The sequence below is a fragment of the Ruegeria sp. Ofav3-42 genome, assembly GCF_022347725.1.
Classification (GTDB): domain Bacteria; phylum Pseudomonadota; class Alphaproteobacteria; order Rhodobacterales; family Rhodobacteraceae; genus Ruegeria.
This window is the reverse complement of sequence record NZ_JAKRGB010000004.1, coordinates 171,656-282,444: the sequence shown is the minus strand read 5'-3', so window position 1 is coordinate 282,444 and position 110,789 is coordinate 171,656. Positions and strand designations below refer to the sequence as shown.

Annotated in this window: 117 protein-coding genes and 3 tRNA genes (1 of these 120 cut by a window edge); 61 read left to right on the top strand and 59 right to left on the bottom strand. The window is 57.5% G+C overall.

The window, feature by feature from the left end; genetic code table 11:
• The 4 genes in view from MHN28_RS09030 to MHN28_RS09015 are tightly spaced (each overlapping or abutting the next) and all read right to left on the bottom strand, a layout consistent with a single transcriptional unit that may run on beyond the window.
• On the bottom strand, window positions 1-102 hold the 5' portion of the coding sequence (locus MHN28_RS09030) for an SDR family oxidoreductase (protein WP_239338126.1). 678 nt of this gene lie to the left of the window's left edge; 102 of the gene's 780 nt are visible here — the first part of the coding sequence; its start codon is at window positions 100-102; its stop codon lies beyond the left edge, outside the window.
• Entirely contained in the window at window positions 99-1,037 is a 939-nt protein-coding gene (locus MHN28_RS09025; RefSeq protein ID WP_239338123.1) for an SDR family oxidoreductase, read from the bottom strand. Before MHN28_RS09025 ends, MHN28_RS09030 begins: the two co-directional genes overlap by 4 nt.
• The gene (locus MHN28_RS09020; protein ID WP_239338121.1) at window positions 1,022-1,936 is read right to left on the bottom strand and encodes a bile acid:sodium symporter family protein; all 915 of its coding nucleotides are present in this window, start codon (window positions 1,934-1,936) and stop codon (window positions 1,022-1,024) included. The genes MHN28_RS09025 and MHN28_RS09020 overlap by 16 nt, the downstream gene beginning before the upstream one ends.
• On the bottom strand, window positions 1,933-3,288 hold the full coding sequence (locus MHN28_RS09015; RefSeq protein WP_239338119.1) for an NAD(P)/FAD-dependent oxidoreductase: 1,356 nt from the start codon (window positions 3,286-3,288) through the stop codon (window positions 1,933-1,935). Before MHN28_RS09015 ends, MHN28_RS09020 begins: the two co-directional genes overlap by 4 nt.
• 68 nt (window positions 3,289-3,356) lie before the next feature.
• Here MHN28_RS09015 and MHN28_RS09010 point away from each other — a divergent pair, with 68 nt between their 5' ends.
• The 3 genes from MHN28_RS09010 to MHN28_RS09000 all read left to right on the top strand — a co-directional run bounded on the left by MHN28_RS09010 (window position 3,357) and on the right by MHN28_RS09000 (window position 6,284).
• Window positions 3,357-4,037, top strand: a complete 681-nt coding sequence (locus MHN28_RS09010; RefSeq protein ID WP_239338117.1) for a TetR/AcrR family transcriptional regulator — start codon at window positions 3,357-3,359, stop codon at window positions 4,035-4,037.
• Window positions 4,038-4,224: 187 nt separating this feature from the next.
• Window positions 4,225-5,505, top strand: a complete 1,281-nt coding sequence (locus tag MHN28_RS09005; protein ID WP_239338115.1) for a hypothetical protein — start codon at window positions 4,225-4,227, stop codon at window positions 5,503-5,505.
• Window positions 5,502-6,284, top strand: a complete 783-nt coding sequence (locus MHN28_RS09000) for a hypothetical protein (RefSeq protein WP_239338114.1) — start codon at window positions 5,502-5,504, stop codon at window positions 6,282-6,284. The genes MHN28_RS09005 and MHN28_RS09000 overlap by 4 nt, the downstream gene beginning before the upstream one ends.
• 39 nt (window positions 6,285-6,323) lie before the next feature.
• Here the strand turns inward: MHN28_RS09000 and MHN28_RS08995 are convergent, their stop codons facing one another.
• Window positions 6,324-7,658 (bottom strand): serine hydrolase, encoded by a 1,335-nt coding sequence (locus tag MHN28_RS08995; protein WP_239338113.1) that lies wholly within the window; start codon window positions 7,656-7,658, stop codon window positions 6,324-6,326.
• A 348-nt stretch (window positions 7,659-8,006) separates the two neighbouring features.
• Between MHN28_RS08995 and MHN28_RS08990 the strand changes: the two genes are divergently transcribed.
• Window positions 8,007-11,108 carry an adenylate/guanylate cyclase domain-containing protein gene (locus MHN28_RS08990; RefSeq protein WP_239338112.1) on the top strand — a complete coding sequence of 1,034 codons (3,102 nt, stop codon included), beginning with the start codon at window positions 8,007-8,009 and terminating at the stop codon, window positions 11,106-11,108.
• Window positions 11,109-11,125: 17 nt separating this feature from the next.
• Here MHN28_RS08990 and MHN28_RS08985 read toward each other — a convergent pair whose 3' ends face one another.
• The 4 genes from MHN28_RS08985 to MHN28_RS08970 all read right to left on the bottom strand — a co-directional run bounded on the left by MHN28_RS08985 (window position 11,126) and on the right by MHN28_RS08970 (window position 15,987).
• Window positions 11,126-12,088, bottom strand: a complete 963-nt coding sequence (locus MHN28_RS08985; protein WP_239338111.1) for a HupE/UreJ family protein — start codon at window positions 12,086-12,088, stop codon at window positions 11,126-11,128.
• A 35-nt stretch (window positions 12,089-12,123) separates the two neighbouring features.
• A complete protein-coding gene (locus MHN28_RS08980; protein WP_239338109.1) occupies window positions 12,124-12,954 on the bottom strand; it encodes a peptidyl-prolyl cis-trans isomerase in 831 nt (276 codons plus the stop codon).
• Between the two features lie 77 nt (window positions 12,955-13,031).
• Window positions 13,032-14,954, bottom strand: coding sequence for a DUF3604 domain-containing protein (locus MHN28_RS08975; protein ID WP_239338107.1), 1,923 nt, complete (start codon window positions 14,952-14,954; stop codon window positions 13,032-13,034).
• A 151-nt stretch (window positions 14,955-15,105) separates the two neighbouring features.
• Window positions 15,106-15,987: a LysR substrate-binding domain-containing protein gene (locus tag MHN28_RS08970; RefSeq protein ID WP_239338105.1), complete on the bottom strand. Its 882-nt coding sequence runs from the start codon at window positions 15,985-15,987 to the stop codon at window positions 15,106-15,108.
• Between the two features lie 104 nt (window positions 15,988-16,091).
• Here MHN28_RS08970 and leuB point away from each other — a divergent pair, with 104 nt between their 5' ends.
• From leuB to MHN28_RS08945, 5 genes are read left to right on the top strand one after another with little or no spacing between them, the layout of a single operon-like run.
• The gene (leuB, locus tag MHN28_RS08965) at window positions 16,092-17,177 is read left to right on the top strand and encodes a 3-isopropylmalate dehydrogenase (RefSeq protein ID WP_239338103.1); all 1,086 of its coding nucleotides are present in this window, start codon (window positions 16,092-16,094) and stop codon (window positions 17,175-17,177) included.
• Window positions 17,174-18,847: a GMC family oxidoreductase gene (locus MHN28_RS08960; protein WP_239338101.1), complete on the top strand. Its 1,674-nt coding sequence runs from the start codon at window positions 17,174-17,176 to the stop codon at window positions 18,845-18,847. The genes leuB and MHN28_RS08960 overlap by 4 nt, the downstream gene beginning before the upstream one ends.
• Complete coding sequence (locus MHN28_RS08955) at window positions 18,848-20,329, top strand: aldehyde dehydrogenase (protein ID WP_239338099.1); 1,482 nt, start codon at window positions 18,848-18,850, stop codon at window positions 20,327-20,329. It begins immediately after the preceding gene.
• Window positions 20,329-21,666 carry an MmgE/PrpD family protein gene (locus tag MHN28_RS08950; protein WP_239338097.1) on the top strand — a complete coding sequence of 446 codons (1,338 nt, stop codon included), beginning with the start codon at window positions 20,329-20,331 and terminating at the stop codon, window positions 21,664-21,666. The genes MHN28_RS08955 and MHN28_RS08950 overlap by 1 nt, the downstream gene beginning before the upstream one ends.
• Window positions 21,663-23,195, top strand: a complete 1,533-nt coding sequence (locus MHN28_RS08945) for a trimethylamine methyltransferase family protein (RefSeq protein WP_239338095.1) — start codon at window positions 21,663-21,665, stop codon at window positions 23,193-23,195. Before MHN28_RS08950 ends, MHN28_RS08945 begins: the two co-directional genes overlap by 4 nt.
• A 15-nt stretch (window positions 23,196-23,210) precedes the next feature.
• Here MHN28_RS08945 and MHN28_RS08940 read toward each other — a convergent pair whose 3' ends face one another.
• The 3 genes from MHN28_RS08940 to MHN28_RS08930 all read right to left on the bottom strand — a co-directional run bounded on the left by MHN28_RS08940 (window position 23,211) and on the right by MHN28_RS08930 (window position 24,023).
• Window positions 23,211-23,420, bottom strand: a complete 210-nt coding sequence (locus tag MHN28_RS08940) for a hypothetical protein (RefSeq protein WP_239338093.1) — start codon at window positions 23,418-23,420, stop codon at window positions 23,211-23,213.
• A gap of 198 nt (window positions 23,421-23,618) precedes the next feature.
• Window positions 23,619-23,783: a GMC oxidoreductase gene (locus tag MHN28_RS08935; protein WP_239338199.1), complete on the bottom strand. Its 165-nt coding sequence runs from the start codon at window positions 23,781-23,783 to the stop codon at window positions 23,619-23,621.
• Window positions 23,784-23,885: 102 nt separating this feature from the next.
• On the bottom strand, window positions 23,886-24,023 hold the full coding sequence (locus MHN28_RS08930) for a hypothetical protein (RefSeq protein ID WP_239338091.1): 138 nt from the start codon (window positions 24,021-24,023) through the stop codon (window positions 23,886-23,888).
• A 414-nt stretch (window positions 24,024-24,437) separates the two neighbouring features.
• Between MHN28_RS08930 and MHN28_RS08925 the strand changes: the two genes are divergently transcribed.
• The 8 genes from MHN28_RS08925 to MHN28_RS08890 all read left to right on the top strand — a co-directional run bounded on the left by MHN28_RS08925 (window position 24,438) and on the right by MHN28_RS08890 (window position 33,459).
• Window positions 24,438-25,841 (top strand): MATE family efflux transporter, encoded by a 1,404-nt coding sequence (locus MHN28_RS08925; RefSeq protein ID WP_239338088.1) that lies wholly within the window; start codon window positions 24,438-24,440, stop codon window positions 25,839-25,841.
• Window positions 25,842-26,072: 231 nt separating this feature from the next.
• On the top strand, window positions 26,073-27,434 hold the full coding sequence (locus MHN28_RS08920; protein ID WP_239338085.1) for a V-type ATP synthase subunit B: 1,362 nt from the start codon (window positions 26,073-26,075) through the stop codon (window positions 27,432-27,434).
• Window positions 27,412-28,017, top strand: a complete 606-nt coding sequence (locus tag MHN28_RS08915) for a V-type ATP synthase subunit D (protein ID WP_239338082.1) — start codon at window positions 27,412-27,414, stop codon at window positions 28,015-28,017. The genes MHN28_RS08920 and MHN28_RS08915 overlap by 23 nt, the downstream gene beginning before the upstream one ends.
• On the top strand, window positions 28,014-29,810 hold the full coding sequence (locus MHN28_RS08910) for a V-type ATP synthase subunit I (protein ID WP_239338079.1): 1,797 nt from the start codon (window positions 28,014-28,016) through the stop codon (window positions 29,808-29,810). Before MHN28_RS08915 ends, MHN28_RS08910 begins: the two co-directional genes overlap by 4 nt.
• Window positions 29,807-30,250 carry an ATP synthase subunit C gene (locus MHN28_RS08905; RefSeq protein WP_170476012.1) on the top strand — a complete coding sequence of 148 codons (444 nt, stop codon included), beginning with the start codon at window positions 29,807-29,809 and terminating at the stop codon, window positions 30,248-30,250. Before MHN28_RS08910 ends, MHN28_RS08905 begins: the two co-directional genes overlap by 4 nt.
• Entirely contained in the window at window positions 30,250-30,927 is a 678-nt protein-coding gene (locus MHN28_RS08900) for a hypothetical protein (RefSeq protein ID WP_239338077.1), read from the top strand. Before MHN28_RS08905 ends, MHN28_RS08900 begins: the two co-directional genes overlap by 1 nt.
• A 1-nt stretch (window position 30,928) precedes the next feature.
• The gene (locus MHN28_RS08895; RefSeq protein WP_239338076.1) at window positions 30,929-31,621 is read left to right on the top strand and encodes a hypothetical protein; all 693 of its coding nucleotides are present in this window, start codon (window positions 30,929-30,931) and stop codon (window positions 31,619-31,621) included.
• Window positions 31,618-33,459: a V-type ATP synthase subunit A gene (locus MHN28_RS08890; RefSeq protein WP_239338075.1), complete on the top strand. Its 1,842-nt coding sequence runs from the start codon at window positions 31,618-31,620 to the stop codon at window positions 33,457-33,459. The genes MHN28_RS08895 and MHN28_RS08890 overlap by 4 nt, the downstream gene beginning before the upstream one ends.
• A 10-nt stretch (window positions 33,460-33,469) precedes the next feature.
• Here the strand turns inward: MHN28_RS08890 and MHN28_RS08885 are convergent.
• From MHN28_RS08885 to MHN28_RS08860, 6 genes are all read right to left on the bottom strand, one after another.
• Window positions 33,470-33,544: transfer RNA gene (locus MHN28_RS08885), tRNA-Glu, on the bottom strand.
• Window positions 33,545-33,568: 24 nt separating this feature from the next.
• Window positions 33,569-33,643: transfer RNA gene (locus MHN28_RS08880), tRNA-Glu, on the bottom strand.
• Window positions 33,644-33,741: 98 nt separating this feature from the next.
• On the bottom strand, window positions 33,742-35,484 hold the full coding sequence (gene recJ / locus MHN28_RS08875) for a single-stranded-DNA-specific exonuclease RecJ (RefSeq protein ID WP_239338073.1): 1,743 nt from the start codon (window positions 35,482-35,484) through the stop codon (window positions 33,742-33,744).
• 92 nt (window positions 35,485-35,576) lie between these two features.
• The gene (glpX, locus tag MHN28_RS08870; protein WP_239338072.1) at window positions 35,577-36,560 is read right to left on the bottom strand and encodes a class II fructose-bisphosphatase; all 984 of its coding nucleotides are present in this window, start codon (window positions 36,558-36,560) and stop codon (window positions 35,577-35,579) included.
• 69 nt (window positions 36,561-36,629) lie between these two features.
• Window positions 36,630-37,916, bottom strand: a complete 1,287-nt coding sequence (locus MHN28_RS08865; protein WP_239338071.1) for a homoserine dehydrogenase — start codon at window positions 37,914-37,916, stop codon at window positions 36,630-36,632.
• Between the two features lie 127 nt (window positions 37,917-38,043).
• On the bottom strand, window positions 38,044-38,292 hold the full coding sequence (locus MHN28_RS08860; protein WP_239338070.1) for a hypothetical protein: 249 nt from the start codon (window positions 38,290-38,292) through the stop codon (window positions 38,044-38,046).
• Between the two features lie 99 nt (window positions 38,293-38,391).
• On the opposite strand from MHN28_RS08860, the gene MHN28_RS08855 reads away from it, so the two are divergent.
• A complete protein-coding gene (locus MHN28_RS08855; protein ID WP_239338069.1) occupies window positions 38,392-38,979 on the top strand; it encodes a TetR/AcrR family transcriptional regulator in 588 nt (195 codons plus the stop codon).
• Window positions 38,980-38,993: 14 nt separating this feature from the next.
• On the opposite strand, the gene MHN28_RS08850 is transcribed toward MHN28_RS08855, so the two are convergent.
• Window positions 38,994-39,905, bottom strand: coding sequence for a pirin family protein (locus tag MHN28_RS08850; RefSeq protein ID WP_239338068.1), 912 nt, complete (start codon window positions 39,903-39,905; stop codon window positions 38,994-38,996).
• Between the two features lie 158 nt (window positions 39,906-40,063).
• Here MHN28_RS08850 and MHN28_RS08845 point away from each other — a divergent pair, with 158 nt between their 5' ends.
• Window positions 40,064-40,573 (top strand): hypothetical protein, encoded by a 510-nt coding sequence (locus tag MHN28_RS08845; protein ID WP_239338066.1) that lies wholly within the window; start codon window positions 40,064-40,066, stop codon window positions 40,571-40,573.
• On the opposite strand, the gene MHN28_RS08840 is transcribed toward MHN28_RS08845, so the two are convergent.
• From MHN28_RS08840 to MHN28_RS08830, 3 genes are read right to left on the bottom strand one after another with little or no spacing between them, the layout of a single operon-like run.
• Window positions 40,491-41,105 carry a TadE/TadG family type IV pilus assembly protein gene (locus MHN28_RS08840; protein WP_239338064.1) on the bottom strand — a complete coding sequence of 205 codons (615 nt, stop codon included), beginning with the start codon at window positions 41,103-41,105 and terminating at the stop codon, window positions 40,491-40,493. The genes MHN28_RS08845 and MHN28_RS08840 overlap by 83 nt on opposite strands.
• A gap of 7 nt (window positions 41,106-41,112) precedes the next feature.
• Complete coding sequence (locus MHN28_RS08835; protein WP_239338062.1) at window positions 41,113-41,643, bottom strand: TadE/TadG family type IV pilus assembly protein; 531 nt, start codon at window positions 41,641-41,643, stop codon at window positions 41,113-41,115.
• Window positions 41,640-43,337 (bottom strand): TadE/TadG family type IV pilus assembly protein, encoded by a 1,698-nt coding sequence (locus tag MHN28_RS08830; RefSeq protein ID WP_255732301.1) that lies wholly within the window; start codon window positions 43,335-43,337, stop codon window positions 41,640-41,642. Before MHN28_RS08830 ends, MHN28_RS08835 begins: the two co-directional genes overlap by 4 nt.
• Window positions 43,338-43,662: 325 nt before the next feature.
• On the opposite strand from MHN28_RS08830, the gene MHN28_RS08825 reads away from it, so the two are divergent.
• The 4 genes from MHN28_RS08825 to rpoD all read left to right on the top strand — a co-directional run bounded on the left by MHN28_RS08825 (window position 43,663) and on the right by rpoD (window position 49,677).
• Entirely contained in the window at window positions 43,663-45,093 is a 1,431-nt protein-coding gene (locus tag MHN28_RS08825; RefSeq protein ID WP_239338056.1) for a Glu/Leu/Phe/Val dehydrogenase, read from the top strand.
• A gap of 154 nt (window positions 45,094-45,247) precedes the next feature.
• The gene (locus MHN28_RS08820; RefSeq protein ID WP_239338053.1) at window positions 45,248-45,544 is read left to right on the top strand and encodes a hypothetical protein; all 297 of its coding nucleotides are present in this window, start codon (window positions 45,248-45,250) and stop codon (window positions 45,542-45,544) included.
• Window positions 45,545-45,624: 80 nt separating this feature from the next.
• Complete coding sequence (gene dnaG, locus MHN28_RS08815; protein WP_239338050.1) at window positions 45,625-47,574, top strand: DNA primase; 1,950 nt, start codon at window positions 45,625-45,627, stop codon at window positions 47,572-47,574.
• A 114-nt stretch (window positions 47,575-47,688) separates the two neighbouring features.
• The gene (gene rpoD / locus MHN28_RS08810; RefSeq protein ID WP_239338047.1) at window positions 47,689-49,677 is read left to right on the top strand and encodes an RNA polymerase sigma factor RpoD; all 1,989 of its coding nucleotides are present in this window, start codon (window positions 47,689-47,691) and stop codon (window positions 49,675-49,677) included.
• 194 nt (window positions 49,678-49,871) lie between these two features.
• Here the strand turns inward: rpoD and MHN28_RS08805 are convergent, their stop codons facing one another.
• Window positions 49,872-50,879, bottom strand: coding sequence for an AraC family transcriptional regulator (locus MHN28_RS08805; protein ID WP_239338045.1), 1,008 nt, complete (start codon window positions 50,877-50,879; stop codon window positions 49,872-49,874).
• A 316-nt stretch (window positions 50,880-51,195) separates the two neighbouring features.
• Between MHN28_RS08805 and MHN28_RS08800 the strand changes: the two genes are divergently transcribed.
• From MHN28_RS08800 to MHN28_RS08785, 4 genes are all read left to right on the top strand, one after another.
• Window positions 51,196-51,630 (top strand): thiol-disulfide oxidoreductase DCC family protein, encoded by a 435-nt coding sequence (locus MHN28_RS08800; protein ID WP_239338044.1) that lies wholly within the window; start codon window positions 51,196-51,198, stop codon window positions 51,628-51,630.
• On the top strand, window positions 51,631-52,179 hold the full coding sequence (locus MHN28_RS08795; protein WP_239338043.1) for a DUF4166 domain-containing protein: 549 nt from the start codon (window positions 51,631-51,633) through the stop codon (window positions 52,177-52,179).
• Window positions 52,180-52,256: 77 nt separating this feature from the next.
• On the top strand, window positions 52,257-52,658 hold the full coding sequence (locus MHN28_RS08790; protein ID WP_239338042.1) for a hypothetical protein: 402 nt from the start codon (window positions 52,257-52,259) through the stop codon (window positions 52,656-52,658).
• Between the two features lie 18 nt (window positions 52,659-52,676).
• On the top strand, window positions 52,677-53,105 hold the full coding sequence (locus MHN28_RS08785; RefSeq protein ID WP_239338041.1) for a secondary thiamine-phosphate synthase enzyme YjbQ: 429 nt from the start codon (window positions 52,677-52,679) through the stop codon (window positions 53,103-53,105).
• 620 nt (window positions 53,106-53,725) lie between these two features.
• Here MHN28_RS08785 and MHN28_RS08780 read toward each other — a convergent pair.
• Entirely contained in the window at window positions 53,726-54,316 is a 591-nt protein-coding gene (locus MHN28_RS08780; protein WP_239338040.1) for a hypothetical protein, read from the bottom strand.
• A gap of 295 nt (window positions 54,317-54,611) precedes the next feature.
• Between MHN28_RS08780 and MHN28_RS08775 the strand changes: the two genes are divergently transcribed.
• A complete protein-coding gene (locus tag MHN28_RS08775) occupies window positions 54,612-55,757 on the top strand; it encodes an AAA family ATPase (protein WP_239338039.1) in 1,146 nt (381 codons plus the stop codon).
• Window positions 55,758-55,761: 4 nt separating this feature from the next.
• Window positions 55,762-56,472 carry a hypothetical protein gene (locus MHN28_RS08770; protein ID WP_239338038.1) on the top strand — a complete coding sequence of 237 codons (711 nt, stop codon included), beginning with the start codon at window positions 55,762-55,764 and terminating at the stop codon, window positions 56,470-56,472.
• Window positions 56,473-56,580: 108 nt separating this feature from the next.
• Here the strand turns inward: MHN28_RS08770 and MHN28_RS08765 are convergent, their stop codons facing one another.
• Window positions 56,581-57,378 carry a S24 family peptidase gene (locus tag MHN28_RS08765; RefSeq protein WP_255732293.1) on the bottom strand — a complete coding sequence of 266 codons (798 nt, stop codon included), beginning with the start codon at window positions 57,376-57,378 and terminating at the stop codon, window positions 56,581-56,583.
• Window positions 57,379-57,785: 407 nt separating this feature from the next.
• On the opposite strand from MHN28_RS08765, the gene MHN28_RS08760 reads away from it, so the two are divergent.
• The 7 genes from MHN28_RS08760 to ribD all read left to right on the top strand — a co-directional run bounded on the left by MHN28_RS08760 (window position 57,786) and on the right by ribD (window position 61,246).
• Window positions 57,786-58,031, top strand: a complete 246-nt coding sequence (locus tag MHN28_RS08760; protein ID WP_239338035.1) for a hypothetical protein — start codon at window positions 57,786-57,788, stop codon at window positions 58,029-58,031.
• A 165-nt stretch (window positions 58,032-58,196) separates the two neighbouring features.
• Entirely contained in the window at window positions 58,197-58,325 is a 129-nt protein-coding gene (locus MHN28_RS24830) for a hypothetical protein (RefSeq protein ID WP_255732290.1), read from the top strand.
• A gap of 109 nt (window positions 58,326-58,434) precedes the next feature.
• Window positions 58,435-58,731 carry a hypothetical protein gene (locus MHN28_RS08755; RefSeq protein WP_239338033.1) on the top strand — a complete coding sequence of 99 codons (297 nt, stop codon included), beginning with the start codon at window positions 58,435-58,437 and terminating at the stop codon, window positions 58,729-58,731.
• A 105-nt stretch (window positions 58,732-58,836) separates the two neighbouring features.
• Window positions 58,837-59,010, top strand: a complete 174-nt coding sequence (locus MHN28_RS08750) for a hypothetical protein (protein ID WP_239338032.1) — start codon at window positions 58,837-58,839, stop codon at window positions 59,008-59,010.
• A gap of 160 nt (window positions 59,011-59,170) precedes the next feature.
• Window positions 59,171-59,416, top strand: a complete 246-nt coding sequence (locus MHN28_RS08745; RefSeq protein ID WP_239338031.1) for a hypothetical protein — start codon at window positions 59,171-59,173, stop codon at window positions 59,414-59,416.
• 262 nt (window positions 59,417-59,678) lie between these two features.
• Window positions 59,679-60,149 carry a transcriptional regulator NrdR gene (nrdR, locus tag MHN28_RS08740; protein WP_170324479.1) on the top strand — a complete coding sequence of 157 codons (471 nt, stop codon included), beginning with the start codon at window positions 59,679-59,681 and terminating at the stop codon, window positions 60,147-60,149.
• The gene (gene ribD / locus MHN28_RS08735) at window positions 60,146-61,246 is read left to right on the top strand and encodes a bifunctional diaminohydroxyphosphoribosylaminopyrimidine deaminase/5-amino-6-(5-phosphoribosylamino)uracil reductase RibD (protein WP_370645676.1); all 1,101 of its coding nucleotides are present in this window, start codon (window positions 60,146-60,148) and stop codon (window positions 61,244-61,246) included. The genes nrdR and ribD overlap by 4 nt, the downstream gene beginning before the upstream one ends.
• Here the strand turns inward: ribD and MHN28_RS08730 are convergent.
• The 3 genes from MHN28_RS08730 to MHN28_RS08720 all read right to left on the bottom strand — a co-directional run bounded on the left by MHN28_RS08730 (window position 61,243) and on the right by MHN28_RS08720 (window position 65,752).
• Window positions 61,243-63,240, bottom strand: a complete 1,998-nt coding sequence (locus MHN28_RS08730) for a capsular polysaccharide biosynthesis protein (RefSeq protein WP_239338030.1) — start codon at window positions 63,238-63,240, stop codon at window positions 61,243-61,245. The two genes, ribD and MHN28_RS08730, sit on opposite strands and share 4 nt — an antisense overlap.
• A complete protein-coding gene (locus MHN28_RS08725; RefSeq protein ID WP_239338029.1) occupies window positions 63,240-64,373 on the bottom strand; it encodes a polysaccharide biosynthesis/export family protein in 1,134 nt (377 codons plus the stop codon). Before MHN28_RS08725 ends, MHN28_RS08730 begins: the two co-directional genes overlap by 1 nt.
• An 80-nt stretch (window positions 64,374-64,453) precedes the next feature.
• Window positions 64,454-65,752, bottom strand: coding sequence for a capsule biosynthesis protein (locus tag MHN28_RS08720; protein WP_239338028.1), 1,299 nt, complete (start codon window positions 65,750-65,752; stop codon window positions 64,454-64,456).
• A 140-nt stretch (window positions 65,753-65,892) separates the two neighbouring features.
• Here MHN28_RS08720 and MHN28_RS08715 point away from each other — a divergent pair, with 140 nt between their 5' ends.
• From MHN28_RS08715 to nusB, 4 genes are all read left to right on the top strand, one after another.
• On the top strand, window positions 65,893-66,480 hold the full coding sequence (locus MHN28_RS08715; protein WP_239338027.1) for a riboflavin synthase: 588 nt from the start codon (window positions 65,893-65,895) through the stop codon (window positions 66,478-66,480).
• A 112-nt stretch (window positions 66,481-66,592) separates the two neighbouring features.
• The gene (ribB, locus tag MHN28_RS08710; RefSeq protein ID WP_239338026.1) at window positions 66,593-67,714 is read left to right on the top strand and encodes a 3,4-dihydroxy-2-butanone-4-phosphate synthase; all 1,122 of its coding nucleotides are present in this window, start codon (window positions 66,593-66,595) and stop codon (window positions 67,712-67,714) included.
• Between the two features lie 2 nt (window positions 67,715-67,716).
• Entirely contained in the window at window positions 67,717-68,268 is a 552-nt protein-coding gene (locus tag MHN28_RS08705) for a 6,7-dimethyl-8-ribityllumazine synthase (RefSeq protein ID WP_239338025.1), read from the top strand.
• Window positions 68,265-68,747, top strand: coding sequence for a transcription antitermination factor NusB (gene nusB, locus MHN28_RS08700; RefSeq protein WP_239338022.1), 483 nt, complete (start codon window positions 68,265-68,267; stop codon window positions 68,745-68,747). The genes MHN28_RS08705 and nusB overlap by 4 nt, the downstream gene beginning before the upstream one ends.
• A 154-nt stretch (window positions 68,748-68,901) precedes the next feature.
• Here the strand turns inward: nusB and MHN28_RS08695 are convergent, their stop codons facing one another.
• Window positions 68,902-69,681 (bottom strand): LuxR C-terminal-related transcriptional regulator, encoded by a 780-nt coding sequence (locus MHN28_RS08695; protein ID WP_239338020.1) that lies wholly within the window; start codon window positions 69,679-69,681, stop codon window positions 68,902-68,904.
• Between the two features lie 93 nt (window positions 69,682-69,774).
• Here MHN28_RS08695 and MHN28_RS08690 point away from each other — a divergent pair, with 93 nt between their 5' ends.
• Window positions 69,775-70,071 (top strand): hypothetical protein, encoded by a 297-nt coding sequence (locus MHN28_RS08690; protein WP_239338019.1) that lies wholly within the window; start codon window positions 69,775-69,777, stop codon window positions 70,069-70,071.
• 195 nt (window positions 70,072-70,266) lie between these two features.
• On the opposite strand, the gene MHN28_RS08685 is transcribed toward MHN28_RS08690, so the two are convergent.
• The 3 genes from MHN28_RS08685 to MHN28_RS08675 form a co-directional block, all read right to left on the bottom strand.
• Window positions 70,267-70,494, bottom strand: a complete 228-nt coding sequence (locus MHN28_RS08685; RefSeq protein ID WP_239338018.1) for a hypothetical protein — start codon at window positions 70,492-70,494, stop codon at window positions 70,267-70,269.
• A 352-nt stretch (window positions 70,495-70,846) separates the two neighbouring features.
• Window positions 70,847-71,272, bottom strand: a complete 426-nt coding sequence (locus MHN28_RS08680) for an SRPBCC domain-containing protein (protein WP_239338017.1) — start codon at window positions 71,270-71,272, stop codon at window positions 70,847-70,849.
• Window positions 71,269-71,589 carry a helix-turn-helix transcriptional regulator gene (locus tag MHN28_RS08675; protein ID WP_239338016.1) on the bottom strand — a complete coding sequence of 107 codons (321 nt, stop codon included), beginning with the start codon at window positions 71,587-71,589 and terminating at the stop codon, window positions 71,269-71,271. Before MHN28_RS08675 ends, MHN28_RS08680 begins: the two co-directional genes overlap by 4 nt.
• 116 nt (window positions 71,590-71,705) lie before the next feature.
• Between MHN28_RS08675 and MHN28_RS08670 the strand changes: the two genes are divergently transcribed.
• Window positions 71,706-72,137, top strand: a complete 432-nt coding sequence (locus MHN28_RS08670) for an MmcB family DNA repair protein (protein ID WP_239338015.1) — start codon at window positions 71,706-71,708, stop codon at window positions 72,135-72,137.
• 3 nt (window positions 72,138-72,140) lie between these two features.
• Here the strand turns inward: MHN28_RS08670 and MHN28_RS08665 are convergent, their stop codons facing one another.
• Entirely contained in the window at window positions 72,141-72,329 is a 189-nt protein-coding gene (locus MHN28_RS08665; RefSeq protein WP_239338014.1) for a DUF6324 family protein, read from the bottom strand.
• A gap of 77 nt (window positions 72,330-72,406) precedes the next feature.
• Between MHN28_RS08665 and MHN28_RS08660 the strand changes: the two genes are divergently transcribed.
• Complete coding sequence (locus tag MHN28_RS08660) at window positions 72,407-72,889, top strand: GNAT family N-acetyltransferase (RefSeq protein WP_239338013.1); 483 nt, start codon at window positions 72,407-72,409, stop codon at window positions 72,887-72,889.
• A 47-nt stretch (window positions 72,890-72,936) separates the two neighbouring features.
• A tRNA-His gene (locus tag MHN28_RS08655) sits at window positions 72,937-73,013 on the top strand.
• A gap of 103 nt (window positions 73,014-73,116) precedes the next feature.
• Here MHN28_RS08655 and MHN28_RS08650 read toward each other — a convergent pair.
• The 10 genes from MHN28_RS08650 to secG form a co-directional block, all read right to left on the bottom strand.
• Complete coding sequence (locus MHN28_RS08650; RefSeq protein ID WP_239338011.1) at window positions 73,117-73,923, bottom strand: ABC transporter permease; 807 nt, start codon at window positions 73,921-73,923, stop codon at window positions 73,117-73,119.
• Window positions 73,920-74,807: an ABC transporter permease subunit gene (locus MHN28_RS08645; protein ID WP_239338195.1), complete on the bottom strand. Its 888-nt coding sequence runs from the start codon at window positions 74,805-74,807 to the stop codon at window positions 73,920-73,922. The genes MHN28_RS08650 and MHN28_RS08645 overlap by 4 nt, the downstream gene beginning before the upstream one ends.
• 72 nt (window positions 74,808-74,879) lie before the next feature.
• Window positions 74,880-75,593, bottom strand: coding sequence for a transporter substrate-binding domain-containing protein (locus MHN28_RS08640; protein WP_239338008.1), 714 nt, complete (start codon window positions 75,591-75,593; stop codon window positions 74,880-74,882).
• Window positions 75,594-75,625: 32 nt separating this feature from the next.
• On the bottom strand, window positions 75,626-76,402 hold the full coding sequence (locus tag MHN28_RS08635; RefSeq protein WP_239338006.1) for an ATP-binding cassette domain-containing protein: 777 nt from the start codon (window positions 76,400-76,402) through the stop codon (window positions 75,626-75,628).
• Window positions 76,403-76,527: 125 nt separating this feature from the next.
• Window positions 76,528-77,280: a PhnD/SsuA/transferrin family substrate-binding protein gene (locus tag MHN28_RS08630; protein WP_239338003.1), complete on the bottom strand. Its 753-nt coding sequence runs from the start codon at window positions 77,278-77,280 to the stop codon at window positions 76,528-76,530.
• Window positions 77,277-77,714, bottom strand: coding sequence for a TerB family tellurite resistance protein (locus MHN28_RS08625; RefSeq protein ID WP_239338000.1), 438 nt, complete (start codon window positions 77,712-77,714; stop codon window positions 77,277-77,279). The genes MHN28_RS08630 and MHN28_RS08625 overlap by 4 nt, the downstream gene beginning before the upstream one ends.
• A gap of 20 nt (window positions 77,715-77,734) precedes the next feature.
• Complete coding sequence (locus MHN28_RS08620) at window positions 77,735-78,184, bottom strand: TerB family tellurite resistance protein (protein ID WP_239337997.1); 450 nt, start codon at window positions 78,182-78,184, stop codon at window positions 77,735-77,737.
• Between the two features lie 114 nt (window positions 78,185-78,298).
• Window positions 78,299-79,075 carry an isocitrate lyase/phosphoenolpyruvate mutase family protein gene (locus MHN28_RS08615; RefSeq protein WP_239337995.1) on the bottom strand — a complete coding sequence of 259 codons (777 nt, stop codon included), beginning with the start codon at window positions 79,073-79,075 and terminating at the stop codon, window positions 78,299-78,301.
• A 103-nt stretch (window positions 79,076-79,178) separates the two neighbouring features.
• Complete coding sequence (locus MHN28_RS08610; RefSeq protein ID WP_239337993.1) at window positions 79,179-80,822, bottom strand: CTP synthase; 1,644 nt, start codon at window positions 80,820-80,822, stop codon at window positions 79,179-79,181.
• A gap of 158 nt (window positions 80,823-80,980) precedes the next feature.
• On the bottom strand, window positions 80,981-81,346 hold the full coding sequence (gene secG / locus MHN28_RS08605; protein ID WP_170412006.1) for a preprotein translocase subunit SecG: 366 nt from the start codon (window positions 81,344-81,346) through the stop codon (window positions 80,981-80,983).
• A 150-nt stretch (window positions 81,347-81,496) separates the two neighbouring features.
• On the opposite strand from secG, the gene nthA reads away from it, so the two are divergent.
• The 5 genes from nthA to MHN28_RS08580 all read left to right on the top strand — a co-directional run bounded on the left by nthA (window position 81,497) and on the right by MHN28_RS08580 (window position 84,867).
• Window positions 81,497-82,111 carry a nitrile hydratase subunit alpha gene (gene nthA, locus MHN28_RS08600; RefSeq protein WP_239337992.1) on the top strand — a complete coding sequence of 205 codons (615 nt, stop codon included), beginning with the start codon at window positions 81,497-81,499 and terminating at the stop codon, window positions 82,109-82,111.
• Complete coding sequence (gene nthB / locus MHN28_RS08595) at window positions 82,108-82,785, top strand: nitrile hydratase subunit beta (protein ID WP_239337991.1); 678 nt, start codon at window positions 82,108-82,110, stop codon at window positions 82,783-82,785. The genes nthA and nthB overlap by 4 nt, the downstream gene beginning before the upstream one ends.
• Window positions 82,782-83,117 (top strand): nitrile hydratase accessory protein, encoded by a 336-nt coding sequence (locus MHN28_RS08590; RefSeq protein WP_239337990.1) that lies wholly within the window; start codon window positions 82,782-82,784, stop codon window positions 83,115-83,117. Before nthB ends, MHN28_RS08590 begins: the two co-directional genes overlap by 4 nt.
• Before the next feature lie 212 nt (window positions 83,118-83,329).
• Window positions 83,330-84,625, top strand: coding sequence for an adenylosuccinate synthase (locus MHN28_RS08585; protein WP_239337989.1), 1,296 nt, complete (start codon window positions 83,330-83,332; stop codon window positions 84,623-84,625).
• On the top strand, window positions 84,625-84,867 hold the full coding sequence (locus tag MHN28_RS08580; protein WP_239337988.1) for a DUF2842 domain-containing protein: 243 nt from the start codon (window positions 84,625-84,627) through the stop codon (window positions 84,865-84,867). The genes MHN28_RS08585 and MHN28_RS08580 overlap by 1 nt, the downstream gene beginning before the upstream one ends.
• Window positions 84,868-84,878: 11 nt before the next feature.
• On the opposite strand, the gene MHN28_RS08575 is transcribed toward MHN28_RS08580, so the two are convergent.
• Together MHN28_RS08575 and MHN28_RS08570 are read right to left on the bottom strand one after the other, a co-directional pair.
• On the bottom strand, window positions 84,879-85,442 hold the full coding sequence (locus MHN28_RS08575; protein WP_239337987.1) for a GNAT family N-acetyltransferase: 564 nt from the start codon (window positions 85,440-85,442) through the stop codon (window positions 84,879-84,881).
• A gap of 185 nt (window positions 85,443-85,627) precedes the next feature.
• Window positions 85,628-87,292: a hypothetical protein gene (locus MHN28_RS08570; protein WP_239337986.1), complete on the bottom strand. Its 1,665-nt coding sequence runs from the start codon at window positions 87,290-87,292 to the stop codon at window positions 85,628-85,630.
• Between the two features lie 122 nt (window positions 87,293-87,414).
• Between MHN28_RS08570 and MHN28_RS08565 the strand changes: the two genes are divergently transcribed.
• Window positions 87,415-88,122, top strand: a complete 708-nt coding sequence (locus tag MHN28_RS08565) for a thiamine diphosphokinase (RefSeq protein ID WP_239337984.1) — start codon at window positions 87,415-87,417, stop codon at window positions 88,120-88,122.
• Here the strand turns inward: MHN28_RS08565 and MHN28_RS08560 are convergent.
• Genes MHN28_RS08560 through MHN28_RS08545 form a run of 4 tightly spaced genes read right to left on the bottom strand, consistent with a single transcriptional unit; the run spans window position 88,067 to window position 91,533 of the window.
• Window positions 88,067-88,981: a DMT family transporter gene (locus MHN28_RS08560; RefSeq protein WP_239337981.1), complete on the bottom strand. Its 915-nt coding sequence runs from the start codon at window positions 88,979-88,981 to the stop codon at window positions 88,067-88,069. The genes MHN28_RS08565 and MHN28_RS08560 overlap by 56 nt on opposite strands.
• A 40-nt stretch (window positions 88,982-89,021) precedes the next feature.
• Window positions 89,022-89,432: a GFA family protein gene (locus MHN28_RS08555; RefSeq protein WP_239337978.1), complete on the bottom strand. Its 411-nt coding sequence runs from the start codon at window positions 89,430-89,432 to the stop codon at window positions 89,022-89,024.
• A 24-nt stretch (window positions 89,433-89,456) separates the two neighbouring features.
• Window positions 89,457-90,830 carry an L-serine ammonia-lyase gene (locus MHN28_RS08550; RefSeq protein ID WP_239337975.1) on the bottom strand — a complete coding sequence of 458 codons (1,374 nt, stop codon included), beginning with the start codon at window positions 90,828-90,830 and terminating at the stop codon, window positions 89,457-89,459.
• A 1-nt stretch (window position 90,831) separates the two neighbouring features.
• Entirely contained in the window at window positions 90,832-91,533 is a 702-nt protein-coding gene (locus MHN28_RS08545) for a glutathione S-transferase family protein (RefSeq protein ID WP_239338193.1), read from the bottom strand.
• 168 nt (window positions 91,534-91,701) lie between these two features.
• Between MHN28_RS08545 and rpiA the strand changes: the two genes are divergently transcribed.
• The 7 genes from rpiA to MHN28_RS08510 all read left to right on the top strand — a co-directional run bounded on the left by rpiA (window position 91,702) and on the right by MHN28_RS08510 (window position 98,320).
• Window positions 91,702-92,487, top strand: coding sequence for a ribose-5-phosphate isomerase RpiA (gene rpiA / locus MHN28_RS08540; RefSeq protein WP_239337973.1), 786 nt, complete (start codon window positions 91,702-91,704; stop codon window positions 92,485-92,487).
• 93 nt (window positions 92,488-92,580) lie between these two features.
• Entirely contained in the window at window positions 92,581-92,958 is a 378-nt protein-coding gene (locus MHN28_RS08535) for a hypothetical protein (protein WP_239337971.1), read from the top strand.
• A 94-nt stretch (window positions 92,959-93,052) separates the two neighbouring features.
• Window positions 93,053-94,411: a glutathione-disulfide reductase gene (gene gor, locus MHN28_RS08530; protein WP_239337969.1), complete on the top strand. Its 1,359-nt coding sequence runs from the start codon at window positions 93,053-93,055 to the stop codon at window positions 94,409-94,411.
• Window positions 94,412-94,483: 72 nt separating this feature from the next.
• Complete coding sequence (gene hflK / locus MHN28_RS08525) at window positions 94,484-95,626, top strand: FtsH protease activity modulator HflK (RefSeq protein ID WP_239337967.1); 1,143 nt, start codon at window positions 94,484-94,486, stop codon at window positions 95,624-95,626.
• Complete coding sequence (hflC, locus tag MHN28_RS08520; protein ID WP_239337965.1) at window positions 95,626-96,504, top strand: protease modulator HflC; 879 nt, start codon at window positions 95,626-95,628, stop codon at window positions 96,502-96,504. Before hflK ends, hflC begins: the two co-directional genes overlap by 1 nt.
• A complete protein-coding gene (locus tag MHN28_RS08515; protein WP_239337963.1) occupies window positions 96,504-96,698 on the top strand; it encodes a DUF2065 domain-containing protein in 195 nt (64 codons plus the stop codon). Before hflC ends, MHN28_RS08515 begins: the two co-directional genes overlap by 1 nt.
• Before the next feature lie 185 nt (window positions 96,699-96,883).
• Window positions 96,884-98,320, top strand: coding sequence for a Do family serine endopeptidase (locus MHN28_RS08510; RefSeq protein ID WP_239338190.1), 1,437 nt, complete (start codon window positions 96,884-96,886; stop codon window positions 98,318-98,320).
• Between the two features lie 232 nt (window positions 98,321-98,552).
• Here MHN28_RS08510 and MHN28_RS08505 read toward each other — a convergent pair whose 3' ends face one another.
• From MHN28_RS08505 to MHN28_RS08485, 5 genes are all read right to left on the bottom strand, one after another.
• Entirely contained in the window at window positions 98,553-99,221 is a 669-nt protein-coding gene (locus MHN28_RS08505; RefSeq protein ID WP_239337961.1) for a Crp/Fnr family transcriptional regulator, read from the bottom strand.
• A gap of 160 nt (window positions 99,222-99,381) precedes the next feature.
• The gene (locus tag MHN28_RS08500) at window positions 99,382-99,987 is read right to left on the bottom strand and encodes an inner membrane-spanning protein YciB (protein ID WP_239337960.1); all 606 of its coding nucleotides are present in this window, start codon (window positions 99,985-99,987) and stop codon (window positions 99,382-99,384) included.
• A gap of 16 nt (window positions 99,988-100,003) precedes the next feature.
• Entirely contained in the window at window positions 100,004-100,906 is a 903-nt protein-coding gene (locus MHN28_RS08495; RefSeq protein ID WP_239337959.1) for an EamA family transporter, read from the bottom strand.
• 87 nt (window positions 100,907-100,993) lie between these two features.
• On the bottom strand, window positions 100,994-102,157 hold the full coding sequence (ftsY, locus tag MHN28_RS08490) for a signal recognition particle-docking protein FtsY (RefSeq protein ID WP_239337958.1): 1,164 nt from the start codon (window positions 102,155-102,157) through the stop codon (window positions 100,994-100,996).
• Between the two features lie 58 nt (window positions 102,158-102,215).
• Window positions 102,216-102,854 carry a lysoplasmalogenase gene (locus tag MHN28_RS08485; RefSeq protein ID WP_239337956.1) on the bottom strand — a complete coding sequence of 213 codons (639 nt, stop codon included), beginning with the start codon at window positions 102,852-102,854 and terminating at the stop codon, window positions 102,216-102,218.
• 140 nt (window positions 102,855-102,994) lie between these two features.
• On the opposite strand from MHN28_RS08485, the gene MHN28_RS08480 reads away from it, so the two are divergent.
• The gene (locus MHN28_RS08480) at window positions 102,995-103,384 is read left to right on the top strand and encodes a hypothetical protein (protein WP_239338186.1); all 390 of its coding nucleotides are present in this window, start codon (window positions 102,995-102,997) and stop codon (window positions 103,382-103,384) included.
• 12 nt (window positions 103,385-103,396) lie between these two features.
• Here the strand turns inward: MHN28_RS08480 and xseA are convergent, their stop codons facing one another.
• On the bottom strand, window positions 103,397-104,890 hold the full coding sequence (xseA, locus tag MHN28_RS08475) for an exodeoxyribonuclease VII large subunit (protein WP_239337954.1): 1,494 nt from the start codon (window positions 104,888-104,890) through the stop codon (window positions 103,397-103,399).
• 74 nt (window positions 104,891-104,964) lie between these two features.
• Between xseA and purD the strand changes: the two genes are divergently transcribed.
• Window positions 104,965-106,227 (top strand): phosphoribosylamine--glycine ligase, encoded by a 1,263-nt coding sequence (purD, locus tag MHN28_RS08470; RefSeq protein WP_239337952.1) that lies wholly within the window; start codon window positions 104,965-104,967, stop codon window positions 106,225-106,227.
• Window positions 106,228-106,308: 81 nt separating this feature from the next.
• Here the strand turns inward: purD and MHN28_RS08465 are convergent, their stop codons facing one another.
• Both MHN28_RS08465 and MHN28_RS08460 read right to left on the bottom strand, forming a co-directional pair.
• Complete coding sequence (locus MHN28_RS08465; protein ID WP_239337950.1) at window positions 106,309-107,094, bottom strand: VCBS repeat-containing protein; 786 nt, start codon at window positions 107,092-107,094, stop codon at window positions 106,309-106,311.
• Window positions 107,094-107,417, bottom strand: coding sequence for a 2Fe-2S iron-sulfur cluster-binding protein (locus tag MHN28_RS08460; RefSeq protein WP_239337948.1), 324 nt, complete (start codon window positions 107,415-107,417; stop codon window positions 107,094-107,096). Before MHN28_RS08460 ends, MHN28_RS08465 begins: the two co-directional genes overlap by 1 nt.
• Before the next feature lie 127 nt (window positions 107,418-107,544).
• Between MHN28_RS08460 and MHN28_RS08455 the strand changes: the two genes are divergently transcribed.
• A complete protein-coding gene (locus MHN28_RS08455; RefSeq protein WP_239337946.1) occupies window positions 107,545-107,916 on the top strand; it encodes an OB-fold nucleic acid binding domain-containing protein in 372 nt (123 codons plus the stop codon).
• Window positions 107,917-108,025: 109 nt separating this feature from the next.
• Entirely contained in the window at window positions 108,026-108,976 is a 951-nt protein-coding gene (locus MHN28_RS08450) for a hypothetical protein (RefSeq protein WP_239337943.1), read from the top strand.
• Window positions 108,977-109,016: 40 nt separating this feature from the next.
• Here the strand turns inward: MHN28_RS08450 and MHN28_RS08445 are convergent, their stop codons facing one another.
• Both MHN28_RS08445 and MHN28_RS08440 read right to left on the bottom strand, forming a co-directional pair.
• Window positions 109,017-109,706: a glutathione S-transferase N-terminal domain-containing protein gene (locus MHN28_RS08445; protein WP_239337941.1), complete on the bottom strand. Its 690-nt coding sequence runs from the start codon at window positions 109,704-109,706 to the stop codon at window positions 109,017-109,019.
• A 23-nt stretch (window positions 109,707-109,729) separates the two neighbouring features.
• Window positions 109,730-110,665, bottom strand: coding sequence for an alpha/beta fold hydrolase (locus tag MHN28_RS08440; protein ID WP_239337940.1), 936 nt, complete (start codon window positions 110,663-110,665; stop codon window positions 109,730-109,732).
• Window positions 110,666-110,789 lie beyond the last annotated feature (124 nt).

Here is a 110,789-nt window from a genome sequence, read left to right as displayed (position 1 = left end):
CAGGTCTATCAATGCCGTGTGCCAGCCCTGATCCCGCAGCGCGCTGGACAGGGCGCGGCCCAGACCGCCGGCTCCGCCAGTGATGACAGCAGTTGGTTTCATTGGGCGGCCTCCCACCAGCGTTTGAATGCTTCGGCGCTTGTGAGTTTGGGGTGATAGCCGAACACGCCTTTCAGCGCGGCGTTGTTCAGAACCGGGCGGTACAGCAGAAAGCGCACCTGTTCCGGTCCGTACCGGGAAAGTCCAAGAGGGTGGGCAATCGACAATACCGCCCGGACCAGCGCTGGCGGCAGCCAACGAACGGTCTTGTCCATCTGAGACGCGATCTGAGATACCGTCAGTGCGCCATCGCCTGCGACGTTGAAAACCCCCGCGGGGCCGTCGGTTGCGGCACGAACAAGGATATCGGCCAGATCCTCGTCCCAGATGAACACAAATGGGCTATCGGACCCTTTCAGGCCAAGCAGGCGGGGTTTGTGAAACAGGGCCGTGATCTGGTTTTCAACCTTGGCTCCTAAAACCGTACCAACCCGCAGAACGACCTGTTCCAGATCGGGTGCCTCGGTCCTTGCCTCTGCCAACATCTCTTCGACCAGACGCTTGTGCCAGGAATAGGCGAACTCCTGATTGCCCCTTATCGCGTCCGTCTCGCGCAGGGGGATCGGGTTGTCGGCATGGTATCCGTAGGCCGCGCCTGATGACGTTACAATGAGGCGTCGCACTCCGGCTACTATCGCTGCATCCAGCACATTTCGGGTGCCTTCGACGTCGACCTGATACTCGGATTCTCTGGTCGAGTTCGGCCCGGGCGTCACGATAGACGCAAGATGCACGATGATGTCCGGAGCCTCGGACAGGATGACGTTCAGAGGGTCGTTGCCTGTAACATCCATTTTCAGGAAGCGGGCGTTTTCCGGCAGGTTATCGGGTTCGCGAATGTCAGTTGCGAGGACTTTGATGTCTGGGCAGGCACCCAGTCGTTGCAGAAGGGCGGTCCCAACGGCACCAGCGGCGCCGGTAATCAAGATGTTGCGCATTCCGGTACCTCCCGTCTTGCGAAGAACGCGGCAAGCGCCAGCCCCGAGATTGCGTGCCAGATGCCCCAAAGAGCAGCGGCAATGGCCATCCCGCCAAGCCCTCCGAAAAAGGCGAAGATCAGGATCAAGCCAAGGCCGGAATTTTGTATCCCGGTCTCAATGGTGACAGACCGGCGGTCCCGTTCCGACAGGTTGGCCGCCGTTGCGGTAAGATACCCGCCCGTAAACGCCAGAGCGTTGTGGAGGATAACAATTCCGATGATTGCAGTGGCAAAGCGCTGGAAGTTTTCCCAATTTGCTGCGAACGCGACAATTATGAACGTCACGAAAATCCCCATGGATAACCATTGCATGGGGCGACGGATTTTGTCTGCGAAGCGCCTAAATCTCGCGTTGACCAACATCCCGATGATCAGGGGCAGGATGAGCATAAAGCCAACAGTGATAGCCACTGCCATTGGGTCGATCTCAGTCCGCTGGAGAATTTCGCGCGTCGGGCCATACAGGTTTCCCCAAAGCGCAATATTGGCCGGTGTTACGACAATCGCGGCAACGGTTGCGAAGGCTGTCATAGACACAGATAGGGCAACGTTGCCGCCCGCGCGATGCGTCATGAAATTCGAGATATTTCCGCCCGGACAAGCCGCAACAAGGATGAGACCCATTGCAACAGACGGCATTGGGTTGACTGCAAGAAGCATCAGGAAGGTTATGGCCGGAAGAACCAGAAACTGGGATGCTAGGCCCACGAGCAGAGGTTTCGGTCCGCGCAGGATGCGGCGGAAATCATCAATCCGCAGATCCAGTGCGATCGAGAACATGACGATGGCAAGGATGGCATTGAGCAACCGCAAGTTCCCCGCGTCGAAGTTCAGCACGACGTCATCTATGCCGCTCATGGCTGCGCGGCCTTCAGCGCGGCGATCTGCCCGGTAACTTCACCCCGGTAGGTCGCTTTGTCGACGTAGTAGGCCATGCGGGGCAGGTCGATATAGTTCATGCCGCCTGTCGCGCGCTCGTAGTTTTCGGATTTGGTCGCGCGGATGGCTTTTGCGGCGGTGTTGCCGGACTTCAACCCGGCGATGTAACGGGCGACCATCTCGGCTTGTTCATGGCGTCCTTGCCAGCCGAGGCCAGATGCTTCGACCATTCCCAGAACGAACAAGTCATCGCGATCAGGGTGCATACAGTTGAGGTAAAGATGCGGTGCGTCGCCTTGCCAGTTCAGCAGCGTCTTGTCGATGAACGGATAATGCAGCTTGTACCCTGTTGCAGCCAAGACCATGTCGTATTCGGCACTGGTGCCATCACGGAAGTGCACCGTCTTGCCGTCGAACCGTTCAACGTCGGATCGCACTTTCAAATCGCCATGCCCCGCGTGGAACAGGATGAGCGAGTTGACCACGGGGTGGGATTCATAAAGTGCGTAGTCCGGTTTTGGGAACCCATACTTTTGCGGATCGCCTATGAACCATTTCAGGATTGTGCCGTCGACCTTTCGCTTAAGCCACATGGGCAGTTTGATTTTGCCGCCCATGGTGTCAGCGGGCATGCCGAAAACGTATTTGGGAACGAAATAGTACCCCCTGCGCATCGAGATTTCGCAGGACTGGCCGTGGTGAATGGCGTCTACAGCAATGTCACAGCCCGAGTTGCCGGCCCCGATAACCAGCACACGTTTGCCCGTGAACTGCGTCGGGTAACGGTAGTCCGAGGCGTGGATGAGCTCTCCTGTGAACTCACCCTGAAATTCAGGCATGTTGGGTTCGGACAACGTGCCGTTTGCGATCAGAACGCCTGCAAACGTCTGGCAGTGTTCGGCGCCGGTTTTATCCCGCCAGCTTACCTCCCAACCGCCGTCGTCCAGAGGCGTCGTGCTCAGGACCTCGGCACCAAAGTGAAAGTGTTGATACAGGTCGAAGGCGTTTGCGAAGTCTCGAAAGTATGTCTTCAATTCGCGGTGCGACGGATATTCCGCCGTTTTTTCCAACATCGGAAAATCGGCGAATTCGGTCATCTTTTTAGAGGAAATGAGATGGGCGGTCTCGTACATCGTAGATCGTGGTGCATCGATGTTCCAAAGGCCACCCACATCATCTGCCAGTTCAAATCCCTGAAATGGCACTCCCTGCTCGATAAGTGTTTTTGCCATCGCCAGTCCCATGGGACCGGCTCCGATCAGAGCAAAACACTCTTCTGGGCGGGCCTTTACCGTGACCGGCTGGCCCGCTCCTACCTGAACCTGTTCCATGCGCCTCTCCTCCTGCGACACTATTTATCTTGAACGATCGTTCGAAATAAGGCAAATTAGTTTTTGAAATGGCACAACACGCTGTAAAAGAGAGAAAAAGAGCGCCTTCGCAGCGATCCGTCGCTGCACGAGAGCGCATACTTGACGCTGCGGAACTGGTGTTCGCCGAGCTGGGATTCGAAGGTGCATCGATTCGCGACATTGCAGAGCGCGCGCAGGTTCAGAAGGCCAATGTGAATTTCCACGGCGGCCCAAAAGACGAGCTGTTCGAGCGCATCGTTGCACGTCGCGCCAATGAGCTGTCGCAAGAACGTCTTAAGGCAATCAGCCGACTGGATGAGCAAGGAGCATGGGATGCCGGAAACCTGATCGCGGCATTCATGATGCCTTTGTTGACCCGCGCTTTCGGTGGAGACCGGCAATGGCTGGCTTATGCGCGGATCGTGGCCATTGTGTCAGCTGATGTGCGCTGGCATGCGTTGGCGAAGGCCCACTTTGACCCTGTAGCATCGCTGGTCGTAAAAAAGCTGTGCACTCGGTACCCCGAGGCTGACCCTGCGCGCGTTGCCGGAGCTTTGGTGTTCTCGGTGTCGTCCATGCTGGCCCTTTGCACATCCGAATGGCGGATTTCAGCGCTTTCCGGACCTCGCAGCAAACCGGACTCGGAAGGCATGATCCAGAACCTGCTGGCATTTTGCCAGGCTGGTTTTGCCGCCAGTTTGAAGCGACCCAATGGCGCTATGGACTAGATCGGTTTTGATCGTTTCACAAACTGTCGGTCAGTCGATATTGGGTTTTGCAATGAAGACGCCGTACTCGGTGTCTTCGTTCAATCAATCCCCTCAAATTGAAGTTACAGGTCACACCATATCAATTGTACCTGTGCGCTATTATCTTGTGATTAACCAAGATTAACGATTTGGAGCGTGGGGTGACATGACAGAGAAAAAGGACCGCCTGACGGCCGAAGAAGCGAAGGGGCTGCGGACGGCCAAGGAACTTGAGGGGCATCTGGCGTGGCTGGACACGTTCACACCTGCCGCTTTGGGTGTGTTGGCAATTGCCTCAGGGATTTACACCTACCTCGGTGTCTCATCGCTGCTGGAAGATAACGGTGCTGTCTCGTTTTTCGCGGCTGTCGCCTATTCCATCGCAGTATCCGTCGGCATCTTTGTGTTCTGGAGCTACATGCTGCGCCTGCTACCTTCGATGCGCACCGCCAGCGGCTTCATTGGATTGACGATCTCCACCATAGTCGGCTCGGTTGCCATCATTGCCATGTCCAGTTGGTTGAACGCGGCTGCTTTGGCCGGGGCTGCCGCCGTCGAACAGCACCTGGAAAACACGGTGCGCGACTATCAGGCCGCACTGGAACAGGCCCATGATATTGCTCTGAGCGGGCAAGCGCTTGGCCGCGAAGTCGAACGCGCACGCCAGAGTTTCGAGGAACTGGCCGAGCTTGAACAGTCCGGTGATCTGTCCGGAACCGCTGGGCGCGGTGCTGTGTTCCGCGTTTTGACCCAAAAGGCCGAAGAGTTGCGCAATCTGGAAGAACAGATCGCCAACCAGCAACCGTTGATCGAAGACGCGTTTCAGCAGGGCAACGAGATCCTCGCCAGAATGCGGGAACTTACTGTGGCCCCTGGACCAGTTGACCGTCGTTCCGTCCAGTTCTCCGAGGAAAGCGTCAAGCTTGCCGGGGTGATCTCGCGCTTGAACCAGTACAATGTGGCACCTCTTGTCGCGCGTGCGGCGCAGGATCTGCCGTCCTCGGTCGTGCTACCTGAACTGGATGGGCGCAGTTCAGAAGTCCGTGACGCGCAGTCGTCGACCATCAACTCAGTCCTGAATGCGTTGGATCAGCGTGGTCAAACGCTCAGGAATGCCGCCGATGAGGTCTTGGACATCGAGCCCCCGATCGAGACGGCTTACAATCCGATTTCCAGCGCGGATGCGGTTATCAAGTATGCCCACAATTTTGTCCCATCTTGGGCCGGAGCCATCGCTATCGATCTTCTTCCTGCAGTTCTTGTGTTCGTTTTGGCGATCACGCAGGCCGCCATTCGGAGCGGGAAAGACGGCATGAGCATCGAAGACACCCTGACTCTGTCCGACCTGCGGGCGGCGATGAACGCCATGAAGGATGTCGAGGCGACAATGGGGGTTGCGGATGCCGCGATCCTTGATCGCACAACGCCGAACAAAGACGAAACATGAAGGGTTTCCTATCCAAAATAGATATGCGCAATGGGCTGCGATATGTGCTGGTGCTGCAGCTGGTCATTGCAGGTATCCTTATCCTGACGGACGTGTCAGAGGTGGTGCAAAACCCGTTCAGGCAGCGGGTTGCGCTGCCGACCGGTCCCGTCTCACCAGGCGATCAGCGCCGCGAGTACCGGACCGACCGCACCGACCCAACGTTGCTGCCCCAAGATCAGCCGCTGGACCTACCCGTGCCGGAGAACTTCCCAACGCGGTTGGATTTTTCCGAACAAATGGTCGACGACTTTGGCCGGGTGCTCCTTGTAACGGGCCAGATCGATAAGGGTGACGCGGATCGGTTCGAAACCTACCTGTCTGAGATGCAGGACCAACCCGATCTTGTGGCGTTGCACAGCCCCGGTGGCACCGTTTCCGAGGCGTTGTCGATTGGAAGGCAGATCCGCACGGCTGGACTGTCTTCGGCTGTCCTGACCGGCTCTGTTTGCATGTCCGCCTGTCCCTACATTCTGGCGGGTGGAGCGGAACGGATCGTGTCCCTGCAGGGTATCGTCGGTATGCATCAACACTACTATGAGCAACCGCGCCTGATCCCGGTCGTTTTTGCCGTCGAGAACATCCAGAAAGGCCAGGGCGAGACAATGCAGCATTTGATCGATATGGATATCGATCCTGCACTGATGCTGTATTCGTTGAACACGCCGCCCGACCAGATCTATGCATTGGTTGAGGAAGAGCTGGTAGATACCCGCATTGCGACGCAAATCGTGGACTGAATGGCAGGCCCACATGACGGGCCCTTCATTCGCAGCGCCTTAATTCCCGAAGGCTGTAATAAGCCTTTTGGCCATTGGAAGCGATGAGTATCCGTGCTTCGACGGGGTCAAGCCCAGCCGCACCAACACCATGTCATGAGATGGGAAGACTCCGATGAACTGACCATCATGCCCCTGCAGCCAGACGGCGTCTTCGAACGGCGGAAGCCCACCGGGAGACTCGAGCCACAGGTGGCCCTTGCCGTACATTCCATCCGACGCGGCAACCGGTTCAAACATCCAGTCCGTAAAGCCCTTGGGCAGAATTTGCTGACCGTCCCATTCCCCTTTCTGCAGCAGCAATTGGCCAAAGCGGGCCCAATCGCGCGCAGTCGCGTACATGTAGCTGGACCCGACAAACGTGTCTGCGGCGTCTGTCTCCAAAACAACAGATGTCATGCCAAGCGGTTCGAACAGTGCTTCTTGCGGATAGGTCAGGCCGCCATCACTCAGCTGGTCCTGCCAGACGCGTGACAACGCCGTGCTCGTCCCCGAGGAATAGTTGAAGTCCGTCCCTATTTCACTTTCCGCTGGTTGGCCCGAGACAAATTCTGCCATGTCATTAGTGAGATACAGCATCCTGGTGACATCCGAGACATCTCCGTACCCCTCATTCCATTGCAGTCCGCTGGACATGGCAAGCATGTCGCTGACGGTGATGTCCTTGCGCCCATCCTGTTCCCAGCCGGGGTAGCTGGCGGTCAGCGTGTCTTGCAGCGATATCTGCTCGGACTTGATCAGGGTGCCGATCAATCCTGCGGTGACGGTCTTGGTCATCGACCAGCCAAGCAGAGGGGTGTTTTCGTCAAAACCGTCGCCATAGCTTTCCCCGACGATGCGTCCATTGCGAACGACGACCACAGCGCGATGACCTTCACCCAGCAGCGTCTCATCCGACAGGATGCGGGCAATTTCAGGGTCCTGGGTTAGTTCGACCTGGTTTCCGGTCGGCCAAATCCCATCGGGCAACGGCTCCAGCGCGGTCAGCGTCGTGTCGCTGAGTGTGGCATCATGGATGTTGGTGCATCCAAGCCCCTCGCGATATTGCGATGTTGCCGGGGCAAAGAAACCGAAAATCCGGGCTGTCACAGTTTGCTTTTCCGCGTCCACATTGATCGCGATTTGCTTGAGCAACGGATGGCCCGGAGCCTGCACGTCGACGGCAAGAACCTCATCCGGATTGCGTCCGGCGATAAAGACGTTGGAACAGACGATCTTGGCCGAATAGTTCGTTCCGACTTTCAACAGGTCCGGAGGGGACACAATCAGGTATCCCACCGCCCCGACGATACCCAGAGCAAGGGCTCCCGCGACAATGTTCAGCGTTTTTGCCATTACTCGATATCCAAACCGGTCGTACCGGCCCCCCCACTTGCCCCGGATTCAAACCGATTTAAGTGCGATCCGAGTTTCGTTGCCACAGTTCCGTTGCGTTCGCTCTGATCATTTGTCCCGGGCGATGGGCTGTGTTGTTGGATGATCGCACTTGTTCTCTGCGCACAAATCCGCACTGTTGTTTTGGCAAGCTGACCACTTGACCAAAGCTGCGGGGTCGTCCTTCATGGAACGTAAGTCTGGTTGGAGAAGGTGGTGGATTCACCACATTCTACAGGCAGCTGAAACGAACGGGTCCCTTCGCTCTGCGGCACCCTGTTTCTGGTTTGAGGCAAATGAAACGATCGCATGTCTGAAATCGAGATCTGGCTTGAAAAGCACGGCCTGTCAAAATACGCCGAGGCCTTCGCCCAACATGAAATAGAAGTGGGCGATCTGTCCGAGTTGACGGATGATGATCTTGTCACAATCGGTTTGCCGCTTGGGCCACGGCGGCGATTTTCAAAAGCCATTCGAGAGCAAGCTTTCCATGGCGCCCAGCCGGTCAATTCGGCGCTAGGCCCCGCAATCGTTGCGGAACGGCGGCAGCTGACCGTTATGTTCATCGACCTTGTCGGATCTACCGAAATCGCTCAACGGCTAGATCCGGAAGATTTGGCCGAAGTTTTGCGGCTTTTCAAAGAGACCTGCGCCGCGGCCGTGGCGGTATTCGACGGGCATATCGCCAGTTATTACGGCGATGGCATCATGGTGTTCTTCGGGTTTCCCCATGCGCATGAAGACGATCCCGAACGGGCAATTCGCGCCGGGCTGCGCATCATTCAGGAGACGCCGGAAATTCACACCCATGCGCGGCTTGAGGTGCGTATAGGTATCGCAACAGGTCTGGTGGTTGTTGGCGATCTGCGCGGTGAGAACATGTTTGAAGACGGCACCGCCATGGGCGAAACGCCGAACCTGGCCGCGCGTCTTCAGGCAATGGCCGATCCCGGCACTCTGATCGTTGCGCCCACTACACACCAACTGGCTGGGGATGCTTTCGAGTATGTTCTGCGCGGTGCATTCAAGCTCAAGGGCTTCGCGAAAGAGGTCGAAGCCTGGCAGGTGACGGGAACGCGGCGGACCCTCAGCCGGTTCATGGCCGCTGACAGTGGCCCAATGAATTCTCTGATTGGTCGGGAGCACGAGTACAAGACCCTGCACGGCAAGTGGGCGCAGGCCAGCGGCGGGCAGGGGCAGGTCGTCCTGGTGTCCGGTGAAGCAGGGATCGGTAAGTCCCGATTGATCGAAGAACTACGCCTCAAAGTTGGCGACGCGCGCTCTGGGCATTTGCGGTTCCAGTGTTCGCCCTATCACGAGACGAGCGCTTTTTATCCAGTTATCCGGCAACTTGAAAACGCCGCAGATCTGCGGGCCGACGACACTGACGACGTCAAGCTTGAGAAAGTGGCTAAAACTCTGGGTGCCCCGTCTATTGACACGCTGAAACTGGCGGCGGCGCTGTTGTCCATCCCGTTTGAAGATCAGTTGGGCCCACTTGATCTGACGCCTCAGCAAGTCATGGACCAGACGCTGGACATGCTGGTCGAACACTTTGTCGCCGAGGCCGGGCAACGCTCCGTTTTGTTTCTGTTTGAAGATGCGCATTGGATCGACCCGACAACAAAAACACTGTTGGATCGGATCGTTGACAGGATCCCGGATACGCCGGTTTTGGTTGTGATGACGCATCGGACCGGGTTCGACGCGGGATGGGATACGAAGCCGCACGTGTCGCACGTCCGTCTGAAACAACTGGATTTCCCGCAAGTCAGGGAAATCGTTCATGAAGTCGCCGGAGGTAAACCGATCCCGCCTGAGATGTTCGGCGTGATCGCCGGCAGATCCAATGGCGTTCCACTTTTTGTGGAAGAGGTGACCAAGGATCTGTTGGAATCCGGTCTTTTGGCAGAACGTGCGAACGCGGTCACGCTGAGCAGTGCCTCTAACCCTGCGCCTTCAGTTCCCAGCACTTTGCATGACGCATTGATGGCGCGCCTGGACCGCCTGAGTTCGGCCAAGGAAGTGGCCCAGATCGGCGCTGTAATCGGGCCGCACTTTACATATCCTTTGATCTCCAGCGTGTCCGGATTTGGCAACAAGGCGTTGCGCGCGGGTCTGGATCTGCTGGTCGATGCCGGAATCGTCACAGTCGCAGAATCCGAGCCCGAAGAGACGTTCGTGTACCGTCACGCGCTTATTCGTGACACTGCCTACAACAGCCTATTGAAAAGCGAACGCCGCAGTCTGCATGCGCGCGTTGCTAAGGCTCTGGATCACGAGACATCGAACAACGCCGATACGGGCCCGGAAGTTCTGGCGCATCACTACACCATGGCCAAAATGACCGCAGAGGCGATCGAGCAGTGGCACCTTGCAGGCCAGCGCGCAGCCGAGCGATCAGCGAATGTCGAAGCTGTGACTCAACTTGGAAATGCGATTAAGCAGTTAAGCGAGCTTAAAAAAACCGCCGAACGCGATCGCAAGGAAGTTGAGATTCAGGTGCTGCGCGCAGGTGTGCTCCGGTCCACGGCGGGCATTGCGGCCGACGAAACCGGCGCTGCTTACGCCCGGATTCGAAAGCTGTGCAACCGTCTGGATGAAACAGAGAATCTGTTCCCCGTCCTGAACGGCCTTTACGCATTCCATCTGGTGCGGGCCGAATATGATCTGGCGAAGGAGGTGGCCGAACAAATTCTCGAACTCGCGAGCCAGTCCGACGAAACGCATCATGTCATGATCGCCCATCGCGCGATGGGGGCTGTCCTGTTGCATATTGGTGATCTGGACGCCGCGCATGAGCATCTTGAACAGGCGCTAGAGCTATACGATCCGGGTCAGCATGGAAGCCTCGCCTACGTCTATGGTTCCGATCATGCAGCGATAACGTCCTGCTTTCTGAGCATAGCGGTCTGGCTGATGGGAGAGCCCGACCGTGCGCTTGAAATCCAGCGCACGGCTGTCACCGCCGCGCAGGGCCTAAAACATGCGCACAGTATTGCCCAAACGCTGACCTACCTTTCCATGCTGCACATATTACGCCGCGAACCCGACGAGGTGTTGGAGGTGGTGCAACAACTGGAAGAGCTGTCAGACAAGCACTCATTCACCTTCATGACAGTGACGGCCAACTTTTGGCGCAGCTGGGCGACAGCGTATAATTCACCTACGCCAGAGACGATCCACGCACTGCGTCAGGCCGCCGATGCCTGGTGGAATAGCGGCGCGGGCAATTACAAACCGTTCTTTCTGACGCTTATTGCCGAGCTAACCTTGAAAATCGGTGATCCGCAGGGCGCACAAAGCATTCTGGCGGAAGCGCGCCACTATCAGAAACTGACAAACGAAGGCTGGGCGCAGGCCCAGATGGAACAGGTGCATGCCCTCTCACTGCAATTGGAGGCGCCCTAGTTTAGCGAATTGGTGAGTCAAAACCCGCTGACACGCTCGACCAGCCAGTACATCGACACGCAGCCGATGGCATATCCGGTCACCGGTACGGCAACAGCACCGGCCTTGGACGTCACGGATGGTGCCAACAGGCGCCAAAGCAGAATCAGGGTCGACAGAACGGCGATGAACAGAAGCTGGCCGACCTCGACGCCCACGTTAAAGGCAAACAAAGCGGCAAAGATGTCTTCTGGCGGTACACCGATCTCGGCCAGCGCACCGGCAAAACCGAGCCCATGCAACAACCCGAAGCAAAAGCAGACGATCCAGGGGTACTGTTCAGACAATCGCAGCTTGCCGTCTTTGCGGTAGAGGATTTCCAGTGCCAGAAACACGATGGATAGTGCAATTACGGCCTCGACAGGCGGGGCAGGGACGCGCAGGACACCCAAAGTTGCAAGGGCCAGGGTAATTGAATGCGCCACTGTGAAAGCCGTTACTGCACCGACCAATCGCCATGGGTCGCGCACCAGAACGAACAGGGCGAAGACAAACAGCAAGTGATCCCAGCCCTCCAGAATGTGTTCGAACCCAAGGAGGAAATAGCTGCCCAGTACAGTCCATGTCGTCGGTTGTTCTGGTATGGTCAGAACCGGCATATCGGGTGTGAAACGCAGGGTTGTTGGCGCAGACGAAAGAGGCTGAATGCGCATCAGAACGTCATTGCGCTGGCGTTCCAGACCCTCGATCGCGATGGTTTGACCCGCGAAGCCCTCATCGCATTGGACAACCCAGGTTGAGATCCACGCGGCCCCATCCGACTTTGGTTCCGGGCCCCGAGGCTGGTCGCATTGGCCGGGCAAAAGGGCGTCGATTTCCATCGGTTGACCGGTGACATCGGGTTTGCGCCACAACACCTGCCATGTATCGGTAGCCAATTGGCGCAGGTCCAGATATCCGGGATCAAGCGCGTGCGCGTGTGTCGCTTTTGCCGACAGCATCACCCAGCTGAAAAGCAGTAGACAAAAGACCTGCCTCATTCGGAAGCCTGGTTTATCTCAGGGGTTTCGATCCGGTAACTCGACGCGAGGCTTTCATATTGCGCTTGCGCCAGTTCCGCGCCGGTTTCTCGGCGCCATTCCAGTAGAACACTATCCCGGACTTCATCCAATGGCGGCAGCTTAGGCGCTCTTTTATCGGTGACGCGCACAAGGTGAATGCCAAATGCAGACTGGACCGGGCCAGACCAGATACCCGGCTCCAGCGTACCCAGCGACGACGAAAAGCCAATGCCGAAGTTCGAATCCACCACTCGTGCCGCCGACAAGGGCATGGACCTTGGCAGCAACGTCGTTTGCCCAACACTGTCCCAGTCTTCCCGCCCGTTTACGGACGCAATTGCGTTTTCGATAGCGTCGGCCTCAACCGTCTGCCCCAGATAGACCTGATCAAACGCAATCTGCGGGCGCGTCGTGAACCGCTCGGGGTTTTCCTGCAGATAGGCCTGCAATACGTCGTCTTCCGGCTCGACGGACGCAGCAATCGCGTCGGTCAGGAAATCCATCTTTTGCGCAAGCCGCGCGCGGATGACCTGATCGCCTTGATCCAGCCCCAGCTTGCGCGCCTCGCGCACCAGAACTTCCTCTCGAACCGTAGCATCGATCAGAGCCCGCAACTCGTCCTGTGTCGGGGGGCGGTTCCAGCTGGTTTCGAAACGAGTGGTCAAAAGGGCGACATCGTTGCCATCGATTGTGATCGTGTCAGTTTCTTCGACAATTTCTTGCTGGGGTGAGATCCAAGCAAACCAGCAGAAAATGGCAATCCCCATCAGAATGAAGTGGAACAGAGGTTCTTTCAAAATTCGCATGCGAGGTCCCAAGGTCGTATCGAAAAACCTCCGGGCAGGGTAAGCCACCCGGAGAACCTGTAAATCAAATTATCCTGTTACTCGCTGGGCGTATACCAGATCGGAGAGGAATACGCGCGTTCCTGGTGGACTAGCTGAGCCTCTTCCGGCAAGTCCACACCAAAGCGGAGCTTGTCGTACAGGACCCAACGCGGCGTCGGGATTTCAAGCACCCGAACATAGTAGAAGGCGCGCTGGCCGGGGTCGAACTCTGGGTCGGTCCAGACGGTCACCAGTTCGGACGCTCCGATCGTGTTGTTCCAACTGGCCGTTTCCAGATCTACAGTGTTGCCGACCTCGGGCAGATTACCATCGGCGTCCAGCGCGCGGTCATCGGACCAGGCGACATTAAATACCTTCTCGTGCATTTCCCCTTCGGCATCCAGCCAACCTTTTACCACCTGAACACGGTCCAGATTGGCTCCGATCGGGTCGCGCAGGGCGCCGATCAGGAAATTCGGCGCTCCGTCGCCCTCGCGGGGGCGCAGGTCGCTGCCCATGGGCACACCCTTGGTGTAACCGACATCCGCGACGAGGCGCGTCAGCAGGTCGTCATCCTGAAAGTCCCAGCCGCCAAAGAAACGAAGTCCGATCCGCGGACCGGTGGTGGCGTAGGTCTCACGCCGTTTGAACGCATCGAAAATGGCTGAGCGAGTATTTTCCGAGGCCCAAACAGCTGTGTACCCCGAGGCGACCAGCGTATGGCCTTCAAACGCCCCCAGGTCGCTTTCGACAAACGGGTGCAAAACGCGTGTGGCAGAGGGTTCGGCGCTGACGGATTTGCCGAAATAGTTTTCCTCTTCAGCCGTGGCCAGAGATGTGTGGCTGTCCGTCGCCCCACCCATACCGAACTTATATGGGTTCACACCGAACTTTTCTTCCAGCGCCAAGCCGCGTTTCAGTGCCTCACGTGCGTATTCTCCGGCCAGCATGTCATCGGTTTTAAGCTCGGTAATATCAAGGTTGCCAACGTCCCAGTTTTCGTAGTCGGCAAACGGATCGTCGGGGCTGAGATAGGGGTGCGCCTCTCCGTCGCCTTTGATCTGAGTGACTTCGTAGTGTGGTTCCCACTTGGCGCGGTTCTGTACGTATTCTTCATCGACCTGACCGCCGTGATAAGTGCCTTCGGTCGGGAACATCCAGCCGTTTGACAGGTTGCCGTTGTGGGCAAAGGCAACGGCACGACCGCCGGTTTTTGCCTCGTAGTCCTCAAGCCACGTATACAACGCCTTGGGGTCGGTATCGCCGTAAGGGGGCTGCGTCACCGGAGGCACCACCTGCAATGCCCGGATCGGACCATCCCGCAGCATGACATTGCGATGCAGGTTGAAACCTTTGGGCACCGAGGTCCATTCGAACCCGATAAACGCGGTGAAGTTTCCGGGATCGTTGTGGCGTTCGGCGGCCAGTACGATCTGTTCCCATGTGAACGCAAACGCATCCGCGCCCGGGCTGTAGGATTCCAACAAAATCTCGGGCAGGGTCATTTGCGAGAAGTTGGTGATAATATCAAAGGCTGCTTTGGCCGCATCCTCACCACCAGCTTTATACCCTTCGTACCATTCCAGCCCCTTCGGGTCAGAAAGCACACCAGGTTTTCCGGCCTGCAGGTCAGGTGCGAACCCCATGAGATCCGTGTGATCTGTCAGAACCATCCAATCCAGTGGGCGTGCGAGCCTGACGGGTTGACCGGTCGAAGAAATAACCTGCTCGCCCTTTGCAAATCGCCACGCATCCTCCGGAAGCAGAGTATTTCCGAAGGCACCGGCATCCAGCGAAAGCCCGGTGTGCAGGTGCGTGTCGCCCCAGAGTGGCCGTTCGGGGAAGGATCGGTTGGCATAAGGTGAAAACGGGCGGTCCGCAAAGGTGCCCTCGGCCGCCTGTTTGCTGGGCACGGCGTCTGCCCAAGCGAATGTTGGCAAAACAAACAATGAGATCAAACAGGTTGAAAGTCGAAGCATTGAAACCTCCCCAGGCATTTGAACTAAGACGTAAAGTGTACATTGTATCTTTCGTATATTCGTTTTTTATAATGTATGGGGTGGGAAATTTATACTGATTTTTCACAGGAGTGATCCCCGCCGCCGCTTGTAGATCTGGTTCCGGTGCTGCTTAGGTACTACCGGAAAGCCAGGTCATGAACAGATCAACCTCGGCTATTGCCGCCCCGGTTTTTGTTGCTGAACAGAAATAGCCCCGGTTCGTCTCGGGCTCGTGCTTGCAGGCCTGAACCAACGATCCGTTCGACAGGAATTCGTCGATCATAGGGCGCCAGCCGATGCCAATCCCAAGCCCGTTTTGAATGGCGCGCAAATAGACCATGTAGCTGAGAAACCGGTCATGTGTCGCCGGGCGGGATACGTGCTGGCCGCTGCCGGAAAAATACCTGTTCCAATCATCCGAATGCGCTGGGCCAGACATGTGTAACAGACGTTGATGCGCAAGTTCGTCCAACGAAAGTGGCGTGGAAGAGTTCAAATGGTCCGGATGGCAAATGGCGACCATGCGCTCGGGGAAGACTCTCATGCTGTTCAAACCAGGCACACCCTGTTCGCCAAACACCACCACCGCGTCGCACCGGTTCAGGTCGTAGTCCGGGTTTTGATCGCGCGTGACGATTTGAACTTTGATATCGGGGTGGGACACCTGAAAATCGGCCAGCCGCGGCAACAAGTACAGGCTGGTAAAGCCGATGGCCGCGCTGACTACAATGCGGCTTTCCTTTTGCCTGTCGCGAATGTCGTCCAGATCGGCACGGATTGAGTCAAAACCCCGGGACACGCTTGAGGCCAGTTTCTCACCTTCTTCGGTCAGCGTCAGCCGCGGTTTGCTACGGATAAACAGGGGCGTATCGAGCGCTGATTCGAGGGCTGCAACCTGTCGGCTGATAGCGGGTTGCTGCACGTTCAGTTCTTTGGCTGCGGCCGAAAAACTCAGATGCCGCGCAGCGGCCTCGAATGCGTTTATCTGAGCCAGAGGTAAGTGTCTAACCACCTGTTCTATTCCTTTTAGGAATGATCGACATTCATCATTTCTGTCTTTTTCGATGCGGGCAAGGGGGTAGTCTGATCGTGAACGCCGAAAAAAGGAATGTTCTGTTGCAAGTCAAACTGCTCGCTTTGGGAGGGGATGGCATCGGCCCGGAGATCCTTGCCGAAGGATTGCGGGTCGCCGATGCATTGGCGGCAAAAGCTGGTCTGACGCTGAACGTCGAGCACGATTTGCTACATGGTGCATCGTGGGACGTGCACAGAACGTTTTGTCGCCCGGAAGTGTTGGATAAGGCCAGAGACGCAAATGCAATTCTGGTCGGCGCGGTTGGTGGCCCTAAATGGGACAACATCCGCATGCCCGGTGGCGCAGAGTGTCAGGACGGTCTGATGTACCTGCGGCACCATCTGCAAACTTACCTCGGTCTGCGTCCCGCACGCGCCTGGCAGTCGTTATTGCACCATACACCATTCCGGCGCGGGCTCGCCGATCGCGCAAACGTTCTTATCCTGCGAGAGATGTGTGGCGGCGCCATGTTTGCGCGCGAACGGGGGCAGCGGCAGGTGAACGGCGTGCGGCAGGGCTATGACCTGACGGCTTATGACGAGGATGAGATCGCCAGATTTGCACATGGCGGCTTTCAACTCGCGCGCGGACGTCGTGGGAAAATCGTCAGCTGCGACAAGTCGAACGTGATGGAAAGCTACAAGCTGTGGCGAGAAGTGGTGAGCGAGGTTGCCACGCAATATCCGGACGTCGAATTCGAGAACATGTTCGCTGATAACTGCGCCTATCAGCTGATGTGCCGCCCCGAGGACTTTGACGTTGTCCTGTCGTGCAACCAGTTGGGCGACATCCTGAGCGATCTGACAGCCGTCTACTCCGGGTCGCTGGGAATGCTGCCTTCGGCCTGCCTTTCGGCCAATCCTGAAGGTGGGCCGGTTTTTGGGGTTTATGAAAGTACGTCTGGGTCTGCACCGGATATCGCCGGGCAGGGCATCGCCAACCCGATAGGGATGATCCTATCCGTCGGCATGATGTTTGAATACACGCTGGTCCGCCCGGATCTGGCGAAAGCGTTAGAGCAGGCAGTCGAGCAGGTTTTGGCAGACGGTATCATGACGCGCGACCTTGGGGGCACCGCTGACAGCGTTTCGGTAACCGATGCCATTCTGGAAAGGCTCTCTGGATGATGGTCTTTGACTACGTCATTGCAGGAGGAGGCTCCGCCGGATGTGTGCTGGCGGCACGTCTGGCGGAAGACCCTGATGTTACGGTCTGTTTGATTGAGGCAGGCGGTAAGGGGCGCGACCTGTTCATCCGCATGCCCGCCGGAAACGGATTTGTCTTCGGCAACCCGCGCTTCGACTGGGGGTATGAGTCCGTTCCACAGCCAGGTTTGAACGGGCGCAAGATCTATTTCGCAAGGGGTAAGGCCCTTGGCGGCACCTCGATTGTCAACGGGATGATCTACATGCGCGGCGTACCTGCCGACTATGATGCCTGGCGGCAAATGGGACTGAAGGGGTGGGGCTATTCCGAACTTCTTCCCTATTTTCGCCGATCGGAAGGATCGCGTGATCGACGTGACGGATATCATGGCGCTGCGGGGCCTTTGAAAACGGAACCGGCGGCGAATTTCGGAGCGCTTGATCAGGCCTTTGTTGAGGCTGCGGTTGCGGCGGGCCATGCCAGACTGGACGACTTCAACGGGCCGCACAGAACCGGGGTTGCCCGCAATGACAGTACGGTCAGTCGCGGGACTCGCCAATCATCGGCCTTCGCCTATCTGAAATCCCCGCCTGAAAACCTGACCGTGCTGACAGGCAAGCACATTGCCCGCATCCTGTTCGAAAACACACGCGCCGTTGGTCTTGAAACCATCGGTGGCAAAAGATATCGCGCGGCCCGCGAAGTCATCGTGTGTCAGGGCGCATTCGGCACACCGCATCTCTTGATGTTGTCAGGCGTTGGTCCGGCGGACCATCTGTCAGAACACGGGATTGCGCCCGTTGTTGACCTGCCGGGGGTAGGGCAAAACCTGGCGGATCATGTTGATGTTTCGATGCAATGGGCGTCGGACCGTCTGGACCTGTCACATGCGCGCCACCAGAGGTTGGATAAGGCCGCGATGCTCATGGCCCGCTGGCTGCTGAATGGGTCGGGTCCGGGCGGCGGGGCCATGTTCTCGACAACGCTGTTTCATGCGTTCGACGACCCGGTGTTGCCCGAGCTGGAGGTTTACATGACCCCCATGATCGTCGAAGAAAATCTGGGCAATGGCGAGACAGAGGCTGCGCCGCTACTGCAGAGGCTCGGTCGCATGCTTTTGGTCCGGGGCCGTAAAGTTGCCCGGGCCGGGGTGCAGATCGACATAAACCAAGAGCGTCCCAAGTCGCTTGGCACTGTGCGCCTAAACAGCGTAAACCCTGTGGAGTATCCGCGGATCGATCCAAACTACTTCGCAGACAAGCGTGACCTTGATGAACTTGTACGCGGTGTCAAAGTCATGCGCGAAGTCATGACCCAGCCGCAGATTGCTAAATACGTGACCGGAGAAATCGGTCCCTGGGCGTCGGCGCGAACGGACGCGGAAATCGTCTCAGCGATACGCGAGACGGCATATACCGGGCACCATCCCTGCAGCACGGCCAGAATGGGCGGCGACGGAGACCCTATGGCTGTGCTTGACGGTCAGTTGCGCGTGCGGGGGATTGATGGCCTGCGCGTTGTTGATGCAAGTGCAATGCCCACTCAGATCACGGGCAACCTCTATGCTACGGTTGTCGCCATGGCGGAAAAAGCCGCCGACATGCTACTTGGGCGCCCCGCGCTCCCTCCAGAAAACCCTTCGGAGACCTGAATGTCTGATATCCGCACATTCCAGTATTTCGCCAATAATCAATGGCATGATCCCGCTGATGGAGGTTGGTTCGACAGTGAGAACCCGGCCAATGGTGAGGTTTGGGCGCGCGTCCCCGATTGTCGGCAGGCAGATGTGGATCGCGGAGTGGCGGCCGCCCGAGAAGCATTCTGCGACGGTCCTTGGGGGCGCATGCTGCCTGCGGAACGGGGGCGGGTTTTGCGCCGGATTGGCGACGTGATCTCAAAATTCGCAGAGCGGCTTGGGGCGATTGAGACGCAGGACAACGGCAAGCTGCCCCAGATGATCACGCCGGGTCTGAGGGAAGGCCAATGGCTGGTCGATAGCTGGCACTACTACGCCGGGATGTGCGACAAGTTCGAAGGTCGGGTCATCCCCGCCGAAGCTCCTGACATGCACAATTACATGAAATGGGAACCCTTCGGTGTAGTCGCGCAGATACTGCCGTGGAATTCACCTCTGGGCACCTTGATCTGGAAACTCGCCCCGTGTCTTGCTGCTGGGAATACGGTGGTGATGAAGCCTTCGGAACACTCCAGTTGTTCGACGCTTGAATTGATGGACGTGCTTTTGGAGGCAGACCTTCCACCCGGTGTCCTCAATGTCGTCACCGGGTTCGGCAGCACGACCGGAGAGCCGTTGATCGACCACAAGGATGTTCGAATGGCGTCGTTTACGGGCGGCACAGCAGGCGGTCGTGCAGCGGCTGCCGTTGCATCCCGTCAGGTGAAGCCGATCATTATGGAGTTGGGTGGAAAATCCCCGCAGATCGTATTGCCGGATGCCGATCTGGAACTCGCCGTGAATGGGGTTGCGGCAGGTATCTTCCCGCCAGGCGGGCAATCCTGTATTTCCGGATCGCGCCTTTTGGTGCATCGCAGCGTTGTTGAGGAATTCTCTCACCGTCTGGTCGATGTGGTGAAGAAAGCGAAAGTGGGGGAACCAAACGATCCCACAACGCAGATCGGCCCAATGGCCAACGGTCCACATTATAGGAACGTGTTAGATCGCATCGCAGCGGCAGACGATGCTGGGCACAAGCTGCTTTTGGACGGCCGAACTGCCTGTCGCGACAAAGGGTACTACATCGGCCCGACCATTTTTGCCGACGTTCCCAACAACGCGGATCTCGCGCAGAACGAGGTCTTTGGTCCCGTCGCCTCGATCGAAGCCTTTGACGACCAAGCCGAGGCGGTTCGGATCGCGAATGACTCCATCTATGGCCTCGCTGCGGGTATCTGGTCGCGCGATGTCACCAGCGCCATGCGCATGGCCGACAGGATTGAGGCCGGTACGGTATACATCAACAACTACTTCAACGCCGCTACGCAAAGCCCTGTAGGGGGCTACAAACAATCCGGATATGGTCGTGAAAACGGATGGGAAGGCATGCGTTGTTTCATGCAGACCAAATCGGTCTGGTTGGCAACCGATCCCCATCAGCCCGATCCGTTTGGCTGATGACTGCGATTCAAACCCTGGCCGGATTTGCCACTCAAGCCGAGTTTGCGGATGAGCTTCGTTCGGTGATCGCGCCTGCGGTCGCTGACTGTTTTGGTTGCATCCTTGCCGGTGCTGACAGCGAAGTTGCGGTCCGGGTCCGAGCCGCCTATGCGCGGATGAATACGGGCTCTGCGCCCGTCTTCGGTGTGGACGAAACGTCCAACCCACCAATTGCCGCGCTGATGAATGCGGTCGCGGGTCATGCATGGGATTTGGATGATTGGGAAGAGCCCGGAAACACCCATCCGAGCGTCGTTCTGGTGCCCGCATTGCTGGCGGCGGTTCATGTCTGTGCAACGTCGGGCCAGGAAATGGCGACGGCGTATCTGATCGGAACTGAGATCATCATGCGGCTGGGTGAGGCCGTCTCGCTGGATCACTACGCACGGGGGTTTCATTCTACCGCAACGCTCGGAACGATTGGCGCGGCTGGGGCCGTCGCACGCATCCTGAAGCTGACGGAGGATCAAACCGCTCATGCTCTGAGCATCGCGACGTCGCAGGCCGTCGGATACACCGCACAGTTCGGTTCAAATGCCAAACCACTGCAGGCCGGCTTTACCGCGCGAGCTGGTGTTGACGCCGCATTGTTGGCGAAAAACGGCATTACCGGGCAGTCGGAAGTTTTGGAAAATCAGCGCGGATTCAGCGGGTTACTGGGCTTACATGATGCAGACCGTTTCAAGGCAATGCAGGATAAGTTGGGTGCTCCGTGGGCTTTGGCTCAGTACGGATTGATTTTGAAACCGTGGCCGTCCTGCGGTTACACACATCGGCTGATGACGGCGGCGCTGGAATTGCGCCATCTAGCGCTTGATCGCTTGCAGGATATCACCGCAATCGAGGCGACGATGCCGGATTTTCATCTGGCCATCCTGCCTTTTGACAAACCCCGATCCCGGAACGAAGCCCTGTTCTCGGCCCCGGCCTGTCTTGCGCAGGCGCTTGTCACGGGTGGTCTGACACTGGCCGATAGCGAGGATGAGTTTTGGCTGCAAGCAGATGTCGCCCGTCTGATCAACCTCACTACTGTGACGCCGGAGCCTGCGCGAAACCCGGCTTTGAACTACGATCCCGATCAACCGGACACGCTGCGCATCTCTTTTTCAGACGGCTCGACCCTCAAGGCGGCTTGCACATATCCGCTCGGGGCACCCCAGAATCCAATGACGACGGCGCAGATTGCAGCCAAGTACCAATCCATCTGCAACAGACCCTCGCACAGGTTCCACGCCTTGCTCGACTGGTTCGACGCGCCGGATATCGCGAAATTCTTTGAGGAGGCAGACCAATGACCGGCACCAGACGAGGCGGCGGTCGCGCCGCGCGCATGGCGGAACGGCAGGGCGGCGCAGGCTCTGGTCCGACCGAGGCGATTTGGCCTGGCATCGAAGGTGGACGTTATCAGCCCTTGACGCCAACCGAGGTGGCGATGGTCGACGAGACAGCGATGCGCATTCTCGAAGAAATCGGATTGAAGGGCGCGACGGACTTTTGTGCTCGGACCGTTTGCGCGGCCGGGGGGCGGATGACGGACGATGGCCGGCTGTTAATGCCCGAAACCATGGTGCGTGACGTTTTGAAGACCGCGGGTCGTGGGTTCAAGCTTTACGGACAAAAGCCAGAGTACGACATCGACCCGTCGGGCAGCCGCATCCATTTTGGAACCTCAGGGGCTGCAGTGCATATCGTGGACAGCGCCACCCAAAAAATTCGCGAGTCCACCCTGCGTGACCTCTACGACATGGCCCGACTGGCGGATGCGCTTCCGAACATTCACATGTTTCAGCGCACGGTGGTTGCGCGGGACCTCACAGACCCACGGGAGATGGATCTGAATACCGCCTATGCCTGCCTGAAAGGTACCGTCAAACCGACCGGAACTTCGTTTGGGTCAGCCGACGTGATGGACGAGGCTGTTGGGATGCTGGACATTCTGATGGGCGGGTCAGAGGCGCTGCGGGCACGGCCTCCGATTTGTGTGTCGACCTGTTTCATCGTTCCACCGCTTACTTTCGCCGAAGAGGCGCTGGGCGTCATAGAATGCGCCGCGCGACATGGCATACCGCTAAAGCTGGTCTCGGCTGGGCAAGCCGGTGCCACAAGTCCCGCCCCGCTGGCCGGGGCGGTCGCTCAGCAAACCGCCGAGGTGCTGGCTGGGATCGTCTATGTCAATTTGCTGAACCCGGGTCACTCGGCCACGTTTGGCGCTTTGCCTTTTGTCAGCGATTTGCGCACTGGTGCGATGTCAGGTGGCAGCGCCGAGCAGGGATTGTTAATGGCGGCCTGCGCACAGATGGCCCGGTTCTATGATATCCCCTGCGCGGTCAGTGCAGGTATGACAGACAGCAAGATGCCGGATTTTCAGGCTGGATACGAAAAAGGCTATACCGAACTTTTGGCGGCGCTGGCCGGGGCCAATCTGGTTTATGAGGCGGCCGGAATGTATGGGTCGCTTCTGGGCTGCTCGCTGGAGAGCTTTGTGCTGGATAACGACGTGATCGGGTCGGTCATGCGTGCCACGCGCGGTTTCGAGGTCAGCCGCGAAACACTGTCGCTGGAAACGATCCGTGAAACCTGTATCGGCGGCTCAGGTCACTTTCTGGGGCACGATCAGACGCTGCAACGGATGCAAACTGATTACTACTATCCGGCCATGGCCGATCGCCGAACGCCGCAGGAATGGGATGCCGCATCGAACAAGGATCTGTTAGAGAACGCGCGAATTCGGACGCGCGAACTGCTGTCGGCGCCCGAGCCCACACACATATCACCAGAGACGGACGCGGAAATCCGGGCGCGTTTTCCTATTCGGTTGATTTAGCGACGAGGGGCGCGGTCACGCAACGGAATAGCCATGAGCACCCAACTGGTTTTGGCAGGTGATTTCAAACGGGTCGAACAGTGCGACGAACTCCAGCGGTTTGCCTTGCTCAGTGGCCAGGATAACGTTCGTCGACGTAGCAAATTTGACTACCACGCTGTCGTTTATCCTGCTGGGTTTGTCGTTGACATAGGGCAGGTCCTGCAGGCCGGCCCAATAGCCCATATGCGACATCGGCCCTGAATGCCCTTTTCTGGAACGAACTCTTCGTAGGCCTGCGCAAACCCTGCGCTGCCGGGCAGTAAACTTCGCGGATAACCTCCAACGCATACCTTGCAATACCGTGCCCCATGATCGTCCTGTAAGCGATACCGACTCCGACGACGCCCACGTCCAGTGCGATAACTTGGCAGCGCAAAATCCTTATGGCACTGCCTCCGATGCTCTGAGCGCAAGAGCCGAAATCGTCAGGGAAGGGTTGGCCGGTGAACAGGTTGGAAACGCCCCAGATCCCAGGAAAAAGACATTGGGCGCGGAATGGAGGCGGAGCCTGTCGTCGGCGAACGAGCCCTCTGCCGACAGACCCAAGAAAAATGCCCTCAATACGGGCGTCCGACGGCAGAAAGCCGGTAACCTCAAGTTTCTTGATTGTATCGGGAATGATGTCGGCCAGACCTGCTTTTGCCGTTTTTATGCCGCGCTGCGATCAATGTCATGATAGAAATGATAGCCGTGCCCGGTTTCCGAGGTGCCGCCGATAAAGCTCTTGGTATTGGCGGTGTCGACATGGACGTCCACGATCGCCTGTTCGTGCAGATACTTGCCCATCGCATCGTCACGCACATTCGAGCGCAGCAAATGGCGGCATTGAAAATGCCATTAGTTCCCAGCGCGACTTTGCTTGCACGCAAGCGCGCTTCGCTGCCGTCCGTTCCTTTGACCCGGACACCGCGCGCGCCTTCTATATCGACCGCCCGTCCTTCGGTGCCGAAGAGGTAGTGAGCACCGGGGTGAGTTGGTTTCTCCAACCGGTTCAACATTGTGAACTTCGCGCCGCTGAGACAAATCAACTGAGCCAGGGGAAGCTGGTTTTTGCAGGCCTCCGAGATTATCCTGAGTTGCTTTTCTCGACATAGATTACCCGGTCGGTGACACCGGGATGTCGATGAAGGCGATTTGAGGTTGCTGATCGCGCCCAATCGCAGTCAGATTGCCGCCGTGAACAGAGGGGCGGACCAGCCAATGAAACGACAATCTGCGGGAACAGCCGTCTTTCTGACCGGCAGCCTGATGCGGCATGTGACCCGCATGTCGCTGACCACCAGTATCGGGCTGATGGCGATTTTTGCTGTGGATTTCGTCGACATGGTCTTCATCTCGATGCTGGGGAATGACTCGCTGGCGGCCGCCGTCGGGTATGCAGGGACCCTTTTGTTTTTCACCAATGCGGTCAATGTCGGTCTCTCGATTGCAGCCGGAGCGCTTGTTGCGCGTGAACTGGGTGCAGGACGGCCTGAAAAGGCCAGACAATTCGGAACCAGCGTTGCCTTGCTTGGCATTCTGATTGGATTAGTCGTGTCCACCATCGTCATGATTAACCTGAAATTTCTGCTGTCCTTGCTGGGCGCGCAGGGCGAGGTGCTGCAATTGGCGGTGCGGTATGTCACCATCATTCTACCAACGATGTGGGTGATGGCTGTGGCGATGACCGGTATGGCCGTGCTGCGCGCGTATGGCGATGCGCGCCGGTCCATGTTGGCAACGATTTACGGAGGCGTCGCGAACGCGGTACTCGATCCCATCCTGATCTTCGCGGTGGGACTAGGTCTGGACGGAGCAGCCATCGCCTCGGTGATCGCGCGGATCTGTATGCTGGTTGCTGCGGTCAGACCTGCCGTTCGCGTTCATCGAGGTTTTGCCCGACCGTCGCTGGTGCAGTTGATCGAAGATCTCCATCCAGTTCGCGCGATCGCCATTCCTGCGGTTCTGACCAATGTTGCCACGCCGGTCGGTAACGCCATCGTCATCCGTGAGGTCGCGCAGTTCGGTACAGATGCCGTAGCGGGCATGGCGGTGATCGGGCGGCTGATACCGGTGGCATTTTCGGTTGTGTTCGCCTTGTCCGGAGCCATTGGTCCAATAGTCGGGCAGAACTTTGGGGCAGGGCAGTATGACCGTGTGAAAGAGGCGTTTCTGGCCGGAGTGAAATTCACCGCCGTCTACGTGGTGCTGATGGCGGCGGTTCTGTTCCTTCTGCGTGCGCCCATCGCTGATTTGTTTCAGGCACAGGGAGAGACGCGTGCGCTGATCTATCTGTTCTGCGGACCACTGGCTCTGGCGTCCTTCTTTAACGGCGTGATCTTTGTTGCGAATGCCAGCTTTAACAATCTTGGCTTCCCGATTTATTCGACTTGGATGAACTGGGGCAGACACACACTGGGCACTTGGCCTTTTGCGGTCGCGGGGGGCCATCTGGCTGGTGCTCCCGGCGTGTTGTTGGGGCAGGCGCTGGGGGGTGTCATATTCGCCGTGCTCTGCTGGATTTTGGTCAAGCGCGTGGTGTCGGGTCTGACGGCGCCTCAGGATGTTGACCCATTCGCCGGGCAAAGTCGGCTGCAATCGCTTTTCGGGCGGCGCGGGTGGTGACACGGACAGGGCAATTGGCATCTCGACCGCACCACTTGCGACAGCATCGCTGGCGCTTTCAGCGACCGCAAAAGTAAGCCCTGGCAAGAGTTTCCGGCGAGGTTATACCGACCCAAACATCCTCAGTTGCCAATTCATGAATTCGTTGTAAGCTGAGCCTATGATTGCAGAAAACGCGGTGATTTCGCCGCGCTGATTTCAATTAACCTGTTAAACGACTGAGGATGAGCGATGTCCCGAAGTCTTTTGAAGTACACGCGTGTTCTTGAGATTGTCGGGGATACGATCAAGGTCAGGGTGCCGTTGGACGGATCGACCGACGCTGCGGTGCGTTTCAATGATCTGGCTGTGATCGAAACTGTGGACGGCCACAAAACGCTGGCTCAGGCGATCTTTATTGACCGGGACGTTGTGACCTTGCAGGTGTTTTCCGGCACCAAGGGGATCTCGACCGAGGCCACGGCGACGTTCCTTGGCCACCCGATGCAGACGCCGTATTCGCAAAACATCTTGGGGCGCGTATTTGACGGTGCGGGCGTGTCGATCGACGGTGGTCCGGACCTGTCGTCCGAGCCACGTGTGGACATCGGTGGCCCAACCGTCAATCCGGCGGAACGGGCCGTACCCAACAAGATGATCCGAACGGATGTTCCGATGATCGACGTGTTCAACACATTGGTCGAAAGCCAGAAAATCCCGATTTTTTCTGTCTCGGGCGAGCCATTCAATGCCTTCCTCAGCCGGATCGGTATTCAGGCCGATGCAGATATCGTGGTCTTTGGCGGGCTGGGGCTGATCTTTGATGATTACCACACATTCCGCACGTCCTTCGAGGACGCGGGTGTGTTTTCCCGGACCGTGATGTTTGTCAATCAGGCGATGGATCCTCTGGTCGAACGTTTGCTGGTGCCCGACATGGCGTTGGCTGTGGCCGAGAAATTCGCGGTGGAAGAGGGCAAGCGGGTTCTTGTGCTGCTGACCGATATGACCGCCTATGCCGACGCGATGAAAGAGGTTGGCATCAGTCAGGAACGCGTGCCGTCGCAGCGCGGCTACATGGGCGACCTGTATTCCCAGCTGGCCCGCCGGTACGAGAAGGCCTGTGACTATGCCAAGGGCGGCTCGGTGACGGTACTGACCGTTACGACAATGCCGGGCAACGACGTCACCCATCCGGTGCCGGACAACACGGGCTATATCACCGAGGGGCAGTTTTATCTGCATTCCGGGGTGATCGACCCCTTCGGAAGCCTTTCCCGTCTCAAGCAGAATGTGATCGGCAAGACCACTCGTGAGGACCACAGTCAGATCATGAACACTATGATCCGGTTCTATTCGGAAAGCCGCGACGCCGCTCAGAAACAGGCAATGGCTTTTGACCTGTCGGATTACGACCATCAGTTGTTGAAGTTCGGCGGCCTTTTCAGAACCCGGTTCATGGACATCAACGTCTCGATTCCACTGGAAGAGGCGCTGGACCTGGGTTGGAAAACACTGGCCGAGTGTTTCGCGCCAGAGCAATTGCTGATGAAGCAGGAACTTATCGACAAGTATTTCCCGAAGGATGCCGATGGCGCGGTTGCAGCTGAATAAGTCGTCACTCGCCCGCGAGCAGACCCAGCTAAAAAGCTATGAGCGGTTCCTGCCGTCGCTGGACCTGAAACGTCAGCAATTGATGGCCGAACGTGCCAAGGCGCGTGAGGACGTTCATCGCCTGCAGGACGAAGTGCATGAGCTGGCGCAAAAGATCGGGGAGAAGCTGCCGATGTTGGCGCAGAAAGGCGTCGATCTGGATGGTCTGGTCGAGTTGAAAGACTACAAGGTCAAAGAGGTCAACGTCGTCGGCGTCAAAATGCCAGCGCTGGATCGGATTGAGGTTGCGGTGCGCCCGTATTCATTTTTGGCCAAGCCGCACTGGGTCGATGCCGCCGCCAGTCTGTTGCATGACATGATCGAGGCCCGATTGCGCGTCAAAGTGGCCGAGGAAAGGGTGAAAATTTTTGACAAGGCAGTCGCCACGATCACCCAGAGGGTCAACTTATTCGAAAAGGTCCTGATCCCCCGCGCCAAGGCTAACATCAAGAAAATCCGCATTTACCTGAGTGATGAACAGATGCAGGCCGTGGTTCGCTCGAAGATATCGAAACGCAAACATGCGCAGGAGGCTGTGTCTTGAGTGTCGCGACGCTCAAAAAGCTGTCACTGGTGGGGCCGGCCGCTCAAAAAGGCGAGACGCTCGAAGCGTTGCAGGAACTTGGGTGCATGCATGTTTTGCCCCTGGCACCGCCGCCCAGCGAGCCCGAGAAGATCAGTGAACGAGGTGCCCGCGACGCCTATAAAGCGCTGCGGTTTTTGAATGATGTGGCCGAACCCCGTCGGCAGATACAGCGCGCTCCGGAATTCGAAATGGGGCAGTTCGTCAACGACGTACTGGACCTGATGCAGCGCACTCGTGATATGACAGATCGCAGGGATTTTCTGGCGAACCGGATCGCTCAGGTCTGTCCCTGGGGCGATCTGGATTTTCCGCCTGACGATGTGCTGGCAGGCAACAGGTTGTGGTTCTACCGGTTGCCATTGAAGCACCGTGATGAGCTGGAAGCTATGGAACTGCCATGGGCCATTCTGCAGCAGGACAATCGGTTCATCTATGCCGTTTTGATTTCACCCGAAGAGCCTGACGACGACATCCTTCCTGTGTCTCGTACGCACACGGGTTCACTTCCCATTCACGAGCTTGAGGCGCAGCTGGAAGAAGCGGAGATCGCCATAGAAGCGCTGGACGCAGAAAGGGTCGCACAGACCCGGTATCTGACGCTGATGCGACGGAACCTTTCAGTTGCTGAAAGTGCGGCTGAATTGGCCCACGCAACGCAGAAGGTGCGCGACGAAGAGGCCATGTTCGCCCTTCAGGGTTGGGTGCCCGAGGATCGTATCGACGCGGTGCTGGACATGGCTGGCACCAAAGACGCCGCAGTTTTGATTGAGGAACCTGGTCCCGATGACAGCCCTCCCACTTTGCTTGAACAGCCGGAAAAACGCAGCGCTGCCGTAGACTTGGCGCTGTTTTATCAAGTGCCGGGCTACAAGGATTGGGACCCAAGCGTGATCGTTGCGGTATCGTTTGCGATATTCTTTGCGATGATCGTTGCTGACGCCGGATACGGAGCAATTATCCTGCTGGGCATTTTGGCGTTTTGGAAACGGCTGGATGGAACGCCCGGAGAGCGGTCCTGGCGGAGGTTCGGTCTGATCATCTCGGGCGCGACGATCCTGTACGGCGTTCTCGTCGGCAGCTATTTCGGTGTTTCACCCTCAGAGGGTTCGGTTTGGGCAAAGTTCAAAATACTCGACCTGAACAATTTTGGTGCCATGATGATGGTTTCGATTGTTGTGGGTGTTCTGCATCTGGTTCTGGCCAACGCCTTGGCAGCCCGCGCGGCATGGGGGCAGCGCAAGGCGATCGCTAATCTCGGTTGGATCGCGGCGCTGATCGGCGGGTTTGTTCTGTGGCTCGGCTACATGAAGGGCAGTTCACCGATCCCCGGCGCGGTTCTGATGGGTGTCGGGGTTCTGGCCATCGTCTGGTTCTCTAGCAACCGGGTCATCAATAAGCCCACAGATTGGTTGTGGCGCTTGATTGAAGGGCTGCAAAGCCTTGCAGGGGCAATGGGAGCCTTCGGTGACGTGCTTAGCTATATGCGTCTGTTTGCGCTGGGTCTGGCCTCGGCCTCACTGGCGATCACGTTTAACGATCTGGCTGTATCGGTGATGCAGTCCCTCAAGGGGCTTGGCATTCTTTTGGCACTACTGATCCTGATTATCGGTCATGTTCTTAACTTCGCCCTCGCCATGATGAGCGGCGTCGTCCACGGCTTACGTCTCAATTACATCGAATTCTTTAAATGGGGTCTGCCGGACGAAGGCATCGTCTTTCGCCCGTTCGCCCGCAAGGAGGTTCAGGAATGAATGAGCTTGTTTTGACATTGGGTTGGCTGGGCATTTACGCGCCGATGGCGCTGGGTGCGGCAGCAAGCGCCATTGGCTGTGCCATTGCCGGGCAGGCCAGTATCGGCGCGATGACGGAAACCGATGGAGGCTATGGCCGCTTTGTTGGCGTGTCGGCCTTCCCATCGACGATGGTCATCTATGGCATCGTCATCATGTTTACCCTGAACCGCGATGTGACCCCCGAAAACGCGGGCGGTCTTTTCGGGATCGGTATTCTGTCGGGCATCGCGCTGATGTACTGCGGTATTTGGCAGGGTCGGGCCTGTGCGGCGGCGATCAATGCGACAAAGGAAAAGCCCGAAATCTTTGGCCTTGCGCTCGCTCCGGCGGCGATCATCGAAGGCTTCGGTGTCTTTGCGTTCGTCTTCGCTCTGGTCATCAGCGCGGGGATCAGCTGATGGCACAGGATGGCATGATTTCTCATGGCGTGGATGCCCTGATCGACAAGCTGCGCAATGACGGTGTGGCCGCTGGTCAGGCAGACGCAGAAAAGCTGCGCGCCGAAGCCAAGGCCGAAGCCGCCAAAATTCTGGCAGATGCGAAGCGCGAGGCGGACGACTACCAGAAAAAGGCCCGTACCGAATCTGACAATTACCGTTCGGCTGGCGAAGAAGCGTTGAACACCGCTATGCGCGATGCGGTCTTGACCATGAAGGGTGGATTGACGGATCGGTTTCGCGAAGATGTCGAGCGTCTGGTGACCAAGGAAATGGCCGACCCGGACTTGTTGAAACAGATGATATTGGAAGTCGTTGGCCGTGAGGCCGATGGCGTCAATCTGGATGGAAAGGTGCAGGTCATTCTGCCCGCCAAGGTCGCGACACAAGAGGACATCAAGCAAAACGCCGATGACATTCAGTCGGGCAAGCTGACCAAGTATGTGCTTGGCCTGACAGCCAAGATGCTGCGCGAACAGGTCGAACTGCACGCCTCGGACGATACGCAAAGCGGTATCCGCGTGCGGGCCGAGGATCAGGGCGTAGTTCTGGACCTGACGGACAAGGCCGTTGCGTCACTGCTGATGGAGCATTTGCAGCCGCGGTTTCGCGCCGTGCTGGAAGGTGTAATCCGCTGAGATGTCGGACCCTGACGCCTATATCGCGCTGATCAGCAGCTTGCCGGGTTCCGAGCGGCTTTTCGTGGCCAAGCAGCCTCCGCTGTCGCGATTGCGGCTGGATCGCCGCCTGAAGGCGCTGACACCCGAGGACGCCCATGTTCTGAAGGTCATGGAAAACGCCCTGAACTGGAGCGCGTATGACATGGACGTCACCGATGCCCAGGCCGTACTGCGGTGCAGACAGGCTCTGGCTGAGATCCCTCAGCCAACTCTGCGCAACCTCTTCCTCGAGCGGATGGACCTGCGCACCGTGGTTGCGGCCTTGCGCCTGCGGGGGCAGGGCGGTAACCCGCCAGCCGGGTCATACGGTTTTGGACGTTGGAGCCGTCACATCTCCGCCAATTGGGGCGACCCGGATTTCCGCCTTTCGGTGCCGATGCCATGGATCAAGGAAGCACGTCAGCTGTTGGATGCCGAGGACCCGTTGGGCCTGGAACGGCTGCTTTTGTCCGTCAGCCACAAGCAACTGAAACGCCACGCTGGCCGCCACCTGTTCGATTTCGAAGCGGTGGCAATCTACGTTCTGATCTGGAACATTTTTGATCGCTGGGCGCAAAGCAGTGCTAAAGATGCGGCCGCCAGATTCGAGAAACTGGCCCAACAGGCCATGGCCAATGTCGCAGATTTCGATTTTGAGAGAGTAAGCGCATGACTGCCCAAACACCCCCGGTTCAAACCGCAACCGCCCGCGTCGTCTCGGTCCAGGAAGGGCTGGTGCAAATTCAGGCTAACCACGATGCTGCCGGAGTTCCCGGGCAACTGGTCAAGAACGAGGTGGTCTTCATCCTGCCCACTCGGGCCGGACCCGGTGGGCGGCAGGAGCGACTGAAAGCTGAGGTTCTGCGCGTGCGCGGCGACACGGCCGACGTTCAGGTTTATGAAAGCACTGACGGCGTGGCTGTTGGTGACCCGGTGGAGCAATCGGGGCAATTGCTCTCAGTAGAGCTTGGGCCGGGTCTGTTGGGTCAGGTCTTTGACGGCCTGCAATCGCCCTTGCCTAAGGTCGCGGCCGAATTCGGAACTTTTCTGCCGCGCGGTGCGGATGTGGCGCCGCTGGACGATCAGGCGAAGTGGTCCTTCACGCCCTCGGTCAAGGTTGGGGATACGGTTACGGCGGGCGACAGTATCGGTACTGTGCCTGAGGGGCGCTTCACCCATAAGATCATGCTGCCGTTTAACTGGGTCGGCGACTACAAGGTCGTCTGGGTTCAGAAAGGGGCTGCGTCGATTCACGAAATTGTTGCGCGTCTGGAAGATGAGCAAGGCGGTGAACATACCTTGACCTTGTGCCAGAAATGGCCTGTAAGGCGACCATTGCCCGAGAGCATCCTGAAACGCGCCCTGTCGGAACGTCTGTATCCGACCGAACCGGTGCTGACCTCGCAACGCCTGATCGACACGTTTTTTCCTATCGCGCGCGGCGGAACGGCTTGTATTCCTGGCCCGTTCGGTGCGGGCAAAACCGTTCTTCAAAACCTGATCGCACGGAACTCCAAAGTAGATATCGTGATCGTCGTGGCCTGCGGTGAACGGGCGGGCGAGGTAGTGGAAACGATCCACGAATTCCCCAAGATGACCGACCCGACCTCGGGCGGCAGCCTGATGGACCGGACGATCATTATCTGTAACACCTCCTCAATGCCCGTTGCGGCCCGTGAGGCGTCGATTTTCACCGGGATTACGCTGGGCGAATACTACCGCCAGATGGGCTATGACGTGCTGCTGATCGCCGACAGTACCAGCCGCTGGGCGCAAGCCATGCGCGAGACATCCGGCAAGCTTGAGGAAATCCCCGGCGAAGAGGGCTTTCCGGCTTACCTGGAAAGCTCGATCAAGGGCCTTTACGAACGTGCAGGGGCGCTGAAAACGAATGACGGCGATCTGGGCAGCTTGACACTGATCGGCACGGTTTCACCGGCGGGCGGCAACTTTGATGAGCCGGTGACACAGTCGACACTCTCCACGGTGAAGTGTTTCCTCGGCCTTTCTTCGGAGCGTGCCTACAAGCGGTTTTATCCGGCTGTCGATCCGCTTCTCAGTTGGTCGCGGTACACGGATCAATTGTCGGATTGGTATGACAAAAATGCCGAAGCCGGTTGGACCGGCAAGGTCCGCGACCTGCTGGGCCTGATCGAAAAAGGCGAACAGGTTGACCAGATGATGCAAGTCACCGGTGAAGAGGGTGTCACCATTGAGGACTTCGTGACCCAGCAAAAGGGCCTGTTCGTAGACATGGTCTATCTGCAGCAGGACGCGTTCGACAAGGTGGACGCAACGGTTCCGCTGGAGCGTCAGAAGATGACGTTCAAGCTGGTCTACGACGTGACCCAATCAACTGCGAGTTTCGCGGACAAGGCCGAGGTGCGTCAGGTCTTTACCCAACTCACCGGGTTAATGAAGAACTTCCACTATGCCGCAGAAAATACGCCGGAATTCAAATCCCTGTGGGCGCAAATTCAGGACCTGTGTCGCGAAAAGTTCGATGTGTAGATTGAAAAAGTGGTAGCCCGTAGGGGAATCGAACCCCTCTTTCCAGGTTGAAAACCTGGCGTCCTAACCGATAGACGAACGGGCCATTTGCCAATGGCACAAGCACAAGTGGTAGCCCGTAGGGGAATCGAACCCCTCTTTCCAGGTTGAAAACCTGGCGTCCTAACCGATAGACGAACGGGCCACGCTGGCTTGTGGAGGGCCTTTTACGGTTTACCTCTGACCCCCGCAAGTCGAAAAATGCAGGGATGTGAAACTTTTTTGGCGGGGCCGGAAACGGGCTTAGTTTGCCTCTGCCGCGTCTTCCAGTCTTAGCTGAACACTTTGCCGCCCGCCCCATGTGTTCACTTCGAGCCGTCCGGCGAAATGGAACCGGGCACCGCCGTGATTGGACAGCCGTTCACCCATCGGTCCGTCAAAGGCACCAAAGGCGATTGCGTCCAGCCCTGCACCCATGCCGTCTGACAAAGACAGCTTCAGATGCGATTCGCCCACGCGTTTGGCAAAGCGGACCTGCAAGTCCGGCAGGGCGTAGCGCGGGGCAGGTGCGCTGGCCCCGAAAGGACCGGCTTTTTCGATCTGTTCAATCAGGTCGACCGAAGCTGCACCGGGCATTAGCGCACCGTCCAGCTTCAGGTCCGCAGGACCGCCTTTACCTGCGCCCTGTTTGGCCAACAATTCGCTGAGCCGTTCCATTGCCGGTTCCAACTGATCCCGCATGACGGTCAAACCAGCCGCCATCTTGTGACCGCCACCTTTGACCAAAAGGCCCTCAGCCGCCAATCGCTGGATCGATGCGCCCAGATCAACGCCCGAGACCGAGCGGCCCGATCCTTTTCCCTCATCGCCGTCAAAACCGATGACAATCGCGGGCCTATTGGCGTTTTCCTTGAGGCGCGACGCTACGATGCCGACAACGCCGGGGTGCCATCCTTCGCCCGCCGCCCAGACCAAGGGCGCGTCCAGCCCGCGTTCCTCGGCCTGTTCCAGCGCTGCTGTGCGCACTGCATTCTCAATATCCCGCCGTTCGGTATTCAACTCGTCCAGTCTTTGAGACAATGCCTCCGCCTCGGTTATCGAGTCGGTACTCAGCAGGCGTGCTCCCAGATCGGCCTGACCGATCCGCCCACCCGCATTGACGCGTGGCCCCAGAAGGAAGCCCAGATGGTAGCTGTTGGGGGCCGAATCCATACGCGCAACATCCGACAGCGCGACCAATCCCGGCCTTTGCCGTTGCGCCATGACCTTCAGACCTTGTCGGACCAGCGCCCGGTTCGCATCAATCAAGGGGGCCACGTCTGCAACAGTCGCAAGGGCCACGAGGTCCAGCAGACTGATCAGGTCCGGACCTTTAGCCCCGGCCTCGCGCAACTGACGGCCGGCCTCAACCAACATCAGGAACACAACGCCAGCCGCGCAGAGATAGCCCAGATCGCCGCTTTCGTCTTGCCGATTGGGGTTCACCACCGCTACGCAGTCGGGCAGCGTCTCACCGCCAAGGTGGTGGTCCAGAACAATGACGTCTGCGCCCTTTGCCGCCGCAATCGGTTCGTGACTGAGCGTGCCGCAGTCCACGCAGATGATCAGATCATGCGCAGCCGCCAGCTCCCGCATTGCTGGTAGGTTTGGCCCATAGCCCTCATCAATCCGGTCCGGCACATAGAGCGTGGCTTGCAGCCCCATTTGGCGCAGCCAGACCAGCAACAGAGCCGCCGAACTGCCGCCGTCGACGTCATAGTCAGCGAACACCGCTATCCGTTGCTTGTTCCGGACGGCTTCCAGAAAGCGCGTTGCGGCCTTCTCCATATCTTTCATGGACCGAGGATCAGGCAGCAGTTCCTTCAGCTTGGGGTCCAGAAAGCTCTGCGCTTCCATGGGCGGAACGCCACGCCGCGCCAGAACCTGACACACCGCACGCGGCAGGCCAGCCTGTTGCACCAGCATTTCCGTGGCCCGTTCGACCTCAGCCTCCGGTCCGACCCAACGCCGCCCTGTCAGTGACTGCTCAACCCCTAAGAAACTCATGCCTGCCCTCATATGCCAAGGCCGGACCCTCTCGGACCCGGCCTCTTCATCTTTTTACAAATACTCTCGCCGAAGGCAGCGGCGCAAGCCGCTTATGCTTCGTTGTGCGGCCACATCGGTGTGCGGTAGGACATACGGCGTACCGAGCCGGTCTTGGAACGCATCAGCAGAGTAGTGGTTTCGACCCAACCCGGCTCGCGCTTGATGCGCGGCAGCAGGGAGCCACCGGTTACACCGGTTGCGGCAAAGATCACGTCGGCCGTCACCATCTCATCGCGGGAATACACACGGTCCAGGTCGGTGATGCCTGCCTTGGCCGCGCGGCCACGCTCATCGTCATTGCGGAACAGCAGGCGGCCAAAGATCTGACCACCCATGCATTTCAGCGCAGCGGCGGCCAGAACACCCTCAGGCGCGCCGCCCTGACCCATATACATGTCGATGCCGGTCTCTTCGCTTTCAGCGCAATGCATGACTCCAGCCACGTCACCATCGGTGATCAGGCGGATCGAGGCACCGGTCTCGCGCACTTCGGCGATTATTGCCTCATGGCGGGGACGTTCCAGAATGCAGACGGTGATGTCGGCAGGCTCACAGCCCTTGGCTTTTGCCAGCGCTTCAACGCGCTCACGCGGGCTCATGTCCAGATTGACAACGCCTTCAGGAAAGCCCGGGCCAATGGCTAGTTTGTCCATGTAGACATCCGGCGCGTGCAGCATCGAGCCGCGCGGACCCATTGCGATCACGGTCAGCGCGTTCGGCATATCCTTGGCGGTCAGCGTCGTACCTTCCAGTGGGTCCAGCGCGATGTCCACACCGGGACCTGTTCCGGTGCCGACCTCTTCGCCGATGTACAGCATAGGCGCTTCGTCACGTTCGCCTTCGCCGATGACGACGACGCCGGAAATGTCCAGCAGGTTCAGCTGTTCCCGCATCGCGTTCACCGCCGCCTGATCCGCGGCTTTTTCGTCGCCACGTCCAACCAGCGAGGCCGAGGCCAGTGCGGCCTGTTCCGCGACCCGTGCTAGGCCCAGAGACAACAGGCGGTCGTTGAAATCGATTTTGGCAGCGCTCATTTTAGGTATCCTCAGGTCAATAAAGGCGTTTCATCGGGCATAGCCTGCGTTTTGGGCAGGCTGCAAGGGTCAAACCTCTTCAATCCGCAGTGCAACGGGCTCGCCCGATACAACATCGGTCGCGCGGAGGCCTTCCAGCGCGACGTCCAGCGTCGCGCGTGTGGTTTTGTGTGTGACAATCAGCACCGGCGCGGTGGCTTCGGTGTGCCCGTATTGGCGCATCCGATCGATTGAGACACCCGCATCGCCCAGAATGGCGGCCACTTTGGCCAGTGCCCCCGGCTTGTCGAACAGCGCGAGGCGCAGATAGTAGGGGGCGGGCAGACCGGTAATGGCGGGCTTCGCATCTTGCAGTGTGGTCGCTGGACGGCCAAAAGTCGGGATTTGCAGCCCGCGTGCCAGATCGCAAACGTCGCCCATCACGGCGCTCGCCGTGGGGCCTTCGCCCGCGCCTGGGCCGCGCAGAACAACCTGTTCAACCGCGTCACCTTCGATGACAACCATGTTGGTGCCACCTTCCAGCTGGCCCAAGGGCGATCCGCTGGGCACAAGGCAGGGCTGCATCCGCTGTTCCAGCCCGCGCGCCGAGCGCTGAGCAACGCCCAGCAGCTTGATACGATAGCCCATGTCTGCGGCCTGATGGATGTCGTCCAGGCTGATATGTTGGATGCCTTCGATCTGGATGCCGTCGAAATTCGGTTTGGTGCCAAACGCGATCGAGGACAGCAGCGCCAGCTTATGCGCTGCGTCGATGCCACCCACGTCGAGGTTCGGGTCGGCTTCGAGGTATCCCAACTCTGCGCATTCTTCGAACAGCGCGTTATAGCCCAGCTCCTGTGACTGCATCCGGGTCAGAATGTAGTTACAGGTGCCGTTCATCACACCCATGACGCGGGTGATCTCGTTGCCCGCCAAGCCTTCGGTCAGGGATTTGATCACGGGAATGCCACCGGCGACGGCGGCCTCGAAACGGATCACGCGGCCTGCGGCCTCGGCCTTTTCGGCAAGCTCCTGACCGTGGATTGCCAGTAGTGCTTTGTTTGCGGTGACAACATCTTTGCCTGCGGCCAATGCCGCCTCGACCGACGCCTTGGCGGCACCGTTTTCGCCGCCCATCAGTTCTACAAAGACGTCAATATCATCGCGTTTTGCCAGAGCGACGGGATCGGTTTCCCATGCGTAGTCCGACAGGCTCACGCCGCGGTCCTTGCTTGCGTCGCGCGCTGAAACTGCGGTGATTTCGATCGCACGGCCTGTACGCGCCTGCAGCAGATCGGCATGCCGGCGCACGATCCGCACGACACCCACGCCAACCGTTCCCAAGCCCGCAATTCCCAGCCGCAGCGCCTGTGTCATCCCGTGGGTTCCTTTCCGCTCGAATTTCTGTGGTTTCGGGCTGCCCGCCCGTTCATCGGTGCCTTAACGGGTTCAGCGCCGGGGCGCAATCCGAGACAGCAGATACGGGCATTCGAATTGTTGAAGGCTAGTTTATTTCGGCGTTTTGCAGCGCTTCGGCCTTTTTCGCCAGTGCTTCGCTGCGCGCGGTCAGATCCTCTTCGACCTCAGCCGCTTCGCTCACGGGGTCCACTGGCGGGCCCAGGATGTCCTGAACCGGGATTAGCTTAGGGTACGCCGCCGAACGCACATTCGGCAGTTCGCGCCCTTCCAATTCCGAAAAGTCCGCGCACGCAGCGCATGTCAGAAACAAAACCAGCAATGGCAGGGGTTTCATCCGGAACCCTTTCAATGGCGACTGACACCGTGATGCACCTTTTAAGGCGGGCGTTCAAGCGGGGTTCTATATGAACATGCGTTCATATACGGTGGCGAAATGGCACGTACCCAAGGTTCACATTCCGACATCACCGGCCCGCGCATCCGCAAAGCTGCGCTGGGGCTATTTGCCCGACATGGATACGCCGCTGTGTCGATGCGCCAGATTGCTAAGGAAGTTGGCGTGCAGGCCGGGGCGCTTTACAACTACACACCCGACAAACAGAGCCTGTTGTTCCGTCTGATGCATGATCACATGCAAGACCTGTTGTCGGCCTACGATGAACTGGGCAATCCGGCAGATACAGAGGATGCCCTGCGCCGCTTTGTAGGCTTTCACATTCGGTTTCACTTGCAGAGGCCAGATGAGGTATTCATTGCTTACATGGAGTTACGTAATCTCACTCCCGAAAATTTCTCTGAAATCGAGGCCCTGCGCAGGACTTATGAAGACTCGCTTGAGACCATTCTGAGGGATGGACAGCAGGCAGGGCTTTTCTCGGTCGCCGATACCAAGATCGCAACTCTGGCAGTGATTGCCATGTTGAACGGTGTGATGACCTGGTACCGGACAGGCGGACGGTTGTCGCTGGACGAGGTCGAGCAGGTTTATTGGGATATGGTCAGGCGCGCCGTAACCGCCTGACCGAAGTCGCCTTGTCAGTGAGCGGCACGGATGAACGTTCCGTTCCGCAGCTCTCGGAATGCCTGCTCCAGCTCTGCTCGTGTATTCATGACGATCGGGCCATGCCAGGCGACCGGCTCGTCAATTGGCGCGCCGGAGATCAGCAGAAAGCGAACACCCTCAGGCCCGGCCTGAACCGTGACCTCATCGCCGGTTCCGAAACGCACAAGCGTTCGGTCTCCGGACATGTCACGAATATTGACCTCTTGCCCGGCGACTTCTTTTTCCAGAAGTACGCCAGTGGGTTGTGAGGCGTCAGCAAAGGCCGCTTGCCCCTGAAAAACATAGGCGAACGCCCGACGGTATGTGTCGATGCAAAAGGTCTTCTTCACGCCTGCAGGGATCTGCACGTCCAGATATTGCGGATCTGCAGCGATGCCGTCCACGGGACCTGTCTTGCCCCAGAACTCGCCAACGATGACGCGTACTGTGGTGCCATCGTCATCGGTGATCTCCGGTATTTCCTTGCTTTGAACATCCTGATAGCGCGGTGCCGTCATTTTCTGGTCCGATGGCAAATTGCCCCAAAGCTGAAACCCGTGCATCTGGCCAACGCCGTTTCCCTTGGGCATTTCCTGATGCAGGATCCCGGACCCGGCTGTCATCCACTGAACATCACCCGCGCCCAGTGTTCCGGTGTTGCCCAAAGAATCCGAGTGCTCGACGGTTCCAGAAAGAACATAGGTGATCGTCTCGATGCCGCGATGGGGATGCCAGGGGAACCCCGCCTGATAGTCCTGCGGGCGCTCATTGCGAAAGTCATCGAACAACAGAAACGGGTCGAGCTCGGACGGGTCCTGAAACCCGAATGCCCGATGTAGCTTGACGCCTGCGCCTTCCATCGTCGGGGTGGCTTTGCGGGTTTCCAGTGTTGGTCTAAGGGACATGTTGGCCTCCTGGTGTTGTGAGGATCATGTAACCTGTGCGTGATCTGCGTCAATTCGCGTGCAAACACGCTGGTTGTGCAAAAATCGAGAATAAGATGCCCTCTGTTTTTCGACTGTCAAAGCAGTTAAACCCGGGCGGAGCAGAGCAGGGGACGACAATGCAACAGGAAATTCTGGCTACGGTCAAACCGTCAGCACCGAGGCGCTGGACTGGCGTGGGAATGCTGTCGATCGTCGGTGCGCTGGTTCTTTATGTCGCTCTCACTACCCCGCCGGAACCGGCATGGCTGGTCTTTTTGCTTGCGGTCGGAGCCGGTGCTTTCTGGTTGGCCTATCGCATGTGGCAAGCCACCAGTGACTGGATCGAGCTGACCGAGTCAGAACTTCGAACCGGGGCAGGGCAACTCATTGCAAAGGTTGAGGATATCGAGACCGTCGAACGCGGCGTCTTTGCCTTCAAACCCTCGAACGGCTTTCTGGTTCGTACGCGTACAAAGGCGCCCAACACGTGGGCACCGGGCCTATGGTGGCGCGTCGGTCACCGCATTGGCGTAGGTGGGATGACCTCTGCCGCCGAGACAAAATTTATGTCGGAGATGCTGTTTGCACTGGCTCCACATTCTGCTGACAAAACTCGTCCGACGCAGCCCAAGCGACCTTGTCGTTAAAGCGAGGCCGCGTGAAGACAAAATTGTCGAAGGTGTAGTCGTCGGCCAGCCAGCTAATATTGAACGTTGGAACGTACTTGTTTCTTGTTTCAACAAGGATCAGCGTATCCTGATCAGGCATGGGCGGAAGGCTGTCTTTCAGTTGTTTGATGTTGGCGTTTTCCCAGTTTGCCGTGAAACCGCATCTGGTGTTCCCCATCACATAATGGCGTTTGTCGTCCTCGTCATATCTGATCACAGTTACCCGCATTTCGAGTTGCGACCCATTATCAACCATCCGGTGCATCAGAATATATAGCGATTGAAAATAAGTATCCGTGAGCGAGTAGGCTTCCCGTGAGATCAGGTCACCGATTGTATAAGACGCCTTCAGGTTGGCCGCACTTTGGCGGAAGCCGTCAAAAAAGCTGTAGGTGCCAGTTACCGTCCACACCAGCAGAGGGAAGATAAGGACATATTCAACCGTCAGCGATCCCCGCTCGTCACGGTTTGCGCGTCGCAGAAATCCTCGAAACTTTGAAAAAATGGCCATGCCGTTCTCAAGGCTCCTGTACAAATGCAGTCGTGGCCGTCAGGGTAATCTGCCCGGTTTCATCGACCAGTGCGCGCCTCATTTGTGTCGTTCGCAACAGAGGATCGACCTTGGCGCACGCCCGCAAGATCATCAGGTCGTTGGCTTGACCATTTTTGAAGCGCCGCACCGGTTTGACCTCTTCCGAGTTGTCGGTGCAATCTGGCTGCGCGGGCAGATCTATTCCCGCATACGCGTTTTGAACTCTCATTTCCAGACGCAGGTTCTGATTACAATCGTTGACCATAAGAGCGCGATCACAAATCGATTTTTTGATCTGGTCGTGGGTAAGTTCCTTGCCGGTACCCAGACGAATATCGCGTACAACCAGATCGACCGACCTTTCCAGCATGGATTGTTGCATCGTCACAAAGGCGTACTCCATCGCGCCGACAACAAACAGAAGGAGCGAAGGGAACAAAAGCACGAACTCGAGCGTTACATTGCCGTCTTCCGCGCGTTTGAAACGCACCGCTTTTGCCAGTGTTTTCAAGATCATTGGGTCAGCCTCAGCTTTTTGATCGAAGAGGCGATCGACACGAAGACTTCTTCCAGTGTTTGCGGTTCGGCGTCCGGATCGCTGCCAGTAAGATTGCCGTCAGAGTTAACTGAAAAGAAGTGACTGTCCGAACTTGCACAATTCCACATAGTAGTTACACCAACGGCCGGGGCTTCAAAAGCGATCGCGTACACGTGTACGCCTTCATCCTTGATCTCTCTGCATATGTCAGCTGTCCGAGTGTTCTTTTCGCCTGCGCCGACTTGGGAAAACGCTTTGGTGTAATATTTATTTACGTAGTTGTCATCCCAGCGAAAATTGCTTTTGGCGTTATAGTCCAGATTTGTCATGGCGAACAGTTGGGGATTGGTCAGCCGGACTGCATCACCTGGTTCGTTGTCGCCATAAGGGTGGTATGCGTAAGCACGTTGGCGCGACCAGTAGTAAAGCGGCGGATTGTTTGAGATACGAACGCTGTACTCTCCGTCCACAGTCTTTTTCAATATTTGGTCATATCCCCTGTAGTCCGGGTTGTACCAAACATCCGAATTGCCACTGCGCAGGCTGGATTTCAGCTTGAACTGACCCGTGTTCTCGCCGTCAGTCATAACGACAATGATCTTCAGTACGTCCTCATCATAGTCCAAAGGACGGTTGGAAAAATAGGAAGGAACAACCTTTTCTGTGTCAGACGCAAGTTTTTCCACAACGGGTCTGAACTCCGGATCCACCATTGCGGACGCCCACTTCATCGCGATGTCGATTGAAGTTCGACCAAATGCAGTCAGATCATCAATCTCATCGTGCAGAGTTGTGACGTTATTGGTCAGAGGTGTGATTTCACTGCCGGCTCGAACGGGGCAGGTCGGATATGTGTTGGGCTCACGCGGAGTCGATGGCGTGCCTGATCTGCCTGGCTTGTAGGTGTCGAAATGCGCTGTGCGCTGCAACGCGGTCGACGTTTTCAGATTTGGCGACTTGAACTGGTCCGCCGTGAAGTTAACGCAGTGTGAATACGAATGTTCGTTGGTCACATTTGTGAACTTACTCAGGATTTTTTCACCCGCGTTTACCTGGGTTGCGTAAGGTATGATTGAGATCGAGACATCATTGCCTTCCTGCTTTGATATCATCTCGGTAACAAATCTTTTTGCCGCAACCTGAAGTACTTCAAGTTTAGACTTCCCCGCTTCCGCCGATGCCCAGGCCATCGAGCCGGACATATCCAGAACCAGTGAAATCTCGACTGCACCAATGGACTCTTCTGCGGTGCTGGTGACGCGGGCCTCCAGTGTTTTTACACCTGACAGCCTCATGAAATTGGTATTGACGAGGACGTCAGCAGTGGCCGTCACTTTACGTAAACCCAGACCCGTGACGACTACTGGTTCGCCCACGAGTTTACCGGGCGTACCCGACTTCTCTAAATAGGATTTCACAACATCCTTTGGAGGCAGTTTCTGGTCAAGGTCAGCTGCCGCAAGAACCGCACGGTCAAGTGTTGCCTGAAGGTTGGCCCTGTCCCGCTCAAAGTTCATCATATCGACGCCCATTCCGGTCGTCGCGACGATCAACAAGAAAGTGATAACCACGAAAACGATGAACGATCCGTCTTCGTTTCTGGCGAATTGCCGGAACTTTGAAACTTTTACTTCAGTGCCATTCGAGACATTTGAAAAAATGCGTCTTGCCATATTGCTGTCCCCGCTGAGCAGACATCCAGCGCTGCTAAGGAAAAGTTAACGTTTGAAAATTAACGGCGAAACGTGGCGTGAATTGGGCAAAATCGCCAGGTAATTGGCAAGTTTGCCGGCGGGTCGGGGATAATCGCCGGTCTTTGACCTCTCTGTTTTCGGTCGAGGGACAATTTCGCCAGTTTGGGCAAAAGACGCGACTCAACCCCGTTCGCAAATATTCACGATGATTTTCCTGTTTTATTTATGCTTAAATATTGATCGTTTACCCAATGGGTGCGACAAAACGTCAGAACGCCAGTCGTTCGTCGGCACGGAGGATTAAATGACGGCCATTAATGAACCCAGCTTTCGCGAGAGTGTAGACCTGATGTTTAACAGGGCGGCGTCCCTGATGGATCTTCCTCCGGGGCTGGAGGAGAAAATCCGGGTCTGCAACGCCACCTACACGGTTCGCTTTGGTGTTCGCCTGCGTGGCGACATCCATACCTTCACCGGATACCGCTCGGTTCATTCCGAGCATATGGAGCCCGTTAAAGGCGGCATACGCTATGCGACGGCGGTGAATCAGGATGAGGTCGAAGCGCTTGCTGCCCTGATGACCTATAAATGTGCTTTGGTCGAAACACCTTTTGGCGGGTCCAAAGGTGGTCTGTGTATCGACCCGCGCAAGTACGAAGAGCACGAGTTGGAACAGATCACCCGCCGCTTTGCGTATGAACTGGCCAAGCGAGACCTCATCAACCCGTCGCAGAACGTGCCAGCCCCCGACATGGGGACGGGTGAGCGTGAGATGGCGTGGATGGCGGATCAGTATGCCCGGATGAATACAACGGACATCAACTCGCGCGCTTGTGTGACAGGTAAACCGCTGAATGCCGGGGGCATCGCTGGCCGGGTCGAGGCAACGGGCCGCGGTATCCAGTATGCTCTGCGTGAGTTTTTCCGGCACCCGGAAGACATCAAGAAAGCAGGCCTGTCCGGTAAGCTGGACGGCAAGCGCGTCATCGTTCAGGGATTGGGCAACGTGGGATACCACGCTGCGAAATTCCTCAGCGAAGAGGATGGCTCGCGAATCGTGGGGATCATCGAATGGGACGGCGCGCTTTATAATCCTGACGGAATTGACGTGGAATCGGTGCGTCAGTGGATCGTCAAACATGGCGGTGTCAGTGATTACCCGGATGCGACGCACTCGGCCGAGGGCGGTGCGGTTCTTGAGGAAGAATGCGACATCCTTATTCCGGCTGCTTTGGAGGGCGTTATCAACCTGTCCAACGCTGACCGGATCAAGGCGCCTTTGATCATCGAGGCTGCGAACGGTCCTGTGACCGCCGGTGCAGACGAGATCCTGCGTAAGAAAGGTACGGTTATCATCCCGGACATGTATGCCAACGCGGGTGGTGTGACCGTTTCCTATTTCGAATGGGTCAAAAACCTGAGTCACATTCGTTTTGGCCGTATGCAGCGACGTCAGGAAGAGGCGCGGCACGAGTTGATCGTCAGCGAGCTTGAGCGACTGGACCGCTACCTTGCTGATGCCTGGTCGATGTCACCGAATTTCAAATCCAAGTACCTAAGGGGCGCGGATGAGTTGGAGCTGGTGCGCTCGGGTCTCGATGACACCATGCGGATCGCTTACCAATCGATGCGTGAGGTCTGGCACGATCGTGCAGATGTCGAGGATTTGCGGACCGCAGCTTACATCGTTGCCATCGACCGGGTCGCAAAAAGCTATCGCGCCAAAGGGCTGTAATGGTTTGAAATCAGGGGCAATCAGGCATTTGTCAGATTGCCCCAAAACTTGACACCGGATCAGTCCGGCACATGTCGTACTTTGAAAACGGTCATGGCAGGCACCGCTTGCGGCGGGTAAGCTGCTGCGAAAGAATCGATTACCGGAGTACCCCATGTTGCGTATCGCCATCGCTGCTGCCTTGCTGGCCACACCATTGGCCGCACAAGAGACCAAGGAACAAAGCTGCCAATATCAGGCGGATGTTGTTAAGGCGATTCAGCAGGCCCGACTGGACCGTGTCAAAGAGCGCGACGTGCCGCAGGCCGTGGCTGACACCGGCCCGACCTGGCCCGAAAACTACAACGCAGCGATTCCTTTGATTACGCCTTGGGTCTATGAGCAAAAGATGCGCGATGTGCGCAAAAAGGATCTGGGCGCCGCATGGCTTGAGCTGTGTATGCAGCAATAATCCACAGCCCCATCATTTCCTTGTGGACAAACGCGCGTCATGCCCTTGGCGCGCGTTTCCATTTCTGCCAAGTTTAACCCATGTCTTTGCCCCCCGGATTTCTGGATGAGTTGCGCACCCGGCTGAGCCTGTCTCAGGTCGTCGGCCGAAAAGTCATGTGGGATCAGCGCAAGTCCAATCAGGGCAAAGGGGACATGTGGGCGCCGTGCCCGTTTCATCACGAAAAGACGGCTTCCTTCCACGTGGATGACCAAAAGGGGTTTTATTACTGCTTTGGTTGCCACGCCAAAGGCGACGCAATCAGCTTTGTGAAAGATACCGAGAACGTCTCGTTCATTGAGGCGGTTGAGATTCTGGCGCGCGAGGCTGGGATGCCGATGCCCGCGCGCGACCCCAAAGCGCAGGAAAAACAGGATCGCCGGTCGCAACTTGCAGAGGTGATGGAGCAGGCGGCGCAGTTCTTTCGCCTGCAACTCAAGACCGGGGCAGGGGCGGCGGCCCGGGATTACCTGACACGCCGAGGATTGGATGCACAGGCGCTGGATAGGTGGGAGATAGGTTTTGCACCGGACGGGTGGCAGGCGTTGTGGGATCACCTGCGCGGCAAGAACGTGGCCGAGGATCTGATTCTTGGCGCAGGTCTGGCGAAACCGTCGAACAAGGGCAAAAAGCCATATGACACGTTCCGCAACCGGATCATGTACCCGATCCGCGACCCGCGTGGACGCTGCATTGCGTTTGGCGGGCGGGCGATGGACCCCAACGACAATGCCAAATACCTGAACTCGCCCGAGACCGAGCTGTTCGACAAGGGACGCAGTCTCTACAATCACGGACCCGCGCGACAGGCGGCGGGGAAGGGGCAGCCACTGATCGTCGCAGAAGGTTATATGGACGTGATCGCCTTGGCCGAGGCTGGATTTGGAGCCTCGGTTGCTCCGCTGGGCACAGCGATTACCGAGCATCAGTTGCAACTGCTTTGGCGCATCTCGGATGAGCCGATCATCGCGCTGGACGGAGACACAGCGGGTTTGCGCGCGGCGATGCGGGCGGTCGATCTGGCGTTGCCGTTGCTGGAAGCCGGAAAATCCTTGCGCTTTGCCCTGATGCCCGAGGGCAAAGACCCCGACGATCTACTTCGTGCGGAAGGGCCGGGTGCTGTGCAGGCGGTGCTGGAAAACGCGATTCCTATGGTCAAGTTGCTGTGGCAGCGCGAGACAGAAGGGAAGGTGTTCGACAGCCCAGAGCGCAAAGCGGCGCTGGATAAATCCCTCAAGGAAAAGATCAAGCTGATCCGCGACCCATCTATCCGGTCGCATTACGGGCAAGAGATCAAGGACCTGCGCTGGCAGCTATTCCGTCCACAACGCCAGCCGCAAAATCGCCAATGGCAACCGCGCGGCAAGTGGCAGCCGCAAAAGCAGCCGGCAACCCCCGGTGCGCGCGCTTCTTTTCTGGCGTCGTCGGAGAACGCCGATATCCAGATGCGCGAAGCTGCAATTCTGGCAATCGCCGTTTTGAACCCCTCAGTTGTGATCCAATTCGAGCACCAGCTGGAAGAGATGGAATGTCACGACCCCGATCATGCCGCCCTGCGCGAGGCTATCCTGCGGCATGCCATCGACGATCCGGATCATCTGAAAGACCACATTATTGAAACTTTAGGCGGTGAAATCCTTGAAAACCTGCTGGCCCTTCGCCATGTCGCAGTAATCCCCTGTGTGTTCAAACCAGGCGAAGTTGAAAAGGCCGAGATCACGCTGGCCGAGGAACTCGCAAAAATCAAAGCGCTCCGGGGGTTGGATGCCGAGATTGCCGAAGCTGCAGAGGAACTGTCCGATCTGGCCGATGAGGCGCTGACATATCGGCTGGCTCAGGCCGCCGAAGAGCGTAACCGCACAAGCCGCAGCCAGAATGAGGACAGGGCGGTATTCGACATCGCTGACAATGGCGCACGAATCAACCGCGACGAGAAAGACGCGTTTCAGGCGATCATGTCAGGCATCAATTTTGAACGGAAACGTCGCTAAAGTGATGTTTTCGTAAGGCACTGGAAAAGAAAAACGGGTAAACGGGTGGCCGAATCACTTTCACGCGCTAATGATTCGGTTCAAACGAATCACCCATCCCTGCAGGAGCATTGAATGGCCGCCAAAGACACGACCGAAGATCGCAAATCCGAAGAGCAGGAACAGGAAATCTCGCTGGACATGAGCCAGGCCCAGGTCAAGAAGATGATCGCCGAGGCCCGCGAGAAAGGCTACATCACCTATGACCAGCTCAATCAGGTTCTGCCGCCTGATCAGGTGAGCTCGGAACAGATCGAAGACGTTATGTCGATGCTGTCCGAGATGGGCATCAACATCATCGAAGATGAAGAGGCCGAAGAGGAAGAGAATAAAGGCTCGACCGAACTGACCACCACCGACAGCAACCGTGAGGTTGCGCTGGCTGGTGCCGCCACCGAAAAGCTGGATCGCACCGATGACCCCGTGCGCATGTATCTGCGCGAAATGGGCAGCGTCGAACTGCTGAGCCGCGAGGGCGAGATTGCCATCGCCAAGCGGATCGAAGCCGGTCGGAACACTATGATCCTGGGTCTGTGCGAAAGCCCGCTGACCTTCCAGGCGATCACCATCTGGCACGACGAATTGCTGAGCGAAGACATTCTGCTACGCGATGTCATTGATCTGGAGGCTACGTTCGGCAACCAGATGGATGAGGATGGCGACGTTGAAGAGCCTGTAGTCGATACTTCGGCCGTGCAGGCGGCAAAGCCTGCCAAGGATACCGGACCTGAACTGGATGCAGATGGCAACCCGCTGAACAACGACGACGACGACGACGACGACGATCAGGCCAACATGTCGCTGGCCGCGATGGAAGCCGCACTGAAAGATCAGGTTCTGACCACGCTGGAGCGGATCTCGACCGACTTTGCGATGTTGTCGGAAATGCAGGACAGCCGGATTTCGGCAACTCTGAACGAGGATGGCTCGTTCAGTGAAAAGGATGAAGAGACCTATCAAAAGCTGCGCGCAGAGATCGTGGAGCTGGTGAACGGGCTGCACCTTCACAACAACCGTATCGAAGCTCTGATCGACCAGCTGTATGGCATCAACCGCCGCATCATGTCGCTGGACAGCGCGATGGTGAAACTGGCCGACCAGGCCCGCATCAACCGTCGTGAGTTCATTGACGCCTATCGTGGGCGCGAACTGGACCCGAACTGGCTGGCCGAGATGGGTGAAAAGCCGGGCCGGGGTTGGCAGATGTTCATCGAACGCTCGACCGCGAAGGTCGAAGAACTGCGCAACGACATGGCTCAGGTTGGCCAGTATGTCGGTCTCGACATCCCCGAATTCCGCCGCATCGTGCAGCAGGTTCAGAAGGGTGAGAAAGAGGCGCGTCAGGCCAAGAAGGAAATGGTCGAGGCAAACCTGCGTCTGGTGATCTCGATTGCCAAAAAGTACACGAACCGTGGCCTGCAATTCCTTGATCTTATTCAGGAAGGCAACATCGGCCTGATGAAGGCGGTGGACAAGTTCGAATACCGCCGCGGGTACAAGTTCTCGACCTATGCGACGTGGTGGATCCGTCAGGCGATCACACGCTCAATCGCGGATCAGGCGCGGACCATCCGTATTCCGGTGCACATGATCGAAACGATCAATAAGCTGGTTCGGACCGGTCGCCAGATGCTGCATGAGATCGGTCGCGAACCGACACCGGAAGAACTGGCTGAAAAGCTGCAGATGCCGCTGGAGAAGGTTCGCAAGGTGATGAAAATCGCCAAAGAGCCAATCTCTCTGGAAACGCCGATTGGCGACGAGGAAGACAGCCAGCTGGGCGATTTCATCGAGGACAAGAATGCCGTGCTGCCGCTGGACAGCGCCATTCAGGAGAACCTCAAGGAAACGACCACACGAGTTCTGGCCTCACTTACCCCGCGTGAAGAACGCGTTCTGCGGATGCGCTTTGGTATCGGCATGAACACCGACCATACGCTCGAAGAGGTTGGTCAGCAGTTCAGCGTGACCCGTGAACGTATCCGTCAGATTGAAGCGAAAGCGCTGCGGAAGTTGAAGCATCCCAGCCGATCACGAAAGTTGCGGTCTTTCCTGGATCAGTAAAGTCAAAGGCGCCTCGAACGAGGCGCCTTTTTCTTTTCGGCTCACGCGATGATCATGATGTCCGGTTTGAAACTCAATTTGGCGAGAAGTCACAAGGCTGGTAGCCGCGGGATTTCTATATCCTAAAAGTCCACTCATGGGACGGGCCGGGGCGAGGTGTTGCCGCTGATGACCCCCGGCCACACACCTAGTTGTCAGGACTCCAGGCGGCTCCGGAACGTGCTGGGGGATTGGCCGGTCCACCGCTTGAATGCTGTTGAAAAGGCTGGCTGGTCGGCGTAGCCAAGCGAATATGCGATTTCGGACAATGGAATCCCGTCAGTGAGAAAGGTCTGCGCAAGATCGCATCTCAGGTCTTCGACGATCTCGCGATAACTCGTTCCTTCATCATTCAGTCGTCGGGCAAAGGTGCGTGGGCTCATACCCAGATTGGCCGCCGCGTCGTCGGCCTGAATGATCGTGCCGGGCAGGGATCGCGTGATCAACCCTTCGACCTGTGCCCTGAGCTGTTGCGTTGGCTGCCTGCGTTCGGCCAGAATGCGGTCACCGTAAGCCAGGAGGTGTTCCCGTAAACTCGGGTCATAGGTCGGCACGGGCAAGTCCAGCGAGGACAAAGTGAGCACGATTTCCAGCCTTTCCGCGCCGAAGGTAACCGGAAAGCCCGCGATCTTTTGGTAATGCTTGCCGCTCTCACCGACCTCGTGCTGGAACCTGATTTCGATGGGGAAGAAGTTGGTCTGCGTCAAGGACCGCATACGCGCCAGCGCAGCGAATATCAAAAACTCGGTCCGCCGGTGATATCGGGCAAAACTGGCGTCCTTCCACTCGGCTTCGATTGCAGCGAAGTTTCCCGCGACCCGCAGGCTGAAGGACAATGCCGGGTCGATAATACTGTGAAAACGCGATGTGTTTTCCACCACCTGCTTCAGATCCCGCGAGTACTTACTGATATAGGCGGTCACGCTGGAAGATGCGATGAACGCCAACCCGGCCCGGGCGGAAAAGGTAATGTCGTTCAAGGCGTCGCAAGCGTAGCGGGCGAACAGGGCTTCTTTGTGCGCGCTGAATGCCGTTACGGGCGGCGCGATGTTGTCGCGGCTGAGGCCGCATTTGGCAAACACACGGTCAACAACCGCGGGATTCTCTGCGCGTTGTTCCAGCGTTCTGGCCAACACTTGAATGCGGGCAATATCGACGTCCATATTTTAATACCAATTAATCTGAGTGTTAAACTTGTGCCTACTCCGGCTACCTTTTCGGCGAGGGCCGTAATGGTTGTCACATATTCAAATTACATTGGCGGAATTACGCAAGACCGCAGTCGTAGGTATGACTATTTTCCGCGCGTTGTCGGGTTGGAACCTTTTAGGGGATGAGGTCAGAGCCCAGGAAACTTGTCGTGCAGACTGCCGGTGGCTCCCCGACACGTTCAATCCGCCATGGTGCCCAGTGTCGCATTGTCCGAATGACGCGGCGGTGTAATGGTTTGGTGCAACGGAATTATCAGGCGTATCTGGCATGACCGAACGAGCAACCGAACTGGGGGATGGTCAGGATTTCATCGTCTTTGACGGAGAATGCGTTCTATGCTCGGGGTTTTTTCACTTCATGGTGGCGCGGGACAAGGTACAGCGGTTCAAATTTGCCACTGCGCAGTCGCCTCTGGGGCAAAGGTTGTATTCTGAACTCGGGTTGCCAACACGGGATTTTGAAACCAACCTCGTGATTGCCGACGGTGAAATTTACCAGCGGCTGGATGCGTTCGCAGTGGCCATGCGCCATTTACCGGGGCTCTGGCCCGCACTATCGGTCTGCAGGCTGCTGCCCGGGTTTGTCAAAGATCCTCTGTATCGTGCGATTGCAAAAAACCGCTACGCGATCTTCGGGCGCGCGGCCACCTGTATGATCCCGGACCCGGCGTTGCGGTCCCGTTTCCTGCCCGAGGGGTTCTGATTGGAACCGGATCCCTTTTTGCAGGCCCTACCAGCACGGACAGAGCTGCCAGAAGCGATTGAATTGCTGCATGGCGGTTCCGGTCGTTATTCGGGGCGATGCACGGTCGAAACGGGTAGGGGATTGTTCACCGGATTGGCCTTGCGCCTTGGGCAAATGCCGCCGGACGGTGAGGATGTAGCAGTGCAGGTCAAGGTAGATAGGAACGGGCCTGTTTGGGTCTGGACACGCGATTTCGGTGGCCACATTACCCGCTCCCGGCTTACCTATGATCATGATTTTGGTTGTGTCCGTGAAAGATTTGGTCGGCTCTCAATTTGGCTAATGCCGGTATTTGAGAATGGGCGGTTGTCGATCCGGATCAGGCGTCTCAGTTTTTTGGGCATTCCGTGTCCAAAGTTCCTGCTGCCGCGTTCAAAGACCGTGGAATGGGAGGATGACGAAGGCCGGTTCAGGTTCGACGTGTCTGCCGATATGCCGTTCCTTGGGACTTTGATCCGATATCATGGCTGGCTAACGTCCGATCACGCACAGGCGGCGAAATGCTGAATTGATTGTGAACCGGCTTTGCCCGTTTAGGAAGTATACTATTTTAAAAATCACCTGGTAACAGAAAGAGTATGATTATGAAAAAGGTTGTGACTTTAGCGGTTTCTGCCGCGTTCTTATTAAGTGTGCCCTTATCTGCATCCGCTGCGCGGAACGGATATCAGACCGTCGCGTTAAGCAGCACAGTATTCGAGGTGATACCGCGTACCCGCCGGGATGTGGACGGATACTGGTGCGCAGCTGCGGATTTTGCACGCAGGACATTGGGGGCCGGCTGGCAGCAGCGCATTTACGTTGTGCGTGGCTACGGCCCAAGTGAAGCAACGGGTCGGCGGACGTCCGTTAAGTTTTCGATAGCGCCGCCTGAAGGGGGTGTTGCCCAGCAAAGCAGTTCGATATCATCCGGCTTTAACCCCGGCGAAAGCATGTCGGTTCAGGGCGCAAACGGACGCTGCAACGTCCGCCCGTTCTTCAACTGATCCAGGACTGATCGCCATATGCAGACCGAGTTAAATATTTCGACGAAGGGTCCGGGGCTGTACGAATTCACCTCGGACGTGCGCAACTGGCTCAACTCGGTCTCTGGCGACGGTTTGCTGACGTTGTTCGTGCGGCATACCTCGTGTTCGCTGGCCATTCAGGAAAATGCCGATCCCGAAGTGCAAACGGACCTGCGCGCCTTTTTTGAAAGGCTGGTACCACCGTCCGATCATCCTGCGATGGCCTATCTGAAGCATACCTACGAAGGCCCAGACGATATGCCAGCCCATATCAAGGCTGCTCTGTTGCCTGTCTCGCTGTCTGTTCCTGTATCTGCAGGGCAGCCGGTGCTGGGGACGTGGCAGGTGTTAGTTGACACTTATTCCTGCAGTGAACCCGGAAGAGGCCCGCAGAGACCGGAAGACTTCGGAAGGTCAAAAAAATAAGGGCACAACGGGAAACGAGGCGGTGGGGGTGTTGAAACCGCGTTGTCATGCACAAACCCCAAAATCGGGCGCTGAGAGAGCTGTGAGGGACCTGAGGAGTGTTTAACCGGCTGCCTGCTCGGAGGACGCGCAAACCCCATTGAATTAGGCTTAAAACGGCAGTGAAAGTGTGGTGAAGCCCTCTTGAATGATGGTTTTCGTGCTTCTGAACTTAGAATTCGGCTTCTAAGTTTCTGCGGGAGTTCTAGGAAAGGGATTTATCTTCACAAAACAGAATCTTAGGTGAAGTCAGGCGCGGACCGTCAATCCGCTAAACCTAGAACGAATCTTGGACCAAATCTCAAGGTGCCTATGGGTCATCGAGGTGGCTCAGAGTATCTCTGGCGCCTGCCATTTTGCGCCGCCTGTCGACCAATACTGTTAGCTTCGAACGCCTGCAAAGAGCCCTTACCGGAAGTTAGTTGCCATCTGTCTTTCGCTCTCGCAGCAGGTCGCGAACCGCATATTCTAGACATTCAACACATGGTCACAAATTGCTGGTGAGCGGGACTTAATTGTCTTTCGATTTCTTCCGCCAAATGACCGCTTGTGGTTCAGCCGATCATACTGGAACCGCCTGTCTATTCAGCTTCGCAGGGCTTCACGGCCTGTTCGCCAGACCCTGCTGAAAAGAACATGCCGTCGGGCGAAAACGCAAAACTGTTGATTACGATGCAGCCCTTTGGGTTCTTCCCTGAAAGCAAGAATGCGGCATTAATTAATGGCGATATGGGAGATAGTTGCACTTCGTTTTCATGAGTTCCGGCACTGATTAACTCGACTTGCTTCATCAAAAAGTGTCGCAGAAGCAGCGCTTGTTCAACAGAACCCAGAATGTACTCTTCCTCGTTCAAAAAAATATTGCATAGATGCCGTTTCGTGCCATCTCTAGAAGTCCATTCCGTAAGCAAAACATACCATTCTGATCCCGGTGAAACCCAAGCCTCTTGCGCCGAAGACATACCCCAATCACGTTCATGGCGCTGTGGAACTTCCTGCCTTTGAAGCCCTCTGCTGTCAAAAACTGAACTCGTTTCTACAGACACGCGACAACGTTCAAAGAGGTTTTCAAAATCTTGCACCAAGTTCTGTGCGTGAATCGGGTTGCCCCATAACCAGAGGGCTACCGCCAACGCAGCAATGCATCGTGTCTTGAAAAGTTTTGGAACCATTTAGCAAACCCAACCTCTTGAAAGCCGACATTGGCTGCATCGCTGAATGAGGTCAATATGGGCTCGCTACCGACTTTCTCTGCGACGTGCCCGAACTGGTGCGTAGAGCCCTTAGCGGACTTTGGATCATCTTAAGGATGCTGCAGGCGCATCAATTTGTCCCACAAAATTGCAATGAGATTTAGTGTCATGTGCCCAAGCGAGTACTTTCTTCTGCGGGGAGAAGCTTATAGTCATCGGTTAACAAATATATACTACTAAAGCTGGCATTCGACATGCACTTGGGAGAGCTAGATTGCGCCTACAATCGATTTCATACTCTGAACATAAAAACCTACCAAGTGAGTGGGTTTTGGAGCAAATGGATTTATGTGACCAGAACTTGATAGTCGGTAGAAATGCGACCGGGAAGTCGCGAACCCTCAGTGTTATTTTTGCGCTGTCTAACCTCCTCTCGGGAAGGAGCAAGTCTTTAGCGGATGGTGTTTGGGATGTTGTCTTCGCTGATGAAGTAGGAGAATTGGCATACCAATTGGAGGTCAAAGACCGAAAAGTCCAAAAAGAAAGGCTAATCCGGCAGGTTGGCAAGGACGTCACAATCTTGATCGATCGTGGGCAAGATGGTGAAGGAGAAATCAGGTTAGAGCGAAAATCCAACGATCCTGAGTTAGTAGAATTTCAAGCACCAACCGACCAAATTGCAGTTTCATCTAGGCAGGACAAAATCCAACATCCATATCTAATCCCGTTAAGTGATTGGGGGAAAAAGACTTTTCACCTAAATTTAGACAAGGCGTCCAGAAAGACTTTGACGCTACTGGTGCATTCAAGCGTTCAACAAGATAGCGGTGATCCTTCGTATCAGGCGGAGGTGGTTGAGCTGATGCGTCGTGGGGTTGAAGAGTTTGACGGTTTTGGTGATGCAATTGCGGCTGACCTACGGACGGTAGGATATCCAGTTACAAAAATTGGAACCAAGAAGGTAGAAAAATTCTATCCGCAGGATCCGGTACCCGGCGACCTAATTGGGTTGTACCTACGAGAAGAAGATCTTGAGTGTGACGTAGAACAGTTCAATATTTCTTCAGGTATGTTTGCCGCGATTGCGACGATAGTTCACGTGAACTATCGGCTTAGGAAAAATGAGCTCAGTTGCCTGGTCGCAGATGATGTCGGTGATGGGCTTGATTTTGAACGCAGTTCTAAACTCGTCACACTTTTAATTGAGAAATCCAAAAATGAGGGATTTCAGCTTATTTTGGCCAGCAATGACCGCTTTATTTTGAATTCGGTCCCGTTGGAGCATTGGAACGTTCTTAGAAGAAGTGGGCATGTGGTCAAGGCGTTCAATGTACGCAACTCGAAAGAAAAATTCGAAGAGTTCGAGTTCACGGGCCTCAGCAATTTTGACCTTCTCGCCACGGATTTCCTTTCAAATTGACCCTATGAAAAAAATTGCGATTTATGTTGAAGGCCAGACTGAGGCCATCTTTGTTGTGGAACTCATTAAATTCCTCGCTTCTCCTCGAACCGTGGAGATAGAAGAACTTTCAGGCTTCGGTGGATCATCAAAGCTTCCCCGACAATTCATAGAGGTGAGTGACGAAACCGTGGGTCCGGGTGGTGAAACGACCCACTACATTCTAGTCACCAACTCTAGCTCGGATAGCCGGGTAGTTACTGATATCAGGGACAACTATGAGAATCTGAAAAGCAAAGGCTTCGAAAAGATAATCGGTCTACAAGACGTGAGGCCAAAGAGAGTTGATCAAACCGAAAGGTTGAGGTCCGGCATCGCCAGTGTGCTAGCAGACAAGGACGACATTGGTATTCGGCTGGCTGTTATTGAAACTGAAGCCTGGTTTCTCGCAGAAAACACCCACTTCTTGAGACTCCACAGTGATCTTACAAACGCACGAGTTATGGAAATCTTGGATTATCTTCCTGCCCCACAATCTTCGCACGAGATCCAAACCCCAGCAGAAGATTTAAAGAAATTGTATAGCGCGGTTGGCATGACTTATGAAAAGAGTAAGTCCGACGTTCAACGCGCTGTGTCAATGCTCAGTTTTGAGGAACTAAGTACCAACTGCTCAGCTCACATTGATGACCTAAAAGAGCTGAGAAATGATCTTCAAGGTTTTTTCGAAGATTAGCTTCTTCAACCTTGCTGCACGTGCAGCGAATGGCGGCTTGGTGGCCTTCTCGCCTAATTAGTGATTGAATTGGTTACAATTACCTTTTTTCACGGCGTTTCGCAGTCTTTAGACAGCGGTATGAGCCCACCAGACGACCCTACCAACGAACCGTAGGTTGTTAATCTCTTCGCCTTGATAGACCTCAGGGTCATACCGATGACCTTTCTCGGAGTAGACTAATACTTTGTCTGGTTCCGGTCGGCGCACAGATTTGACGCGCAGATCGCCCCCGTACTCAAGCACGAAAATAGCATCTTGGATTCCTTTGCGGCCGCGCCGGAACAAGTCCGGGTCAATCCTGGTCGTATCGATCATCAGCAGATCGCCGTCCCAGATAAATGGCTCCATTGAGTGTCCTCGAGCGCGAAGCAGGGCCGCGTTCTCGGGCTTGACACCAATCCGATCCAGCCAAGTACGGCGAAATGCGACACGGTCAGCTTGCTCGACGAGGTCGACTGTTGTGCCTGGGCCGGCTGCAGCTTCAACATCGTAACGGGCGACTGTGGCATAGTCTGTGCCATCAATGAAGATGGAATGGTTAGACGATTCAGGTGTCTGTGCTGCGGTACGGGTGTGGGGCAATACTGTCTCGAACCGTGCTCCGCCACGTAAGGCCGAAGAAATCGCCTCAGCACCTTTTGCCACTGTGTGCGCTGTGACCACGTTTTGCTCCCCTGTCAGAACATAGAGAACGTCTACTCCGGCATCGGCGATGGCTGTGAGATAGTTACTGTCGGGCTTTCGTTTGCCGCTTTCGTAATTGATCTGAGCGTGTTTTCCGACGCCACCTAATTCGGCAAATGCGACCTGGCTCAATCCGAGGCGCTCTCTTTCTTCTCTTAACCGTTCACCTAACGTCGCCATATCCCACCACCACAAAAAGGTCGCCAAATGACAACCATTGCTTCTTGAAGGTAGTCAAATGACTACCTACAGTGCGTAACAACCACGAAACGCATTAGGCGGAACTAGCATGGATAAAAAGCCTTTCCCATACCGGCCTGGGACAATCCTTTATGATGTGATCTTGGGGGTGCTTCGTACCCAGGGCATCAGTCTGACCGACTGGTGTGAAGAGCAAGGGCTCCACCCAAGCTCGGTTCGCAATGCGATTTTTGGCCAGACCAGCGGTGCCAGGGGCGGGAGCAGCTTGCAATGCTGATCGAACGCGCGGGGCCAAAAATGGTCGCCCGCCATTACACCGAAATCGTGCGCCAGCATGCGAATGAGACCGCTCATTCGCTGAATGAGCGCGGGTGGGAGTAAATACAATGGGACCGAACGGCGCATTTACACACAGCAAGGCTCCTTTTGACCAAACGGCCAGTGCTCTGTTCGCCGAGATCGAAGTCATCGCCGACGGACTAAGTGACGATTTGCGGTTGGCGCTGGCCATCCAGTGGGTTTCGGAGATTACAGATGAGGCCTGCGCATTTCGCTTGGGGCTATTGAAGAGCCTCAGCGGCACTGTGCAGGCAGAGCTCGCACGCGCTCGGCACCAGAGAGTGTACGGCTGATGCGGGGCTGGGTGCGTCGGGTCTGGCCGACACCAAAAGCGTTTTCATGTGACTTTTTGGGAGGCTGCGCACTGGTCGTGATGCTGGTGGCGATGGCTTGGATAGCAGGGGCAATGGGATGAACGAGCAGGCAACTTTCGCGCAGTTGCCCCTAGGTGGCCACAAATGAAGCTGCTCAATGGGGGTAATATCAAACGTGTCCCAATCGCCGATGTTATTATTGGCGAAGATCGCCAGCGCGGCGTGGGTGAGGCTCAGGTCGAGAACCTGATGCTGATGGCGGAGGATAGCTGACTAGAAGCGGCCGCCACCAATCAAGGACCGCTCTTAGGTGAGCGAATCGCCTTGCTGTGCTGCAGAAAACCGTTCAGGGTCCGGATCAAATTTTTGGAGTTTTTTGAAGATGAAAGTTCTGTCCTGGATCGCTTATTCTTGTTGGGCGCTCGCAGCATTCGCGGTGTTCGTTGTGGTGGTTGAGGGGCCTGTTCACTTGCTACCAACGGCACTTTCTCTGGCGATCGCAGGGGTATTGTTCATGGCGGTCGAGCGGGTGATCTCACTTTTGACTGAGATACGGGATAGCCTTGCGCCGCAGGAGCGCGCTGAAGTTCCCCTGGCTGATGCTCCGGTTACACCAGCCCGGTCATTGGGCGACCTGAGCGCCGACTTGGAACGCGTTAAAGCCCGACAAGAATCCTGAAATCGGAAATCATCAAATGGGAGACGTAGAAAAATGTCGAATATGCAGCCATTCGTTGTGATCGTAGTGGACCACGATAAGCAGCATTTTTGCGTCGAGGGCCCAATGCTCGACGACAATTTGCTGAATGATTTAGTGGACGAAGCCCAAAAAGAGGGACGACAAGTCAATTGCCATACGCCGGGTAGTGATGTTCTTGGGAATGTTGAATCCGCGGCGGAAAGCTATCAGGGGTCATTCCCAGATCTGAAGCGAGTATCTGCCGGAGCGATCGTCTAACTTGGTGAGTGCGATGGTAGAATGCCATCAAGGGAAACCTTTAGGGCCTATTTAAAACGGCTTCAAAGATCACAGTTTAAACACTCGAACCGTTCAAGAAGAGGGTACTGCGATATTTTCTGTCTGGCCCAACGGCATCCCTTTCGACCTGGAATGCGAGATGGAGAAGCGTGATGCGGGGGACTGGGAGTCCGCCGTGCGCGCCTGGGCAAAGACGCACAAGCTGCGCCTGAAGGTGCAGTGGTACTCCGAATTGCAAACGGCAATGGCAGACCTGGACAGCTATCGTTTTACGCCTGCGCCGCAGGATAGATGGCTGCGAGTAAAGGAATGGATGGAGCGCCACAACGTATCTGCGGTTCCTAACCTTCCACGTCCCCCTGAACCGCCAAATGTCCGATACTAGGTGCTCAGACCAAAAAGTGAGTTGCTGCAAACATCTCTGTCAAACTGTGAAAAAAATCGTGTCACGCTACAGCAGGGCATCTATCTGTTCGAACACCGCAATGCGCCGCACGTCCGGCGGGTCGCTGCACATTTCACCTGACCCCTTTATCTTGCGGTGAAAAATTCCGACTACCCAAATCCTAGCGGCTGCCCTATAGTTGTGGATAAGTAAGCCATAGTGCTTACAAAAAGAGGCGGAACAAGGGACGAGGAGACGGCGGATGCGCTGCCCGTTTTGCGGAAATATCGACACTCAGGTCAAAGATTCACGCCCGGCAGAGGATCACGTCGCGATCCGCAGGCGCCGGTTCTGCCCCGCTTGCGGTGGACGATTTACAACATACGAACGTGTGCAGTTGCGTGATCTGGTGGTGATCAAAACCAACGGTAAGCGAGAAGATTTCGATCGTGACAAGTTGGAACGTTCTATCCGCATTTCGATGCAGAAACGCCCGATTGAACCGGATCGTATCGACCAGATGATTTCAGGGATCGTGCGCCGTCTGGAAAGCATGGGCGAGACCGACATCCCGTCCAGTAAAATTGGCGAGATCGTCATGGAAGCTCTGGCGCGGATCGACACCGTCGCCTATGTTCGCTTTGCGAGCGTATACAAGAATTTCCAGGCGGCCGATGATTTCGAGGAGTTTGTCCACGAACTGCGCCCGCCGCAGCCTTCGACGGACGAGTGAGCGAAACAGATAAGCGATACATGGCGTTGGCCCTGTCCTTGGGTCGACGCGGGCAAGGGACGTGCTGGCCAAACCCGGCCGTTGGCTGCGTGATCGTGCGCGACGGGCGCATTGTCGGGCGTGGCTGGACCCAACCGGGTGGTCGGCCTCATGCCGAACCTGTGGCATTGGCGCAGGCCGGAGAGGCAACGCGCGGGGCAACGGCCTATGTCTCGTTAGAACCCTGTTCTCATTATGGAAAAACGCCACCTTGCGCTGAGGCGCTGATCAATGCCGGCGTATCGCGGGTCGTTTCCGCGATCGAAGACAGCGATCCACGTGTGGCCGGTCAGGGCTTTGCCATGTTGCGCGAGGCTGGGATCGAGGTAACCACCGGCGTTCTGGCCGAGCAAGCAGCGCGTGATCACGCGGGTTTCTTCCTGAAGACCGAGCAAGGCCGGCCATTTGTCACGCTGAAGCTCGCCAGCAGCTTTGACGGGCGGATTGCCACCGCCAGCGGCCACAGTCAGTGGATCACCGGCCCTAAGGCTCGACGCGCCGTTCACGCGATGCGTGCTCGTCACGACGCTGTTATGGTCGGGGCAGGTACCGCCCGCGCCGATGACCCGTCTTTGACGGTTCGCGATCTTGGGGTCGATGCTCAACCGGTTCGGGTTGTGGTTTCGCGGCATATGGACATCCCCTTGATGGGACAACTAGCGCGCACTGCTTCCGAGGTTCCGGTTTGGCTGTGCCATGGCCCATCTCCGGACGCCGAGCGTGCGCGCGCTTGGGAAGGGCTGGGCGCGCAATTGGTGCCCTGCGCGCTGAGTGATCACCAGATTGACGCGGTGGACCTGTTGCAACAGCTGGGGCAGGCGGGGCTGACGCGCGTGTTCTGCGAGGGCGGTGCGGCCCTGGCTGCGTCTCTGCTGGCCGCCGACCTTGTGGATGAGCTGGTGGGGTTCACCGCCGGGCTGACCATCGGTGCCGAGGGACTGTCAGCCGTTGGCGCACTTGGGTTGGACAGGCTGGACGCCGCGCCCCGTTTCAAACTGATCGAGACTCATGTCATAGGGCCGGACGTGATGCATCGCTGGGCGCGGGCACTGCGTTAACGACGCCAAAGGTGCGCGTGGGTCGCAAACGCGCCCTGAAGTTTCGAGAGTATCCGAACGACAGGGCCGCCCTTGGGCATGCCGCCCTTTGACAGCCGCTCCACGGCAATTTCGACCGGGCAGAGGTCACCTGTGACCGGATCAAAATACCGGGGATAGTCAATCAGCGCGGCGTGGACCAATCCACAGAGGGAAGGCCGCGCACCCCGACGGGCAGGAACGATTCCAAGATCGGTTGTCAGGCCCCAGCCCGCATAAAACGGAGCCCCAAGCGTCGTTACGCGGACACCTCGCATCAAAGCCTCGAACCCCAGCAGCGAGGTCATGGTCCACACCTCTTGCACCTGCGGCAACAAGGCCGCTGGATCACATTCACTGGCGATGACGTCAGCCAGACCTTGCGCGTCGATGGCCCCATCGCGCAAGCGGGCCTCGACGTCTGGATGTGGCTTGTAGATCAAAATGGCATTCGGGTTTGCTTCGCGCACCGCTCGCAACAGTTCTGTATTGGTGCGCACATTGCCTGTACCGAGCATGATCGAGGCATCGTCTTCGACCTGACCAGGGACAAGTATCCGGTGCCCATCGGGCAAATCAGGCGCGGCACCGCCGGTATTGTACTTGCTGATCTGCGCGGACACGATTTGTGCGACCAGCTTTTCGGCGCGCATTTCCTGATCAGGTCTCAGAATCTCACGGGCGGCTATCAACTCTTCCAACTGACTCGGTTGTGTTGGGTCGTAATAGATGCCCTGATCGTCGGTTGCCAATGAAAGAGGCGGCACCAGTTCCGCACCCAATCCGCGTGAGCGTAGGAAGCCATCCTCGACCCTGACCGCGTTTACCGCGCCGCGGGCCTGACTGGCCCAGACCATGTGCGGCCGGTCCGAATGCTCGGGGACACCCTCGGTAAACCTGATTTTCTTCTCGCGCCCAAACATCTGTTGCAGGTGTTTCCGCTTCCACAGGCGCATGCCTGAAGCAGTCCACCCCTTGTGATCCTGCCGCCACGCGCGCGTACGGGCTTCCAACGTGTCTAGAACGGTTTCCAGCTCGCACAATTGGTCCCGGTATGGGTCGTACCAGGTTGGGTAGAGGATCATCGCCGCGGCAAACAACTGTGCCCGCGTCAGATTGCGCTGACGGCGCGGCAGGTGGAGTTCATCCTGTGTCAGCCCCCAACCCGCATAGAAAGGTTGACCAAATACGCGCGGCTTATGCCCTGCCAAAATCGCTTCGAAGCCCATCTGCGAAGACAGGGTGTAGACACCAACAGCACCTTCCAGCAACGACCAGGGGCTGGTGGGGGTGTTGATAAGGGACACTCGGTCCGTTTCCTCAGCCTCCGAGAAATACCCGGCCCGATGCCCGGCAATGGTATCGGGGTGTGTCTTGATCAGAATTCTGGCGCCGGGGTTTTCCTCTTGAGCCATGACCAGCATTTCCCGAAATCGGGCCTGATCGCCCCCGCTTGCGGTGACGGCTGCATCGTCGCGTGCCTGATCCACGACCAGCACGTATCCGGGGTCCGGTGGCTGAACGGACAGATCGAAAGCGGAGTATTTGCTGAGATGCAGATCGCGCATCCGCTCGATCCCGCCGCGCGCGCGGTTCAGCAGGGCAGTATCGTCCAGCGGGTGGGTGGCCAGCAGAGTTTCCAGATCAGACGCTTGAGCCGGGTCGAAATGCATTCCGGACCGGTCAAGCAGCAAGCCCAAAGGAGGTTCTCCGCTGCGGCCCGGATGCAAAGATCGCAGAAAGGCGTCTTCGACGCGCAACACCGGGGAGTCTTTTCGGGCAGCCACGCTCAGGCCGCGATGGGCGGTTGGGCTGTTGCCCCAGACCCCGATGACGTCGTTTTCTTTGGGCAAGCCCAGACGAACATCATAGCCGGCAAGAGTCAGAATGCGGTGAATTCGGCGGGATGTCAGGAAGCCACCGTTAAAGACAAGCAGCCGGGTACGCTCGGACCCGGCTGTTGTTTCCAGAGACATCAGTTGCCCGTCAGTGTGGCGACGTTTGCAAGCGGTGTCAGCCCGCCAGCGATCAGAGAAATGGATTTGGTCCACTGGGCATAAGGGGCTTCTGTCACGTAAATCGTGTCGTCGTCGCGGATCACGAAGTCCCGGGCGATAAACAGGCCGTTTGGCGCGGTCAGGTTCAGCAGATAGATCATGCGCTGGTCGCCTTGCAGGTCCTGGCGGCCCATGACTGTGCGGGCGATATCCTGACGTTCCTTACGCAATACAAAAATCCCGGTTGGGTCCGAGGACAACGACAGCAACCCGCCGACCTGAGCCAACGCCTCTAGCGCCGAAAGGTCTTGGCTGTCAAAAGCAACGCGCGATTGGCCGCCTGTTGCGCCAAGGGCGATGTAGGACCGGCTGTCGGCTTCTACCAGAATCCGGTCACCGCCGCGCAGGGCGACATCCAGCTTGGGATTGCTGAACAGGTCTTCGTACCAGACAGTGCCCTTTTCATTGCCGCGCATCAAAGTGACGATTGCGATATCCGAACCGACCGAGACGCCACCTGCTTGCGACAGCATCCCCGACAGGGTGCGCGTGGGGCGTTCGATCGGATAGATTCCCGGCGCGCCAATTGTGCCGGTCAGCGACACGGTCGAGCCATCGCCCGCAACCCGGCGCACTTCGACCTGAGGATCGGGGGTTTGATCCCGCAGCTTGTCGGTGATGACCTGGCGCAGTTGCTCTGGCGTATTTCCCGCGGCGCGCACGCGCCCGGCATAGGGCACAAAGATGAAACCTGCGCTATCCACCTGGACTTCGTTCAACGATGTAGAAGAGCCCACTTCGCCCGACAGCAGTCCATCGTCGACATTCTCCCAGATCGTTAATCCCAAAACATCGCCGGGGCGAACGGTGTCCGCCGTCAGGTTCTGAGCGCTGGTGAATGTGGACGAGAATCCGAATTGCGGAATCGCAGACGTGGCACGTGTGACGCGATCATCCACTTCGACGACAAAGGCGTTGCCGCCGTTTTCCACGGCACCCGCCAGAATCTCGTTCTTGTTGGGGCCGGATTTGGGAAGCTGACACGCGGCCAGCAGGCCGAACACGGCCACAAGAGAAGCCCCTCGCACCCAGCGAAATGGAAAGCAATTCACTGCCGTTAATCCTCAGTCGTCTTTTGTTTGCGACAAGTTAGCTTGGTTGCGCTTTAACATCCAGCACCAAGCGACGCGTTCTACTTGACGAGTTTCAACTGTGGCGTTGGTGCCTCTTTGTCGGAAAGAACGGACTGGTATGGGTCCTGGGGGCGTAACATCATGTCAACCGCGCGGCGCAGCAATTGGCGACGACCGCGGAGTGAATAAAAGCCGCCCGGTAACTGGCTGGTATTCAACAGAAACTGCCGATAGGCTCTGTAGGCCTTGTGGTCCGGTGCTGCGGGGGTCGCAAAGAACTCGGTGATAGCCTGCCGTGAAACAAATTCGGGTTTGTCATAGACGGACCGCCCGAAAATGCGCAACGGGATACCCCGCCACAACACTTGCTGGCCTGCGGTGGAATTGATTGTGACGGCCGAGTTCGCATCGTCTAGTAGTCGGGCCAGCTTGCCTCCGGGGACATAATGCACACGATCTGCTACCCCAAGCGCGCGGGCAATCTGACGAGCCCTGCGTCGCAAAGGCTCACGGTGGTTTTCAAGCGGATGCTCCTTGAGCACAAGTTGATGGTGCGTCGGTGCGCCCTTAGCAAACCCGGCAATCACATGCTCCAGAAAGTCTGACATGCAGGAATAGTCCGAATGAGACTGCACGGAACTGTCATGCCCCAGCTGTAGCAGAGCAAGGTGGTAGGGTGCTCCACTTTGCCGAACGCGCGCCGTGGCCCAACGGCGTCGAATTCTGTGAAACGGCATGAGTGCCAACCGTTTAAAATAAAGGCGGAACTCTTTTGAAACAGGTAGTTCCCGATGGGGTTTGAAGTTGCGGTAGCGTCGATTCACGAACAAAACGAACCAGTGGTAGAGCGCGCCGTAAAAGATGTGCTGCCGCATATCGCCCCAATGAGACGGTGGCGGCGGAACCTGAGTATCGAACTGGTCCAATGCGAGCTGCATTTGCTCGACGTCCAGCGACATCAAGCGTGAGTTTCCGTTCGACCCGGTGCGTTCGTATGTGACCCACCAGGGACGCAGATATCCTTCTTCGAATACGTGGATCGTTATACCCATAGTCCGCGCAACTTCGACCGCGTGCGCATGTACTGGCCGCGTGTCGCCGTACAACACGATATCGGTAACGCCACGAGATTGGATCAGCACATGCAGCTTTGCGGGCCACTGATCAGGATGATCGAGAAATGGGATATAGCTTTCGCGGTCAAACCAGAATGCCTGATCGCCTGCATTGAAGCCCACGCGCAGCACATCGGAACCGGCGGCGCGGAGTGCGCGTGCCAATGCACTGAAAAATGGACCATGCGGACCCTGTAAAAACAGGAACACCCGGCCTTGCGAGCGCGTGGTGAGTGGTAGCATCCGTGCTGCTCTTTAGTGTTTGGTGCCGAATTTATGCCTGTTTTCATCAATCTCAGCAAGGCGGGGCTTGCCCGCAGCGCTGCTTAGGCTTACCTCGGCGTGGACAATTGGGCACAGGTTAAAAGCTAAGGGTAAACACAATGTTCACAGGGATCGTCACCGATATCGGCACTGTCACCGAGTTGGATCAGCAGGGGGATCTGCGTGCGCGGATTAAAACGGGCTACGATACAGCGGGCATCGATATTGGCGCGTCCATTGCAAGTGATGGCGTCTGTCTGACCGTGATCGCCCTTGGCGATGATTGGTACGACGTTCAGATCAGCGCTGAGACGGTGTCAAAAACCAATCTCGACAATTGGAAGCTGGGCAAGCGTGTGAACCTTGAACGGGCCCTCAAGGTTGGGGACGAACTGGGCGGCCATATCGTGTCGGGCCACGTTGACGGTGTGGCCGATGTGGTTGCCGTTCAGGATGAGGGGGACAGCACCCGCGTGACCCTGCGCGCACCCAAAGATCTAGCTCGTTTCATCGCACCAAAGGGATCCGTTGCCCTGAACGGCACCTCGCTGACGGTCAACGATGTGGATGGCTGCGATTTCGGCATCAATTTCATCCCTCACACAAAAGAAGTGACCACCTGGGGCGATGTCGCCGTTGGCGACCGGATAAACCTCGAGATTGACACGCTGGCACGGTACGTCGCCCGTTTGGCCGAAATGGGCTGAACCAGCGGAACAGACGCCGCGTTTCAGCGATGTGTAGCCGCAAGCGCTCTGGTCTTTGAGCGCTTGGTGGTCTATCCAGCCGTTCAAACATGCTCTTGTGAAAGGCTGCCCCATGAGCTTTGAAACCCCCGGTCCGGTCGAGGCCCAGCTGCGCGACGCGATCAGCCCGATCGAAGACATCATCGAAGAGGCGCGCAAGGGCCGGATGTACATTCTGGTCGATCACGAAGATCGCGAAAACGAGGGTGATCTGGTCATCGCCGCCGAATTCGCAGATGCCGAGGCAATCAACTTTATGGCCACTCATGGGCGTGGCTTGATTTGTCTGCCGATGACGGCTGAGCGCGTTGACTCTCTTGGTCTGCCAATGATGGCGGTGAACAACTCATCCCGTCACGAAACGGCTTTCACCGTGTCCATCGAAGCGCGTGAGGGTGTGTCGACCGGAATTTCCGCAGCTGACCGTGCCTTGACCGTGGCGACGGCAATCAACGAGCAGAACACGATGGCCCATATCGCCACACCGGGCCATATCTTCCCCTTGCGGGCCAAGCGGGGCGGGGTGCTGGTGCGCGCCGGTCATACCGAAGCGGCCGTGGATATCTCGCGCCTTGCAGGGCTGAATCCTTCGGGCGTGATTTGCGAGATCATGAAACCCGACGGCACCATGGCGCGTTTGCCGGACCTGGTTGCGTTCGCTAAAGAGCACGACATGAAGATCGGTACGATCAGTGATCTGATTACGTATCGTTCGCGCAACGACAACCTGGTAGTTGAAACTTCGCGTGAGAAGGTCACCTCAGAATATGGCGGCGAATGGGAGATGCGGTTGTTCACTGATCAGACGCACGGCATCGAACATGTTGTCATGGTCAAGGGCGACATTTCCACGCCCGAGCCGGTTCTGACCCGGACCCACGCGCTGCATGAAGCCCCGGACATTCTGGGCCTTGGACCTAAGTCCCCGCAGGAATTGCCGCGCGCGATGGAAAAGATCGCCGCCGAAGGCCGCGGCGTTGTTTGCCTGTTCCGCCAGCCGCGTAACTCGCTGTATGCCGCCGATGACGAAGGCCCGCGGACCATCAAGCAAACCGGTCTGGGTGCGCAGATTCTGTCCAAGATGGGCATTCAGGAACTGGTGTTGCTGACGGATACACCGGAAACAAAATATCTGGGTCTCGACGCGTTTGGTCTGTCCATCGTCGGAACTCGTTCCATTCTCAAGGATGACTGATCGTGGCTGAACAAGACAAACACGGCGTACTGCCGACGCCGACATTTGACAAACCAGTGAAACTGCTGATTGTTGTGGCGCCGTTCTATCGCGCCATTGCGGACAATCTGGTTGACGGGGCGAAGGCGGAGATCGAAGGGGCTGGCGGTAATTGCGACGTGGTTGAAGTACCCGGCGCGCTGGAAATCCCAACTGCGATCGCGATGGCAGATCGTCAGTGCAACTATGACGGTTACGTCGCGCTGGGTTGCGTTATCCGCGGTGAGACCACGCATTACGAAACCGTGTGTAATGACTCGAGCCGTGCCATTCAGTTGATGGGGTTGCAGGGGCTGTGTATCGGCAACGGCATTCTGACGGTCGAGAATGACGATCAGGCAGAAGTCCGCGCAAATCCGGAAAAGATGAATAAAGGCGGGGGGGCGGCCGCTGCGGCCTTGCATCTGATCGCGCTCAGCCGTAAGTGGGGCTCTTCCAAAAAGGGCGTGGGCTTCAAGCCGCCGTCCGAGTCCATCCTTGTGGCGGGCGACAGCAACGGACCCTCGACAGCATGACCCAGACAGACGCGCCGAAACCGGCCAACCAGAAACGCCTGATGAAATCCGCCGCCCGGCTGTATGCCGTGCAGGCGCTGTTCCAGATGGAGCAATCGGGACAGACGACCGAACAGGTCGTGAACGAGTTTCTGGATCATCGGTTTGGCGCAGTCTACGAAGGCGAAGAAATGCTGGATGGCGATATCTCGGTCTTCCGCAAGCTGGTCGAAAACGCCGTGAACTATCAGGCGCCAATCGATCAGATGACAGACCGGGCTCTGGTCGCAAAATGGCCGATCGCACGCATCGATCCCACCTTGCGGGCCACTTTCCGAGCGGCGGGCGCCGAACTGACGCAAAGTGATACACCGCCAAAGGTGGTCATCACTGAATTCGTAGATGTGGCACGTGCGTTTTTCCCGGAAGGTAAAGAGCCGAAATTCGTCAACGCCGTGTTGGATCACATGGCGCGCGAAGCTCAGCCCGAGGCGTTCTGAGCCAAATTATCCAATGAAAAGAATAAGGCGCAGCCACGAGTTTAGCTGCGCCTGAACTTAAAAAAACACTTGTTTAAACAAGTCTTCGGCCTCCACCACTCACAGTTTTATCCCAAGACACCAATACTTTAGCGGAACGCCGTCGGCGTACCAGCTATCGATTCCGATAGCCCTGAGGGTCGATCAGCCCAAGTTGCATTGCACGGACCAGCGCCGATTCGCGGGTCGGAGCCCGCAACTTGTCGCGCGCGTTTTTCAGGTGAGTGCGCACGGTGATTTCGGACAAGCCCAACAGTTCGGCAATCCTTTCATTGCGATGTCCGAGCGCTAGCAAGTTCATGACCTGCAATTCGCGCGGCGAAAGGTCCGGTGTGATTGGCGCGATGCTGGCGATGTCGTAGACGCGGCCATGATTACTTGGGATATCCGACCCAAGGTTGGTGGCCAGAACGGTAGCCAGAACACGCATTTCTCGTTGCTGATCCGTCATCATGTGCTGAGCCTCTGGTCGGTCTGAAGACAAAACCACCAGCTTGGCCTCATTGTCGGGGCAGGGCACGACCAATGAGTAAAGGTGAATATAACCGGCCTTTTGCAAGTCGTGGTTCAGGCCAAGCGCTTTGTTCGAGTGACCATCCGCCGGATTCAAACTTGCAGCCTGCACGTACAGACTGTCTTTTCCGTTCTGAACCTGCGCCAACATGGGGTCCGCTTCTGCGTACCCTTCGGCGTCATAGCGATTCAGCCAACCTTTGGACATAGAGCTGCGCACCCAATGGATTGCGCCGGTCTCGGGCGTAAAGCAAAGCATGTTCAGGGCGTTGAACCCAATTTCTGCCAGCCGGTCCAACGTGAATTCCCAACGCTCCTGATCAACATGGCGCAGAGAGAGCTCTTCCAGCAGATCAAGCGTGAACAGGCTGAGGGCGTTCATTGAAACTCCGAAAATAGTGTCGCACCCCATCGGCTGCGGTTTACTCAGACCGACCATGCGCTATCATGATGGTGTCAGACAAGGAGCTTTGGCATGCCCAAACTGATCCGCCTATACATCACTCAGGTTGCGTGGGGATTTGTCATCTCGGCTATATTTGTTGGGGTGCTGCTGGCGTTGAACGTCGCCAATCTGCGCGGTCTGATCTTTGGCTCTGACGTTGGCCTGATTGCGCTGGCCATGATCTGGTTCATGAACGGCATCGTGTTTGCCGGGGTTCAGTTCGCCTATGCAATCATGAGTTTGGCGGAAAAGCCTAAAGGTCCCGGGGGTGGTACGCCCGTCGTTGCGAAGTTCGAACCCATTCGCGTTGCGGCTGACAAAACCTGACTTCCAATTTCGACCGTTTGAGTAAGATAATTGTCTTAAGCACCGGCCAACGGCCGAAAAAGCAGGTATTCCGCCTGCAAAATGCTCCTGATTGGCACCTGATGGCCCTGCCACTCGAAACGACAAGTGAAGAGCTTTTCCTTGAGCGACGTTACATACGAAGACCTGTTGAACTCCCCGGTATTCCGGCAGGACCTATCCCAGTTTAACCATGTGATCGCCCAAAGTTAGATTGACGCGGGCGAGCCTGTCGCCATCAATGGGAACGTTTGTTACGGACACATGCGGCAGGACTTTCACCTCGGTGAAATGGCACCCGGCATGGAGCCAAAACGTCGGGGGCTGCATCAATTGGCGCAAGAAGTCGATTGCTTTGCCGAAGTTGGCGTGGCAGCCGGGCAAGCGGCGCTTGTTGCCCTCCATTCGAACCCGTCCATTAAGTTCATCGGCATTGATCTGGGGCAGCGCCTGAGGCAATCGCGGCCGCCTGTTGATGTTTTTTTACGACTTTGCGCTTGCGGATGGGACATTTGTAAAAGTTGATCTGACCGCGGACGAGGCCTGAGATCAGTGTATGTGGCGGGACCACCAGTCAACCGTGCGGTGTGATTCCCGAGGACCTGTATGTACAGGTGGGCGCCAGGTAATCAGGCCAGGACCTGAACAGAGCCAGCCCCCTCGGAATTGCTTAAGGCCACCAGAATGCTACCAATCACAAGAAGGGCAGAACCCGCCACGGGCCTAAGTAGGGCGTGAGGCGGGTTTGCGCAAGGGGTCAGGCATCAACAGTTTCGTGCAGCGCTTTGCGCATCTTGCCAAAGTGCTCGTCCCAGCCATCATCAAGCGACAGGATCAAGCCGAACGCCTCGGCATTCTGCGGCAAGCCCTCGTGCACCAGGCCCAACCGAGTGCCGCCCGGAACCGGGTCCAGCGTCCATTTGACGACACTGACGGCGTTTCCCAGTGGCTTGATGGTAAACGTGTACTCCAGATACTCGGGCGGGCGCGCGGCGCGAACGTCGCCCCAAATCAGAAGGTCTCCGCTGGTTGTGCCAAACATCTCAAGCTTCTGGCCGACGGCCAATGGACGTTCGGGCTTGTGAAACCATTCGGCCAGCCGATCGGGCTCGGTCAGGTAGGCCCAGACAGTTTCGGGCTCGGCGCGCAGGAATATTGTCTTCTGCAAAACTGAACTGGTCATTGTTTATTCCTTTCAATAGCTTCTTTGAGATTGCTCAGGCGGTCATCCCAGAACTGGTCAAAATAGCTGAACCAATCGAGGATGGGGGCCATTCCCTTTGGCTCCAGCCGATTTATGCGCTCGCGCCCGCGTGCTTCGACCGAAATGAGGCCACCATCCGACAAGACAGTCAGATGTTTTTTTACTGCAGCGCGGGTCATGTCGAACCGGTCCGTCAGTTGGGCAATCGTCATGTCCTGCGATGCGAGAATCTGCACGATTTCCCGACGGGTAGGGTCAGCAAGAGCGCGGAACGCGTTTTGGGTTTGGATCTGCATTTGTCACCCCATTTGTGATACCGTTTGGTATTGGATTAAATGCAGTACCAAACGGTATCGTGTCAAGAAGTTTTAGGTGCCTTGATTTTTGTTCACGAATTGTTCACATTCCAATCATGACACTGGAATTGCAGCCCGGACAAAAACTGGCCCGTGGGGTTTCCCGCCACCTTCTGTCGCATGGCTTTGTATCTGTTGAAGAATTTGTTCCGACGCGCGGACTGCGCGTTGATGTCATAGGCCTGGGTCCCAAGGGTGAGTTGTGGGTGATCGAGTGCAAATCCAGCCGGGCCGATTACCTGTCAGATTCCAAATGGCAGGGGTATCTGGACTGGTGTGACCGTTTTTTCTGGGCTGTTGATACCGATTTCCCGACCGAACTTTTGCCGCAGGAAACCGGCCTGATCATCGCGGATGCATATGATGCCGAGATTGTGCGGATGGCACCAGAGGACAAACTCGCGCCGGCGCGTCGGAAGAAAATGATTCAGAAGTTCGCAACCGACACGGCCCGCAGGTTGCAGGCTTTGCGCGATCCGAGAATTTGAAGATCAGTCCTTAACGGCCCGGGCGGCTTGCGCAGCGGCGCGGATTTCATCCGCAATTTCTTCGGCTTCTTCAGGGTCGAAGTCCATCGGAATCTCGATGTTGTCCGCCTCGATGAACAGGCGCACCATTCCGTGGTCGGTCGGGCCGATCTGCAGGTTTGCCTGAATGTCACGTTCGGTGTTGATGCCCATTTGCGCCTCCGGGACTGAGCACTCCTGCTAGCGTGCAAAGGGTTGAGAATCAAGCCGCCTTTGCGGTCAGGTAGGGTATGGAAGACATTCTGATCAGACAATTCCACGCTGATGACACGCCTTGGCTTGTTGAGCAGCATGGCCGCCTTTACCAGCGGGACGAGGGGTTTGACGACACGTTCGCGCCCCTCGTTGAACGTATCCTCGTGGACTTTAACGCATCGCATGATCAATTGCGCGAGCGGGGCTGGATTGCGGAACGAGCAGGCGCCCGGCTCGGCAGTATTTTCTGTGTTGCCCTTGATGATCATACGGCAAAACTACGGTTGTTTCTGTTGCTGCCAGAGGCGCGGGGGCAGGGGCTGGGAAAACGGATGTTGCACACCTGCATGGCCTTTGCACGCAGCGCAGGTTACAGAGAAATGGCCTTATGGACCCACGAAAGCCATCGGGCTGTGTGCGCGCTTTACAGAGCGTCAGGATGGCAATTGACGGGCAGCAAAAAGGTTCATTCCTTTGGGCTCGATCTTGTCGAACAAAGCTGGAAAATTCCTCTTTAATCCTCTTGCAATCCCTCGACGCGTTCGGTACATCGCCCCTCACGAGTGCCGCCTTAGCTCAGTTGGTTAGAGCGCTGGATTGTGGATCCAGAGGTCCCCTGTTCAAGCCAGGGAGGCGGTACCATCTCCCTCCAATTGCCGATGAATAATGCCCGCGTAACGATGGGCTATTTGCTTAAAAAAACCGGGCTCTAGGGCCCGGTTCGAGAAGTGTGGTTTTGTAGAACTTACCGCGCCAGGTTCAGTCGAAACCGAATTTTGGCCTTTCTGGCCGCCGGAAGATGGCGGTTCAGCCGTTTGTTGACCAGACCGAACACACCCACGATCACCAGCGTCAGCAGGATGAAGTAGAAGGCAAGAATCGGGTAGGGGATAAACGGGTTGAACGTTTTGTCGGCGAAATAGCTGGCGTAGTACAGCGCGTCACCGCGTTGCTGCCATGCCGGGAAGGCCGAGAAAAAGACCAGCGTGGTGGCGTGGAACAAAAAGATCGCTTCGTTCGTGTACGCGGGCCATGCTAAACGCAGCATGGTGGGCCAAACGATCCGACGGAACCGCGACCAGCCCGACATGCCATAGGCATCGGCGGCCTCGATATCGCCTTTGGGGATTGAGCGCAGCGCGCCGTAGAAGATCTCGCCCGAATAAGCTGCGGTGTTCAGGAACAGAACGATCAATGCCCCCAGCCATGCCGATGTTAGGGCATCGAACATGGGGTAGGATTTCTTCAGTGACAGGAAGAAGAAGTAGGCAAAGAAGAATTGGATGAACAGTGGTGAGCCGCGGAAGATAAAGATGAACCATTCCGACGGTTTGCGCAGCCACTTGTTGGTGGATGCTTTGCCCATCGCAACGGCAGTAGCCAGAAAGAACCCGGTCGCCAGAGCCATGATGCCGAAATAGATATTCCAGATCATGCCCGACCCGATCAGGGTGAACTGTTCGCAGAGCGTAAAGTCGTTACGAGGCAACAGTCGCTCACCGACGCCGATGGATCGCAGCCCATAGTCCTGGATGGTTTGGATGCAGCTCATGCGGTTGTCTCCTTGCGCAGAAGCTCTCCGCCCGATGTGGCCTGACCATGGGACAAGCGGCGCATCAGCTTTTCAAGCCCCAGCTCTGACGCACGGGTCATGCCTAGGTAGAAGATCAGTAGAGCCAGGAAGTACCACATGCGCCAGTCGCCATGGGGGTATTGCGTGAATTTTGAGGTCTTGGTACCGCCCAATTCGCGGGCCCAATAGACGATGTCTTCGATGCCCAGCAGGAACAGCAGCGGCGTGGCCTTGATCAGCACCATCCAAAGGTTTGAAAGGCCGGGCAGGGCATAGACCCACATCTGCGGCACGAGGATGCGCCAGAAGGTCTGGCGACGCGTCATGCCATAGGCTTCGGCGGTTTCAAGCTGCGCATGCGGAACAGCGCGCATACCGCCGAACAACACGTTGGCCGCAAAAGCTCCGAAAACGATCGAGAAGGTAATGACCGCAAGGAAGAAACCATAGGTTTCATGCACCCATTCCGGTGCGGTGCTCAGCGGCAGTTTTGCCGACTGGCAGACGATGAAGTCGTTGCCCTGACGGATCGGGTCCGTCCAGTCGGGGCATAGAATCTTGTGGCGCGTCCATTCAAAGGCCTGATCCAGAGCGATTACGAAGAACATGAAGAACGCGATGTCCGGCACGCCCCTTACAATCGCGATATACGCTTTGCCCAACCAGCTGACGGGGGGGATATGCGATCGGGCGGCCATCGCGCCGACGAACCCAAAACTCAACGCTACAGGCGCGGTGACGGCCAGCAGCAGCAAAACCTTGAAGAACGACAGATAGAACGACCAATGCACGCCGTTGGTCAGGTAGCAGGAAAACCAGCGGAACGTGCCCAGCGTATCGGGATCAGTGCAAAACGAGAAAATGGCGGGCCTCTTGAGGTGCTAAGGCTCAGGGGCTGCGCGCCCCGGTATTCAGGGCGCGCGACCTGGTTCAGATCAGAAGGTCGAGGACACTTCCCACTTGGTGATCAGCTCGTTCAGGCTGCCGTCATCCTTCATGGACTGAATGGCAGTGTTGAGCTTTTCTTTCAGATCACCGTCCGACTCGCGCACACCGATGCCGACACCACCGCCCAGCGGAACGTCTTCGGCAACAAAGCGCAGGTCAGCGTCTTCGTCCGCGATCGGTGCCAGGAACGATTTGTCGGCCAGCACGGCGTCAGCTTCGCCGTTGCGCACTGCCGCAATCGTTTCTTCGGGGCTGGCGAACTCGACCAGAGTTGCGCCGGATTCGGCGATATACGCGGCCTGAATGGTGCCGGTCTGCGCAGCAACAACGCCGTTTGCGACGTCAACGTCATCCGAGGTCGCAACGTAAGCCGATGGATCCGGCGGCGTGTAGTTCTGAGTGAAGTCAATCACTTCGTCGCGCTCGTCAGTGATCGACATGCCCGCAATGATGACGTCATAGTTGCCCGAGACCAGGTTCGGAATGATCGAATCCCAGTCGTTCTTGACCCATTCGCATTCCAGGTTCGCGCGCTTGCACAGCTCGTCGCCCAGTTCACGCTCGAAACCGTCGATCTCGCCGGCGTCATTGATGAAGTTCCACGGAGGGTAGGCACCCTCGGTGCCCATGCGAACAGTGTCGGCCATGGCCATACCAGCGCTCAGCGCCAGTGCAGCAGTTGTCAGAATCAGTTTTTTCATTGGTTACTCCCCTTATTGGTTCTGTCCTGAATTTATGCCGCCTTGGTGGCGGATAGAAAGCCCTGAAGCCGTGCGGATTCAGGGGTCGTGAAGATGTCTTCCGGCAGCCCTTCTTCTTCGATGAGGCCCTGATGCAGGAACACAACGTGGCTTGAGATATCAGCGGCCATTTTCATGTCGTGCGTCACGATGATCATGGTGCGGCCTTCGGCGGCCAGGTCCTTGATCACCTTGATAACTTCCTGTTCCAGTTCTGGGTCCAGCGCCGAGGTCGGTTCGTCGAACAACAGAGCCTCGGGTTCCATGCACAGGCCGCGGGCGATCGCGGCGCGTTGCTGCTGACCACCGGACAATTGCGCAGGGTAGACGTCGCATTTGTCACCGATGCCGACCTTTTCCAGATACCTGCGCGCGCTGTCCTCAACCTCGGCCTTGTCGCGGCCCATGACGGTCACCGGGGCCTCCATCACGTTTTGCAGGATGGTCATGTGGGCCCACAGATTGAATTGCTGGAATACCATCGACAGGTTCGTACGAATGCGCAGCACCTGTTTCGGGTCGGCCGGACGGCGGTGATGCGTGCTTCCGGTCCAGCGGACAGGTTCACCCTTGAACAGGATCTCGCCTTCCTGACTGTCTTCCAGCAAGTTACAGCACCGCAGAAGCGTGGATTTTCCGGACCCTGACGAGCCGATCAGAGACACGACATCACCGCGTCTGGCGGTAATATCCACCCCTTTCAATACCTCAAGATTGCCAAAACTCTTGTGTAGGTTCTTGATCTCGATGACCGGAGTGGAATCTGTCACGGGTGGTCCAGTTGTTATTGGTGTTGGTGCGGTACTAGGGCTGAAAATTCTGCGCAATGCAATGCGCAAATGACGCGGAACGGGCCTGAAACCGTCAAATTGACCAAGCGTTCTGACCAAATTGGTTACGGATCGAGCAATTTGGTCGCGTCGGGGGGCGGATTGGGAACCGCGAGGTAATGGTCAGCGGGGATATCAATCAGGCCGCGCAAATGCAGCAGCTTCCGGTCGGCGGGCGACAGGTCATCGATGGCTGATCGAACCGCGCGAGCGATGTCCCGCGCGTCTTGCCCGGTCGCGGTGATGTAGGGCAGGGCAGGCGAAGGCTGGGTTCCTGTAATCTCACGCAGTTCACCACCCAGATTCGTATGCTCTTTGAGCAGTTCCCAGGTCAGCGCATCCAAAGAAGCATAATCGGCGCGACCTTCGGCAACGGCGGTTGCAGAAAGGGCGTGACCACCGGTTTCCAGAACAGTCGTGGGCAGGCGGCTGTGCCGGGACAGGTGCACCATGGGGGCTGCCCAACCAGACTGTGAAAGCGCTTCGTTATAGGCGAACGTACCGTCAGCCAATTGATCCAGATTGCGCGGATCGCTTTGCCGGGCTACGAGAATGGACCGGTAGTACCCCGGCGGACATTCAGGCACCCCATAGTCGGGTGTGCCGACAAGCTGCACCTTGCCGTGCAGGCGCGTGCGATAGGGCATGCCGCAGGTTTGGGCGAAGACAAGGTCAGGACTGTGCCAGACGTCCCAAACGTCGGCACCTCGGGTCAAATGCGTTGGTCCGAACCCAAGATGGCCCCGAATCAACGACCAGAACCGATCATTTGCCGGTTGCAGCGCGGGCATGTCGTACATGCCCAGCATCGCGATCACGATTTGGCCGCCTTTTGCCGGGCCAGTGCCGAATCCACGTCGCTGACGCCCAGAAGACTGACAACCAGACGCAGCAAAGAATCTTCTTCTCCAGTACGATGCCCATCAGCAAGCGCTACCGACCATAGCGCCTGCACAACTCCAAGACGGTCCTCGTATGCGACGGCTTCTTTAATCGCGCGGGTAAAGCGGACTGTATCGGGGGCTTCTGCCTCCAAATCCTCGGCGCGGGCGCGAAGGCCTGCCGCTTCGAAGGGGGATAGGCCATAGCGTTCGGCCGAAATCTTATCGATTCGGGCCATTTCGCTGTCGGCATAGTCATTGTCGGACCGGGCGATGCGCACCAGAAGGGCCGTAAGGGCCAGGCGCGCGTCATCATCGGCAAGTGGATCGGGCTGAGGCTGCGTGAGCCGGGACAGAAAATCGCTAAACATGAGAAAGATATAGAAGGGGACTACTTCTCTTCCAAGCGCCTTTGTACCCGGTTTCGTGCTTCCTGACTGTCGTTATAGCTCAGACCCATGGCGATGCGGGCCTCTTCGACGATCTTCATTTCGCCTTCATCCGAGTTACCGTCGGCCAGAACGACCTCCCACAACGCATCCAGAGCGGCCAGACGTTCGTGCAGATCGGTAGTCTCGCGGATCAATTTGCCAAATGTGTCGGTCTCGGGCGCCGCGGCGTGTAGTTTCTCGCATGTGGCCCGAACCTTGGCAGCCTCGATCGCATTGTGTTGGTAAAGCCGCGCTAGAATGCGATCGATCAGGCTGATTTCTTCCAGCTTGTAATCCCGATCCGCCTGCGCCACGCGGACCATCAAAGCACCCAGCGCCAGCTCGGCATCCGGGTCTGGTAAATGATCGTGTTGTGGCGGGCGGAAAGCCTGGAGGAATTTTTTCAACATACCGCGAGGTTATTCCATATTTTGTGGACCGCCAAGCGCTGACCACCCGTCATAGCCATGAATGGTCACAACTTTGCCGGTTTTCGCTTGTCGAGGATTATATCATATAGAAGATCAATTGCCTTGCTGCAGCGCTTGCTTTGCCTGTTGCTGCAACCAGCCCAGCATATGCCGGTAGGGCACAGGGCCATAGCTGATCCGTGCGACGCCCAGCGACGCCAGCGTTGCGGTATCCGGCGTGCCGGGCAAGGCGATGATATTCACCGGCAGCTCGGTCGATTCGCAAAGACGTGCGATCATCTTTTCGTCTTTAAGTCCCGGAGCAAAAAATCCATTGGCACCTGCATCGGCATAGGCTTTGGCACGGGCCATGGCATTCTCCAGCATGGCCTCATCATGCGTTTCCGGGGCGGCCTTCAGGAAGATGTCCGTTCGCGCATTTATGAAGGCAGGGATGCCCGCAACGTCGCACCCTTCACGCATCGCGCTGACACGGGCAGCTTGCGTTTCGATGTCGTGCAGGTCTTTGGTTCCGACAACCTGATCTTCAAAATTGAAACCAATGACGCCTGTCTCAAGTGCGCTTTGGACATTGCTGATGATTCCCGCGAAGTCCTCGGCATATGCGCCCTCGAAATCCAGAGTAACAGGAATGTCCACGGCGCCCACGATCCTGCGGGCGTTATCCAGGGCAACGTTCATCGGGATGTTCTGGCCATCGCTGAAACCCTGCGCCATTGCCACCGGTGCGCTGCCTGTCGCGACGGCTTTGGCCCCGGCGTCCCGCACGGCCCCGGCACTGCCTGCGTCCCAGATGTTGTAGAGGATGACCGGATCGCCCTTTTTGTGCAGGGCCGCAAAGGTTTCTGCGTTGGTGATCTGGTTGGTCATGGCCGGTCTCCTGTCTCGTTGCCGAGGACAGTTAACCGTGGAAACGGCCCACGCGTACAGATTTTTTCGCGCAGGCCGTCACAATGCGGTGACTCGACTGGTATCAGACCAGGCGAGAGGTCTCCTTCGCGGCGCGCACAAAGTCGCGGAACAGGGGGTGCGGGTCAAATGGTTTGGACTTCAGTTCCGGGTGGTACTGAACGCCGATGAACCATGGGTGATCCGACCATTCGACGATCTCTGGCAGACGGCCATCAGGGGACATGCCCGAGAAGTTCAGGCCAGCTTTTTCCAGCTTGTCGCGATACTTGATGTCCACTTCGTAGCGGTGGCGGTGACGTTCCTCGATATTGGTGCCACCATAGACTTCGGCCACTTTCGAACCTTCGGCCAACACGGCATCGTATGCGCCCAGACGCATGGTGCCGCCCTTGTCGTCGCCCACTTTGCGTTCGACCTTGTGGTTACCCTGCACCCATTCTTTGAGGTGGTAAACAACGGGTTCAAAACGCTTTTTGCCCGCCTCGTGGTCGAATTCTTCGGACCCGGCCTCTTTGATGCCAGCCGCGTTCCGGGCTGCCTCGATCACAGCCATCTGCATGCCGAGGCAGATGCCCAGATAGGGCACCTTGTGCTCGCGCGCGTATTGCGCCGCCTTAATCTTGCCTTCGGTACCACGCTCGCCAAATCCGCCGGGGACGAGGATTGCGTGGAACCCTTCCAGATGCGGCGCGGCGTCTTCTTTGTCGAAAATCTCGGCGTCGACCCACTCAACCTTGACCTTGACGCGGTTGGCCATGCCGCCGTGAGTCAGCGCCTCGGCAATCGACTTATAGGCGTCTTCCAACTGGGTGTACTTGCCGACGATGGCAACTTTCACTTCGCCTTCGGCGTTGTGAATCCGGTCGCTGACGTCTTCCCACTTGGCCAGATCCGGCTTGGGGGCCGGGCTGATCTGGAACGCGTCCAGAACCGCCTGGTCCAAGCCTTCGCGGTGATAGGCCAGTGGAGCGTCGTAGATAGTAGACAGGTCCTGAGCCGCAATCACGCTGTCGGGGCGCACGTTACAGAACAAGGCCAGTTTTTCACGCTCTTTGGCCGGGATCGGACCTTCAGAACGGCAGACCAGAATATCGGGGGCCAGACCGATCGAACGCAGTTCCTTCACCGAGTGCTGGGTCGGCTTGGTTTTCAGCTCGCCGGATGCCTTGATGTAGGGCAGCAGCGTCAGATGCATGAAAATACACTGACCGCGTGGCTTGTCCTGACTGAACTGACGGATGGCTTCGAAAAAGGGCAGGCCTTCGATGTCGCCCACGGTGCCACCGATCTCACACAGCATGAAATCGACCTCATCCTCGCCGATGGAGATGAAATCTTTGATCTCGTTGGTCACGTGCGGGATCACCTGAATGGTTTTGCCGAGATAATCTCCACGGCGTTCTTTCTCGAGCACGTTGGAATAAATCCGGCCCGAGCTGACCGAGTCGGTCTTGCGCGCGGCCACACCCGTGAAACGTTCATAGTGGCCAAGGTCCAGATCGGTCTCGGCCCCGTCATCGGTCACGAACACTTCGCCATGTTCGAACGGCGACATCGTGCCGGGATCGACGTTCAGATAGGGGTCCAGCTTGCGCAGACGCACCGAATATCCCCGGGCCTGCAACAGCGCGCCCAAAGCCGCCGAAGCCAGTCCTTTGCCCAAGGACGAAACAACACCACCAGTGATGAAAATAAAACGCGCCATGTTTTCGGCTGCTCCCGTGAGACGTCAAAATCAGCTGCCCGACGGTTCCGAAAAACCGCTGCATCACGGGACTTCACGTATAAAGGATTCGCGCCAATAGCGCAAGAGAACCGCAAGATGCTGTTGCAGTCCTCTTTCAGGTTTCTAGGTTTTGTGGATCAGTTGGCCTGCGGGATCAGCGGCGCGTTGTCGCCCTCTGCCGGAGGCAGCAGATCATCAGCCGACGGAACCGCCGGAGTGCTTTCCTCGGTCGGTGCCGGGGCCGGAACGCCCAAACGGTCGATCACCGAGCTGCCCGAGGACTTCTGTGCGGCCAGAATGGTCAGCGTGATCGAAGTCACGATGAAACATGCGGCCAGAATCCAGGTCACCTTGCCCAGAGCAGTCGCTGCCGCGCGACCGGTCATGGCACCGCCGCCACCGCCACCCATGCCAAGGCCACCGCCTTCGGACCGCTGCATCAGAACAACGGCAATCAGGCCCAGGGCCAGGAGGAGGTGGATGATGAGAACGACGTTTTCCATGGTGTTCCTGTACAGCGTGGCGTGTATCGCGTGGTATCTATGCAAGTTTGCCATCGGGGGCAAGGGAGGAGTTGGCATCAAGACCGGTGATGTTCCAGATCACGGCAAAGGCACTGGACAGCAAGGGTGAACCTCGCGCAGGCTGCGGCCATGCCACATGACGATCATGACCACCCGCACGCCCTTTTACCGCCGGATCCAGCACTTCGCGTCAAGGCGTTGGAAACGATTCTGACCCGCAAAGGTCTGATCGATCCGGCGGCGCTGGATGAGATTATTGATACCTATCAGAATAAGATCGGCCCCCAGAATGGCGCGCGCGTTGTCGCAAAGGCTTGGGTTGATCCGGACTTCAAGGCAGCTCTGCTCAAAGATGCCACGCCAGTCGTTGCGGATCTTGGCTATTTTGGGCGCCAGGGCGAACACATGGTCGTGGTCGAGAATACTCCCAAACAGCACAATATGGTCGTGTGCACCTTGTGTAGTTGCTACCCATGGCCGCTGCTGGGCATTCCACCAGGTTGGTACAAATCCGACGCCTACCGCGCCCGGGCCGTGCGTGAGCCGCGTAAAGTGCTGGCGGAGTTCGGAGTGAGCTTGCCTGCAGAGACTTCTGTTCGTGTATGGGATTCGACGGCCGAGGTTCGGTACCTCGTTCTCCCGATGCGCCCCGAGGCGACAGATGACCTCAGCGAAGAGGAATTGGCCGATCTGGTTACCCGCGACAGCATGATCGGCACCGGATTGCCAAAGGTGCCGACATGACCCGCGTACATGATATGGGCGGGCGGTTCGGCGACGGGCCTGTATGCCCTGAGCCCGAAGACGCTCCGAACTTCGCAGAAGATTGGCACGCTAGAGCGCTGGCAGTGACGGTGGCTGCGGACTCGTTGGGTCAGTGGAATATCGATGTAAAACGTCACGCGCGCGAGCGTCTGTCGCCCAAGGATTACACGCGGTTCTCATATTACGAGAAGTGGATTTCAGCTCTGGCCGATCTGTTGGTCGAATCCGGTGTGCTAACCGAAGAGGACCTGCGGGGAGGCACCAGTGACGACGACCACCCGCTGGCAAGCCGAGCTTTGAAGGCTGAAGCCGTGGCCGGTGTATTGGCCAGCGGCGGACCTGCAGATCGCCCGTCGGACGTGCCGGTGAAATTCGAAGTTGGGCAACTTGTTGTGACAGCGCGCCGGGCAGCAAACCGCTTTGTCGACGGCGGGCACACCCGGTTGCCCATGTATGCCGCCGGAGCGCAAGGGCGCATACTCATGGTGCATGGAGCGCATGTGTTGCCGGACTCAAGCGCGCATAGGTTAGGCGAAGCACCCGAGCCGCTATATGCCGTGGTTTTCCCCGCATCCGAGCTTTGGGCAAATCCCGAACACCCAAAGGACGAAGTGGTTCTGGACCTCTGGCAAAGCTACCTGGAGCCCGCATGAGCAGTTGCCTTAGCCATACCGCCCCCGAACCAGTTTTCGCTGAGCCGTGGCACGCGCAGGTATTCGCCGTGACGGTTGCGTTGAATGAGGCCGGGCGATTGGACTGGTCGGACTGGGCAGCCCGGTTTTCGGCTACTCTGAAACGCCACGGGCTGCGCCGCGAACTGAATGGCGGCGACGACTACTTTTTCGCGTGGCTTGAAACGCTCGAAGCTCTGTTGGCCGAGCAGGGAACAGCAGCCTCCGATGATGTCAGCCAACTGCGCGATAGATGGGAAGAGGCTTATCTGACAACGCCCCACGGGCAGCCAGTGCGATTGGCCGACGCGTAGGGGGGCTCTGCCCCCGCCGCCCTTGCGGGCGACTCCCCCGAGGTACTTTCAGCCAGATGAACAAGGGATCCGGGCTTCATCTGGCCAAAAATACCTCCGCCGGAGGCATCGTGCGAAGCACGATCGCAGCATGCGTCGAATTACCGGTTTCCCTGCCGCTTTCCCCCCGTTATACGAGCCGAGTTTGATTACTCAGCGCAAAAGGACCTGATATGGCCAATGTGGTTGTTGTCGGCGCCCAGTGGGGTGACGAAGGAAAAGGCAAGATCGTCGACTGGCTTAGCGAGCGGGCAGACGTGATTGCACGCTTTCAGGGCGGACATAACGCCGGTCATACACTGGTTATCGACGGTGAGGTTTACAAACTGCACGCGCTGCCCTCGGGTGTTGTACGCGGAGGTAAGCTGAGCGTTATCGGCAATGGCGTCGTATTGGACCCGTGGCACCTGATCAAAGAGATCGGAACCATTCGGGCGCAGGGTGTCGATATTTCGCCCGAGACGCTGATGATTGCGGAAAACACCCCTCTGATCCTGCCTATACACGGCGAACTGGATCGTGCCCGCGAAGAAGCCGCCAGCAAGGGCACCAAAATTGGAACTACTGGCCGCGGCATCGGCCCGGCTTATGAAGATAAGGTCGGACGTCGTTCCGTACGTGTCGCTGACCTTGCGGATGAAGCGACACTTGAGGCGCGTGTCGATCGCGCGCTGCAGCACCACGACCCCCTGCGCAAAGGTCTGGGCATTGAACCGGTCGACCGGGACGCGTTGATCGCTCAGCTGAAAGAAATTGCGGCCGAAATCCTGCCCTTCGCCGCTCCAGTCTGGAAAGTGCTGAACGAAAAGCGCAAAGCCGGCAAGCGTATCCTGTTCGAAGGCGCGCAGGGCGCTTTGCTGGATATTGATTTCGGTACGTACCCATTTGTGACGTCGTCGAATGTCATCGCGGGTCAGGCATCCACGGGCGTCGGCATCGGCCCGGGTTCCATCGATTTCGTTCTGGGCATCGTTAAAGCCTACACAACCCGAGTGGGTGAGGGGCCGTTCCCGACCGAGTTGGATGATGACAACGGTCAACGCCTCGGTGAACGTGGGCACGAGTTCGGAACCACTACGGGCCGTAAGCGCCGCTGTGGCTGGTTCGACGCCTGCCTCGTGCGCCAGACCTGTGCGACCAGCGGCGTGAACGGAATTTCGCTGACCAAGCTGGACGTTCTGGACGGATTCGAGACCCTGAAGATCTGCGTCGGTTACGAGCTGGATGGTGAGCGTCTGGATTATCTTCCGACTGCGGCGGATCAGCAAGCCCGCTGCACACCGATCTACGAAGAAATGCCGGGCTGGAGCGAATCCACCGAAGGTGCGCGCAGCTGGGCGGATCTGCCCGCAAACGCCATCAAATATGTGCGCCGCGTCGAAGAACTGATCGAATGCCCGGTCGCATTGCTATCCACCAGCCCGGAGCGGGACGACACCATTCTGGTGACGGACCCGTTTGCCGACTGATGGGCGAGGGGCAGAATAGCGGCCTCAGCTACAAGGCGCGCCGTCGCTGGTCTTTGCTGCTGCTGCTGATTGGTCTGCCGCTGTATATTGTGGCGGTGGTGACGGTCGTGAACTGGCTCGACCGTCCGCCGATCTGGTTGGAACTTCTGGTTTACGTTGTCTTGGGCGTTTTGTGGGCCTTGCCCTTCAAATTCGTGTTCAAGGGCGTCGGAAAAGAAGATCCGGATCAGTCGCAGGACTGATCCGGTTTTCTTCATCCCACATCCTCCGCCTCAGTTTGCGGCCAGCTTAGGATGGCCCGGGCCATCGCGTGATATTCACCCGAAATCTCTTCGGCCAGGCTGAAAGGGGTGGGCCAGGGGGCGGCTACGGTTGCCTCTACCTGGCCGGTGATGAGGTTGAGATCTGCTTTGTGTTTCAGCGCCAGCCGCCGCATCTTCTGGTTTGTAGCCAGGCACAGCATGTGGACTTCACGTACCCTGCGGTTGCGAGCGGCTGTTATGATCCGCGATAACAGAGCATCGCCGACCCCTTGATCCTGCCATGCGGGTTCAACGGTAAATGCCGCCTCGGCCACGCTGTTTCGGCTGTCGGGAACGATGTGTAACTCTCCCACTCCGCGCAAGTGGGAATCGGGGAGTGCACCGAAGACCAAAGTGGCGTTGTCAAACAACCCGGACAGGTAGAATTCAACGAATTCCGGACCGACTGGGATACCGAAACGCGATTTCAGGGTTTCCTGGTCCAGGTTTCTAAAGTGGCTGATTATTTTGGGTTTGTCGAAAATTCGCAGGCGTCGGATTGGTAGTTCATACATGGCTCGGCCTCTGCTTGAACATGGGTATCAGGGAAACTCATACCTTATCGATCTTACTATTTTTCTGCGGCGCAGCATAGGTGACAGGTAAGCGGGTTCAGCTTCCCTACGGCTATTTGACCAAGGCGCACAAAAAAGGGGCCGAAGGTTATCCTCGGCCCCTGAACTTGGAGTGTCGTGAGTGGTTACCCTACGGCGCGCTCATCATCGGGGCGGAACCCGATCTGCGTGGATGCCGCAAAACGACCGCCACCGGCTTTCTCGATCTTGCCGTCCCGCAGCAGTTGACCGAAAGAGCGCAGGCTTTCTTCGCGATTGAAGTCGTCCTGCTTGAGCGAGCGGATCTTGTTCATCAGCTGTGGGCGCGAAAACTGTTCCTGACCTTCGATGAACGACAAGTACGCTGCGGCAGCTTCCAAAAGGTCAGGCAGCGACTGGGCGCCTTGCTCCTGAGCGAATTGGGCAAAACCACCTTCCTCGCTGGTCTCCTCCTCCTCTTCAGTCTTCGCGGTCACGCGGCGAGGGGTCACTGGTCCGGCGTCTTGCTCATTGGTGTCTATGCGCTGTTCCGCCACCAACTTCAGCGGGGACGAGGTATCCGACTGCGGGCGCATGCTGGTGACTTGGATTTCTGGGCGACGCGGGCTGACGACCGACGTCAGATCACCGCGATAGCCGCTTTCGTTTGTTTCATCATCTGCCTTGCCTTGACCTGCGCGTTCAGCTTCGGTCGCGGCAACGGCCGAACGCAGATGCGAATAGGTTTCGCGCTGCTTGTTAGTGGCAGGATCGTCCATTTGAACGTCTGCCTTGTCCATCAGACGCGACATATCCTGATCCAGGGCGGTCTCGTCGGGCGAGGATTGCGGCGCAAGATTTTCCATTGTGGCTTCAACCTTCGAGATTTCGCTGAGTACATTCGTCTCATCCTCAGCGGTCAGGTAGCCGTCCCTGGTTTCGGTGACCTCGTCGGTCTGCACATCCTCGGCCTCTTCGCCCAGGATGTTGCCGGGCTCATCCGTGTCTGTGCTTTCCTCAAGATCAGTGAACAGAACGGAAGGAGAGGGTGTTTCCTCCTGATCTTCGTATTCGGTATCCAAACCCATTGCGACCGGTTGGGCCGGTTCAATTGACTCCTCGACGGTGTCGTCTTCTTCAGCCTTTGCCTCAGGTTCCGGCGAGGTGATGGTGTCATCGGTGTCTTCCGCTGCGACCGCCGAAGTCGTCGCCTCTGTTACCGCTTCCACGGCGTCTTCAATTTTTGCCTCGGCCGTATCGGTCAGATCCGAGGAATCGAGCGAGCCAGCCTCAAAAGCGGCTGCGACTGCGTCCATGGGGGCGGCCGGTTGGTTGACCAGGTTTGTTTCTTCGTCTTCGGCATAAACGACCGAGTTTTCCTCGGAATGCGAAACGACGGCGCGGATGCGCTGCAGTTTGGCAGCGATGCTGTCCGCCGCAGGGGGGGGGGCATTTTCGACCGGCTCGGCATCGGCAAAGAAGGACGAAGACCCCTGAGCAGGTGGCGTGTTGCTGAGGTGCGTTGGTTCGGGTTGTGCGGCCGTCGGTACCGCCGCGGTGGTGGGCGCAGCGGCTTGCTGACTAGCGCGCAGCAGCAGGCCCGAGTCGCTCTGGCTGGCTTCAACGTGTTTTGAGGCGTCGCGCTGCGCGATCCGTGTCAGCATTTCGGCGTCCGGCTGCGGGGGCTCTGAGCCGAAGTAACGATCATCGGCAGCAAGATCACGGAAGTATTCGGCAATGGCTTTCATCGTTTCGAATGAATCATCAAAACCTTCCAATGTGCAGGAGAAGGTTCCATAAGAAACGGTCAATACCTTGTTATTCTGTACCATCAGACGCACGTCCTCTACAAACTACGAGAGCCAACCAGCCTTGTGCAGGCACACCCATTGGCTCGGAACTCTCTGCATGAACCTATCATTTTGTGGTCTCAATGTGTCCAAATCCGGAAAAAATGATCAATCTTAGAAAAAAACAACCAATTGTGCGGTCAAACGCGCCAATTGCGTTGGTTGGCGGCGGACAAATCGGCCCCGATGACCTGAATCTGGTGATGATTCGCGCCGAAACAGTTGTTGCCGCTGATGGGGGGGCAGCCCCGCTGGTGGAATCAGGCCGTATACCGGATGCCGTGATCGGTGATTTCGATTCGCTGCAAAGCCGGCACAAAGACCAGATTCCGCCGGACCGTCTGTTTCCGATACGTGAACAAGACAGCACGGATTTCAACAAGGCTCTGCGCAGCATCGACGCGCCTCTTGTACTGGGCGTTGGTTTTCTTGGGGGGCGGCTGGATCATCAACTCGCGGTGCTTAACACACTGGTTGAACGGCAGGATCGGCCCTGCGTCCTTTTGGGCGAGCGTGAGGTGGTTTTCCACGCTCCACCGCGGATTGCCCTCAGCATAACGCCGGGGGACGCGGTTTCATTGTTTCCGTTTCGACGAGTATCCGGATCGAGCCGGGGGCTGGAATGGCCGATCGACGATCTTGTGATGGAACCTGGTGGGCAGATCGGCACGTCCAACCGGGCATTGGCCGAGGTCGAGTTAACTGCGGACGCGCCGGGGATGTTGGTCATGGTGCCACGATACGCTTTGGATCAGGTTACGCAGGCGTTTCTGTCGGGGCAGACCGGGCACTGGCCCGCTCGCGAAGAATGACATACAGACCCGCAGCGACGGTGATACCGATGCCAGTTGCTGCCATGCCATTCGGCAGGTCGTGAAAGATCAGCCAGCCAAAAAACGTTGCAACAGGGATTTCCAGGTACTGCATGGGGGCCAGAGTGGCTGACGGCGCATACCGCAATGACCAGGTCATGAACAGATGCGCGACGGTGCCCAGCACGCCTATCCCGATGAGCAGGAGGTGGCTGTCGCTCGCGGGTACTACGAGGGATAGCTGCCAAACGCCGCCAAGCGTTCCCAGTATCAGAACCGGCAATAGCAGGACCGTCGCGATTACCCCGGACACGGCTTGCAGTGCAATTGGGTCGGTCTCCTTAGCGATCTGCCGCGTCACCAGCATGAACAGAGAGAAGACCACGGCCACGACCAGAGGTAAAAGGGCTGCCGCACCGACCTGAACAAAGCTGGGCTGAATGACCAGCAGAGTCCCCACAAAGCCGACAATGCAGGCGATCAGGCGGCGCATGCCGACTTCTTCGCCCAGCACATACTTGCCCAACAAAAGCATGATGAAGGGCATCACAAAGGCGATGGCAACCGCATCTGCCAGCGGCAGGTACAGAAGCGCGCTGAACATCGCCGCGATGCCGAGGATGTGCAACACTGTTCGGATGATCGCCAACCGCAGGATGCGCCTGTTCATGCGCCAGGGCCGCCCGGTCAGGGCCACCAGCGGAATCAGGATCAGTGCCTGAACAGCAAAACGAATGAAGACCAGAATGCCGACCGGAGTCGTCTCGCCCAACAGCTTGGCAATAGAATCGCCCAATGGTGCGAGCACGCAAAAGCAGAGCATCAAGAAGATGCCGAATACGGGACGGTCCTGTGTCATACCCGCGACGCTACGGGTTTTGTCGGTCGGTTGAAAGCGCTTAGGGCAGGGGCTGAACCTTGGTGTAGTCCGGACCGATGCACACGGGCAGACCGTCGTCCAGTTTCAGCCACGTCAGCCTTTCCTCATGGGCAACATGCAGCGTGGGCTGCAGTTGGTTGGGGTCCTCCAGCGTCGCGACATACAGGTGCAGCACGTCCGACATGGATTGCGAGCGGAACGAGATCGGTGTGCCGCAATTGGGGCAAAAGCTACGCTCGACTCCGGGGGAGGAGTTAAAGGTCTTTGGCGGTTCTCCCGTCCAGCGCCATTGCCCGTCCCGCACACCGAAATAGGTCGTCATCGGCGCAGCGCATTGCCTGCGGCAGCTATCGCAATGGCAGCTCACGCAGGACAGGACCGGAGGATCAACTTCGTACCGGATGGTGCCGCACAGGCAATGTCCTTGCATCGTTGTCCTCCGTTGCTGTCTTTGTCAGCAGTTTGGCACGTTCACCGCCAGTCCGCCCAGAGATGTTTCCTTGTATTTCTCGTGCATATCATGCCCAGTCTGGCGCATCGTCTCGATTACTGCATCCAGCGGTACGAAGTGCTGCCCGTCACCGCGAAGCGCCAGTGATGCTGCCGAAACTGCCTTGATTGCGGCCAGACCGTTTCGTTCGATGCAGGGTACCTGCACCAGCCCGGCAACCGGGTCACAAGTCATGCCCAGATGATGTTCAAGCGCGATCTCTGCGGCGTTTTCCACCTGTTCGGGCGTGCCACCCATTACGGCACACAGACCGGCGGCAGCCATGGCCGAGGCACTACCGACCTCGGCCTGACAACCCGCCTCAGCGCCCGAGATTGAGGCGTTGTATTTGACCAAACCACCGATAGCGGCTGCAGTCAGCAAAAAGTCCTCGATATGGCTTTCCGAGGCGCCCGGCACGTGATCGAGGTAGTAGCGCAGTACGGCAGGCATTGTCCCCGCCGCTCCGTTGGTCGGAGCAGTGACGACCTGTCCGCCAGCCGCGTTTTCCTCGTTTACCGCCATCGCATAAACGCTCATCCAGTCATTTATGGTGTGCGGCGCGTTCAGGTTCATCCCTCGTTCGGCCAGCAGAGCATCGTGAATGCCTTTGGCGCGGCGACGTACGTTCAGACCGCCGGGCAGGATACCATCCGTATGCAGCCCGCGTTCTATGCAGTTGTTCATCACCTCCCAAAGGCGGGCAGTGCCCTTGGCAAAACTGTCAGCACAGCCACGCGCAATCTCGTTCTCGCGCTTCATCTGGGCAATGCTTTTGCCGCTAGCCTTGGCCATCTCCAGCATTTCGGCGGCTGAATGGAACGGGAAGGGGACCGGAGGGCCATCATTGGTGGCTTTGCCTTCGGCCAGTTCTTCTTCGGTCAGGACGAACCCACCGCCGACCGAATAGTAAACCTGCCGCAGGATCACATCGCCCTGCGCGTCGGTGGCCATCAGGATCATGCCGTTCGCGTGACCTGGCAGGTTGTGGTCATAGTCGAAGATCAGATCTGACTTTGGGTCGAATTGCAGCGACGGCAAACCCTCGGGCGTGACCGAATGCGTTTCGGCGATAGCAGCCAGTGCGGCTTCGGCCTTGTCGTTGTCGTACGTGTCCGGGACAAAGCCTGCCAAACCAAGGATCGTTGCGCGATCGGTGGCATGGCCGACACCGGTAAAGGCCAGCGACCCGTGCAGCGAACCCTTCAGCCCCGCAAACTCAAACGGCGACTCGCGCATCAGGTCCAGAAACCGAGCGGCGGCAACCATCGGCCCCATGGTGTGTGACGAGGACGGGCCGATGCCCACTTTGAACATATCGAAGACAGACAGAAACATATCAGGTAGCAGAGCCTTCTGGAGGTTTAGCATAAGCTGGACTGGTGAAGGGGGTAATCCCCAACCCCTCTGCCGAGATGGCAGCCCGGGTTGCGGGGCGGCTTTCTAGGTTCATCAGAACGGTTTGCAAATAAGGCGTATCCGCCAATTGGTACCAACTGCGATCTGCGCGGGCCGGATACAGGGCCATCCAACGCATCTGGCATGCAAGGTAGTAGGTCAGCACTGAGGGCTGGTCGGCGTGCAACCAATCAGGCGCGGAACGAGCGACGTCATTCAGAACCCGAAGATGCTGGCGCAGCCGGGGTCGGATACCGTGTCGTAGCGTGTCGGCTTGCGCCGTGTCGATGTACTTTTCGGCGTAGAACAGAACACGCAGATCGGCGTGCAATGTGTTCGATGCAAAAAAGAGCCACTTTAGAAACGCCGCCCGATCCGGGCTGTCCGGGGCAGGCGCCATTTGGCCGTGCGTATCGGCCAGCCATAACAGGATCGCCGCCGTTTCAAAGATCGGGCCCTGTGGTGTTTCGAGAACCGGGATCAGGCCGTTCGGGTTCAAGGCCCTGTACGCCGGGCCGTCCTGAGCGCTTTGCCGACGGTCCACCAGCGTCGTTTCAAACGACAGACCCATCTCTTCCAACACCAATCTGATCACCAGAGAGGCGTTGTCGGGGGCATAGTGCAGTCTATAGGGCGCGTTCATGATGCGTATGTATACACCAGCTTGGGTGCCGAACGCTTCGATTGCGACGTTTCCAATCGGAAACGCGTATTTTTGCGTCATCTTAGCTCAGGGTGGTGAGCGAATTGGCGCTCGCAGTTGCGCGGGGCATTTCGTATAAGTCCCTCAGTACTACAGGGGAATACTGCCATGACCGGAGATCTGTCACCCATCGACAAGGCCAAATATGTTGCCGCGCGCCGGGCCGCCGAAATGGTTCAGGACGGGATGCGTGTCGGGCTGGGAACCGGATCGACGGCCGCCTGGATGGTTCGGCGATTGGGTGAACGAGTGCAGGAAGAAGGATTGCGGGTCAAAGGCGTCCCAACCTCAACCCGTACCGCGCAACTGGCCCGTGAACTTGGGATCGAGGTCGTCTCTCTGGATCAGGCCGGGTGGCTGGACCTGACTATCGACGGTGCAGATGAATTCGACGGCGAGCTGAACCTGATCAAAGGCGGCGGAGGCGCGCATCTGCAGGAAAAGATCGTCGCAACGGCCAGTGACCAGATGGTGGTGATTGCAGATGCGGGCAAAGAGGTCGAAACGCTGGGTGCTTTCCCTTTGCCGGTCGAGGTGATCCCGTTCGGATGGCAAACCACGCGGACCCTGATCGAAGAGGCGCTGGATACGATGGATGTGCTGGGCACCTCCGGCGCGCTGCGCATGAACGGCGAGGCACCGTTTGTCACTGATGAGGGCAACCACATTCTGGACCTTCACCTTCAGCGCATCGGAAACCCCCGGCAACTGGCGCTGGTGCTGAACCAGGTACCGGGTGTCGTCGAGAACGGGTTGTTTATCGACATCTGTGACAAAGTTGTGATCGGTCACGGCGATGGCCGGGTCGAGCTGCGCGATATCAACGAGGGCACGATTGAGTTGGACCAACTGGTCGAGGGCGGCGAGAACCTGTTCTCGGATCTGGCGGATTGAGCGGGAAACCAACAGATATTCTCAATATCGCGCTCGACAGCTATTTGGCGTGCGCCTACTGGGTTCTGGTTATTTCTGGTGATGTGGCTCATCATGACACAAACGTTGTCCGGTGACATGCTGCATACCCCCTGGCAACTGGCAGCCCTCATGTTGGTCACGGTGTTTCTGGGGATTTCCTTTGCTCGTTTGTTGAACGTGATGCGGGATCCACGCCTGATTATCCTGACTGCTGGTGCGCTTAGATTTCGCGCCTGGAATACAGTCTTTCGCAACATTCCCTGGTCCCGTTTTGACGCAATTGACATAGGCCCATTGCGCAATTTCTGCCTGGTTCATTACCGCTCTGAAGATGGTCGGCCCAAGACGATCCGGCTACAGTTGAATCTGCTTGACGGTACTATATCTGAACGGATGCTTGCAGAGCTGCAGGACTTTCCGGTGGAAGTTCGGGAAATCACACGTGGCTAGCGGTTTGTGATCACTCTGGACAGCAGCGCGAGATAGAGTACACCCCTTGCAACGCCGGTGTGGCGATTGCTGAAGTTTGGAAGAGGCAGGACAAATGAGCTTTGACTATGATCTGTTCGTCATCGGCGGAGGTTCAGGCGGGGTCCGCGCTGCGCGTGTCGCAGCTGGCGAAAATGGAGCTAAAGTAGCGCTGGCGGAAGAAGATCGCTACGGCGGCACCTGCGTCATCCGGGGGTGTGTGCCTAAGAAACTGATGGTCTTTGCCAGCGAGTTTTCCGGCATGGTCGGTGATGCGCAGGCCTATGGATGGGACATTCGGTCTGGTGCTTTGGACTGGAACACCTTCCACGGCAAACTGGTGGCCGAACTGGACCGGCTGGAAGGCATTTACCGAAACATCCTGAAAAACAACGGCGTCGAGAGCTTTGATCAGCGTGCCCATGTAGTGGATGCACATACTGTTGAACTGGCCGACGGTACGCGTATGAAAGCCAAGCACATTCTGGTGGCCACGGGTGGCCGCCCAGTTGTACCCGAGTTCCCGGGATCGGACTTGGCAATCACTTCCAACGAAATCTTCCACCTTGAGAAGCTGCCGGAAAGCATCCTGATCGTCGGTGGCGGCTATATCGCCAGTGAGTTTGCCGGGATCATGAACGGAATGGGAGTGAAGACCACTCAGTTCTATCGCGGCGCGCAAATCCTGCGCGGCTTTGACGAGGAAGCACGCGGTCTGATCTGCGAAGAGATGCGTCAGAATGGCATCGATGTGCGTCTGGGCACCAATGTACTTGAGATGACCAAAGAAGGCGACAAGATCCGCGTCAAAGCCACTGATGGTACAGAAGACCAGTTCGATGTGGTCATGTATGCGACTGGCCGCACCCCCAATGCTGACAATCTGGGTCTTGAGGCGCTGGGCGTTGAGCGTGGCCGCAAAGGTGAGATCGTTGTCGATGAATACAGCCAGACCGGCGTACCGTCGATCTATGCTATCGGCGACGTCACCGACCGCGTGAACCTGACGCCCGTTGCGATCCGCGAAGGCATGGCCTTTGTCGAAACCGTATTCAAAGGCAACCCGACGCCGGTAGATCACGAATTGATCCCGACCGCGATCTTTACTCAGCCGGAATTCGGCACGGTGGGTCTCAGCGAGGAAGACGCCGCCGCGCAGGAACCGATCGAGGTGTACGCCACGTCGTTCAAGCCGATGCAAAAGGCGTTTGCTGGTGGGACGCAACGCGTGCTGATGAAGCTGATCGTCAGCCAGGCGACCCGCAAAGTGCTGGGCTGCCATATTGTTGCACCCGGCGCGGGCGAGATGATCCAGCTGGCCGGTATTGCCGTGAAAATGGGCGCAACCAAGGAAGATTTCGACCGCACGGTTGCCGTTCACCCGGTAATGGCCGAAGAACTGGTGACAATGCGGCAACCTGTGCGCACTGCTTGATTTGCAACCGCGCGCACACAAGTTACAAGGGAACCCGTGATCACACGGTCCAACACGAAGGAATAGATACATATGGCGGGCAACAGCGGTGGCCCCTGGGGGGGCGGAGGCTCATCCGGAGGCGGAGGAAATCGGGGTAACAACGGGGATGGGCGCAAGCCCCCCGAAGGCGACAGCCCGCAGATCCCCGAGATTGATGAGCTGATGAAGAAGGGTCAAGAGCAACTGCGCGTCCTGATGGGCGGCCGCGGTGGTTCCGGCCGTGGCGGCGGCCAGGGTTCCGGTGGCGGTGGCCCCATCTTTACCAAAGGCACGGTCGTTATCGGCCTTGTCGTTGCTGCAGTTCTTTGGGGTGCGGCCAGCTTTTACACCGTCAAACCCGAAGAACAGTCGGTTGAACTGTTTCTTGGTGAGTTTTCGGCCGTCGGCAATCCGGGTCTGAACTTCGCTCCATGGCCCTTCGTGACCGCCGAGGTCATCCCGGTAACCCGCGAACAGACCGAGGACATGGGTGGTGCGCGCGGTAGTGACGATGGTCTGATGCTGACTGGCGACGAAAATGTCGTCGATATCGACTATCAGGTCGTCTGGAACATTAACGACCCTGCCAAGTTCCTGTTCAACCTGCGCGACCCGCGTCAGACGATCCGCGCTGTGTCGGAATCGGCGATGCGCGAGATTATTGCGCAAAGCGAACTGGCGCCGATCCTGAACCGGGATCGTGGTATTATCGCGGACCGTCTGCAGGAACTGATTCAGTCAACAATGGACAGCTACGACTCGGGTGTGAACATCATCCGGGTGAACTTCGATAAGGCCGACCCGCCGCAGGACGTGATTGCTGCATTCCGCGACGTTCAGGCCGCCGCGCAGGAACGTGACCGCCTGCAGAACGTAGCCGACGCCTATGCCAACCGCGTTCTTGCGGAAGCACGCGGTGAAGCTGCGCAGGTTCTGGAAGAAGCCGAAGCCTATCGTGCGCAGCAGATCAATGGTGCTCAGGGTGAGGCCAGCCGCTTCAGCGCGGTTCTGGAAGAATATTCGAAAGCACCGGACGTGACCCGCAAACGCCTCTATCTGGAGCGGATGGAGCAGGTTCTGGGTGACGTCGACAAGATCATTCTGGACGAGAACTCGACCGGTTCGGGGCAGGGCGTCGTACCCTATTTGCCGCTGAACGAATTGCGCCGCAATCAGGCCGAGGAGAACAACTGATGCGTAAGTCACCTATTATCCTCATTCTGATCGTGATCCTGGGTGTTGTTGGCCTGTCCTCGATCTTTATCGTGGACGAACGCGAACGTGCGCTGGTCCTGCAATTCGGTCGCGTTGTCGCCGTTAAGGAAGAGCCCGGTCTGGCGTTCAAAATCCCGCTGATTCAGGAAGTTGTCCGTTACGATGACCGCATCCTGTCAATCGACGTTCAGCCCTTGGAGGTTACACCTCTGGACGACCGTCGTCTGGTTGTAGACGCATTCGCGCGGTACCGGATTTCCGATCTGAACCGGTTCCGTCAGGCCGTTGGTGTCGGTGGTATCCCGGTCGCCGAAGACCGTCTGGACCGCATCCTGCGCGCCGAAACCCGTGAAGTGCTGGGTTCGGTTTCGTCCCGCGACATCCTCAGCTCGGACCGTGCGGCGCTGATGCTGCGCATCCGGAACAGCGCGATTGCCGAAGCGCAGGCGCTGGGCGTGAACGTGATCGACGTGCGTCTGAAGGCCACGGACCTGCCGCAAGCCAACCTTGAGGCGACGTTTGATCGGATGAAAGCCGAACGTGAACGTGAGGCCACCGACGAACGCGCCCGTGGTAACGAAGCCGCGCAACGTGTGCGCGCGCAGGCTGACCGGACCGTGGTTGAGCTGGTGTCGGATGCCCGTCGTGAGGCCGAGATCATTCGCGGTGAGGCTGATGCCGAACGCAATGCGATCTTTGCCGAAGCCTATGGCGCGGACCCGGAGTTCTTTGAATTCTACCGCTCGCTCAGCGCCTATGAAAACGCGCTGCAGGGTGGAAACAGCTCGATGGTTCTGAGTCCGGATTCCGAGTTCTTCAATTACCTGAAATCGCCCACCGGACAGGCTGGTCGGTAATGGGCATGATCCTTCTGGCCTTCGGGCTGGTACTGATTGTCGAGGGGCTGGCGTATGCGCTGGCCCCTTCGCTTATTGAGCGTATGTTGGAGGCGTTGCGGTCGCTGCCTGAACAGGCACGGCGGCTGGCCGGGCTTTTGTGTGTCGTCACCGGTCTGGTGCTGCTTTGGGGCGCCTATCAGGTCGGGTTTTAACACAGTAACCTCACTTGCCGGTGATTTCCCCGCGATCCCGAGTTGCGGGCTTGTACAAACTGACTACATTGGTCCCTAAGAAGGGCTGCCCACGGGCGGTTCTGCAAGATTTGTTGACAAGGAGTTCCCAAGTGCAGGCACAAGCACGCAGTATTTCGGTCCGGCAGGACGAGGGTGTTGGTTTAATGCGGTTGATGTGGCTGGTCTTCGTAGGGATGATGCTTGTTCTGGCTCAGACCGTCTCAGCTCACGCGCGGGGCGAAAGCCTGGCACCTCTGGCGGAAAAGATCAGCCCGGCTGTGGTCAATATAACGACTTCCACATTGATCGAAGGCCAGACCGGTCCGCAGGGAATCGTACCCGAGGGATCCCCGTTCGAAGATTTCTTCCGCGAGTTTCAGGACCGCAACGGCGATGAAGGTGACCGTCCGCGCCGTAGCAATGCTTTGGGCTCAGGTTTCGTGATTTCAGAGGACGGCTATATCGTCACCAACAATCACGTTATTGCGGAAGCTGACGAAATTCTTGTCGAATTCTTCCCCGGCGACGGCCAGCCCAAGAAAGAACTGCCCGCCAAAGTGATCGGCACCGATGAGAAGACCGATATTGCTCTGCTTAAGGTCGAAGCCCCAAGCCCGCTGCAATACGTGCAATTCGGCGACAGTGATATTGCCCGCGTCGGAGATTGGGTCATCGCTATGGGCAACCCACTGGGTCAGGGATTTTCGGTTTCCGCCGGTATCGTTTCGGCGCGGAACCGTGCGCTGAGCGGGTCATATGACGACTACATTCAGACAGACGCCGCGATCAACCGGGGCAACTCGGGCGGTCCGCTGTTCAACATGGACGGTGAGGTGATCGGCGTGAACACGGCGATCCTGTCGCCTAATGGTGGTTCGATCGGGATTGGCTTCTCAATGGCATCCAACGTCGTGGTGAAGGTGGTCGATCAACTGCGTGAGTTTGGTGAAACTCGCCGCGGATGGCTGGGTGTGCGTATTCAGGACGTCACCGAAGACATGGCCGAAGCCATGGGCCTGGACAAACCCGGTGGCGCACTGATCAGCGATGTACCGGACGGACCTGCCAAGGATGCTGGTTTGCTTGCCGGGGACGTCATCCTCAGCTTTGATGGCGTTGAAGTCGAAGACACACGCGGTCTGGTACGCCAGGTCGGTGAGACCACCGTTGGCAAATCGGTACGTGTCGTGGTGCACCGTGATGGTGGCACACAGACCGTTCTGGTCACGCTGGGTCGCCGTGAGGACGCCGAGCGGGCAGAAGACGGCGATGAGGAAACCTCTGAGGCTCCGACCGAAGAAAACGCGGATATTCTGGGCCTGACCATCTCGCCGCTGACCGACACGCTGCGCACGGATCTTGGCCTTGAAGAGGATGCCGAAGGGTTGGTCGTGACCGAAGTGGACGAAGCCTCGGAAGCCTTTTCCAAGGGCCTGCGCGCGGGTGATTTGATCACGGAAGCCGGCCAACAGAAGGTGACATCGATTGAAGACCTTGAGGCGCGCATGGAAGAAGCGCGTGAGGCAGGGCGCAAGTCGCTGCTGTTGCTGGTGCGCCGCGGGGGTGACCCACGCTTTGTCGCACTGAGCCTGGGCGGGTAACGCGACACTTCAAACATTAAGACTTGGCCGGGGCAATTGCCCCGGCCTTTTCAATTCTGGTGCCGCTGAAAGCAAGTGAGCCACACGCCGGGGAGGCGCGTGGCTCTGGTACAGGGAGAGGCCAGTGGACAGATATCGGGGATGATTCTCTGACCTCCTACGGTAACACTTCCGAAGATAGCTATTGCGCAGCCTTTCGTATGTGAAGGAGGTCACAAGCTATCGAATTGAGTTAAATGAGGTCGGATTCCGCCAGTTCCTTCAGGGCATCGAAGTCCTGGATCATCAGCCCGCCGCGAGAGGCCTCGACGACATTGTCCCGCTTCCACGTGGAGATCGTTTTGGACACGGCCTCGCGCGTGGCCCCCACGAACTCGGCAAGCTCGCTTTGTGACAAGGTGATGCGGTCCACCGGCTCGCCCTGAAGAGCGGAAAGATGCAGCAGTTTGCGCGCCAGACGAATGGGCATCGGCAGGAAGACCTGCTCATTGAGTTGCGAGCCCATCCACCGCATGCGCAGACCAGCCAACCGGATCATGTCGACTGCAAGGTCGGGATGCAGTCGGATCTGGTCCATAACGTCGTTACGGCGAACGCGCAGAACCCGCGATGGTTCGGCCGCCGCGATAGTGGCCGTCCGCGGTCCGCTGTCAAACAGTGCGATCTCGCCGAATACCTCACCGGGCTTCATCAACGTCAAAGACAACTTGCGCCCACTCATAGCCAGAAACGAAACTTCAAGCGTGCCTTCCAGAATGGCATACAGCGCGTCGCCTTCATCCCCTTGCTCGAACAGAACCTCCCCTCGATCCAAGGAAATCTCGGATGCCAGCGCGGAAAGCATCGCCCTTAGCCGGTCTGATGCCTCGGACAGAAAGCCGCTGTTGGGGATTGCCGTCATGTGGTTGAGAGTGCTCCGGCTGCTGGTGTGAGTGGTGCCCCAATGTTCCACAGCCGGGCATTAAAACCAAGGATTTTGTCGGGTCCCACGAAGTTAGGATACGTCGATGACCCGTTTTCCGTGTGAACGCATAGGCAGAATGCGTATTTTGCCGTTTCGCCTATTGGTGGTCGGGGTCATCCATGTAGCTTTGCAGCAGACTGAACTGCAGCATCAGAAATACCATCAACGCGATAGGAAAGGCGAAGGTTTCGATCTTGACCCAAAGGTCGGTGGACATGGTCCGCCACACAAACTCGTTGGCGACCGCCAGAACGGCAAAGCAGCCGCACAGGCGCCGGGTCAGGATCATCCAGCCTTCGTGGCGCATGGGCAGCATCTCGTCCAGAACATAGGCCAGATAGGACTTCCCCTGCAGCAGGCCGATCCCCAGGATCACTGAGAAGAACCCGTAAACCAGCGTGGTTTTCATTTTGAAGAACCGCTCGTCATTGAACCATGCGGTCAATCCGCCGAAGAAAATGACCATGAAGGCGGTGAAAATCTGCATCCGGCTAAGCTTGCCCGTCAGGTACCAGAGGATCCCCATGGCGGCCAGCATCAACGGTACAAATATGATGGTGGCCACGATGAAGCCGGAGTATTCAGTTCCACCGATAATAAAGCTGTCGTCCCGCAGGCGCAGGTAAATGAAGAAAAAGGCCAGCGGGGGGCCAAGCTCCAGCGCCTGTTTCAGAAACGGGTTGATCTCTTTTTTGCCTGACATGTCGGTTTCCTGCTGCTTACCCGCCCATTTCAACTATTACGGCGCCCAATGCAATCAATGCCATTAGCGCAATCCGTCTTGGCCCTACGGTTTCCTTCAAAATCAGCCAACCGATGAGGGCAGCAAACACGGTCGAGGTTTCACGCAGTACGGCGGCTTCGCCAACTTTGTCCAGTCGGGTGGCCAGCATGATCGCTCCGAAGGACATAGGTGCGATGATGCCTCCTGCCAACCCGCGTAACATCAGCGGACCGATGGCGGGGCGGTTGATCATGGCGCGCCATCTGAGGAAGGAATAGATCGGCATGGCGGCCCCGTCGATCATGAAGAACCATGCCAGAAAGGTGAAGGGATCGGCGGTGGCGCGGATACCATAGGCGTCATAGGTGGTGTAGAGCGCGACAAACAGGCCAGTTGCCAAGGCCAGCGCCAGTGCGATGCCCAACGTTTCCCGGTTGGTTTCGAGAAACCGAAAGTTATAGGCGGCCAACCCAAAGATGCCTGCCAGCAGAACCAGAACGCCAAACCATTGCATGCCTGTAAAGGTTTCGCCGAACAGCAGATAGGCGCCGATCACAGTGAACAAAGGACCAGTGCCGCGCACCACCGGGTAAACGACGGTGTAAGATCCTTTGGTATATGCCATTGCCTGAAGCGTCTTGTAGGCAATGTGGATCAGCCAAACGACAGCAAAGATCGGCCACATATAAGGTTCCGGCCACGGCACCACGAAGAACGCAAAGGGGGCCGCCATCAGGCAGTAGCTTGCGTCAATGGCCCCGCGTGACAGCCAGGGGTCGTGGCGACCCTTTTGCAGCGCGCCGAAAACAGCGTGCAGAAAAGCCGCCATCAAAGCGAGACTCAGGGCCAGTTGGTGGCCCGCTTCGGTGCCTTCAAGAGAGATCAGCCAGTCGCTCAAGTGTCAGTCTTTTCGCTGGGTGGAGAGGCTGGGGGTTTTCCACCCCCAGACCCCCGGAAGGTATTTCGGGCCAGATGAAGTTTCGGATCAGCTTTGTTCAAGGCCGGTTAGGGCGGCGGCAAATTCTTCGGGGTCAAAAGGGGCGAGATCGTCGATTTGTTCTCCGACACCAATGGCGTGGATCGGCAGACCGAATTTGTCAGCCAGCGCGACCAAAACGCCGCCTTTGGCGGTGCCGTCGAGTTTGGTCATGACAAGTCCCGATACGTCAGCGAGGTTGCGGAATGTTTCCACTTGGCTCAGCGCGTTCTGGCCGGTTGTGGCGTCCAGAACCAGCAGAGTGTTGTGTGGTGCGGTGTCGTCGACCTTGCGGATGACGCGGACGATCTTGGCTAGCTCCTCCATCAGATCGGCGCGGTTCTGGAGGCGGCCAGCCGTGTCGATCATGAGCAGGTCCGCGCCGTCTTGCTGGGCGCGGGTCAGGGCGTCGAAAGCCAAGGAGGCAGGGTCCGATCCCTCGGGTGCAGTCAGAACGGGTACGCCCGCGCGATCGCCCCAGACCTGCAGCTGTTCGACGGCGGCAGCGCGGAAGGTGTCTCCGGCGGCGATGACGACTTTCTTGCCCGCGGCTTTGAACTGGCTTGCCAGTTTGCCGATAGTCGTGGTTTTGCCCGACCCGTTCACGCCGACGACCAGCACCACTTGGGGGCGTTTGGGGTAGATCGGCAAAGGCTTGGCGACGGGCTCCATCACCCGTGTAACTTCCTGCGCCAGCAACTGTTTGATCTCTTGCGTGGACATTTTTCGGCCCAACCGTCCCTCGGCCATGTTGGAGGTGACGCGCAGCGCGGTGTCCACACCCATATCCGAGGCGATCAGCAGCTCTTCGAGTTGCTCGAGCATGTCGTCATCCAGCGTGCGCCGAATGACGGTTTTTGTTTCGTTGCGACCAAACAGTCGACCGAGAACACCTTTGGATGGCGCAGCCTCGGGCGGGGGTGGGGCAGGCGTGGGATCGGCTGGTGCAGGTTCAGGCGTTTCAACTGGTTGCGGTATGGGCGTTGGGTCCGGGGTTTCCGGCACCGGTTGTGGCACTTCGGGTACCGGTTCGGGCTGCGGCTCGGGCTCGGGGATGATCGGGTCGGGTGCGGCTGTTTCCTCGCCCCCGTCTTCGACAATGGCATCAAGCCCCTGTTCGAGGCGGGACGAGGATTTGAACAGCTTGTCCTTGAGCTTTGAGAAAAACGCCATTTTTGGTCTCCGCAGGTGTTCCCTTCACCTAATGCGGATTTGCGGCAAGTGCAAAGGGTCACGAGAACGCAATGAGCAGCCCCGCCTGCGCGCCCCAATACAGGATCCAGATCATGAAAGGCGTAAATCTCAGGGCCGGATGGCCAGCAGGCAGCAGGAACTTCTCGGTCGCCAGGATCAGATCCGACGCGATGAAGGCCATCGCAGCGGGCAAAGCCCAACGCAAGGTGCCGATTTCAGGCAGGGCAAGAACCGTCGCGCCCATGCCAAGGATGATCGGAATGTACGCCAGAACCGGAATCTTGAGGTCCCCAGCGCGTGGGGCCAACAGTGTTGCGGCGACGATTCCAAGGATGATCAGCGTCCAAAAGATGCCGGGTCTGCCAAAGATCAGGGCCACGTCACTGGCGGGATGGCTTAGAAACAGAGCGATATAGGCCAGATGACCAGCCGCGAAAGCACCGATGCCGGCCATGAAGGTCGACTCCGTTTCGCGCGACAACAGCGCGTCGCCCACGGCGCAGAGGGCCAGCGCTAGGGTCAACAGGATCGGTGCACCGCTTAGCGCTGCTACTAGAGCCAGCAGCGCGACAGAGGCCGTTTTGCAAACAGACCGCAATGCGCTGGCAGGTCGCGGCGACATGGGCAGGTATGTCAGTGCGCTTACGGCGGCAATCCAGAATAAAGCGGTCGTCATAAAAAGTCCCCCTATTGGCGTTTTTCAAGCAACATCACCGGGATCGCATGAACAACTCAAGCAGTGACGTTAAGGCAGGTGTTTGCGGGAAATGCCCCTTGGCGATGCGGAACCGCATCTGACAGAATGCACCCATGCTGATGCGAATTGCGATTCTCTTGATACTGACCGCTCAGGCCGCCGCGGCCCAACCAGCATTGTCGGGGTCCGAATTCGACAAATACACGCGCGGAAAGACTTTGTTCTATGGCTTCCAGGGGACGGTGTACGGGGTCGAACGCTATTTACCCAACCGGCGCGTCATTTGGTCGTTTCTGGACGGAAGGTGCAAGGAGGGCGTCTGGTATGAGCAGGGTGAGCAGATCTGCTTTATATACGAAGACCGTATTGATCCGCAGTGCTGGGTTTTCACTGAAACCGGCGGTGGCCTCATCGCTCAGTTCGAAGGCAATCCGGACATGACGGAATTGTACGAGGCCGAAGACATCGATGAAGAGATGGTCTGCCTTGGCCCCGATGTCGGCGTGTAACAATGCTTTAAATCAGAACAACGATCCTTGATCTGGCGCATCTTTCTTGGAGGATTTCTTCGTGGGTGATCGTGAGGCCGGAACCTGATCGGTCTTCAGCACTCCATCTGCGAACTCGATCTCGAAGGCGCTGTGTTTCGATGCCTGCTCTTTGGTTGTCAGAACCTGATCCTCGGCCCGGACAACGGCGTAACCTCGCTGCAGCGTTGCTTTGTAGCTGAGCGTTTCCCTCAACCGGTCGGCAGCATCCAGCTTTTGCCGCATCCGATCCAGGCGGGTGACCTGCGCTGCATTCATGCGGTCCGCCAAACTGTTGATGTTCTGCCGATGTTGCTGGATTTCCCGCTGGATCGGACGCAGGGACAGACGCGAGGACAGGTTTCGCAGAGCCTCATTTCTGTTCGAAACCAAATTCCGCAATGTAGACGGTCGCAAATGCGCGGACAGTTCGACGACTTGCAGCCGTCGGTTCTGAACGCCGCGCTCCAAAGCAGGTGTGAGTCGATCTGCGATTAAATCAAGCCGTTGGCGCGGTGTGTTCAACAGGCTGTCGGGGCGCGGCAACGCCCGAGACAAATCGCGCAGTCGCTGAGAGCGCCGCTGTACTGCATCCGACGCCGCACGGGACAAGCGTGCGCCTTGCTCGCCAGTCCAGGCCAGCAGTTCCATGCGAACAGGGACAGCAAGCTCAGCGGCGGCTGTTGGTGTCGGTGCGCGACGGTCCGAGACGAAGTCGATCAGAGTCGTGTCCGTTTCGTGGCCTACGGCTGAAATCAAAGGAATGTCAGAAGCGGCTGTTGCTCGCGCGACGATCTCTTCGTTGAACCCCCAAAGGTCTTCGATTGATCCGCCACCACGTGCGACGATGATCAAGTCGGGTCGGGGCAGCGCTCCGCCCGGCGTCAGTTTGTTGAACCCCTCAATCGCCCGCGCAACTTCTGGCGCGCAGTTGGCACCTTGTACAGCAACGGGCCAGATCAGCACCTTGCGCGGGAAACGGTCGCGTAGGCGGTGCAGGATATCCCGGATCACTGCACCCGAAGGCGAAGTCACCACGCCAATAATCTGCGGCAGGTAGGGCAGAGGCTTTTTCCGCTCGGGCGCGAACAGGCCTTCGGCTTCAAGCTGTTTCTTGCGCTTTTCCAGCAGGGCCATCAGGGCACCTTGTCCGGCGACAGCGACCTCATCGACATTCAGGTTGTATTTTGACTGAGCGCCAAAGGCTGTCAGGCGGCCGGTGACGACAACCTCCAGGCCTTCCTCGGGAACGACCGACAGACCGGAAATCTGACTTTTCCAGGTGGTGCAGGCAAGAACATTCCGGTCGTCCTTGATGTCATAGTAAAGGTGGCCCGAGCGCGCCTTGAACACACGACCGACCTCACCACGCACACGGATTCGCCCAAACGTGCCTTCGAGCGTGCGTTTCACCTCGCCCGAGATGTCCGAAACGGTGTATTCAGGGGTATTTTGGCCCGGGATCGGGTCATCAAGCAGGTCGGACATTTCAGCGCCTTGTGTCAAATGCCCGGCCAGCTTAGAACGCCCGGAAGGCGAGGCCAAGCAGATCGGAGACCTTCATGAACATCCTCATTCTCGGTAGCGGCGGGCGCGAACACAGTCTCGCCTGGGCGGTGATGCAAAACCCCAAATGTGACCGCCTGATCGTGGCACCGGGAAATGCCGGGATCGCTCAAATCGCCGAGTGCGCAGCGTTGGATATCGAAAACGGCGGCGCGGTTGTCAGCTTTGCCGAGGAGAACGCGATTGATTTCGTGATCGTTGGCCCCGAGGCCCCCTTGGCCGCTGGAGTCGCGGACCGACTGCGCGAAGCGGGCGTTCTGGTCTTTGGCCCGTCTGCTGATGCGGCTCAACTGGAGGCGTCAAAGAGCTTTACCAAGGAAATCTGTGACGCCTCGAATGCGCCCACAGCCGCCTATGCCCGGTTCACCGATGCCGAACCCGCCAAGAGCTATATTCGCGAACAAGGCGCGCCAATCGTAGTCAAGGCCGACGGTCTTGCCGCTGGTAAGGGCGTGATCGTCGCGATGGACGAACAGACGGCGTTGGACGCCATTGATTACATGTTCGGTGGAGCGTTCGGAGGTGCGGGCGCTGAAGTGGTCATCGAGGAATTCATGGAGGGCGAAGAAGCGTCGTTGTTCGTGTTGTGCGATGGCGAGGACATTCTGTCCATCGGAACCGCACAGGACCACAAGCGAGTCGGAGAGGGCGACACAGGCTTGAACACCGGCGGTATGGGTGCGTATTCCCCCGCGCCGGTTCTGAGTGCCGAGATCGAAACGCGCGCGATGGAAGAGATCGTACGCCCGACAATGGCCGAAATGAAGCGCCGCGGCATGCCGTTTCAGGGGGTTTTGTACGCGGGCCTGATGATCAAGGACGGTCAGCCTCGGTTGGTTGAGTACAATGTTCGATTTGGCGATCCGGAATGTCAGGTCCTGATGATGCGGCTTGGAGCGCAGGTTTTGGATCTAATGCACGCCGCTGCCGAAGGGCGGTTGAGCGAGACGCAGGTGAACTGGGCTGATGACCACGCAATGACGGTTGTGATGGCGGCGCAGGGTTACCCGGGAAACTATGAAAAAGGATCCGTAATCAAAGGATTGGATGCGCTTCCTGAAAACAGCAGCAATATGGTGTTTCATGCCGGCACCAAGGCCGTTGATGGGCAGGTACGGGCGTCAGGCGGACGAGTTCTGAACGTAACCGCACGCGGTGATACGCTAAAAGAGGCGCGGGATCGGGCTTATGCGATGGTCGAAGGTGTTGATTGGCCAGAAGGCTTCTATCGTCGCGACATTGGCTGGCGGGCGCTGTGAGGGACTGATCGGCCAGGGGGCTTTGCCCCCTCGGCCTGCGGCCTCACCCCCAAGGTATTTTTAGCCAGATGAAGAAGCGGATCAGCAGGTCATGGCACGTTTCAGGCTCTTGGGGCCAGTGAAGGGGCCGAGATCGGTGGTGGCCCATTCGTTTACGTGTGAGACGCTGATGATACGCGTCCAATTGCCATTGACGAGTATCAATTCGGGTGTGTCGCTGCAGTCATTCAGGCCGCTTGAGATAAAGTCTTCACCGATGCGATGATTGGTGAGGTTGGGCAGCGAGGCGATCTCGGTCAGCTTGCCATTTTCGAAGCGCCAGATGCGTAGGGTTTTGGCCAAATGCGGGCGGTCGACATAGGCAATTTCGACATTGCCATCCCCATCCAAGTCGGCGGCTCCAACCGGAGCAAGCCAGCGGAAGCGGGTGCCGATATGGGGCGTTGCGGCGATCTTTTCGCCGCGCGAGTCGTAGATTGCCAGCTGTGCACCTTCATAAACGCTGGATTCGACGACGATGACTTCGGATGTGCCGTCCTGGTCGATATCGACGATGCGCGGTTCAAGATCTTCGAAGACGCGATCAAGCGGCAGTTTGATCGTGATTGTCGAGTATTTGTAAACCGGCTGGATCAGCAGTCCCTGAGACGCGGCGTTGGAAGTCTTTATTTCCAGCGCGCCATATTCGATATCGTCGCCCAATACACCATGGGCGTAGCGATCCGTTGGTTCTGTAAAGCGTGCACTTATCGCAGTGTCAGAGATCGCGGGAGCCACTCCAGCCAGCCACGCGTACAACCCCAACAGCGCGCCGCGTGCCCGACATTGCCAAATGCGGACGGGCAGGCGCGGCGCTTTGGGAGGCATCAGATTTGCTTTTCGGGCATCTGAACGACGAGGCCATCCAATTCGTCGGTGACTTTGATCTGGCAGGTCAGGCGAGAACGGGCCGGGTCAGGCTCGTAGGCGAAGTCCAGCATGTCCTCTTCCATGTCGTCCTTGGCCGGAACCTTCTCGACCCAGTCGGGGTGGATATAGACATGGCAGGTCGAACAGGCGCAGGCGCCGCCGCAGTCGGCTTCGATGCCGGGGATGTTGTTGTCACGGGCACCTTCCATGACGGTCAGGCCGTTGGCGACGTCGACTGTGTGTTCGGTACCGCCGTGCTCGACATAGGTGATCTTTGCCATTGCGTGCGTCTTCCTCTTTCGCTTGTCGATTTCTTCCTTAGTGAAGGCGTTTACGTCTTTCCAGTATCATTTGCGACTCGCCGCGCCGCCTCTGGACTTTCCTTACGTATGTTCTATTTTTGTTCCCATGATTGTGCTGTCTGCCCGCCCTGCGGTTTCGAACCGAGATTGGCCGCGCCCGCCCGCGTGCCTGCCTGCCAAGCGGCTGGACGACCCGCCCGAGGGTGCGCTGGTGACTGTTGCGGGGCTGGTGATCCTGCGGCAGAGGCCGGGGACGGCCAAGGGGGTGATCTTTGTCACGCTTGAGGATGAGACCGGCATCGTGAACGTGGTGGTTTGGCGCAAGATCTACGAGCAATTCCGCCGTGCAGTGATTTCGGGGAGGCTGCTGCGGGTCACGGGCCGCATGCAGCGGGCACATTCGGTCACCCATGTGATCGCGGAAGAGGTCGAGGATATCTCAGGGATGCTGGACGTACTGGTGCGGGGGGAGCATTAACCGCCAACATAATGGCAGGCGCCTGCCACACTGAAGTCAGCTGGCTGGAAACGTCATGATTTCGCCAAAATTAAGTGAAGAAAGTACTGCAACTTAAAGGCGATAAATTATGAACAACAAGTATTTATACCGTATTGTCCGATTGCGCAGGCTCATCATAGCCTGTCTTTTGGCCATATTCGCACAATGGGCAATCGGCTGGTGGCTCTTTGGGCCTTCTGTATTGCTACAAGACCCCCCGATCCAAGCTGGCGTGGCCCTGTTCTGTATCGCGGTCATTATGGCTTTAGTGCTCACTTATCCGCGCGTCTGGTGGGAAACGCTTACCACTGCAATGGTGCTTGGGCTCGTTCTGATGCTATTTCCACTATTCGAAGCCTTACCGGCAACCGCGCCGGACCATAATCGCGGACAAGCCACCGCCTGGCTGATATTCGGTGTCGTGTTCGGCGGAATTTTTTTGTGGCTCGGACTGAATTGGTTACCCAATACCTTTGAGAAGTACTCTTTCGGAAGCAAACGAATGCATTCGCGCATTCGAACGGACATACCTCCGAATGAGGCGTTCAAAATTCTCAAATCTACACCAAACAGCACCAATGACCGCACAAAATCTGGCCCTGTGGGTGAGAATGGGCTCTTCCACGTTAACACCAAAATAAACACCGTGAACGCTGAGACCCTCGAGCCAGAGGTCGAGATGATGAGCTATTACTGTAGGATAGAGCAGGAGGATGACCTCAATCAGGTAATATCAGTATATCATGAGATTGATGGAGAGTCGCGGGTTGAGGTCGAATATCTCAGCGTCCGTCGAGCGGGTCGAATGACAATTTGTGAAAAACGCACAGTATTCGACCGCGCCAATATTCACGCGGAAGTAGGCTTCTGGCTAACAGACTTTGCAGGTGACCATATGCACGGGCAGTTGATGCGGGCACAAGGCCGCAAATCTGTTGCGCTGGTCGATCTGCCCCATACCTCTCCACTGGTTGGACTTGCACGGTTTTTTGAGCAATTCAACGACGACCCTCCAAGTCGCAGCGGTGGGTCAGCTTAGAAGCAATGAATTTGTCATGACCACAGCTCAGGTAATTTTCTCACCGTTTGAACAAAACCCCTTGCGCCTGTTTGTCCCTATGATCGCCTCGAAGCTCGGCGTGTAGTGCGCGCCCTGCCTGAACCCCCGGGCGGGCGCTCACAGTTTCAAGCCATCGGGTGAAATGTGGCTTGTCCTCCAATACCTGCTGCTGGCCCTCCCACAGACTAGCCCAGCCCCAGATCGACATATCGGCGATCGAGTAGAAATCACCCGCGACGTATTCGTTTTCGGCCAGCCGCCGGTCCAGCACGCCGTACAGACGTCCGACCTCTGCCCTATAGCGGTCTTTTGCGTAGGGCAGGTCTTGGGGCGGGTCCATGTTGGGGGCATATTTCAGGAAGTGATGCGCCTGACCCGCCATCGGGCCGACGCCGCCCATCTGCCACATCAGCCATTCCTCGACTGCGATCCGATCACGCTCGGTTTTCCCATAGAAGCGCCCGGTTTTGCGAGCCAGATACATCAGGATCGCGCCGCTTTCGAATACTGAGACCGGTTCGCCGTCCGGGCCGTCGGGGTCGACGATGGCAGGCATGCGGTTGTTGGGGGCGATCTTCAGGAATTCGGGGTCGAACTGATCGCCTTTGCCGATATTGATCAGGTGGGTGATGTAGGGCAGCTCCATCTCTTCCAAAGCGATGGATACCTTCCAGCCATTCGGCGTGGGCCAGAAATACAGGTCGATCATGGCGTCTCCTCAAGTTGAGAAGATCATGAGGCTTTCTGTGCAAACGGCAAGAGGTCGTACGGGCAGGGCAGAGCAAAAAGCCGTGACCAACGGCGATCAGACTGTTCCGGGACGCCGCCGCGCAGTTGGTGCAGGCTCAGGTGGTCCTGATTGCGCAACAGAGCATTGTAGACGCGCAGAACGCCGGGGCGGGTATAACTGGACCAGTGACAGACACGGCGTTGCGGGGTACCGACCGGGAAAATCATGCGCGACAGATGTTCAAGTGTGTCATGGCAGTCGATCTGCAAGGTCACCGCGTTTGGAGCTTCGAACCCAAGGCCGATGCTGCGGTCGCCGCGTTTGGGTGGCTGGATCAGCCATTCATACATGAAATCGAACACGTCGTTTTCCCGGCTGGTCACGTTGATGAACTCGGCCTGTCGACCTGCCGGGGTTTCCAGCGCGCTCAGCGTCCGGCTTTGATAGGCGGCGCCGGTCATCGAAATGATGCGGTTCAGAGATCCGGGTTGGATGTAGTGCAGAGCTTCCAGCGCCAGTTCCGTACCCATCGAATGCCCGATGAAATGGATCGGCCGATTCGGGTTGAGACGGCGCAGGTAGCGGACCATATCGGCAAGCGCGCGACCAGCTTCCACAGCACGCCGACGCGCCGCCCACAATGGTCCCTGCGCATTCCATCCAAAGGCGATGCCCAGGCCCTCATCATCGAAACCGGAGCCAAAGCCCAGTTGCTGCGGCCAACTGGGGCAATGCCAAGGCGTTGGCGTTGGGTGGAAAGCCAAAATATGTCGGTGCGGGCAGGCTTTGCCGTCTTCTGGCCGGTATTTGTATCCGTGGGTCATGATGATGACCGGCCCTTGCGTATCGCGTGTTTGCCGCAAGACACTGCGCGGGGATCGGGGGCTACGGTGCAGGGTGACGGTGTCACCGATGGCATTGATCCTGACTACTGGCATGACTTTGCCTCACACAATATGTTGTGGTGTCGATCTGCCATAACGCTATGACGCTTTGGTGAAAGAGCGGTTACAGAACCGTGACGTTGTCCCAGTCGGGGTTGACGAATTCGCAAGTGCGGCG

Coding starts and splice junctions, on each gene's coding strand:
- MHN28_RS08720 (WP_239338028.1), bottom strand. CDS start 65,752: ATGCTACCACTCACCACGCGCTCGCAAGGCCGGGTGTTCCTGTTTTTA.
- MHN28_RS08865 (WP_239338071.1), bottom strand. CDS start 37,916: ATGACACAGGCGCTGCGGCTGGGAATTGCGGGCTTGGGAACGGTTGGC.
- MHN28_RS08570 (WP_239337986.1), bottom strand. CDS start 87,292: ATGGTACAGAATAACAAGGTATTGACCGTTTCTTATGGAACCTTCTCC.
- dnaG (WP_239338050.1), top strand. CDS start 45,625: ATGTCTTTGCCCCCCGGATTTCTGGATGAGTTGCGCACCCGGCTGAGC.
- MHN28_RS08640 (WP_239338008.1), bottom strand. CDS start 75,593: ATGAAAAAACTGATTCTGACAACTGCTGCACTGGCGCTGAGCGCTGGT.
- MHN28_RS08855 (WP_239338069.1), top strand. CDS start 38,392: ATGGCACGTACCCAAGGTTCACATTCCGACATCACCGGCCCGCGCATC.
- MHN28_RS08985 (WP_239338111.1), bottom strand. CDS start 12,088: ATGCTGTCGGCAAAAGCGACACACGCGCACGCGCTTGATCCCGGATAT.
- recJ (WP_239338073.1), bottom strand. CDS start 35,484: ATGAGTTTCTTAGGGGTTGAGCAGTCACTGACAGGGCGGCGTTGGGTC.
- MHN28_RS08840 (WP_239338064.1), bottom strand. CDS start 41,105: ATGGCCATTTTTTCAAAGTTTCGAGGATTTCTGCGACGCGCAAACCGT.
- MHN28_RS08800 (WP_239338044.1), top strand. CDS start 51,196: ATGACCGAACGAGCAACCGAACTGGGGGATGGTCAGGATTTCATCGTC.
- MHN28_RS08830 (WP_255732301.1), bottom strand. CDS start 43,337: ATGGCAAGACGCATTTTTTCAAATGTCTCGAATGGCACTGAAGTAAAA.
- MHN28_RS08565 (WP_239337984.1), top strand. CDS start 87,415: ATGATCAATCTTAGAAAAAAACAACCAATTGTGCGGTCAAACGCGCCA.
- MHN28_RS08555 (WP_239337978.1), bottom strand. CDS start 89,432: ATGCAAGGACATTGCCTGTGCGGCACCATCCGGTACGAAGTTGATCCT.
- MHN28_RS08695 (WP_239338020.1), bottom strand. CDS start 69,681: ATGAACGCCCTCAGCCTGTTCACGCTTGATCTGCTGGAAGAGCTCTCT.
- MHN28_RS08905 (WP_170476012.1), top strand. CDS start 29,807: ATGAATGAGCTTGTTTTGACATTGGGTTGGCTGGGCATTTACGCGCCG.
- MHN28_RS08460 (WP_239337948.1), bottom strand. CDS start 107,417: ATGGCAAAGATCACCTATGTCGAGCACGGCGGTACCGAACACACAGTC.
- MHN28_RS08820 (WP_239338053.1), top strand. CDS start 45,248: ATGTTGCGTATCGCCATCGCTGCTGCCTTGCTGGCCACACCATTGGCC.
- secG (WP_170412006.1), bottom strand. CDS start 81,346: ATGGAAAACGTCGTTCTCATCATCCACCTCCTCCTGGCCCTGGGCCTG.
- MHN28_RS08585 (WP_239337989.1), top strand. CDS start 83,330: ATGGCCAATGTGGTTGTTGTCGGCGCCCAGTGGGGTGACGAAGGAAAA.
- MHN28_RS08455 (WP_239337946.1), top strand. CDS start 107,545: ATGATTGTGCTGTCTGCCCGCCCTGCGGTTTCGAACCGAGATTGGCCG.
- MHN28_RS08510 (WP_239338190.1), top strand. CDS start 96,884: ATGCGGTTGATGTGGCTGGTCTTCGTAGGGATGATGCTTGTTCTGGCT.
- MHN28_RS08915 (WP_239338082.1), top strand. CDS start 27,412: ATGGCGCGGTTGCAGCTGAATAAGTCGTCACTCGCCCGCGAGCAGACC.
- MHN28_RS08610 (WP_239337993.1), bottom strand. CDS start 80,822: ATGGCGCGTTTTATTTTCATCACTGGTGGTGTTGTTTCGTCCTTGGGC.
- MHN28_RS08975 (WP_239338107.1), bottom strand. CDS start 14,954: ATGCTTCGACTTTCAACCTGTTTGATCTCATTGTTTGTTTTGCCAACA.
- MHN28_RS08620 (WP_239337997.1), bottom strand. CDS start 78,184: ATGTTGAAAAAATTCCTCCAGGCTTTCCGCCCGCCACAACACGATCAT.
- purD (WP_239337952.1), top strand. CDS start 104,965: ATGAACATCCTCATTCTCGGTAGCGGCGGGCGCGAACACAGTCTCGCC.
- rpoD (WP_239338047.1), top strand. CDS start 47,689: ATGGCCGCCAAAGACACGACCGAAGATCGCAAATCCGAAGAGCAGGAA.
- MHN28_RS08665 (WP_239338014.1), bottom strand. CDS start 72,329: ATGGGCATCAACACCGAACGTGACATTCAGGCAAACCTGCAGATCGGC.
- nusB (WP_239338022.1), top strand. CDS start 68,265: ATGACCCAGACAGACGCGCCGAAACCGGCCAACCAGAAACGCCTGATG.
- MHN28_RS09010 (WP_239338117.1), top strand. CDS start 3,357: ATGGCACAACACGCTGTAAAAGAGAGAAAAAGAGCGCCTTCGCAGCGA.
- MHN28_RS08860 (WP_239338070.1), bottom strand. CDS start 38,292: ATGAAACCCCTGCCATTGCTGGTTTTGTTTCTGACATGCGCTGCGTGC.
- MHN28_RS08675 (WP_239338016.1), bottom strand. CDS start 71,589: ATGCAGATCCAAACCCAAAACGCGTTCCGCGCTCTTGCTGACCCTACC.
- MHN28_RS08590 (WP_239337990.1), top strand. CDS start 82,782: ATGAGCAGTTGCCTTAGCCATACCGCCCCCGAACCAGTTTTCGCTGAG.
- nthA (WP_239337992.1), top strand. CDS start 81,497: ATGCCACATGACGATCATGACCACCCGCACGCCCTTTTACCGCCGGAT.
- MHN28_RS08465 (WP_239337950.1), bottom strand. CDS start 107,094: ATGCCTCCCAAAGCGCCGCGCCTGCCCGTCCGCATTTGGCAATGTCGG.
- MHN28_RS08615 (WP_239337995.1), bottom strand. CDS start 79,075: ATGACCAACCAGATCACCAACGCAGAAACCTTTGCGGCCCTGCACAAA.
- MHN28_RS09000 (WP_239338114.1), top strand. CDS start 5,502: ATGAAGGGTTTCCTATCCAAAATAGATATGCGCAATGGGCTGCGATAT.
- MHN28_RS08845 (WP_239338066.1), top strand. CDS start 40,064: ATGCAACAGGAAATTCTGGCTACGGTCAAACCGTCAGCACCGAGGCGC.
- hflK (WP_239337967.1), top strand. CDS start 94,484: ATGGCGGGCAACAGCGGTGGCCCCTGGGGGGGCGGAGGCTCATCCGGA.
- MHN28_RS08650 (WP_239338011.1), bottom strand. CDS start 73,923: ATGAGCTGCATCCAAACCATCCAGGACTATGGGCTGCGATCCATCGGC.
- rpiA (WP_239337973.1), top strand. CDS start 91,702: ATGACCGGAGATCTGTCACCCATCGACAAGGCCAAATATGTTGCCGCG.
- MHN28_RS08790 (WP_239338042.1), top strand. CDS start 52,257: ATGAAAAAGGTTGTGACTTTAGCGGTTTCTGCCGCGTTCTTATTAAGT.
- MHN28_RS08480 (WP_239338186.1), top strand. CDS start 102,995: ATGCGAATTGCGATTCTCTTGATACTGACCGCTCAGGCCGCCGCGGCC.
- glpX (WP_239338072.1), bottom strand. CDS start 36,560: ATGAGCGCTGCCAAAATCGATTTCAACGACCGCCTGTTGTCTCTGGGC.
- MHN28_RS08445 (WP_239337941.1), bottom strand. CDS start 109,706: ATGATCGACCTGTATTTCTGGCCCACGCCGAATGGCTGGAAGGTATCC.
- MHN28_RS08715 (WP_239338027.1), top strand. CDS start 65,893: ATGTTCACAGGGATCGTCACCGATATCGGCACTGTCACCGAGTTGGAT.
- MHN28_RS08945 (WP_239338095.1), top strand. CDS start 21,663: ATGACCGGCACCAGACGAGGCGGCGGTCGCGCCGCGCGCATGGCGGAA.
- MHN28_RS08440 (WP_239337940.1), bottom strand. CDS start 110,665: ATGCCAGTAGTCAGGATCAATGCCATCGGTGACACCGTCACCCTGCAC.
- MHN28_RS08485 (WP_239337956.1), bottom strand. CDS start 102,854: ATGACGACCGCTTTATTCTGGATTGCCGCCGTAAGCGCACTGACATAC.
- MHN28_RS08765 (WP_255732293.1), bottom strand. CDS start 57,378: ATGGCGACGTTAGGTGAACGGTTAAGAGAAGAAAGAGAGCGCCTCGGA.
- MHN28_RS08995 (WP_239338113.1), bottom strand. CDS start 7,658: ATGGCAAAAACGCTGAACATTGTCGCGGGAGCCCTTGCTCTGGGTATC.
- MHN28_RS09020 (WP_239338121.1), bottom strand. CDS start 1,936: ATGAGCGGCATAGATGACGTCGTGCTGAACTTCGACGCGGGGAACTTG.
- MHN28_RS08690 (WP_239338019.1), top strand. CDS start 69,775: ATGCCCAAACTGATCCGCCTATACATCACTCAGGTTGCGTGGGGATTT.
- ftsY (WP_239337958.1), bottom strand. CDS start 102,157: ATGGCGTTTTTCTCAAAGCTCAAGGACAAGCTGTTCAAATCCTCGTCC.
- nrdR (WP_170324479.1), top strand. CDS start 59,679: ATGCGCTGCCCGTTTTGCGGAAATATCGACACTCAGGTCAAAGATTCA.
- MHN28_RS08500 (WP_239337960.1), bottom strand. CDS start 99,987: ATGTCAGGCAAAAAAGAGATCAACCCGTTTCTGAAACAGGCGCTGGAG.
- MHN28_RS08575 (WP_239337987.1), bottom strand. CDS start 85,442: ATGTATGAACTACCAATCCGACGCCTGCGAATTTTCGACAAACCCAAA.
- MHN28_RS08785 (WP_239338041.1), top strand. CDS start 52,677: ATGCAGACCGAGTTAAATATTTCGACGAAGGGTCCGGGGCTGTACGAA.
- MHN28_RS08805 (WP_239338045.1), bottom strand. CDS start 50,879: ATGGACGTCGATATTGCCCGCATTCAAGTGTTGGCCAGAACGCTGGAA.
- MHN28_RS08660 (WP_239338013.1), top strand. CDS start 72,407: ATGGAAGACATTCTGATCAGACAATTCCACGCTGATGACACGCCTTGG.
- hflC (WP_239337965.1), top strand. CDS start 95,626: ATGCGTAAGTCACCTATTATCCTCATTCTGATCGTGATCCTGGGTGTT.
- MHN28_RS08685 (WP_239338018.1), bottom strand. CDS start 70,494: ATGGAGGGCAACAAGCGCCGCTTGCCCGGCTGCCACGCCAACTTCGGC.
- MHN28_RS08755 (WP_239338033.1), top strand. CDS start 58,435: ATGAAAGTTCTGTCCTGGATCGCTTATTCTTGTTGGGCGCTCGCAGCA.
- MHN28_RS08990 (WP_239338112.1), top strand. CDS start 8,007: ATGTCTGAAATCGAGATCTGGCTTGAAAAGCACGGCCTGTCAAAATAC.
- MHN28_RS08535 (WP_239337971.1), top strand. CDS start 92,581: ATGACACAAACGTTGTCCGGTGACATGCTGCATACCCCCTGGCAACTG.
- MHN28_RS08550 (WP_239337975.1), bottom strand. CDS start 90,830: ATGTTTCTGTCTGTCTTCGATATGTTCAAAGTGGGCATCGGCCCGTCC.
- MHN28_RS08670 (WP_239338015.1), top strand. CDS start 71,706: ATGACACTGGAATTGCAGCCCGGACAAAAACTGGCCCGTGGGGTTTCC.
- MHN28_RS08770 (WP_239338038.1), top strand. CDS start 55,762: ATGAAAAAAATTGCGATTTATGTTGAAGGCCAGACTGAGGCCATCTTT.
- MHN28_RS08680 (WP_239338017.1), bottom strand. CDS start 71,272: ATGACCAGTTCAGTTTTGCAGAAGACAATATTCCTGCGCGCCGAGCCC.
- MHN28_RS08930 (WP_239338091.1), bottom strand. CDS start 24,023: ATGGGCAAGTATCTGCACGAACAGGCGATCGTGGACGTCCATGTCGAC.
- MHN28_RS08850 (WP_239338068.1), bottom strand. CDS start 39,905: ATGTCCCTTAGACCAACACTGGAAACCCGCAAAGCCACCCCGACGATG.
- nthB (WP_239337991.1), top strand. CDS start 82,108: ATGACCCGCGTACATGATATGGGCGGGCGGTTCGGCGACGGGCCTGTA.
- gor (WP_239337969.1), top strand. CDS start 93,053: ATGAGCTTTGACTATGATCTGTTCGTCATCGGCGGAGGTTCAGGCGGG.
- MHN28_RS08890 (WP_239338075.1), top strand. CDS start 31,618: ATGACTGCCCAAACACCCCCGGTTCAAACCGCAACCGCCCGCGTCGTC.
- ribB (WP_239338026.1), top strand. CDS start 66,593: ATGAGCTTTGAAACCCCCGGTCCGGTCGAGGCCCAGCTGCGCGACGCG.
- MHN28_RS08730 (WP_239338030.1), bottom strand. CDS start 63,240: ATGTCTCTGGAAACAACAGCCGGGTCCGAGCGTACCCGGCTGCTTGTC.
- MHN28_RS08900 (WP_239338077.1), top strand. CDS start 30,250: ATGGCACAGGATGGCATGATTTCTCATGGCGTGGATGCCCTGATCGAC.
- MHN28_RS08760 (WP_239338035.1), top strand. CDS start 57,786: ATGGGACCGAACGGCGCATTTACACACAGCAAGGCTCCTTTTGACCAA.
- MHN28_RS08750 (WP_239338032.1), top strand. CDS start 58,837: ATGCTCGACGACAATTTGCTGAATGATTTAGTGGACGAAGCCCAAAAA.
- xseA (WP_239337954.1), bottom strand. CDS start 104,890: ATGTCCGACCTGCTTGATGACCCGATCCCGGGCCAAAATACCCCTGAA.
- MHN28_RS24830 (WP_255732290.1), top strand. CDS start 58,197: ATGAAGCTGCTCAATGGGGGTAATATCAAACGTGTCCCAATCGCCGAT.
- MHN28_RS08925 (WP_239338088.1), top strand. CDS start 24,438: ATGAAACGACAATCTGCGGGAACAGCCGTCTTTCTGACCGGCAGCCTG.
- MHN28_RS08895 (WP_239338076.1), top strand. CDS start 30,929: ATGTCGGACCCTGACGCCTATATCGCGCTGATCAGCAGCTTGCCGGGT.
- MHN28_RS09015 (WP_239338119.1), bottom strand. CDS start 3,288: ATGGAACAGGTTCAGGTAGGAGCGGGCCAGCCGGTCACGGTAAAGGCC.
- MHN28_RS08545 (WP_239338193.1), bottom strand. CDS start 91,533: ATGAACGCGCCCTATAGACTGCACTATGCCCCCGACAACGCCTCTCTG.
- MHN28_RS08515 (WP_239337963.1), top strand. CDS start 96,504: ATGGGCATGATCCTTCTGGCCTTCGGGCTGGTACTGATTGTCGAGGGG.
- MHN28_RS09025 (WP_239338123.1), bottom strand. CDS start 1,037: ATGCGCAACATCTTGATTACCGGCGCCGCTGGTGCCGTTGGGACCGCC.
- MHN28_RS08940 (WP_239338093.1), bottom strand. CDS start 23,420: ATGGGCTATTGGGCCGGCCTGCAGGACCTGCCCTATGTCAACGACAAA.
- MHN28_RS08780 (WP_239338040.1), bottom strand. CDS start 54,316: ATGGTTCCAAAACTTTTCAAGACACGATGCATTGCTGCGTTGGCGGTA.
- MHN28_RS08450 (WP_239337943.1), top strand. CDS start 108,026: ATGAACAACAAGTATTTATACCGTATTGTCCGATTGCGCAGGCTCATC.
- MHN28_RS09005 (WP_239338115.1), top strand. CDS start 4,225: ATGACAGAGAAAAAGGACCGCCTGACGGCCGAAGAAGCGAAGGGGCTG.
- MHN28_RS08745 (WP_239338031.1), top strand. CDS start 59,171: ATGGAGAAGCGTGATGCGGGGGACTGGGAGTCCGCCGTGCGCGCCTGG.
- MHN28_RS08580 (WP_239337988.1), top strand. CDS start 84,625: ATGGGCGAGGGGCAGAATAGCGGCCTCAGCTACAAGGCGCGCCGTCGC.
- MHN28_RS08980 (WP_239338109.1), bottom strand. CDS start 12,954: ATGCGAATTTTGAAAGAACCTCTGTTCCACTTCATTCTGATGGGGATT.
- MHN28_RS08560 (WP_239337981.1), bottom strand. CDS start 88,981: ATGACACAGGACCGTCCCGTATTCGGCATCTTCTTGATGCTCTGCTTT.
- MHN28_RS08920 (WP_239338085.1), top strand. CDS start 26,073: ATGTCCCGAAGTCTTTTGAAGTACACGCGTGTTCTTGAGATTGTCGGG.
- MHN28_RS08835 (WP_239338062.1), bottom strand. CDS start 41,643: ATGATCTTGAAAACACTGGCAAAAGCGGTGCGTTTCAAACGCGCGGAA.
- MHN28_RS08955 (WP_239338099.1), top strand. CDS start 18,848: ATGTCTGATATCCGCACATTCCAGTATTTCGCCAATAATCAATGGCAT.
- MHN28_RS08505 (WP_239337961.1), bottom strand. CDS start 99,221: ATGACGGCAATCCCCAACAGCGGCTTTCTGTCCGAGGCATCAGACCGG.
- MHN28_RS08825 (WP_239338056.1), top strand. CDS start 43,663: ATGACGGCCATTAATGAACCCAGCTTTCGCGAGAGTGTAGACCTGATG.
- MHN28_RS08950 (WP_239338097.1), top strand. CDS start 20,329: ATGACTGCGATTCAAACCCTGGCCGGATTTGCCACTCAAGCCGAGTTT.
- MHN28_RS08960 (WP_239338101.1), top strand. CDS start 17,174: ATGATGGTCTTTGACTACGTCATTGCAGGAGGAGGCTCCGCCGGATGT.
- MHN28_RS08625 (WP_239338000.1), bottom strand. CDS start 77,714: ATGTTTAGCGATTTTCTGTCCCGGCTCACGCAGCCTCAGCCCGATCCA.